The sequence below is a fragment of the Pseudomonas sp. MYb118 genome (assembly GCF_040947875.1).
GTDB lineage: Bacteria > Pseudomonadota > Gammaproteobacteria > Pseudomonadales > Pseudomonadaceae > Aquipseudomonas.
Genome location: NZ_JBFRXN010000003.1, coordinates 226707 through 341730 on the forward strand (window position 1 = coordinate 226707; position 115024 = coordinate 341730).

The 115024-nt window shown below is 62.5% G+C and carries 100 protein-coding genes and 2 pseudogenes (1 of these 102 running past the window's edge); 64 read left to right on the top strand and 38 right to left on the bottom strand.

From position 1 onward, the window contains the following. A protein-coding gene (locus ABVN20_RS22435; RefSeq protein WP_368557935.1) for an AraC family transcriptional regulator crosses the window boundary here: on the top strand, positions 1-42 show its 3' portion. The gene continues 879 nt to the left of window position 1, outside the view; 42 of the gene's 921 nt are visible here — the last part of the coding sequence; its start codon lies beyond the left edge, outside the window; the stop codon is at positions 40-42. A gap of 580 nt (positions 43-622) precedes the next feature. Here ABVN20_RS22435 and ABVN20_RS22440 read toward each other — a convergent pair. The 7 genes from ABVN20_RS22440 to ABVN20_RS22470 all read right to left on the bottom strand — a co-directional run bounded on the left by ABVN20_RS22440 (position 623) and on the right by ABVN20_RS22470 (position 6527). Further along, the gene (locus ABVN20_RS22440) at positions 623-697 is read right to left on the bottom strand and encodes a hypothetical protein (protein WP_368558698.1); all 75 of its coding nucleotides are present in this window, start codon (positions 695-697) and stop codon (positions 623-625) included. A gap of 90 nt (positions 698-787) precedes the next feature. Beyond that, the gene (locus ABVN20_RS22445; protein WP_368557936.1) at positions 788-1504 is read right to left on the bottom strand and encodes a glutathione S-transferase family protein; all 717 of its coding nucleotides are present in this window, start codon (positions 1502-1504) and stop codon (positions 788-790) included. Between the two features lie 3 nt (positions 1505-1507). Beyond that, a complete protein-coding gene (locus ABVN20_RS22450; protein ID WP_368557937.1) occupies positions 1508-2008 on the bottom strand; it encodes a cupin domain-containing protein in 501 nt (166 codons plus the stop codon). A 13-nt stretch (positions 2009-2021) separates the two neighbouring features. Then, positions 2022-4112 carry a TonB-dependent receptor family protein gene (locus ABVN20_RS22455; protein ID WP_368557938.1) on the bottom strand — a complete coding sequence of 697 codons (2091 nt, stop codon included), beginning with the start codon at positions 4110-4112 and terminating at the stop codon, positions 2022-2024. Between the two features lie 51 nt (positions 4113-4163). Then, the gene (locus ABVN20_RS22460) at positions 4164-4811 is read right to left on the bottom strand and encodes an ABC transporter ATP-binding protein (RefSeq protein ID WP_368557939.1); all 648 of its coding nucleotides are present in this window, start codon (positions 4809-4811) and stop codon (positions 4164-4166) included. Further along, entirely contained in the window at positions 4804-5562 is a 759-nt protein-coding gene (locus ABVN20_RS22465; protein ID WP_368557940.1) for an ABC transporter permease, read from the bottom strand. Before ABVN20_RS22465 ends, ABVN20_RS22460 begins: the two co-directional genes overlap by 8 nt. Then, positions 5559-6527 (bottom strand): ABC transporter substrate-binding protein, encoded by a 969-nt coding sequence (locus tag ABVN20_RS22470; RefSeq protein WP_368557941.1) that lies wholly within the window; start codon positions 6525-6527, stop codon positions 5559-5561. Before ABVN20_RS22470 ends, ABVN20_RS22465 begins: the two co-directional genes overlap by 4 nt. 69 nt (positions 6528-6596) lie before the next feature. On the opposite strand from ABVN20_RS22470, the gene ABVN20_RS22475 reads away from it, so the two are divergent. Together ABVN20_RS22475 and ABVN20_RS22480 are read left to right on the top strand one after the other, a co-directional pair. Further along, positions 6597-7301, top strand: coding sequence for a Crp/Fnr family transcriptional regulator (locus ABVN20_RS22475; RefSeq protein ID WP_368557942.1), 705 nt, complete (start codon positions 6597-6599; stop codon positions 7299-7301). 138 nt (positions 7302-7439) lie between these two features. Then, positions 7440-10346 carry a winged helix-turn-helix domain-containing protein gene (locus ABVN20_RS22480; RefSeq protein ID WP_368557943.1) on the top strand — a complete coding sequence of 969 codons (2907 nt, stop codon included), beginning with the start codon at positions 7440-7442 and terminating at the stop codon, positions 10344-10346. An 18-nt stretch (positions 10347-10364) separates the two neighbouring features. Here the strand turns inward: ABVN20_RS22480 and ABVN20_RS22485 are convergent, their stop codons facing one another. The 4 genes from ABVN20_RS22485 to ABVN20_RS22500 all read right to left on the bottom strand — a co-directional run bounded on the left by ABVN20_RS22485 (position 10365) and on the right by ABVN20_RS22500 (position 13690). After that, positions 10365-11018 (bottom strand): cysteine hydrolase, encoded by a 654-nt coding sequence (locus ABVN20_RS22485; RefSeq protein ID WP_368558699.1) that lies wholly within the window; start codon positions 11016-11018, stop codon positions 10365-10367. A gap of 260 nt (positions 11019-11278) precedes the next feature. Continuing rightward, the gene (locus ABVN20_RS22490; protein WP_368557944.1) at positions 11279-11500 is read right to left on the bottom strand and encodes a cbb3-type cytochrome c oxidase subunit 3; all 222 of its coding nucleotides are present in this window, start codon (positions 11498-11500) and stop codon (positions 11279-11281) included. A gap of 213 nt (positions 11501-11713) precedes the next feature. Then, complete coding sequence (locus ABVN20_RS22495) at positions 11714-12538, bottom strand: SDR family oxidoreductase (protein WP_368557945.1); 825 nt, start codon at positions 12536-12538, stop codon at positions 11714-11716. Positions 12539-12631: 93 nt separating this feature from the next. Then, the gene (locus tag ABVN20_RS22500) at positions 12632-13690 is read right to left on the bottom strand and encodes an alkene reductase (protein WP_368557946.1); all 1059 of its coding nucleotides are present in this window, start codon (positions 13688-13690) and stop codon (positions 12632-12634) included. Positions 13691-13833: 143 nt separating this feature from the next. Between ABVN20_RS22500 and ABVN20_RS22505 the strand changes: the two genes are divergently transcribed. Then, a complete protein-coding gene (locus ABVN20_RS22505; protein WP_368557947.1) occupies positions 13834-14319 on the top strand; it encodes a MarR family winged helix-turn-helix transcriptional regulator in 486 nt (161 codons plus the stop codon). Between the two features lie 183 nt (positions 14320-14502). On the opposite strand, the gene ABVN20_RS22510 is transcribed toward ABVN20_RS22505, so the two are convergent. After that, positions 14503-15708 (bottom strand): NAD(P)/FAD-dependent oxidoreductase, encoded by a 1206-nt coding sequence (locus tag ABVN20_RS22510; RefSeq protein ID WP_368557948.1) that lies wholly within the window; start codon positions 15706-15708, stop codon positions 14503-14505. 238 nt (positions 15709-15946) lie between these two features. Next, a complete protein-coding gene (gene ccoN, locus ABVN20_RS22515) occupies positions 15947-17374 on the bottom strand; it encodes a cytochrome-c oxidase, cbb3-type subunit I (protein WP_368557949.1) in 1428 nt (475 codons plus the stop codon). A 312-nt stretch (positions 17375-17686) separates the two neighbouring features. Between ccoN and ABVN20_RS22520 the strand changes: the two genes are divergently transcribed. The 3 genes from ABVN20_RS22520 to ABVN20_RS22530 all read left to right on the top strand — a co-directional run bounded on the left by ABVN20_RS22520 (position 17687) and on the right by ABVN20_RS22530 (position 23206). Then, positions 17687-19216, top strand: coding sequence for a winged helix-turn-helix domain-containing protein (locus ABVN20_RS22520; protein ID WP_368557950.1), 1530 nt, complete (start codon positions 17687-17689; stop codon positions 19214-19216). Between the two features lie 652 nt (positions 19217-19868). Then, a complete protein-coding gene (locus ABVN20_RS22525) occupies positions 19869-22142 on the top strand; it encodes a nitric-oxide reductase large subunit (RefSeq protein ID WP_368557951.1) in 2274 nt (757 codons plus the stop codon). 140 nt (positions 22143-22282) lie between these two features. Next, a complete protein-coding gene (locus ABVN20_RS22530) occupies positions 22283-23206 on the top strand; it encodes a helix-turn-helix domain-containing protein (RefSeq protein WP_368557952.1) in 924 nt (307 codons plus the stop codon). Here the strand turns inward: ABVN20_RS22530 and ABVN20_RS22535 are convergent. Next, entirely contained in the window at positions 23177-23878 is a 702-nt protein-coding gene (locus ABVN20_RS22535; protein ID WP_368557953.1) for a GntR family transcriptional regulator, read from the bottom strand. The genes ABVN20_RS22530 and ABVN20_RS22535 overlap by 30 nt on opposite strands. 69 nt (positions 23879-23947) lie before the next feature. Continuing rightward, positions 23948-24682 (bottom strand): SDR family NAD(P)-dependent oxidoreductase, encoded by a 735-nt coding sequence (locus tag ABVN20_RS22540; RefSeq protein ID WP_368557954.1) that lies wholly within the window; start codon positions 24680-24682, stop codon positions 23948-23950. A gap of 229 nt (positions 24683-24911) precedes the next feature. On the opposite strand from ABVN20_RS22540, the gene ABVN20_RS22545 reads away from it, so the two are divergent. From ABVN20_RS22545 to ABVN20_RS22595, 11 genes are all read left to right on the top strand, one after another. Continuing rightward, complete coding sequence (locus tag ABVN20_RS22545; protein ID WP_368557955.1) at positions 24912-25943, top strand: ABC transporter substrate-binding protein; 1032 nt, start codon at positions 24912-24914, stop codon at positions 25941-25943. 53 nt (positions 25944-25996) lie between these two features. Then, positions 25997-27064: a phosphotransferase gene (locus ABVN20_RS22550; RefSeq protein ID WP_368557956.1), complete on the top strand. Its 1068-nt coding sequence runs from the start codon at positions 25997-25999 to the stop codon at positions 27062-27064. Continuing rightward, positions 27061-28383: an aspartate aminotransferase family protein gene (locus ABVN20_RS22555; RefSeq protein WP_368557957.1), complete on the top strand. Its 1323-nt coding sequence runs from the start codon at positions 27061-27063 to the stop codon at positions 28381-28383. Before ABVN20_RS22550 ends, ABVN20_RS22555 begins: the two co-directional genes overlap by 4 nt. Positions 28384-28630: 247 nt before the next feature. Further along, positions 28631-29524, top strand: coding sequence for an amidohydrolase (locus ABVN20_RS22560; protein ID WP_368557958.1), 894 nt, complete (start codon positions 28631-28633; stop codon positions 29522-29524). Positions 29525-29559: 35 nt separating this feature from the next. Then, a complete protein-coding gene (locus ABVN20_RS22565; RefSeq protein ID WP_368557959.1) occupies positions 29560-30525 on the top strand; it encodes an alpha/beta hydrolase in 966 nt (321 codons plus the stop codon). 210 nt (positions 30526-30735) lie between these two features. Further along, positions 30736-31725, top strand: a complete 990-nt coding sequence (locus tag ABVN20_RS22570; protein ID WP_368557960.1) for a GlxA family transcriptional regulator — start codon at positions 30736-30738, stop codon at positions 31723-31725. 336 nt (positions 31726-32061) lie between these two features. After that, on the top strand, positions 32062-32751 hold the full coding sequence (locus tag ABVN20_RS22575; RefSeq protein ID WP_368557961.1) for an ABC transporter permease: 690 nt from the start codon (positions 32062-32064) through the stop codon (positions 32749-32751). Continuing rightward, positions 32748-33746, top strand: a complete 999-nt coding sequence (locus tag ABVN20_RS22580) for an ABC transporter ATP-binding protein (RefSeq protein ID WP_368557962.1) — start codon at positions 32748-32750, stop codon at positions 33744-33746. Before ABVN20_RS22575 ends, ABVN20_RS22580 begins: the two co-directional genes overlap by 4 nt. 2 nt (positions 33747-33748) lie before the next feature. Next, positions 33749-34417: an ABC transporter permease gene (locus ABVN20_RS22585; RefSeq protein ID WP_368557963.1), complete on the top strand. Its 669-nt coding sequence runs from the start codon at positions 33749-33751 to the stop codon at positions 34415-34417. Between the two features lie 37 nt (positions 34418-34454). Then, a complete protein-coding gene (locus ABVN20_RS22590) occupies positions 34455-35348 on the top strand; it encodes a glycine betaine ABC transporter substrate-binding protein (protein WP_368557964.1) in 894 nt (297 codons plus the stop codon). Between the two features lie 144 nt (positions 35349-35492). After that, positions 35493-37037 carry an amidase family protein gene (locus tag ABVN20_RS22595; protein ID WP_368557965.1) on the top strand — a complete coding sequence of 515 codons (1545 nt, stop codon included), beginning with the start codon at positions 35493-35495 and terminating at the stop codon, positions 37035-37037. Positions 37038-37042: 5 nt separating this feature from the next. Here the strand turns inward: ABVN20_RS22595 and ABVN20_RS22600 are convergent, their stop codons facing one another. Further along, positions 37043-37927: a LysR substrate-binding domain-containing protein gene (locus tag ABVN20_RS22600; RefSeq protein WP_368557966.1), complete on the bottom strand. Its 885-nt coding sequence runs from the start codon at positions 37925-37927 to the stop codon at positions 37043-37045. 145 nt (positions 37928-38072) lie between these two features. Between ABVN20_RS22600 and ABVN20_RS22605 the strand changes: the two genes are divergently transcribed. From ABVN20_RS22605 to nirD, 5 genes are all read left to right on the top strand, one after another. After that, positions 38073-41096 carry an FAD-binding and (Fe-S)-binding domain-containing protein gene (locus tag ABVN20_RS22605; protein WP_368557967.1) on the top strand — a complete coding sequence of 1008 codons (3024 nt, stop codon included), beginning with the start codon at positions 38073-38075 and terminating at the stop codon, positions 41094-41096. A 213-nt stretch (positions 41097-41309) separates the two neighbouring features. Next, positions 41310-42221: a hypothetical protein gene (locus ABVN20_RS22610; protein ID WP_368557968.1), complete on the top strand. Its 912-nt coding sequence runs from the start codon at positions 41310-41312 to the stop codon at positions 42219-42221. 351 nt (positions 42222-42572) lie between these two features. Further along, the gene (locus ABVN20_RS22615) at positions 42573-43733 is read left to right on the top strand and encodes a DUF1624 domain-containing protein (RefSeq protein ID WP_368557969.1); all 1161 of its coding nucleotides are present in this window, start codon (positions 42573-42575) and stop codon (positions 43731-43733) included. Positions 43734-44079: 346 nt separating this feature from the next. Then, positions 44080-46641 (top strand): nitrite reductase large subunit NirB, encoded by a 2562-nt coding sequence (nirB, locus tag ABVN20_RS22620; RefSeq protein ID WP_368557970.1) that lies wholly within the window; start codon positions 44080-44082, stop codon positions 46639-46641. After that, a complete protein-coding gene (gene nirD / locus ABVN20_RS22625; RefSeq protein WP_368557971.1) occupies positions 46641-47009 on the top strand; it encodes a nitrite reductase small subunit NirD in 369 nt (122 codons plus the stop codon). Before nirB ends, nirD begins: the two co-directional genes overlap by 1 nt. Before the next feature lie 21 nt (positions 47010-47030). Here the strand turns inward: nirD and ABVN20_RS22630 are convergent, their stop codons facing one another. Then, entirely contained in the window at positions 47031-47663 is a 633-nt protein-coding gene (locus tag ABVN20_RS22630) for a response regulator (RefSeq protein WP_368557972.1), read from the bottom strand. A gap of 27 nt (positions 47664-47690) precedes the next feature. Then, positions 47691-49052, bottom strand: coding sequence for a cache domain-containing protein (locus ABVN20_RS22635; protein WP_368557973.1), 1362 nt, complete (start codon positions 49050-49052; stop codon positions 47691-47693). Positions 49053-49534: 482 nt separating this feature from the next. On the opposite strand from ABVN20_RS22635, the gene ABVN20_RS22640 reads away from it, so the two are divergent. Beyond that, on the top strand, positions 49535-51592 hold the full coding sequence (locus tag ABVN20_RS22640) for a carbon starvation CstA family protein (RefSeq protein WP_368557974.1): 2058 nt from the start codon (positions 49535-49537) through the stop codon (positions 51590-51592). A gap of 14 nt (positions 51593-51606) precedes the next feature. Further along, positions 51607-51804 carry a YbdD/YjiX family protein gene (locus tag ABVN20_RS22645; protein ID WP_368557975.1) on the top strand — a complete coding sequence of 66 codons (198 nt, stop codon included), beginning with the start codon at positions 51607-51609 and terminating at the stop codon, positions 51802-51804. Between the two features lie 84 nt (positions 51805-51888). Here the strand turns inward: ABVN20_RS22645 and ABVN20_RS22650 are convergent, their stop codons facing one another. After that, positions 51889-52101, bottom strand: coding sequence for a DUF6555 family protein (locus tag ABVN20_RS22650; RefSeq protein ID WP_368557976.1), 213 nt, complete (start codon positions 52099-52101; stop codon positions 51889-51891). Between the two features lie 160 nt (positions 52102-52261). Between ABVN20_RS22650 and ABVN20_RS22655 the strand changes: the two genes are divergently transcribed. The 11 genes and pseudogenes from ABVN20_RS22655 to ABVN20_RS22705 all read left to right on the top strand — a co-directional run. After that, a complete protein-coding gene (locus ABVN20_RS22655) occupies positions 52262-52705 on the top strand; it encodes a CopD family copper resistance protein (RefSeq protein ID WP_368557977.1) in 444 nt (147 codons plus the stop codon). A gap of 109 nt (positions 52706-52814) precedes the next feature. After that, complete coding sequence (locus tag ABVN20_RS22660; protein WP_368557978.1) at positions 52815-54158, top strand: coproporphyrinogen III oxidase; 1344 nt, start codon at positions 52815-52817, stop codon at positions 54156-54158. Positions 54159-54178: 20 nt separating this feature from the next. After that, on the top strand, positions 54179-55561 hold the full coding sequence (gene hemN, locus ABVN20_RS22665) for an oxygen-independent coproporphyrinogen III oxidase (protein WP_368557979.1): 1383 nt from the start codon (positions 54179-54181) through the stop codon (positions 55559-55561). A 110-nt stretch (positions 55562-55671) separates the two neighbouring features. Then, positions 55672-57852 carry a transcriptional regulator NosR gene (nosR, locus tag ABVN20_RS22670; protein ID WP_368557980.1) on the top strand — a complete coding sequence of 727 codons (2181 nt, stop codon included), beginning with the start codon at positions 55672-55674 and terminating at the stop codon, positions 57850-57852. A 54-nt stretch (positions 57853-57906) separates the two neighbouring features. Continuing rightward, positions 57907-59826, top strand: coding sequence for a TAT-dependent nitrous-oxide reductase (nosZ, locus tag ABVN20_RS22675; protein ID WP_368557981.1), 1920 nt, complete (start codon positions 57907-57909; stop codon positions 59824-59826). A 25-nt stretch (positions 59827-59851) separates the two neighbouring features. Then, on the top strand, positions 59852-61141 hold the full coding sequence (locus tag ABVN20_RS22680) for a nitrous oxide reductase family maturation protein NosD (protein ID WP_368557982.1): 1290 nt from the start codon (positions 59852-59854) through the stop codon (positions 61139-61141). Then, complete coding sequence (locus ABVN20_RS22685) at positions 61138-62061, top strand: ABC transporter ATP-binding protein (protein WP_368557983.1); 924 nt, start codon at positions 61138-61140, stop codon at positions 62059-62061. Before ABVN20_RS22680 ends, ABVN20_RS22685 begins: the two co-directional genes overlap by 4 nt. Continuing rightward, positions 62058-62888 carry an ABC transporter permease gene (locus tag ABVN20_RS22690; RefSeq protein WP_368557984.1) on the top strand — a complete coding sequence of 277 codons (831 nt, stop codon included), beginning with the start codon at positions 62058-62060 and terminating at the stop codon, positions 62886-62888. The genes ABVN20_RS22685 and ABVN20_RS22690 overlap by 4 nt, the downstream gene beginning before the upstream one ends. A gap of 29 nt (positions 62889-62917) precedes the next feature. After that, on the top strand, positions 62918-63445 hold the full coding sequence (locus tag ABVN20_RS22695; RefSeq protein WP_368557985.1) for a nitrous oxide reductase accessory protein NosL: 528 nt from the start codon (positions 62918-62920) through the stop codon (positions 63443-63445). A 567-nt stretch (positions 63446-64012) separates the two neighbouring features. After that, entirely contained in the window at positions 64013-64756 is a 744-nt protein-coding gene (locus ABVN20_RS22700; RefSeq protein WP_368557986.1) for an SDR family oxidoreductase, read from the top strand. Positions 64757-64799: 43 nt separating this feature from the next. Continuing rightward, positions 64800-64895, top strand: a pseudogene (locus ABVN20_RS22705) (outer membrane lipoprotein carrier protein LolA); the annotation flags it as partial. A 51-nt stretch (positions 64896-64946) separates the two neighbouring features. Here the strand turns inward: ABVN20_RS22705 and ABVN20_RS22710 are convergent. The 11 genes from ABVN20_RS22710 to nirS all read right to left on the bottom strand — a co-directional run bounded on the left by ABVN20_RS22710 (position 64947) and on the right by nirS (position 73871). Next, the gene (locus tag ABVN20_RS22710; protein ID WP_368557987.1) at positions 64947-66446 is read right to left on the bottom strand and encodes a cytochrome D1 domain-containing protein; all 1500 of its coding nucleotides are present in this window, start codon (positions 66444-66446) and stop codon (positions 64947-64949) included. After that, positions 66443-67279, bottom strand: coding sequence for a uroporphyrinogen-III C-methyltransferase (cobA, locus tag ABVN20_RS22715; RefSeq protein WP_368557988.1), 837 nt, complete (start codon positions 67277-67279; stop codon positions 66443-66445). Before cobA ends, ABVN20_RS22710 begins: the two co-directional genes overlap by 4 nt. A gap of 68 nt (positions 67280-67347) precedes the next feature. Further along, positions 67348-68526: a heme d1 biosynthesis radical SAM protein NirJ gene (nirJ, locus tag ABVN20_RS22720; protein WP_368557989.1), complete on the bottom strand. Its 1179-nt coding sequence runs from the start codon at positions 68524-68526 to the stop codon at positions 67348-67350. Between the two features lie 26 nt (positions 68527-68552). Further along, positions 68553-69062, bottom strand: coding sequence for a nitrite reductase (locus ABVN20_RS22725; RefSeq protein WP_368557990.1), 510 nt, complete (start codon positions 69060-69062; stop codon positions 68553-68555). Then, positions 69037-69480, bottom strand: coding sequence for an Lrp/AsnC family transcriptional regulator (locus tag ABVN20_RS22730; RefSeq protein WP_368557991.1), 444 nt, complete (start codon positions 69478-69480; stop codon positions 69037-69039). The genes ABVN20_RS22725 and ABVN20_RS22730 overlap by 26 nt, the downstream gene beginning before the upstream one ends. After that, a complete protein-coding gene (locus ABVN20_RS22735; RefSeq protein ID WP_368557992.1) occupies positions 69473-69988 on the bottom strand; it encodes an AsnC family protein in 516 nt (171 codons plus the stop codon). Before ABVN20_RS22735 ends, ABVN20_RS22730 begins: the two co-directional genes overlap by 8 nt. Further along, positions 69973-70443: an Lrp/AsnC family transcriptional regulator gene (locus ABVN20_RS22740; RefSeq protein ID WP_368557993.1), complete on the bottom strand. Its 471-nt coding sequence runs from the start codon at positions 70441-70443 to the stop codon at positions 69973-69975. Before ABVN20_RS22740 ends, ABVN20_RS22735 begins: the two co-directional genes overlap by 16 nt. 1 nt (position 70444) lies before the next feature. Beyond that, entirely contained in the window at positions 70445-71623 is a 1179-nt protein-coding gene (locus ABVN20_RS22745; protein ID WP_368557994.1) for a cytochrome D1 domain-containing protein, read from the bottom strand. Next, positions 71620-71946, bottom strand: coding sequence for a cytochrome c (locus ABVN20_RS22750; RefSeq protein ID WP_368557995.1), 327 nt, complete (start codon positions 71944-71946; stop codon positions 71620-71622). The genes ABVN20_RS22745 and ABVN20_RS22750 overlap by 4 nt, the downstream gene beginning before the upstream one ends. A gap of 17 nt (positions 71947-71963) precedes the next feature. Next, the gene (locus ABVN20_RS22755; protein ID WP_368557996.1) at positions 71964-72278 is read right to left on the bottom strand and encodes a c-type cytochrome; all 315 of its coding nucleotides are present in this window, start codon (positions 72276-72278) and stop codon (positions 71964-71966) included. A gap of 24 nt (positions 72279-72302) precedes the next feature. Further along, a complete protein-coding gene (gene nirS / locus ABVN20_RS22760) occupies positions 72303-73871 on the bottom strand; it encodes a nitrite reductase (protein ID WP_368558700.1) in 1569 nt (522 codons plus the stop codon). Positions 73872-74187: 316 nt separating this feature from the next. On the opposite strand from nirS, the gene ABVN20_RS22765 reads away from it, so the two are divergent. The 6 genes from ABVN20_RS22765 to ABVN20_RS22790 all read left to right on the top strand — a co-directional run bounded on the left by ABVN20_RS22765 (position 74188) and on the right by ABVN20_RS22790 (position 79735). Next, positions 74188-74991 (top strand): CbbQ/NirQ/NorQ/GpvN family protein, encoded by an 804-nt coding sequence (locus tag ABVN20_RS22765; protein WP_368557997.1) that lies wholly within the window; start codon positions 74188-74190, stop codon positions 74989-74991. Further along, entirely contained in the window at positions 74975-75562 is a 588-nt protein-coding gene (locus tag ABVN20_RS22770) for a cytochrome c oxidase subunit 3 (protein WP_368557998.1), read from the top strand. Before ABVN20_RS22765 ends, ABVN20_RS22770 begins: the two co-directional genes overlap by 17 nt. Positions 75563-75573: 11 nt before the next feature. Then, entirely contained in the window at positions 75574-75825 is a 252-nt protein-coding gene (locus tag ABVN20_RS22775; protein WP_368557999.1) for a cytochrome C oxidase subunit IV family protein, read from the top strand. A gap of 120 nt (positions 75826-75945) precedes the next feature. Then, entirely contained in the window at positions 75946-76386 is a 441-nt protein-coding gene (locus ABVN20_RS22780; RefSeq protein ID WP_368558701.1) for a cytochrome c, read from the top strand. Positions 76387-76389: 3 nt separating this feature from the next. Next, positions 76390-77817, top strand: coding sequence for a cbb3-type cytochrome c oxidase subunit I (locus ABVN20_RS22785; protein ID WP_368558000.1), 1428 nt, complete (start codon positions 76390-76392; stop codon positions 77815-77817). Between the two features lie 76 nt (positions 77818-77893). Further along, the gene (locus tag ABVN20_RS22790; protein WP_368558001.1) at positions 77894-79735 is read left to right on the top strand and encodes a nitric oxide reductase activation protein NorD; all 1842 of its coding nucleotides are present in this window, start codon (positions 77894-77896) and stop codon (positions 79733-79735) included. An 801-nt stretch (positions 79736-80536) separates the two neighbouring features. On the opposite strand, the gene ABVN20_RS22795 is transcribed toward ABVN20_RS22790, so the two are convergent. Then, positions 80537-81598: a hypothetical protein gene (locus ABVN20_RS22795; RefSeq protein WP_368558002.1), complete on the bottom strand. Its 1062-nt coding sequence runs from the start codon at positions 81596-81598 to the stop codon at positions 80537-80539. A gap of 314 nt (positions 81599-81912) precedes the next feature. On the opposite strand from ABVN20_RS22795, the gene ABVN20_RS22800 reads away from it, so the two are divergent. Next, positions 81913-83346, top strand: a complete 1434-nt coding sequence (locus ABVN20_RS22800) for a PLP-dependent aminotransferase family protein (protein ID WP_368558003.1) — start codon at positions 81913-81915, stop codon at positions 83344-83346. A gap of 30 nt (positions 83347-83376) precedes the next feature. Here ABVN20_RS22800 and ABVN20_RS22805 read toward each other — a convergent pair whose 3' ends face one another. Next, complete coding sequence (locus ABVN20_RS22805) at positions 83377-83577, bottom strand: protein DnrP (RefSeq protein ID WP_368558004.1); 201 nt, start codon at positions 83575-83577, stop codon at positions 83377-83379. Then, a complete protein-coding gene (locus ABVN20_RS22810) occupies positions 83574-84257 on the bottom strand; it encodes a Crp/Fnr family transcriptional regulator (protein ID WP_368558005.1) in 684 nt (227 codons plus the stop codon). Before ABVN20_RS22810 ends, ABVN20_RS22805 begins: the two co-directional genes overlap by 4 nt. Before the next feature lie 463 nt (positions 84258-84720). Here ABVN20_RS22810 and ABVN20_RS22815 point away from each other — a divergent pair, with 463 nt between their 5' ends. Both ABVN20_RS22815 and ABVN20_RS22820 read left to right on the top strand, forming a co-directional pair. Beyond that, positions 84721-85911: an NnrS family protein gene (locus tag ABVN20_RS22815; RefSeq protein WP_368558006.1), complete on the top strand. Its 1191-nt coding sequence runs from the start codon at positions 84721-84723 to the stop codon at positions 85909-85911. A 21-nt stretch (positions 85912-85932) separates the two neighbouring features. Continuing rightward, complete coding sequence (locus ABVN20_RS22820; RefSeq protein WP_368558007.1) at positions 85933-86364, top strand: hypothetical protein; 432 nt, start codon at positions 85933-85935, stop codon at positions 86362-86364. 65 nt (positions 86365-86429) lie between these two features. Here ABVN20_RS22820 and ytfE read toward each other — a convergent pair whose 3' ends face one another. Further along, the gene (gene ytfE / locus ABVN20_RS22825; RefSeq protein WP_368558008.1) at positions 86430-87101 is read right to left on the bottom strand and encodes an iron-sulfur cluster repair protein YtfE; all 672 of its coding nucleotides are present in this window, start codon (positions 87099-87101) and stop codon (positions 86430-86432) included. A gap of 155 nt (positions 87102-87256) precedes the next feature. Here ytfE and norR point away from each other — a divergent pair, with 155 nt between their 5' ends. The 8 genes from norR (at position 87257) to ABVN20_RS22865 (ending at position 95686) form a co-directional block, all read left to right on the top strand. Continuing rightward, positions 87257-88786, top strand: coding sequence for a nitric oxide reductase transcriptional regulator NorR (gene norR, locus ABVN20_RS22830; RefSeq protein WP_368558009.1), 1530 nt, complete (start codon positions 87257-87259; stop codon positions 88784-88786). Between the two features lie 94 nt (positions 88787-88880). Next, positions 88881-89528, top strand: coding sequence for a pyridoxamine 5'-phosphate oxidase (gene pdxH / locus ABVN20_RS22835; protein WP_368558010.1), 648 nt, complete (start codon positions 88881-88883; stop codon positions 89526-89528). Between the two features lie 98 nt (positions 89529-89626). Beyond that, entirely contained in the window at positions 89627-90181 is a 555-nt protein-coding gene (moaB, locus tag ABVN20_RS22840) for a molybdenum cofactor biosynthesis protein B (protein ID WP_368558011.1), read from the top strand. Then, a complete protein-coding gene (gene glp / locus ABVN20_RS22845) occupies positions 90178-91413 on the top strand; it encodes a gephyrin-like molybdotransferase Glp (RefSeq protein ID WP_368558012.1) in 1236 nt (411 codons plus the stop codon). Before moaB ends, glp begins: the two co-directional genes overlap by 4 nt. A gap of 133 nt (positions 91414-91546) precedes the next feature. Further along, positions 91547-92542, top strand: coding sequence for a peptidase U32 family protein (locus tag ABVN20_RS22850; protein ID WP_368558013.1), 996 nt, complete (start codon positions 91547-91549; stop codon positions 92540-92542). A 10-nt stretch (positions 92543-92552) separates the two neighbouring features. Further along, entirely contained in the window at positions 92553-93443 is an 891-nt protein-coding gene (locus tag ABVN20_RS22855; RefSeq protein WP_368558014.1) for a U32 family peptidase, read from the top strand. Continuing rightward, entirely contained in the window at positions 93437-93907 is a 471-nt protein-coding gene (locus ABVN20_RS22860) for an SCP2 domain-containing protein (RefSeq protein ID WP_368558015.1), read from the top strand. Before ABVN20_RS22855 ends, ABVN20_RS22860 begins: the two co-directional genes overlap by 7 nt. 222 nt (positions 93908-94129) lie before the next feature. After that, positions 94130-95686: a methyl-accepting chemotaxis protein gene (locus tag ABVN20_RS22865; RefSeq protein WP_368558016.1), complete on the top strand. Its 1557-nt coding sequence runs from the start codon at positions 94130-94132 to the stop codon at positions 95684-95686. Between the two features lie 122 nt (positions 95687-95808). On the opposite strand, the gene ABVN20_RS22870 is transcribed toward ABVN20_RS22865, so the two are convergent. From ABVN20_RS22870 to ABVN20_RS22885, 4 genes are all read right to left on the bottom strand, one after another. Next, positions 95809-96204 (bottom strand): putative zinc-binding protein, encoded by a 396-nt coding sequence (locus ABVN20_RS22870; RefSeq protein WP_368558017.1) that lies wholly within the window; start codon positions 96202-96204, stop codon positions 95809-95811. A 75-nt stretch (positions 96205-96279) separates the two neighbouring features. Then, complete coding sequence (locus ABVN20_RS22875; protein WP_368558018.1) at positions 96280-96957, bottom strand: Crp/Fnr family transcriptional regulator; 678 nt, start codon at positions 96955-96957, stop codon at positions 96280-96282. Between the two features lie 86 nt (positions 96958-97043). Then, positions 97044-97685: a two-component system response regulator NarL gene (gene narL / locus ABVN20_RS22880; RefSeq protein ID WP_368558019.1), complete on the bottom strand. Its 642-nt coding sequence runs from the start codon at positions 97683-97685 to the stop codon at positions 97044-97046. Then, complete coding sequence (locus ABVN20_RS22885) at positions 97682-99484, bottom strand: HAMP domain-containing protein (RefSeq protein WP_368558020.1); 1803 nt, start codon at positions 99482-99484, stop codon at positions 97682-97684. Before ABVN20_RS22885 ends, narL begins: the two co-directional genes overlap by 4 nt. Positions 99485-99787: 303 nt before the next feature. Here ABVN20_RS22885 and ABVN20_RS22890 point away from each other — a divergent pair, with 303 nt between their 5' ends. The 11 genes and pseudogenes from ABVN20_RS22890 (at position 99788) to ABVN20_RS22940 (ending at position 114469) form a co-directional block, all read left to right on the top strand. Further along, the gene (locus tag ABVN20_RS22890) at positions 99788-101041 is read left to right on the top strand and encodes a nitrate/nitrite transporter (protein WP_368558021.1); all 1254 of its coding nucleotides are present in this window, start codon (positions 99788-99790) and stop codon (positions 101039-101041) included. Between the two features lie 25 nt (positions 101042-101066). Then, on the top strand, positions 101067-102479 hold the full coding sequence (locus tag ABVN20_RS22895; protein WP_368558022.1) for a NarK family nitrate/nitrite MFS transporter: 1413 nt from the start codon (positions 101067-101069) through the stop codon (positions 102477-102479). A gap of 67 nt (positions 102480-102546) precedes the next feature. After that, positions 102547-106321 (top strand): annotated as a pseudogene (locus ABVN20_RS22900) (nitrate reductase subunit alpha). 1 nt (position 106322) lies between these two features. Next, positions 106323-107861: a nitrate reductase subunit beta gene (gene narH / locus ABVN20_RS22905; protein ID WP_368558023.1), complete on the top strand. Its 1539-nt coding sequence runs from the start codon at positions 106323-106325 to the stop codon at positions 107859-107861. 2 nt (positions 107862-107863) lie between these two features. Further along, the gene (gene narJ / locus ABVN20_RS22910) at positions 107864-108619 is read left to right on the top strand and encodes a nitrate reductase molybdenum cofactor assembly chaperone (protein WP_368558024.1); all 756 of its coding nucleotides are present in this window, start codon (positions 107864-107866) and stop codon (positions 108617-108619) included. Further along, positions 108612-109292 carry a respiratory nitrate reductase subunit gamma gene (narI, locus tag ABVN20_RS22915; protein WP_368558025.1) on the top strand — a complete coding sequence of 227 codons (681 nt, stop codon included), beginning with the start codon at positions 108612-108614 and terminating at the stop codon, positions 109290-109292. Before narJ ends, narI begins: the two co-directional genes overlap by 8 nt. Positions 109293-109299: 7 nt before the next feature. Beyond that, complete coding sequence (locus ABVN20_RS22920; protein WP_368558702.1) at positions 109300-110253, top strand: peptidylprolyl isomerase; 954 nt, start codon at positions 109300-109302, stop codon at positions 110251-110253. 17 nt (positions 110254-110270) lie between these two features. Further along, positions 110271-111263: a GTP 3',8-cyclase MoaA gene (moaA, locus tag ABVN20_RS22925; RefSeq protein ID WP_368558026.1), complete on the top strand. Its 993-nt coding sequence runs from the start codon at positions 110271-110273 to the stop codon at positions 111261-111263. Positions 111264-111562: 299 nt separating this feature from the next. Next, positions 111563-113578, top strand: coding sequence for a ribonucleoside triphosphate reductase (locus tag ABVN20_RS22930; protein WP_368558027.1), 2016 nt, complete (start codon positions 111563-111565; stop codon positions 113576-113578). 31 nt (positions 113579-113609) lie between these two features. Then, a complete protein-coding gene (nrdD, locus tag ABVN20_RS22935; RefSeq protein ID WP_368558028.1) occupies positions 113610-113777 on the top strand; it encodes an anaerobic ribonucleoside-triphosphate reductase in 168 nt (55 codons plus the stop codon). Further along, positions 113774-114469, top strand: coding sequence for an anaerobic ribonucleoside-triphosphate reductase activating protein (locus tag ABVN20_RS22940; RefSeq protein ID WP_368558029.1), 696 nt, complete (start codon positions 113774-113776; stop codon positions 114467-114469). Before nrdD ends, ABVN20_RS22940 begins: the two co-directional genes overlap by 4 nt. Positions 114470-115024 lie beyond the last annotated feature (555 nt).

The following is a 115024-nucleotide window of genomic DNA, read 5'->3' on the forward strand; positions in this document are numbered from 1 at the left end:
GGCACATCCCCCGGCCGATATCGCCGCACGGGCTCCCTGTAGGAGCGAGCTCGCTCGCGATTGCAGTGTGTCAGTCGATGAAGTTGTGGCAGATAAACCGCCATCGCGAGCAGGCTCGCTCCCACAGTATTTAGCGTTGACCACAAACTCTGCGACCGGCCAATGTCCCCTGTAGGAGCGAGCTTGCTCGCGATGGCAGTGTGTCAGTCGATAAAGTGGTGGCAGATAAACCGCCATCGCGAGCAAGCCCGCTCCCACAGTGTTTAGCGTTGACCACAAATTCCGCGACCACCCGATGCCCCCTGTAGGAGCGAGCTTGCTCGCGATGGCAGTGTGTCAGTCGATGAAGTTGTGGCAGATACACCGCCATCGCGAGCAAGCCCGCTCCCACAGTGTTTAGCGTTGACCACAAATTCTGCGACCGGCCAATGTCCCCTGTAGGAGCGAGCTTGCTCGCGATGGCAGAGTGTCAGTCGATGAAGTTGTGGCAGATACACCGCCATCGCGAGCAGGCTCGCTCCCACAGTGTTTAGCGTTGGCCACAAATCCCGCGACCGGCCAATGACCCCTGTAGGAGCGAGCTCGCAATGGCGATGTATCTGGTCAATCACCCGCAAGTCATTCACCCCACCGTCATCCGCCGCACCACGCGTCGAATCACCGGTGCGGCCAGCACAACCACCGGCAACAGCAACACCCAGGACAGCGCCCAGGCATTGAGCCAACCCCCGGCAAAAGCGGGCCTCAACCGATCGCTGCAAAAAATCCGCAGCGACCGGTCGAGCCTTCAGCGACTGCGCAGGTACTGCCCGCGCCCAAACAAGTGATCCAGGTCATCGGCGCTCGCCTGGCTGCGGTGCTGCGCGGCTTCCTCGCGAACGTTGCGCGCCAGTTGCTCCATACGCCTCGCTGCCGGGCGCGCGGCAATGGCGGCGCACCAGCGGGCGAGATTGGGTCGGCCGGCGCTGGGCAGCTGCAGGCCATCCAGGCGTACCAGCCAGGCAAAGGCGGCCATGTCGGCAATGCTGTATTGATCGGCACACAGGTATTCGCGTTGCTGCAAGCGTTGCTCAAAGACATCCATCAGGCGGATCGCCTGGCTGGTGTAGCGTTCGCGGGCGTAATCACTGGCCTGTGGTTCGAAACGCGTGAAGTGCAGATGCTGGCCGAAGGTCGGGCTCAGGCCGCTGACTTCCAGCATCAGCCATTGCAGCACCTCGTAACGCGCATCACCGCTCGGTGGCAGAAAGCGACCCGATTGCTCGGCCAGGTAGATCAGGATCGCCCCGGACTCGAACAGCGTCCTGCCATGGCGATGGTCGATCAGCACCGGCACCCGTCCGTTGGGGTTGAGTGCAAGGAAAGTGGGGCTGAACTGTTCTCCACGAAAAATACGTACGTGCTCGAAGCGGTAATCGAAGTCGAGCTCTTCGAGCATCAACGCCACTTTCATGACCGTGGAACTGCCGGCGCCGTATAACGTGAAATCGGTGTGTTGCGACATGAATTACGCCTCGCTGGATTGCATGACAGGGGGAAGGGGCTGATGGGTGCCGAGCACGACGCACATCACCGCGTCATCGGCGCCGACATTGATTTCCTGGCGGTAGAGACCGGGCGGCACGGAGAACAGGTCCCAGGGCCCGAGCTCCTGTTCAAACGTTTCCTCGCCACTGCGCACGACGATCCTGACCCGCCCCTGGAGGATGAAAAACACCTCTTCGGCATCTTCGTGGCGATGTGAGGGGCTGCTGTGGCCCGGCGGCAGGACCACGTTGAGGAAGACGAAATTGCCCGGCGTGACCGAGCCCGGCTGGTTGCCCGCAGCGATATAGCGGATCTGCGCACGGGCGTGTTCCGGCTGCTTGCGGGCCTGGTGGGCGAAGGTCTGCCAGTCGGCATGACGCTCGTCACGCAGGGCCACGCGGCTGTTCATCCACTCGGCCAGGGACATCCCGGCCGGGCGTTGCCAGCTCGCCGAAGCATCGTGAAGTATTGATTGAGGCATGGGGCACTCCAGGTCAGAAGCGATACGACACGCCAGCGGAAACGCTGCGTCCGTTACCGGCGGTGAACGTTGGTTGCGCGGCGGTGGCCTGCAAACGGGTGACATAGGAGCTGGCGTAGCGGCGGTCGCCGAGGTTGTCGCCCTGCAGGTTGAAGGTCCAGTGGTCGTCCATTTCATAAATCGCCTTGAGGCCGAACAGGGCGTAGCTGTTTTGCTCCAGGCCCGGCGTATTGACGTGGTCCACCGGCGAGCCATCGGGCAACCAGTAGACGTTGCCACCCACCTGCCAGCGGCCGAATTTGCGCATCAATTCGGCGTTGACCATGTGACGCGGCACACCGGCGATGCGATTGCCGTCCAGTTCGCCGTCGACGAAGCGGAAATCGCTGTAAGTCCAGGCCAGCCGGTAGCTGTAATGGTCGTCGTTGCCATGCAGGCCCAGCTCCACGCCCTGATGACGCGTGCGATCGGCGTAGTTGTAAGTGCCGGTACGCACCCCCGAGGCATCGGTGGTGGCGATCAGTTCGTCTTCGATTTCCGAGCGGTAGACCGTGATGTCCCAGTTCAGCAGCGGATGCACGTTGCCTTGCACACCGACCTCGAAGGTGCGGGCTTTTTGCGCGCGCAACTTGAGCAGGTCGGTGCTGGTGATGTTCGCGTTGGCGGCATTGACCTCGCTGGTGACGATCTCCCAGAACGTCGGCACTTCCCGTTGGGTGCTGAGGGTGGCGTACCAGCGGATTTGCTCGTTGGGCCGCCAGTTGACACCAATCTTGGGCGCCAGCCAGTCCCAATCCTGGTCTAGCCGATTGCCCGTGTTTTTTTCCTTGGCGTCACGCTGGCTGTCGGTGTAGCGCAAGCCGGCCAGCAGCGACCACTCGGCGTCGATGTTCCAGGTCAGCTCGAGGTTGGAAAACAGGTTGCGGGCTTCCAGTTCATAGTCGCCAAAGTGGCTCAGGCGTGAGCCATTGACCGGCGAAACAGCGTAGAACGAACGGTCGATATCGCTGTGGTCCACGCCGGTGGCGAAGCGGTAGTCGAGGTCGCCGACGCTGCCATCCAGTGCCCATTGCGCACCGACGGTATCGGTTTTACTCGGGGTATCGACCAACAGGTTTTTGAACCCGTCGTTGGTGGTCTGGTAGTAGACGCCGAGTGTGTGGTTCAGCTCTCCCTGGGTCCAACTGCTGCGGTTGACCAGGCGCGTGCGTTCGATATGGCGACTGGGGTCGCGGGCATACACGTTCAACTGGCGGTCCTGCGGCGTGTTGCCATCGCCCATGACGCCGTCCGGATCGCTGTCGATGCGGCTGCCGGGCACCACGAATGGAATATCGAAATCCAGATCGGCCCAGGACAGGTAGGTGCGGTTCTCGAAACCGCTGTCGGTGCGCAGGCCGACGTTGCTGCTGAACGTGCGGCGTTGCGACTGCGAGTGATGGCGGAAGCCGTCGTAGTCGTCACCGGTGACGCTGATGCGGCCGTCCAGTTGATCCTGGGCGCCACCCAGCGCGGCTTGCCAGCCAAGACGACCGAAGCTGCCACCTTCCAGACGCAGCGCACCGTTTTCATCGCGGCCGGTGAGGGTGCGGAAATTGACCTCGCCCCCCAGTGCCGAAGCGGCCGGATTCTGAGCATTGCCACCGCGCAGGGCGCTGACCCAGGCGCTGTTGCGCGGCTCCAGCAAGCCGATGATGAATGAACCGTCGGCGTCGTTGACCGGCAGGCCGTCCTCCAGCAACAGCACGCCACGGCTGATCGGGTTGCTCTGGATGCCCGAGCCGCGAATGTTGAATCGTGGCTGGTCGATGCCGCCGGAGAAATCCTGGATGACGATCCCCGGCTGGTAGCCGAGGGCGTCACGCAGGCTGCCGAGACGGGTTTCGCGGGTCGGCTGGGCGAAATTGGTGCCGCCGGGCACAGTGGCCAGGCGGGCCGTTTCCTGTTCGGCGCTCGGGGCCAGCACGTCACGGGGTTGTGCGCGGCCTGTGATGTCGATGACGGGCAGGTTGACCACGCTGTCGTCGGCCTGGGTGTATCCGACGGGCAAAGCGAAGCCTAGCGCGGCGACCATGGCCGTCGCGCGGGAGAAGTAATCGGTCATGCTGTTCTCTCGATAGCGAGCAGATTGGGGGTGTCTGGATGGCGTTGCCGGTCAGGGTGGCAGCGCCTCCAGCGGCTGGCCGTGGGCGTCCTGCCAATGTCCCTGGCCGTCGATCAATACCAGGCGTCGCTGCACCAGCGGCGCCAGTTCCTGGGGGTGGTGGCTGACGCATATCAACGCCGCGCCGCGGGCGGCCAGCCATTGCTGGCAGAGCTCGGCCAGGGTCTGGCGCAGCGTCGGATCAAGGGCGCTGAAGGGCTCATCGAGCAGCAACAGATCAGGCTCGACCGATAACGCACGCGCCAGGCCCAGACGTTGCGCCATGCCACCGGATAACTGCGCCGGCCAGCGCGTGGCGCTGTCGCTCAAGCCGACACGGGCCAGCCACTGCCGTGCTTGCTGCTGCGCCTGCGCCGGTTCCAGGCCACGTGCGAGCAGCGGGATCACCAGGTTATCCAGGGCGTTGCGCCACGGCAGCAAGGTCGGTTGCTGGAAGGCAATCGCGATGTGCTCGAAGCTGTTGTGCCACGTGCCCTGATCGACCGTTTGCAGGCCGCAGGCCAGGCGCAGCAAGGTGCTTTTACCGCTGCCACTGGCGCCGACCAGACCAATGCGTTCGCCCGGCTTGAGGCACAGCGACAGGTTGTGCAGCACGGTCGTCTGCCCATACCGGACGGCGATTTCGCGGGCTTCAATCATGGGGCACCCGATTCCATGCGCTCAGGCGCCGTTGCAGGGGTTGCAGCAGCGCGAATTCGAGCAGCGCCACCAGCAGCAGGACCAGTAGAACCCAGGCGTACAAGGTGCCGCTGTCGAACGCGCTCTGGGCATTGGCCAGGGCAAAGCCGATGCCTTCCTGGGCACCGAGCACTTCGGCCATCACCACGATGCGAATGCCCGAGGCACCGGCGATCAGCAGGGCCGCGCACAACGGTCCGGCCAACGCCGGGATGTACAGATGACGCAAGCGCAGGACGAAACCGAAGCGGTACACCCGCGCCATCGCCAGCAATTGCGGGTCGAGCAGCGCCATGCCGCGTACGGTGTTGACGTATACACCCGGCGCCAGGACCACGGTGGTCATGAAAATCACCATGGCGCTGCCCATGCCGAACCACATCATTGCCAGCACCACGACCACCACGGGTGGCGTAGCCATCAGCACCCAGCGCAGCGGCTCGAGCAAACCGCGAACCCGCCCATCGAGGCCGGCCAGCAGACCCAGGCCGAAGCCGAGGAGGGTGGCGCCGCCGATACCGATCAGAATGCGCAGCAGGCTGATGCCTAACTGGGCCCGCCACTGGCTGTCCTGCATGAGCTGCCACAGGCGTTCGACCGCCACCATCGGCGTCGCAGCCAGCAATGAGCCGAAGCGCCATGCCAGCAACCACCAGCCAGCCAACAGCAGCACCGTACCGAGCAGCGCCCAGCGTTTGGATGTGTGGCTCATGGCGCGTACAACCCCGCGTCGGGCAACCGTCCACCGATCAGTTCGGGGGCCTGGCTGAACAGTAATTGATAGAACGCCTGCAACTGCGCGTGCACCTGGTTGGCTGGCCGCGGGTCGAGCGGGCTATGGGCAATCGACTGTTCCAGGGCCTCGATGGACAGGTGGGGCAGGTAACGGTGCGCCAGTTCGGCGCAGGCGCGTTGTTGCTGTTGGCACCACTGGCTCGCATCCTGATACGCCTGGGCAACACTGGCCAGCAGCGCCTTGTCGCTGACCACGGCGCCGGACGCCATCAGCCCGGCCTGGGGCAGTTGCGCCTGCTCGGGGAAGCTGTCCGCCCACAGCGCTTGCAGGCTCTTGACCCGGTACAAGGGGGCCGCGCCGGGTTGGCGCGCATTGCGTTCCAGCAGCACGGACACCGACGGTTCCACCAGCAGGGCATGATCGGCCTGGCCGGACAGCAGCTGGTTGACCGCTGACGGGAAGTCTCGCGCGGAGCGGATGCTCACTTCGCGCCCGGCCTTCCAGCCCTGGGCCGCGAGCAGGCGATCGACGACGATGCCGGGCATGTCATGACGCAGCGGCACCACCAGTTCCTTGCCGCGCAGGTCGCTGAAGTCGCGCACGTTCGGATCACGGCTGACCAGCCAATGCACGCCCCACGCCGATACCGTCAGCAGGCGCACAGCTTGCCCTCGGTTGTACAGATTGGCCGGCACGGTGCTCGGCGCGGCGCTGAAATCGACCTGGCCCGCCACCAGCAATGCCCGCAGTTGCTCGCCGTTCTGCCAGAGCTGAAAACGCACCTCGCGTGCCTGGGCAGCCAGGGCGTTCTGCTCGATCAGACGGAACAGCGGAAAGCTGACCACCGAGGGCGGGCCGGCCAGATTGAGTACGGCACGCTCCGGCTCCGCCACCGCCGTGAGGCTGGCAAACAGTAAGAGGCTGAGAAAAAACTGCCGCATGGTGACGTACTCGCAATTAACGATATGTATTATCGTTTGCATTATTTGCCTGCTTGCCACTGGATGAAAATGACAAAAGTCAGAAACGGTCATCAGCCACTGCCGGATTTACTGCAAGCCCATCCGTTGTTGGGGCTGGCCAACGAAACATCGCGACAACTGCTGGCCGACCACGCCATGCCGTGCAGCGCCGAGCGCGGCAATCGGCTGTACGACCAGGGGGATTCGGCGACCCGTTGTCTGTTCATCGAGAGCGGTGAAGTCTGTCTGGTGTGTTACACCGAACAGGGCGAGGAATATGTACGCAATCATTTCAGCGCCGGTAGCCTGGTCGCACTGCCGGTGATGTTCATGGAGCACGGCTGCTACCCGGCCAGCGCCATGGCTACCGGCCCGCTGAAAGGTTATTGGTTGTCGCGCAAGTCGTTGCTCGAAGCCTGCCATCAGGACGGACCGCTGTCCCTGGCCTGCCTGCGCTATACCAGCGAGATGCTGCGCCAGAGCCTGATCAAGAGTTATTCGCTGGCCACCACCGATTGCCCGCGCCGGGTTGCCGAATACCTGTTGGGCCTGCATGCGACCCAGAACGAAACGGCCCTGGAACTGCCACTGAAAATCGGGCAGTTGGCGGCCAACCTCGGCATGCGTGGCGAGACCCTGAGCCGCGTATTGGCGAACTGGCGGCGACAGGAGCTGGTGAGTGGCCGTGGCAACAAAATCACCCTGCTGGATCTGGACCGCCTGCGCCTGATCGGGCAACTGCCGAGCCGCTGAACAGGTCGATCCCAGGCGTCACTCAAGGAATATTTGCCAGGTCGAGGTGCCTGTTCGGGCACATTTGCTAGAGTCTTTACTCGGTCAACTTGCTGTCAACGTTCAGCCGCCCAACGACTCCGTGCAGGAATCTGAATCATGCCCAGTCAATTTCCGGTTTCTGAGGACGTCTCTTCAAGCGAAATTGTTTTTGGATGTTTCAAGCTGTTCCCGGCCCAACGGCTCTTGCTGAAAGACGGCGTACCCGTCGAGATCGGCAGCCGTGCCCTGGATATTCTCATGGTGCTGGCCGCCAACGCCGGCAAGGTGGTCAGTAATGCCGAGCTGATCAAGTGCGTCTGGCAGGATGTCATCGTTGAAGAGAGCAGTCTGCGGGTGCATATTTCGGCATTGCGCAGAAAGCTGTCTTCCGATGGCACCGAATCACGTTACGTGGTCAACGTTCCTGGGCGTGGTTACAGTTTTGTCGCCACGGTCGGCGTGCCCGATTCTGTCACCGCCCATGAGACCGAGCGTGCGTTCCTCTGGCCGACCGAGCACCTGCCGCCGCAGCTGATGCGCATGGTGGGGCGTGACGACACGGTGGCCGCCCTGAGCGAGCACCTGAAAAAGCAGCGTCTGGTAACCCTTATCGGGCCGGGCGGCATGGGCAAGACCACCGTCGCGGTGGCGGTGGCGCATTCGCTGTCGGATCACTTCGAAGGACAACTGCATTTCTTCGATCTGGGGTCGGTGACCGACCCTTCGCTGCTGGAAGGGACGCTGGCTTCGGCCTTCGGCGTGCTGGGCAATGTCAACGATGTCGGGCGTGAGCTGGTGATGCTGTTGCAGAGCAGGCGCTTGCTACTGGTCCTCGACAATTGCGAGCACCTGATCGACGCGACGGCCGCCCTGGCAGAAAAACTGTTTCTCGGCACCTCCCGGGTGCACATCCTGGCCACCAGCCGAGAACCGTTGCTCGCCGAAGGCGAGTATGCCTATCGCCTGGGGCCGCTGGGTTGCCCGCCGGAGCAGGGCAACCTGTCGGCGCAGAGTGCGCTGGCGTACCCGGCCGTGCAATTGTTCGTCGAGCGTGCGTCCAGCAGTGGCAACCAGTTCATTCTCGATGACAGCGATGCGCCGATCGTCGCGCACATCTGCCGCAAGCTCGACGGCGTGGCACTGGCCATCGAACTGGGTGCCGGGCGGGTCGATGCCTATGGCATTCGGGGGACCGCCGAATTGTTGAACAACCGTTTCCGCCTGTACTGGCGGGGTCGGCGCACGGCGCTGCCGAGGCACCAGACGCTGTATGCCTTGCTCGACTGGAGTTACAACCTGCTGTCGGAAACCGAGGCGCTGGTGATGCGCCGGTTGTCGGTGTTGCATGGCAGCTTCACCCTCGACACCGCCTTGCAGGTGGCGCTGGACACCGATGAGGATGAAGTCGACGTGATCAACGCGATCGGACGGTTGGTGGCCAAATCCCTGGTCTCGGCCGAATGCATCTCGCGTTCGATGGGGTACCGCCTGCTGGACAGCACGCGGGTCTACGCCCTGGAAAAGCTGCGCCTGAGCGGCGAAGCCGATGCGACGTTGAAGCGTCATGCGTTGTTTCAGGTGTTCCTGCTGGAGCGACCGGGTGACAAACCGGTGTCTTTCCTGGACTACGAGCACACTCACCGTTATCTCGAACACCTGGGCAATTTGCGAGCGGCGCTGGAGTGGTCGTTTTCCGAGGAGGGTGACCAGAAGATCGGTGTCCGGCTGGCGGTGGCCAGCGTGCCGCTGTTCCTGGGGTTGTCCATGCTGGACGAGTGCCAGCGCTGGAGCGAACAGGCCCTGGCCGCGCAACACAGCTTTTGCAGCCACGCTCAGGAGTTGGTCTTGCAGGAAGCGCTGGCCATTTCCCTGATGTTCAGCCGGGGCAATACGCCGGTGGTACACCGGGCCCTGATCCGGGGAACGGAACTGGCCGAAATGCTCGGCGATGCGCCTGGGCAATTGCGGTTGCTGGCGGGATTGAACATTTTCCTGACCCGTGCCGGGGACTTCGACAGCGCGTTGAAGGTCGCCCGCCGCAACCGCGAGGTCAGCGCTCGAATCAACGACGCCGCGGGCATTGCCATGACGCAATGGATGCTCGGGGTGTCCTGTCATCTGGTCGGCCAGCAGGCCAGGGCTCAGCGGTTGTGCATGGCGGGTTTGAGCATGGTGGCGGCGCAGCCGGAGAGCGATGCCATTTACTTCGGCTACGACCATCGGGTTCGGGCATTGGTGTCCCTGGCCCGAACCCTGTGGTTGCGCGGCGATCCGGACCGCGCCGTGCTGATCGCCCACCAGGCGCTCGAGGTGGCGCAGAACCTCAAGCATCCGGTGACGCTATGCATTTCGCTGATCTACGTGTCAACGGTGTTTCTATGGGTGGGAGACTGGACGATGGCCGAGCGAACCATCGACAACCTGACGTTCAATGCCAGGAAAAATGCGCTCAAACCCGATCAGGCCGTGGCGATGGGGCTGCGGGGCATCCTGCTGATGCGTCAAGGCAACGTGGATGCCGGGGTGACGTTGCTCAAGGAGTGCCTGGATGTGCTGGCCGAGGAAAACCATCAGATCCTCAGCACCATGTTCATGAAAAGCCTGGCCGAGGGGCTGGCGTTGAAAGGAGAGTTCGACAAGGCCCAGGACATGATCGGTCAGGCACAACGGGTGGTCGAAAGCGCCGGGGAAACCTTCGATACCCCGGAAGTCTTGCGCGTGGCAGCGCAAATCCAGGCGACGCGGGCGGAACCGGATCTGCAACGTGCCGAGTCGATTCTTCATCGCTCACTTGACTGCGCCCGGCGTCAGTCGGCCCTCGGTTGGGAACTGCGTTCGGCCATCACGCTGGCGCGGGTGTACGCAGCGCAAGGTCGCCACGAAGAGGCGGGCAGCATGCTCGGTGCCGTTTATAAACGATTCAGCGGTGGTTTCGATTCGGTCGATTTGCGCACCGCCTGGCAGCTATTGCTTCAACTGCCAGGCGCGAAGTCCGAGTCATCCAACCTGCGTTGCACGCATTGAGTCATCAGGCCGGTTCGCTCAGGCTTTTCCCCCCAGCATGGCGACGGTCTCTTCGGTCGTCCACAAGGCATTGGCCATGAAACGGTAGTTGACCAGCGCCGATGCATAACCATCGCCTTCCGGGAGTTTCGGCCCGGCCACGGCATCTCTGACCACGGCGACTTCGAAGCCTTGTTCGAGCAAGTCGCGCAGGTGTGATTCGACGCAAAGATTGGCCAGCATGCCGACCAGGATGACCTGGGAAACCAGCTGTTTACGAAGCTGCAGGGTCAGGTCGTTGACCTGCGGTCCGTACAGCTTGTGGGGCGAGCAGACAATGGTCTTGTTGTCTTCGATGTAAGGTTTGAATTCGGGCATGAAATCACTGCCCGATCCCACGAAACCTTCCAGGCTCAAGGCGCTGGGGCGGTCGAAGATCTTGATGTCGTGCTGGAACTGCTCGGCCGGGCCCTGAACCTTCCACTTGTGATCATGGGGGTAGTAATAGTGCGGCGAGATGGCCACGGTGATGTCTGCCGACTTCGCCGCCTTGAACAGGCGCAGCAGGTTCGGCACCAGGTTTTGCTCGGTCACGCTTTCACCGACGACGGCCCAGGCCTTGCCCTTGTCGCTCATGAAGTCGATTTGCGGGTCGATGACCACCAGCGCCGCGCGGGTGATGTCGAGCTTCATCGACGACTTGGGCAGTGCCGGGTCTTTGGGGTCTGCGTACTTTTCCCGGTTCGAGGCCGTCGGCTTGTCGGCTGCGAAAACGGGGAGTGCGGTGGCCGCGGTTGCGGCCATGGCGCCGGCCACGAAGGCGCGTCGACTGACGGGACGGAGCTTGTCGGACATGGTGTTCTCCAGTTTCAGCTGCTGTGAATTCGAAAAACTACCTGGCTTGGGCGATCCCTGATGCCTGGATCTCAAACATTTCCGTGCCCTGTGTGAGATCAGAACTCGAGGTTGACCCAGCCTGGTTTCGCCTCCTCGGGCGCCACCGCATTCACGACCTTGCCGGTGGCCAGCTCCACTCGCCGCGCCACTTCCGGGTCATCGGCGAAGGGGATCAGGCTGGCCTCTTCCAGGCTCTGGTTCGTCTCCCGTGTCAGGCAGCACTCGATGGTCAGCCACAAGCTCGCGACGAACAGAAGTCCCAACAAAACCTCGGACATCTCAAGATCCTCATGTCAGGCAATCTGGCCTCAGGTTGCAGGCCGGGTTACTGATCACGGTGCTCATCGTGAACACCCATCAACTGATTGGATGGTCACGGCATTGGTCATTGCGTGCTCGTTAAGAGTTGTAAATCGTTGTTGTTGGCATCGGTGCAGAACGGTTGGGCGGCCAGTGGTGGGGCAGTTGTGGGATAGTGGCGGGAGAGAACATCATTGAATCTGTTTGTTGATTTGCGCCGTGGCATGCGCGTGTCGGTCGTCGCTCAAAGCCATGCGTGCGGACGGCGACGTCACCCAATGTTCCAGGCACATGGCGCCGATGTAGTCTGGAGCGGCGGGAACAATTGAACATGGCTGCAGTCGAGCACCGAAGTAGGTGGCTGCCGGGTCCGTTTCTGCCTGGCGCGGGTCCTGCACCAGATCGAAAAAGCGCTTGAACCAACGCTCAAAGGAAGCCGCTTCCAGGCCCGCAATGGAAACCGCGGCGTTCACGGGAGGGGCCAATGCGATGGCGGCCAGTGCGGTCGCCACGTCGTCAGCAGCGATGGGGCGAAACAGTGCGTCGGGTAATCCGGTCGTGGCGCCTTTGGTGAAGCCGGCGGCTATGGTCGGCAGGAACTCGAAAAATTGCGTCGCCCTGGCGAGTGTGAAAGGAACCCCTGAGGCCCTGGCCATTTCTTCCTGCCCCAGTTTGGCATCGAAATACGGGTTACCCCTGACACTGTCCACACCGACGATAGAAAGGGTGACGTGATGCTTGACGCCTGCGGCCAGCTCGGCCGCATAAATATGCTCACCGGCGGCGCGGAAGAAAGTCTTCAATGTCTCTGGATCAAAGCTGGGCACGTCGGACGCATCCACCACGACATCCGCCCCCTGAAGTATCTCCACCAGGCCTCGACCTGTCGTGATGTCCACGTGGGTCCGTCGTGAAGCTGCGATAACCTCCAGGCCAGCCTCCTTCAGCCGGGTGACCACCTTGGCGCCAATCATGCCGTTACCACCGAAGACAACGGCCTTTTTATATCCAGACATATGAATCTTCCCCTGAGTCAGCGTAGTGGTGGGCGTAACCACGGCATCAGATCACCGTGGCTCTCGTAATGGGTCCGAGTGTGGCATCGTCGGTCAAGCCAGCGTTGGGTAGTCGGTGTAGCCTTGCGAGCCGCCGCCAAAGAATGTGGCGCTGTCAGCGGCATTCATCGCTGCCCCGATTTTCAGGCGATTGACGAAGTCCGGATTGGCCAGCACTTGACCGCCATAGGCTTCCATATCAGCCAGGCCCGCAGCGACATCGGCACCCACCTGTTCACGCAGGCGGCCAGGACGATTGAGGATCAGAATCTGATGCCAAAGCGTGCGCAGATCGGCCAAGAGTGCGGAGTCGCCCCAGTGCATGACATCCAGGTACGCCAGCCCGAGTTTGTTCAGTTCTACCGTCAGATAACGGTACAGCGCCGGGCCATCCGGGCCTTCGTTCAAGCCACCCAGCGTGGCGCCAGGCGATATGCGGATACCGATGCGGTCAGCACCGATTTCATCGACCACGGCCTTCGCCACTTCGATGGCAAAGCGGGCACGGTTCTCAATGCAGCCGCCATAGACGTCAGTGCGGGTATTGGCGTTTGGGGCAAAGAACTGTTGAAGCAGATAGCCGTTTGCAGCGTGAATTTCCACGCCATCCGCCCCCGCTTCAATGGCACAACGGGCAGCGTAACGAAAGTCGGCAATAGTCTGCTGCACGTCTTCCAGCGTCATGGCACGCGGCACGGGCATGTCCTTCAAACCGTCTGCTGTGTGAATCTGCTGCTGGGTCGCGATCGCGGATGGCGCCAATGCTTGCAGATGGCCCGGTACATTGTCGGGATGGGACATGCGACCCGAGTGCATGATCTGGATAAAGAGATGACCACCTTTTTCATGGACGGCGGAAGTGACCCGGCGCCAGCCTTGAATGTGTGCATCGGTGTAGATACCGGGAGTGGCGACAGTGCCTTGTCCTATGTCGGATGGCTGCGTGGCTTCAGTCACGATCAACCCCATGGTGGCGCGCTGGGCATAATACTCAGCCATCAAGTCGGTTGGCACACCCTCGGGAGTGGCGCGACTGCGGGTCATGGGGGCCATCACCAAACGGTTTGGCAGTGCGTAGGCGCCCAGGCGAACGCGGGAAAAAATATCATTCATCTTTAATAACCTCTGGTTTGTAGCAAAGGTGGATTGAATGCCCGGCTGCCTCAGAAGATCGCGCAAGCATTATCTTGACGTCGAGATAAAATGTAAAAGCGATATATCTTGATGTCAAGATAAATGCGCAGTAGGATCGACCAATGGACCAAGTAGATAAAGTAATTGAGCAATGGCGCGTGGCTCGTCCTGATCTGGACGTGACCACCATGGGAACGATTGGTCGTCTGTCGCGGGCGACCAAACGCGTTCACATCGTCGTGGAGGAGACATTTGCATCACTGGGCTTGAACATGGCCGGGTTCGATGTGTTGTCTGCGCTGCGTCGATCAGGCCCACCTTATGCATTGTCTCCGGGCGATTTGCTTGCCTCGATGATGATCACCTCCGGCACGATGACCAACAGGATCGACCAGTTGGAAAAAGCCGGCCTGGTCAGTCGAACCCCGGACTCCAGCGATGCTCGCAAATCCATCGTGGGTTTGACCCCGGAAGGCTTGAAGCGAATCGACGAAGCCATCGTGGAACATGTCGCCACGCAGCGTCGGCTGTTGGCTGGGTTGACCGAGGAAGAAATCGCGCAACTTGATGACCTCCTGCGCAAGCTCACGCAATCACTCGACGTCTAGTCAGTCACGTAATCGGGCGAGACGGTTGTCACCGTTGCAAACGCATAGACCAGGTTGTTCGCGTATCCGCCGAGCAGCGCTCCCCCTGTCCAGGGTCGAAACGGGATTGACGCATCAACGCCAGTCCCGTCCTGTTCAGTCGCGCGACTTAATCCATCTGGCTTACGTATTGCGACCGAGGTTTCAGGCCACGACGGGAATCAACGGATCGGCCGCCTGAAGAGCGATTTCCCGATCCGCCGCCGGAGGGTAGATCCACTGGGTGTTGATTTGAACTTTCAACGCCTTGCCTTCCTGGCCGGTCAATACCACTTTACGTTCCCAGCCCTCGGTGAAAACCGCACCCCAGCCGCCCAGATCCAGGCATGTGACGTACTTGGGCTGGCTATAGGCAATCGGCTCGACGCCAAGCAGATCCGCTGCTGCGTTGTTGCCAGCGGAGCGGCCCAGGGCGATAGCGTGCTGGCAGGTCATCAGGGCGTGGTTGCCCTGGTCGTCCACGGCCGCGTAGGCGGTGTCGCCCGTGGCGTAGATGGCATCCTGGCCGATCACCTTGAGGTTACGGTCAACGTGCAGGCGTCCATGTGCGTCGCGTTCGCCAGCGATTTGCTGGGTCAGCGGTGACGCTTTTACCCCCACGGCAAAGATCACCGTATGGGCAGCGATTCGTTCGCCATCGGCGAGAAACACACCGTTTTCGTCTACTTTGGCAACCGGACTGCCAAGGCGCCAGGTAACCCCTAGACGGGTACTTGCGTCAGCAACGACGCTGGCAATTGCTTCGCCCATTGCTCCGCCAATCTGCTTGGCCATATCCACCACGACCACACTGACCTCGGCCTGCTCGCCAAGGATGGCTCGCAAGCGTGCCGGCATCTCGGTGGCGGTTTCAATACCGGTAAAGCCACCCCCGACTACGACCACCGTGTTGCGGGCAGCGCTTGGCGGTTGCAGAGCCAGTTGCTGCAGATGCGCTTCCAATCGCTGCGCCGACTCCAGGCTATCGACATCAAAGGTGAAGCGCTCGATACCCTCCAGAGGCGGGCGGGCTACCTGGCTGCCCGAGGCCAGGATCAGACGATCAAAGTACAGCTCGCCGTCTCCACCTGTGGCGTCGCGATAGCTGACGCGTTGGCCGTCGGCATCAATCTGCGTGGCGTGACCCTGCACAAAGTGCACGCCTGTGGCATCGAACAATGGGCTGAGCGGAGCGACGGTGCTGGCCAGGTCGGTTTCATAAAACCGCGGGCGCACACGCAGTTCTGGCTGGGGTGCAAGCAAGGTGACGCTGATGTCCAGGCGCTTCTGTTGATCGAGCAGGCGCATTGCGCTGAGGGCGCTCCACATCCCGCCGAAGCCGGCCCCGATGATTACGATTTTTTGTTTCATATTTGAGTTTCCGTAGTGTGTTGGGCGCTGATTGGAAAGCTTGACTAGGGCAAACTGCTGATCTTGCCGACGATGGTCTGGATCGGATGATTTCATCTTTCAGGTTATGTGAGTTCTCGAAAACCACCGGGTTACGGCTCTTTGCCATTGTTTCTTATTTGCCATTGTTTCTTATTGTTTCTTTAATCGCCGGTGCTTCACCTCTCCAAATCCACCTGTACTTCTCCAGCCCCTGGTATCAGGCAATCCGCGCTTCACGCTCGGCCATGCGCACATCCGCGACCCGCACGGTGCGCCAGACGTTGTAGGCCATCAGCAGCATGCCGCTGAGGAAGAACACGCCGCCGGTAAAGCGCACCACGAAGCCCGGATGGCTGGCCTGCAGCGACTCGACGAACGAGTAGGTCAGCGTGCCGTCGTCGTTGATCGCACGCCACATCAGGCCCTGGGTGATGCCGTTGACCCACATCGAGGCGATGTACAACACCGTGCCGATGGTGGCCAGCCAGAAGTGCGCGTTGATCATGCCGATGCTGTGCATCTGCTCGCGACCGAAGATTTTCGGCACCATGTGGTAGGTGGCGCCGAAGGTGATCATCGCCACCCAGCCCAGGGCCCCGGCGTGGACGTGGCCGATGGTCCAGTCGGTGTAGTGGGAGAGGGCGTTGACGGTCTTGATCGCCATCATCGGACCTTCGAAGGTCGACATGCCGTAGAACGCCAGCGACAGCACCAGGAAGCGCAGGATCGGGTCGGTGCGCAACTTATGCCAGGCGCCCGACAGGGTCATCATGCCGTTGATCATGCCGCCCCAGCTCGGTGCCAGCAGGATCAGCGACATGGCCATGCCCAGCGACTGCGCCCAGTCGGGCAGGGCGGTGTAGTGCAGGTGGTGGGGACCGGCCCAGATGTACAGGGTGATCAGCGCCCAGAAGTGCACGATGGACAGGCGATAGGAATACACCGGCCGGCCGACCTGCTTGGGCACGAAGTAATACATCATCCCCAGGAAGCCGGTGGTGAGGAAAAAGCCCACGGCGTTATGCCCGTACCACCACTGCACCATGGCGTCGGTAGCCCCGGAATACACCGGGTAGGACTTGAACCAGTCCACCGGGATCGACAGGTGATTGACCACGTGCAGCATGGCGATCACCAGGATGAACGCGCCGAAGAACCAGTTGCCGACGTAGATGTGCTTGGTCTTGCGTTGTACCACGGTGGTGAAGAACACAATGGCGTAGGCGACCCAGACCACCGCCATCCACACCGCGCCGGTGAATTCGATCTCGGCGTATTCCTTGGTGGTGGTGTAGCCCAGCGGCAGGGTGACCAGCAGGATGATGATCACTGATTGCCAGCCCCAGAAGGTGAAGGCCGCGAGGGTGTCGGAATACAGCCGCACCTGACAGGTACGCTGCACGGCGTAGTAACTGGCGGCAAATTGTGCACTGCCGGCAAAGCCGAAGATCACCAGGCTGGTGTGCAACGGTCGCAGGCGCCCGAAGGTGGTCCATGGCAGGTCGAGGTTCATCTCGGGCCATACCAGTTGCGAGGCGACCCACACCCCCATCGCCATCCCCACGACGCCCCAGACCACGGTGGCCACGACGAATTGGCGGACCACCTTGTAGTTGTAGGCCGAGTTGTTCATCACAGTGCTCATTGTCAATGCTCATCCATTCGTTCACTGGATGGTCACGGGATTGTTCGACGGGCGCTCGTTAATACTTGTGAATCGTTGTTGTTTACGGCTCGGGTGTGTGGACCCTGCGCCCTCGCGGCGTAGCAATATTTGCAAAAAAGTCAGCAATAAGTGCAAAGCCTGAGTCGTCGAATTTGGTGATAGTGAAACGCAATATGCGATTAACTTATTGATTGAGCGCGTATTTATGCTGATGTTCGGGTGATTGTCTGATGGGGCTGTCGCCAATAATAAAAGTTGTCATGGGCATAAGAGTCGTGAAGAACTCGTGTCATGACTACGGAGGTATACGCCTTGGGTGGAGCAGCAGAAGACGGATTTGATGTGGTGCTGAGTTTCGGACCCTTCCGTTTATATCCCGTAGAGAGACGCCTGGAGCGAGGCGGTGAGTCCATAGCGATCGGCAGTCGTGCGCTGGATATTCTGGTTGTCCTGGTCGGCGAGGCGGGAAGTGTCATCAACAAGCGAACATTGATGACCAAGGCCTGGAAGAACATCGTCGTCGATGAAAGCAACTTGCGCGTCAACATCGGACTGCTGCGCAAAGTACTGGGTGAAGGTGAGAACGGCGCCCGGTATGTCGCCAATGTGCCGGGGCGCGGTTACAGCTTTGTCGCGAAAGTCACCCGTCTGAATGTGATGGCCCGCCTCGAACTGAAAACCGACCAGCGTCGCCCCAGTGAGGCGATAGTGCCTCGTCGTGCGGGGCGGATGGTGGGGCGAAACAGCGATCTTGCATTACTGGCAAGTGCCATCGCATTCCATCGTTGCGTGTCGATCATCGGTGCCGGCGGTCTGGGCAAGTCGATGCTGGCCATGGCGTGTGCCGATCGGCTGAAAGCCGATGCCTGCGTAGCTGTGCATTGCCTCAACCTGGATTCGCTCGACGAGACGCAACGCTTGATTTCGGCGCTGTCAGCGCTGTTTTTACTCGAGCACGACCCGCTTGATCCGCTCGCTGCCATCGCACACGCGTTCGCCACGCGCCATGCTGTGCTCTTTCTGGACAATTGCGATCGTTTTCTCGATGAGGTCGCGACGCTGGTCGAGGCGCTGTACGAAAGTGGCGCGCAGTTACATGTCGTGGTGACCCTGCGTGAGGCATTGCGGGTCGATGGCGAATTCACCTATCGCCTGGGGCCGCTGGATGTCCCGCCCAGGGAATTGAAGTTGCCTGCCGCGGATGCGAAGGCCTACTCGGCGGTGGAACTGTTTATCGACAAATGCCTGGCGAGCGGGCATCTGTGCGAGTTACCCGATGAGGAAGTGGCGCAGATGATCGAGATCTGCACGCGGCTGGATGCCAATCCACTGGCGATCACCTTGGCGGCCTCGCGCGTGGCAACGTTCGGGCTGACCGGCACCCTGGCGCTGCTGGACAGCAGTTGTCGGCTGCACTGGACCGGACGGCGCAATGCCGTGTCCCGGCACCGGACGCTGGAGGCGCTGCTTGATTACAGTTTTCATGCGCTCAATGCCCAGGAGAAAGCTCTATTTCTGCGCTTGTCGGACTTTGCCGGGGTGTTCAGCCTCAGCGATGTGCAGGCGATTGACGATCAGCACTTGCCGGATTTCGCCACCCTGGTGGGCGTTCTCGATGCGCTGGTCGGCAAGTCACTGCTGGTGCCCCAGTCCACGGCCAGCGGCACCATGGACTTCCGCTTGCTGGAAACCGTGCGGATCTATGCACTGGAGAAAATCATCAAGCGCGATGGCGGTCGGCGCGACACCACCGTGGTGTTCAACAGTCATGGCAAGACGCCGTGGTTGCAGCCGGGGGACGGCATCATCGGGCACGGCTGAACTCACGCCACAACCCCGTAGGAGCGAGCTTGCTCGCGATAAACGTACACACGCAACCCCAGACCGCGGGTTAAAAAAAGCTACGGTTGACGACAAGAGCGCCCCAATTCGATGTGATCACCATCAAACATCGTGACCTCTCGTTTCCATCCGGCACTCGCGGGATGGAACTGGCGTGCCGTAGCTCAACAGGGGAAGTGAACAGGAGAGCGATCAGCCATATTGATCGGCGTACTCCGGCAGCAACTTTCTGCCATCAGCAAGTACCACTGAGCAAACCCATCAATGCCTGATTACTATGATTCAGTTTGGTGTAATGGGGTGTTAAAGGGTGCAAATAGTTGTGATGGCTTGTTGGGTTTTCGGCGGTCTGGTTATTTCAGTGATAGGTTATTTATTGTTGTAGAAGTCTTTGCGGCAGTCGTGTTCGTCAACGGCTGTCGACCGGTTGGCAGGCTTCGGGCGCAGCCTGTATCGCGGGTTTAACACAGTGACATAACGCACCACTCGGGTTTTCCCGAGTGCAGGTTTGCGCGCGCTCGAAGTGGCTGTCATTCACGAAAAAATAATCAGAGAAACATTCATTGCATGCCCGTGTGCGTAATCAATACATACCCCGGCATTCGACCGTATGTGAGCATTGAGGTGAGATATGGGTGAGTACCGAAAGTTATGGTGGTACCTGATTGGAATATTAGGTGTCACGTTCTGCCTGCTCGGCTGGTTCGGGCGTGAAATCTACCGCCAGGCGCCGCCGATTCCGGACCGAGTGCAGAGTGCCAGCGGCCAGTTGCTGTTCCAGTCCGAGGATATTCTGGATGGCCAGACCGCCTGGCAAAGTGTCGGTGGCATGCAACTGGGTTCGATTTGGGGACACGGCGCGTATCAGGCGCCGGACTGGACCGCCGACTGGCTGCACCGTGAACTGCTCGCCTGGCTGGAGCTGGGCGCGCAACAGGCTTACGGCAAGGCTTATGCCCAGATTGATACCGACCAGCAAGCCGTGCTGCGTCACCAGCTCAAGCGCGAATATCGCAATAACCGGCTGGTCGACGGCACGTTGGTGCTCAGCGAGCGGCGCATCCAGGCGATTCGCCAGACGGCCGCCTACTACGATGCGCTGTTCGGCGGTGATCCGTCGCTGAGCGGCAGCCGCCAAAGCTTCGCCATGAAGGAAGTGACCATGCCTGACGCGGCCCGGCGCCAGCAATTGACTCACTTTTTCTTCTGGACCGCCTGGGCGGCCGCCACCGAACGCGAGGGGGTGAATGCCACTTACACCAATAACTGGCCGCATGAACCGCTGATCGACAACAACGCCACCGCCGAAAACATGGTCTGGTCGGTCATCAGCATTGTCGTGCTGCTGGCCGGCATCGGCTTCCTGGTGTGGGGCTGGGCGTTCCTGCGCAACCACGAGGAGGGCGCGCCTACGGTGCCGGCCCAGGATCCCCTGAGCCTGATCACCCTGACGCCTTCGCAGAAGGCCCTGGGCAAATACCTGCTGCTGGTCGGCGCCTTGTTCGGCTTCCAGGTCATGATGGGCGGCGTGACCGCGCACTACACCGTGGAAGGCCAGGACTTCTACGGCATACCCCTGTCGAAGTGGTTCCCTTATTCGCTGACCCGCACCTGGCACTTGCAGAGCGCGATGTTCTGGATCGCCACCGGCTTCCTCGCGGCCGGGCTGTTTCTGGCACCGTTCATCAACGGTGGCAAAGACCCCAAGTACCAGAAGCTGGGGGTGGATCTGCTGTTCTGGGCGCTGGTCGTGGTGGTCGTCGGTTCCTACGCCGGTAACTACCTGGCGATTGCCCAGGTGATGCCCATCGAGTGGAGTTTCTGGCTCGGCCACCAGGGTTACGAGTACGTCGACCTCGGCCGCCTGTGGCAGATCGCCAAGTTCGCCGGCATCGTGTTCTGGCTGGTGCTGATGCTGCGCGCGATGGTGCCTGCGCTGCGCCAGCCCGGTGACAAGAACCTGCTGGCGCTGCTGGCGTGCTCGGTGATTGCCATCGGCCTGTTCTACGGCGCGGGCCTGTTCTATGGCGAGCGCACCAACCTGTCGGTCATGGAGTACTGGCGCTGGTGGGTGGTGCACCTGTGGGTCGAAGGCTTCTTCGAAGTGTTCGCCACCACGGCGCTGGCCTTCATCTTTACCAGCATGGGCCTGGTGTCCAAGCGCCTGGCGACCACCGCGACCCTGGGCTCGGCTTCGCTGTTCATGCTCGGCGGCGTTCCCGGCACCTTCCACCACATCTACTTTTCCGGCACCACCACACCGGTGATGGCGGTGGGTGCGACTTTCAGCGCCCTGGAAGTGGTGCCGCTGATTCTGCTGGGCTATGAAGCCTGGGAAAACTGGCACCTGAAGGAACGCGCACCGTGGATGACGAAAATCCGCTGGCCGCTGCAATTCTTCATCGCCACGGCGTTCTGGAACATGTTGGGTGCCGGCGTCTTCGGCTTCCTGATCAACCCACCGATCTCGCTTTACTTCATTCAGGGCCTCAACACTACGCCACTGCACGCACACGCGGCGTTGTTCGGCGTGTACGGCTCGCTGGCACTGGGCTTCAGCCTGTTGATCCTGCGCTACCTGCGGCCCAACCTCGAGTTCAGCGATCGCCTGATGAAAACCGGTTTCTGGTGGCTTAATGGCGGCCTGATGCTGATGATCGTTACCAGCCTGCTGCCGATCGGCATCCTGCAGTTCTATGCCAGTGCCAGCCAGGGTTTGTGGTACGCCCGCAGCGAAGAGTTCATGCAGCAGGATCTGCTGCAGACGTTGCGTTGGGTGCGCACCTTCGGCGACGTCGTGTTCCTGGTCGGTGCGTTTGCCGTCATCTGGCAGATCACTAAAGGGCTGCTCGGCTCGTCGGCGCGGACGGGGGTGTCGACCGTCGGCATCATCAGTCGGCCATAACGACCGCCTGAACACCAAGGCCGGGTGGATCAAACCGCCTGGCCTTGATGTTCGAGTCGTCCGCCTTGTGGTTGCCAGCCGCGCACCTTGGTGTGAGACTTCACCGGACACGTCGAACCGCCTGGCCAAGAGAAGTCTCGATGCCGCTCTTTCGCTATAAACTCGAAAAATACAGTGCTTCGGGGCTGCTGCTCTCGTCCGTCGACCGCCACTGGAATGGCCTGGTTGCCGAAGTGCGCAGCCACAGTGAAGGCGTCATCGCGAAGAACAACCGGCAACCCACCACCGAACTGGTCCTCGATACCCGTGGAGACAGCGGGGCGGTCGTGACCCGCAAGGCCTACGATGTCATCGAGCAGACACCGACCAAGCGCGGCATGGCGTGGATCTGCCCGAAAGGTATCCAGGAAGACCTGGTTTTGCTGTCTGCCGGCATGCCCGGTCTGTTACACGTGCACCTGGAGCCAGGGCATTTTTCGCCTGAAGCGCTGGGTGATGGTTTCGATGGCAGCGAATATTCGACGATGCGGTTCGAGCGCGGGTTCGAGGACGATTTGATCGCCAGCATCGGCCACGCCATTCTCCTGGAGCTGCAGAATTCGACCCCGTCGGGCAAACTGCTGGTCGAGTCGCTGGCGTGCAGCGTGGCCGCGCGGTTGATCCAGCGCTTCACCAGTGCGGCGCCTGCCCGCCTGTTATCGCTCGAGCAAGTCCCCAACCCTGGAATCAAGCGTCTTCGTCAGGTCATGGACTACATCGAAGACAACATCGAGTCGACCATCAGCCTCAACGACCTGGCGGCCGTGGCCTGTCTGAGCCGCTTCCATTTCGCCCGTTCCTTCAAGTCCGCGACGGGGAAAACCCCGCAGCGCTACGTCAATGAGCGGCGCATGGAGCGGGCCAGGTATCTGTTGCGGCACAGCACTTACTCGGTTGCCGAGGTGGCGATGATCCTGAGTTTTTCTTCCCAGGCGACCTTCAGTCGGGCGTTCCGGCAACACACCGAGCAAACGCCGAATGAGTTCGCCCGGCAGTCACGTTCTCGGCGCCACAACATCCCCTGACTCAGCACTCTGCTCGAGATACTCGAGCATCTTCTGATTGCCATCGAGAATGTCGCAGCAGATCGCCGCACGCGCCGCCGCGCCATCGCGGCGCTTGAGTGCGTCGAGTACTTCCCAGTGATGGTCGATGGCCATGCGTTCGTTGAAGCTGCCGTAAGCCCGGGCGATCAGCGGGCCGGTGCGCATCCACAGGCTATCGAGCAAGCCGGCCAGTACCGGCATGCGGGCGATGGTGGTCAACGCGTAGTGAAATTGCTGGTTGCACTTGAGCGCCGCCTGCAAGTCCTGGGCGTTGATCGCGGCGATGTTCTGCTCGATGCAGGCTTGCAGGTCCGCCAGTTCCGCGTCGGTAACCAGGGCGGCGGCGGTTTCGGCTGCCAGGCCCTCCAGCGCCAGGCGGATGCTGCGGATCTCGGCGTACTGCGCGGCGGTGAGGATCGGCACGCGGATGTCACGCGGCGTCTTGAGGATCAGCGCCTGCTCCTTGGCCAGTTGCAGGATCGCATCGCGCACCGGCGTCACGCTGGTGCCCAGTTGCTCGGCCAGGTCGCGGATGCGCAGGCGGTCGTCCGGCTGGAAACGCCCGGTGATCAGCGCCTCGCGCAGCAGCTCGTAGATGCCGCTGCCCAGGTACGAATGATTGAGGGTCTGAATCGGGTAGGGGGTGCTCATTGATCGCTCATCTGCGGCGGATGCCCGGCCCGAATGATGGAAGTTTCCGGCCGGGATTTCCAGATTATTTCAGACGTGCTGGCCACCATTGACGTGAATCTCCGAACCGTTGATGTACGAGGCCCCGCGGGTGCAGAGGAAATGCACCAGGGAGGCGACTTCTTCCGGTTTGCCCAGGCGGTGCATGGGGATCTGCTGGTCGACGATCAACTCGGTGCCAGCGGACAGGATCGAGGTCTCGATTTCACCGGGGGCAATCGCGTTGACGCGCACGCCGTGGGGGCCGAAATCATGGGCCATCTCCCGAGTCAGCGCAGCCAGCGCGGCTTTCGAGCAGGCGTAGGCGACCCCGGCAAACGGGTGCACCCTGGAACCTGCAATCGAGGTGACGTTGATCACCGAGCCTTGCGCCGCTTTCAGTTCATCGAACAAACCCTGGGCCAGCAGCGCCGTGGAAAACAGGTTGACGTTGAACACGCTCAGCCAGGTGGCGTAGTCCGACTCCAGCACGCCCAGGCGTGCACCGCCTTCACCCTTGGGCGAGATGCCGGCGTTGTTGACCAGCGCATCCAGCCGTCCGCCGAGTTTTTCCCGAATCGAGGGCAGGCTGCGGCGCACTTCGTCGATGTCTTCCAGGTCCAGGTGAATGTGGTTGAGCTGGCCCTCGGCCCACGGACAGCCCTCGGTCCAGTCCTGTCTCGACGCGGTGAACACGCGCCAGCCGGCGGCGTTGAAGTGCTTCACCGTCGCATGGCCGATGCCACGGCTCGCACCGGTGAGGAGGAGGGTACGTTGCTCGGTCATACAGGCGCTCCTGGGGATGGGGTGGGAGTGAAGAGACTATACCAGTAAAAATTATGATGCATCATATTCTAAATATGTTACTAATGAGCGGCGCCTCGGGGTCGACCCGCGCGCCAGCCACCGGGTGCACGACACCCGGCGCTGACAGAAAGATTGCTGCCAAAAACAAAAAACCATCTGCCATCCCTTAAAGCTGCCGCTCACGCACGTAGCCCATTCGGAGAGACGCATGAACAGCAAAATCGCAACTGTACTGATGCTTGGAATGCTTGCCGGCCCCTTGAGCGCCGCGGAAAAACTGACCGTGGTGTCCTTTGGCGGCAACAACCGCCAGGCCCAGGAAAAGGCCTTCTACCAGCCGTTCACCGCTGAAAAGAAAGTGGCAATCACCGCCGACGACTACAACGGCGAAATGGCCAAGATCCGCGTCATGGCCGACACCGGCAAGACCAGCTGGGACGTGGTCGAAGTCGAATCCCCCGAGTTGCTGCGCGGCTGCAGCGAGGGCCTGTTCGAGCCATTGGACTGGTCGCGCATCGGCAAGAAAGAGGATTTCATCCCGGCCGCCGTCAGCGATTGCGGGGTCGGTATCTTCATCTGGTCTACCGTTCTGACATACGACCCGAAAAAACTCGCCAGCGCGCCACAGGGCTGGGCGGATTTCTGGGACGTGAAAAAATACCCGGGCAAGCGCGGCCTGCGCCGTGGCGCCAAGTTCACCCTGGAGTTCGCCCTGCTGGCCGATGGCGTGGCCAAGGAAGACGTCTATAAATTGCTCGGCACCGAGGAGGGCGTGCAGCGCGCGTTCCGCAAGCTGGATCAGATCAAGCCCGATATCCAGTGGTGGGAATCCGGTGCGCAACCGTTGCAGTGGCTGGCGGCGGGCGACGTGGTGATGACGTCGGCCTACAACGGCCGTGTCACCTCGGCCCAGGCCGAGGGGCAGTCGTTCGAGATGCAGTGGAACGGCAGCCTGTACGACCTCGACCACTGGGCGATCGTCAAAGGCTCGCCGAAGAAGGCCCTGGCGGAAAACTTCATCGCCTTCGCCAGTGCCCCGGTCCAGCAGAAGAATTTCGTCGAGGCCATCCCCTATGGGCCGAGCAACAGCAAAACCGTGCCGCTGGTGGATGCCAAGGTCGGCAGCAAACTGCCAACCGCGCCGGATAACCTGAAGAACGCGCGGGCGACGGACGCCGAGTTCTGGATCGATCACGGTGAAGATCTGGAAGAACGCTTCATTGCCTGGGCCAACAAGTAATGCAAGGGGCCTGTGCGAGCAGGCCCCGTGACTGACGCGAGGAGTCATGAAAGATGCCGCTTGAGAATGAATCGGCGCAGCCCTGTCTGCTGGAGGCGGCGCCTGCCCGGGTCACTGAGGCGCAGGTCCTGGAAGTTCTGGCGCAACACTACGCAATCAACGGCAAGCTCGAGAGGCTGGGCGGCGAGCGTGACCTGAATTTCCGGGTGATACTCGACGACGGTTCTTCGCGTTTGCTCAAGCTGTCCCATCCATTGGAAAACCCCCAGGTGGTGGATTTCCATAACCAGGCCATGCGTCAGATCGAGCGTAACGATCCGACGTTGCCGGTGCAGCGCGTCTATTCATCGCAGGCGGGTAATTTCGTCGAGAAGGTCGAGATCGCGGGCCAGCACATGCTGGTGCGGCTGCTGTCGTTCGTCGATGGCTTGCCGCTGCATCGGGTGGCCCACACTTCAACGGTTTTCCGGCAGAACCTGGGGCAGGCGCTGGCGCGTTTTGACCTGGCCCTGGCGGGGTTCAGCCACCCGGCCGCAGGACACGTGCTGCTGTGGGACATGCAGCACGCCCAGCAACTGCGTCCGCGGCTCAAACACATCGAGCCGGGTGCCCGTCGCGACCGCATCGAACAGAGCCTGGACCGCTTCGAATCCCAGGTGCTGGGCCAATGCGCCGCGCTGCGTCACCAGGTGATCCACAACGACATGAACCCGCACAACATCGTCGTCGACCCCGACGAGCCCGATGTGCTGCGCAACATCCTCGATTTCGGCGACATGGTGCACGCGCCGCTGATCAACGACGTGGCAGTCGCGGCGTCTTATCAATTGGGCGTGTCGGGGGATGTCCTGGCCCCGGCGCTGGACATGATCCGCGCCTATCACCAGGTCAATCCACTGACGGCTGAGGAACTGCAACTGCTGCCGGTGCTGATCCAGACACGCCTGGCGTTGTCATTGTGCATCAACTACTGGCGGGCCGATCTGCACCCGGACAACCGCGAGTACATCCTGCGCAACTCCTACCGCGCCCAGGATGCCCTGGCGGGCTTGTCCGCGATGGCACCCGCCGAAATCCACGACAGAATCCTTGCCGCTTGCACCCAGGAGGTTGGCGCATGAGCATGATCAACGGTTTCACCCAGGACGATGCCGAGCGTCTTTCGGACAACGAAAAACGCCTGATCGAGCGCCGCACGCGCTTGCTCGGCCCGGCTTATCGACTGTTCTACGAGCACCCGTTGCACACGGTGCGCGGTGAAGGCGTGTGGCTGTACGACGAGCAGGGCCGGCGCTACCTGGATGCCTACAACAACGTGGCGTCGGTGGGACATTGCCATCCACGGGTGGTCGAGGCGATCACTCGACAGGCCGGGCAACTGAACACCCACACCCGTTATTTGCAGGAAGGTGTGCTGGATTACGCCGAGCAACTGCTGGGCACGTTTCCCGATCACCTCGAACGCGTGATGTTCACCTGCACCGGCAGCGAGGCCAACGACCTGGCGTTGCGCATTTCCAAGCAGTTCACTGGCGGGAGCGGGGTGATCATTACCCGGTTCGCCTATCACGGGGTCACGGGCGACATCGCCGAGCTGTCGCCGTCGCTGGGCCCGAGCATGATCCTGCCGCCCCATGTGCGCACCGTGCGTGCGCCGGATGCCTACCGGCTGGGTGAGGAGCAGGTGGCCTCGACCTTTGCCGCCGATGTGCGGGCGGCCATCGCTGACCTGCGCGCGCACGGCATTCGTCCGGCAGCGATCCTGCTCGACGGCATCTTCGCCAGCGATGGCGTGCTCGCCGATCCCGCCGGTTGCATCGCCGAAGGCATCGCGCTGGCCCAGGCAGAGGGTCTGTTGTACATCGCCGATGAAGTGCAGTCGGGCTTTGCCCGTACCGGTTTGAACCTGTGGGGTTTCCAGCGGCACAACGTGCGCCCGGACATCGTCACTCTGGGCAAGCCGATGGGCAATGGCCACCCCATCGCCGGTCTTGTCGGGCGCGCCGAAGTGGTCGATCACTTCGGCCGCAACATGCGTTACTTCAACACCTTCGGCGGCAACCCGGTGTCCTGCGCGGCGGGGCAGGCGGTGCTGGACGTGATCCGCGACGAACAGTTGCAACAGCGTTCGCACAGCCTGGGCGAATACCTGGTGGCGGGCTTCAAGACATTGGCCGAGCGCTACCCGATCATCGGTGATGTGCGCGGTGCGGGGATGTTCCTCGGCGTCGAACTGGTCACCGACCGCAACAGCAAAACACCCGCCGCTGCCCAGACCCGCCAGGTGGTCAACGCCATGCGCGAGCAAGGCGTACTGATCAGCGCAGCCGGGCCGCTGGAAAACGTGCTGAAGATACGCCCGCTGCTGGCGTTCGAGCGTGAGCATGCGGATTTGTTGTTGGCGGTGGCGGGGGAGGCGCTGGCCAAAATCGAACGGTAACCCACCCCAGCATCATCGTTCACGACCATCGCGAGCAGGCTCGCTCCCACAGAAAATCAAAAGCAAGCTCGCTCCCCTGTAGGAGCGAGCTTGCTCGCGATGGTGGCCCAGGCACCGCGGGCCATCAGGCACCCCATCACCCAACCGACGCACATGGCGGAATTTTGATACTAGACGTCGGGTCGGCGGGAGCGGCGGGGGTTCGCTGACGATTATTGTTTTCCCACAAAAGCGGGAAACAAAAATCATGCTGCCTTCGACCGAAAGAATTGATAGCCACGTCCACTTCTACACTCGCGATGATCTTCATCGAGTGGCGGGTTCGTTACCTTATTCATTACCTGAACCGCATCCGCTGACTACTTATCTGGATCAACTTATCGACGCCGGTATTACGCCAACGGTCATCAATAATGTTCATCTAAGCATCCTGCCGGATTCGGAAAACGTATTTGCCTCGTTTACCGAACTCGACCAACTTCAGGCGGCCAATCCCCAGCGTTACGGCAGCGTGAAACTGGTCGGGACAATCAAGGCCGATCCTGCCTACGCCACCCGCGAACGGCTGGCACATCCGCAGGTGATCGGTGCCCGCATCGTGCTGCACGATGCCAGGCCTGAAACGGTTTCCCCCGAGGATTTCAGCAGCGAGCAGTGGTCGGCGTTTTACGCCCGTCTGCAACCGCACCAGCACCTGCACATCTACGCCAAGGAAGCCGAGACCAACCTGCGTGTATTGCGCCAGGTTCCGGAAGACGTGCGGGTGATCATTGATCACCTGGGCAGTTGCCACGCCGAGCGCGGCCCCGATGAACCTGCCTACGTCGCACTGCTGGCCGAGGCGAAAAGGCGCGGCAATGTGTGGTTCAAGGGGCCGGGTTATCGCACCTCGAGCGATCCTGCACAAACCGCCCGGTTCGTGACGCAGATCGTGCGCTGCGTAGGCGTTGAAAAGATTGTTCTGGAAGCCACCGACGCCCCCCATGTGGGCACTGACAATACTGGCGTGGCCTATTCCAAATTGTTCGATTTAAACAAGACGTTCAGTTTTGTCGATGCTGTTGCACACCATGTTTCTAAAGAAACCCGAATTCCTGCTGGCCAACTTCTGCGCAATGCCATTGGCCAACTGGTTAGTTGATTAACGCCCACGCTTTAACTTCGAGATATCAAGCGATGACAAACATTACTACAAAAGAAATCGACTTCGCCGTTAAGTACGCGGACCAGACCCTGAAACTCAAAGGGACTGTTTTCACTCCGGAAAACGCCGACGCGTCCCTGCCGCCAGTGGTGTTCAACTCCGGCTTCACCGGTGGCGTGTCGATGTACGGTCAGCTGTTCGGTCGTGCCCTGGCGGCGCGCGGTTATCGCGTCATGACCTACGACGTGGCGGGTTTCTTCACCAACAAGCTGATCCGCAACACGATCAAGGCCGGTGACCAGTTGATCACCAATGTCAGCCTGGAAGACCAGAAGGACGAAGTGCTCGGTGCTGTGCAATGGGCCCGGGAAAACTTTGGCCAGATGCCAGTGGTGGCTTCCTGGGCGATGGGCTCGGTGGCGAGCCTGGGTGCCGTGGCCGAACTGGCAGCGGCCGGCGGCGAGCAGATCCGTTTCTGGGTGCCGATGAGCTACACCAACATTCGCCATTTGCAAGGCCTGCGTGCCGACCAGGCGGCAGCGGATGCGGCGATCCTGCAACTGGCCGACGATGCGGCGATCCCGCCGTTCGACACCGGCACCGAGGCGACCCGTGTGGGTTACTACCCGCTGGACCCGGACACCCAGGCCTATGTCGACCAGCAACTGGGTGGCTACACCGAAGCCGGTGGCGCCGACCGCTGGCCGGGCTGCACCCACGTCACGGCCAAGTCGTACAAGTCCTACGTGGCCTACAACCCGGAGCAAGCCATCGAAGGGGCCAACGGTTTCCCGCCGGCGCTGATCATCCATGGTGCCGACAACACCCTGCACATGCCGGCCGAGTCCGAGCGCCTGCACCGTCAGTACCCGGGTGACGCAGGCCCGGCCGCGCTGATCATCAAGGGCATGCAACACGGCCAGCAGAACCAGGTCGACAGCCCGGTGTTCGCGACGATCATCCGAAGCATCGACCAGGCGATTCGCGCTCGCGCCTAATCCCGTTCGCAACACCCACGCAAAATCCCCTGTGGGAGCGAGCCTGCTCGCGATGGTCTTGAACACACCGAGGTGTGTCAGGGTACCAGCGTCATCGTTGACGACCATCGCGAGCAGGCTCGCTCCCACAGGTTTGTCTCACAGGTGTTGCATCTGGCCCAACACCGCCCCAGGCCCTAACATGGCGTGATCCATGACAAGGAACTGGCGATGACCGGCGACTCCGCACCCTCCGTGACCAACCCCGCCACCAAGCGCATTGGCCTGCTGATTCTTCCCCAGTTTTCGATGATGGCCCTGGCCGGTGCCAGCGAACCGCTGCGTGCGGCCAATCGGTTGTCCGGCAAGACGCTCTACGAATGGACCGTGCTCAGCGAGTCGGGCGGCCCGGTCAGTTCCAGCAGCGGTTTCGAGATCCAGGCCCAGCCCATCGACCAGGCGCCGGATTTCGACCGGGTGTTCGTGCTGGCGAGCCTGGACATCGAACACCAGAAACCGCCGAAGATGCTGCGCTACCTGCAGCGCGCCGTGGCCCGTGGCAAAACCGTCGGCGCCTTGAGCACCGGCACGTTCATCCTCGCCCGTGCCGGCCTGCTCGAAGGCAAGCGCTGCACGTTGCACTGGGAATCCATCGGCCAGTTTTCCGAGGAATTTCCCACCATCGAAGTGACCCGCGAGCTGTACGTCAACCATGAAAACCGCTGGACCTGCGCCGGCGGCACGGCGGCCATCGACCTGATGCTGGCGCAAATCGCCCTGGATTTCGGCAACCCGCTGGCGGCGAGCATTGCCGAGCAGTTTCTCCATGCGCGTATTCGCGCCCCGGAAGAGCACCAGCGCATGTCGATCCAGTGGCGCTTCGGTATTCACGACAAGCGCCTCACCGCGGCAATCGCGTTCATGGAGAACAACCTGGAGAACATCGTCGGCATCGAGGAAATCGCCGACCGCTGCAACCTGTCCCACCGCCAGCTGGAACGGCTGTGGCACCAGCATTTCGGCATGACCCCCAAGCGTTTCTACCTGGAGCTGCGGCTCAACGAAGCGCGCCGCTTGCTGCGCGAAAGCACCCAGCCGATTGCGTCGATTGCCTACAGTTGCGGGTTCGTCTCGGCGTCGCACCTGGGCGCGGCGTATCGCCGGGTCTTTGCCTGCACGCCAGGGGAGGAGCGGCGGAAATTTGATGATGCCCACTCCTGAATCCTGCCATCGTTCGCCGCGCTCCCAGCACGGCGAGGGGGCAAAATCCCGCCGGTTGCATGCGCCTCGATAAAACCACATAGCTTGCTAATGACTTGCTTCCGCAGCAGCTGGGCGCCGGCTGCACAGGGTCGCTTGGTCATTTGGCAACTATCCTTCGAGTAAAACCTCGCACGCCGTTGCCAAGCCTAGTGACGGCGATTTTTTGATATAAATCGTCGCACTCGAAGCGCAGGCTGCGCCCGTGAGCGCGGTAATGTTTCTTACACAAACGGCGTCCACTTCCAGATGCACAGCCGACAAAAACAACAATGACGTACAGAAGGCCTTACAACCATGGAAACCTTGAGTTTCATTCTGGAAAACGGCGGGCTGATCAGTCTGCTCCTCGGCCAGCACCTGCTCCTCGTCGCAGTGGCGGTGGGGCTGGCGATCCTCACCGGCGTGCCGGTCGGCATCGCGATCTCCCAGCATCCCAGGGCGCGTCGCTGGGTATTGGCCTTCGCCGCCGTGCTGATGACCATTCCTTCGGCGGCGCTGTTCGGCCTGATGATCCCGGCCCTGTCGCTGATCGGCTACGGCATTGGCGTGGTGCCGGCGGTCATTGCCCTGTTTCTCTATTCGCAGTTGCCGATCATCCGCAACACCACCACCGCGATCTCCAACATTGACCCGGCGCTGCGCGAAGCGGCCATCGGCATGGGCATGTCGACCTGGCAGCGGTTGTGGAAGGTCGAGCTGCCGATTGCCGTGCCGCTGATCATGGCCGGCGTACGCATGGCCACGGTGATCAACATCGGCATCGCCGCCATTGCCGCCTACATCGGTGCCGGTGGCCTGGGCAGCCTGATCATTCGCGGTATCGCCCAGTCCGACACCCGCCAGTTGCTGGCCGGCGCCATCATCATCAGTGTCATTGCCATCGCGGCCGACTATGCGCTGTATGCCCTGCAACGCATCCTCACGCCTACCGGCCTGAACAAGAACAAAGTGGCCAGCGGCCCAATGAAGGAAGCGACGACGTGATCCAGATCGAAAACCTCAATAAACAATTTGGCTCAATCACCGCCGTGGAAGATGTCTCCTTCAACGTTGAAGAGGGACAGATCTGCGTACTGCTGGGGCCCTCGGGCTGCGGCAAGACCACCACGCTGAAGATGATCAACCGCTTGATCACGCCGACGTCGGGCACCATCCGCATCGGCGGTCGTGACACCAGCGAGCTGGACAGCGTGACCCTCAAGCGCTCCATCGGCTACGTGATCCAGCAGGTTGGTCTGTTCCCCAACATGACCGTGGAAGAAAACATCTGCGTGGTGCCCAACCTGCTCGGTTGGGACAAGACCAAGAGCCGCAAGCGCGCCGCCGAGTTGCTGGAGGTGGTGGCGCTGGACCCGGCGCGCTTCCTCAAGCGCTACCCGTGCGAGCTGTCCGGTGGCCAGCAGCAGCGCGTCGGCGTGGCCCGCGCCCTGGCCGCCGACCCGCCGGTGATGCTGATGGACGAGCCGTTCGGGGCGATCGACCCGATCAACCGCGACGTGATCCAGGACGAGTTCATGCGCATCCAGCGCCAGGTCGGCAAGACCGTGCTGTTCGTCAGCCACGACATCGACGAAGCGGTGAAGATGGCCGACTGCGTGGCCCTGTTCCACAACGGCAAGATCGAACAGTTCGGCACCCCCGACGACCTGCTGGCACGGCCCAACAGCGAGTTCGTGGCCAACTTCATGGGCAGCGACCGCATCATGAAACGCCTGTTCCTGCTGCGCGCCGGTGACATCGCCAGCAAGATCGCACCCCGCGAGCAGATGCAGATCGTCGGGGGCAACAGCAGCCTCGCCACGCAATCGCCGCTGATCGTCAAACCTGCTGATGACCTGCGCCAGGTGCTCTCGCAACTGCTCGGTCGCGGCCAGGATTGGGCGCTGTGCAACGACAGCGACGGACGCTTTATCGGCTACATCCATCAGGCCGACATCCTCGCGCGGCTGGTCGACAACATCAATCCAGTGGGGCACTGACCATGTCTGAAGTGATCAGCCGATTCTGGGAAGGGCTGCAATATTACTGGGGCGACATCAGCTACCTGACGGTCCAGCACCTGGAAATCGTCGCCATCAGCGGGGTGCTCGCGCTGATCGTGGCGCTGCCGTTGGGCGTGTGGATGAGCCGCCCGGCGAACCAGCGTTACGCCATGGCCAGCATGCAGTTCCTCAATGTCGGCCAGGCGATTCCCAAGCTGGCGTTGCTGGCCCTGGCCATGAGCCTGATCGGTGTGGGCAGCGGCGCGGCCATCATCGGTTTGTTCGTCGCCACGCTGTTGCCGGTGGCGGTCAACACCTACGAAGGCCTGCGGGCGGTGCCGGCGCATTTGATCGAAGCGGCGGAAGCGATGGGCATGACACCGTCCGAGACGCTGTGGAAAGTCGAAATCCCCAATGCCTTGAACGTGATTTTCGCCGGTATCCGCACGGCGCTGGCGATCAACGTCGGCACCGCGCCGCTGGCCTTCCTGGTCGGCGGCGGAGGCCTGGGCGAGCTGATCTTCACCGGTATCGACCTGAACGACTTCGGCATGATGCTGGCCGGTGCAGCGTCCACTGCGATCCTCGCGATTGCCGTGGACATGGGCTGCGGGGTGATCCAGACCCTGGCCGTGTCCCGGGGCCTGCGGCTCGCCGGGCGAACCTGAACGCAATGACCCTAAACCAATAATTATGAGGTGCATGATGACTTATCGGATCCTGGCCAGGCTGTTGTTGACGCTGAGTTTTGTTGTGGGTTTTCTCGGCAGCGCTTCTGCCAATAGCACCATCGTGGTGGGCGGCAAGAAATTCACCGAGCAGCAACTGGTCGCCGAAATGACCTCGCAACTGCTGCGCGCCAATGGCTACACGGTCGACAAACGCGCCGACCTTGGCTCTTCGGTGCTGCGTGCGGCGCAGGAAAATGGCCAGGTCGATGTGTACTGGGAATACACCGGCACTTCGCTGGTGATCTACAACAAGGTCACCGACAAACTCGATGCCGACGAAACCTACAAGCGCATCAGCGCTCTGGACGCGCAGAAGGGCATCACCTGGCTGAACCCGTCCAAGGCCAACAACACCTACGCCTTTGCCATGCGCAAGGATGAGGCGGAAAAAGAGGGCATCGCCTCGATCAGCGACCTGGCGAAAAACATCGGTGCGGGCAAGAGCTACAAGTTCGCTTCCAACGCCGAGTTCTTCTCGCGCACCGACGGCCTGCGCCCGCTCCAGGACATGTACCAGTTCGAGTTCGAGCGCAAGAACGTGGTGCGCATGGACGGCGGCCTGACCTACCAGGCGTTGCGCGACGGCCAGGTCAACGTGGCCCTGGTGCTGTCCACCGATGGACGCATTCCGGCCTTCGGTTTCGTGGTGCTCAAGGACGACAAGGGCTTCTTCCCCAGCTATGCGCTGACGCCGGTGATCCGTACCGAAGTGGCCCAGGCCAACCCGAAGGTCACCGAGCTGCTCAATGCGCTGTCGTCCAAGCTGGATGACGACACCATTGCCGGCCTCAACTCCCGCGTCGACGTGGGCCGCGAGTCCATCGAGGCGGTGTCCAAGGAATTCCTGCAACAGAACAAGCTGCTCTAGCTGTTTTTCGGTGGCGTTATTGCCACCGGCTCGGGCCAGCGCATCGCTGGCCTGTTTTTTATCCCTCCTGCCCATCGTACGCGCGCCAACCTTCATACGGCGCGGGCGCTTTTCGTTCGCCTGTCTTTCTTCGGAGCATTACCCATGCAGATGAGTAAACAGTTGGTGGCTTGTTCGATGTTGGCGTTGTCGGCCAGCGCCTTTGCCGATGACGCTATCGAGCGTATGAGCCTGGCCGACATGCGCCAGGCCCTGGACCGGGGCACGCTCAGTTCCGAGCAACTGGTCCGGCACTACCTGGACAACATTCAGGCCAACAATCGTCAGGGCCAACGGATCAACGCGCTGGTGACGGTCAATGACCAGGCGCTTGAGCAGGCGCGCCAGTGGGACGTCGAGCGGGCGAAGAATCCAGGCGCCAAGCATGCGCCGCTGGCCGGTATTCCATTCGTGGCGAAGGACAATTTCGACACCGCCGGCATGGTCACGTCCGGCGGTTCCTACGTGCTGCGTGAATCGGTGCCGAGCCAGGACGCCTTTACCGTGAAGAAACTCATCGACGGCCAGGCGATCCTGCTGGGCAAGGCCAACCTGTCGGAACTCGCGGCATCCTTCGGCTGGTTCGGCTACAGCTCGTTCGGCGGCCAGACCCTCAACCCGAAGAACACCAAGCGTGACGCGTCCGGCTCCAGCAGTGGCTCGGCCGCCTCGGTGGCCGCGCAGTTCGCGCCGTTCGCCCTGGGCTCGGACACCAGCGGCTCGATCCGCGCCCCAGCCAGCGTCACCGGCACCGTCGGTTTTCGCCCGTCCCTGGGACTGATCAGTCGCAGCGGCATTATCCCGTTGTCGCTGGCCTTCGACACCGGCGGCGTGATCACCAACAGCGTGCTCGACCAGGCCATCGTGCTGGACGCGATCAAGGGGCCAGACAGCAACGATCCGGCGACCCAGGACCTGGCCAGCGACGGCATCCGTTTCGAACAGGCGCTGGGCGCTGCTTCGCTCAAGGGCAAGACCATCGGCGTGATCAGCAACTTCAAGGGCGCCAACCCCGAGGTCGACCAGGTGTTCCTCAAGGCCCAGCAAACCCTTGGCGAGCGCGGCGCTCACGTGGTCGCCATCGAGTTGCCCAAGGCCTTCGAAACCCTGTGGAGCGATGTGCTCGGGCCGGTGGGTGAGGGCGAATTCAAGCCGCAGTTCGAGCGCTACCTGGCCACGCTCGGGGCGAACCAGCCGCGCACCCTGGCGCAATTTCTCGAGTTGGCGCAGAAGAACCAGGCCGAGAACGCCGCGCATGGGATGAACCCGGCACGTCTGGAAGGGCTGGCAGCGCTGGCGAAGAGCGACAGCACCGATTCGCCGCAGTACATTTCGATCCTGTCGCGCAAGATCCCGCAACTGCGCGCGCAATTGATGGACATCATGCGCCAGAACAAGGTCGACAGCCTGTTCTTCGCCACCATCAACTGCCCGGCGTCGGTGGTGCATGGCGTGACCGATGACAGCTACGTGTGCAAGGCCGGCGACACCTACGCTTCGTCGTACATCGCCTCGGCCACGGGTTTCCCGGAAATCACCGTGCCGGCCGGCACCATCAAGGGCAACCTGCCGGTGGGGGTGTCATTCCTTGCAGGCTACGGCGAAGACGCCAAGGTCGTCGGCCTGGGCTACGCCTTCCTCGGTCGCTGAACCGGTCAGATCTGCGCCAGCAGCCAGGCGCGGAACGCCACCAGCGAGGGCAGCATTTCGTTGCGTGGCGGGTAGGCCAGGTAGTAGGTGCGCTGGCTGGCGAAGGGCAGGTCGAGGCTGATCAGCTCGCCGTTGGCCAGTTCGTCGCTCACCAGGATGCGCGGTACCAGACCGATGCCGATGCCGGCCCGCACCGCCTGAATCAAGTGCGAGGTGAGTTCGAAGCTCGGCCCCAGGCGCATCAGGCGGTGGGGCAGACGGTGGTGGCTGAACCACTCGCCCCAGACGTTGGCGTTGGTGGCGACATTGAGCAGGGTCTGCTCGCCGATGCGTTCTGCGCTCCAGTTGTCCTGGGCGGCTGCGGCCTGCGGGGAGATCACCACCAGCAGTTCTTCGGTGTGCAGCCGGTGGCTGATCAACCCCGGCAGGTCGCTGGAGCCGACGACGATGGCGGCGTCGATGCCGCTGGATTCGAAGTCGATGGTGTCGATCCGCGAATGGATGTGCACCAGCATGCCGGGGTGGTTTTTGTAGAAATCATGCAGGCGCGGCAGCAGCCATTTCGAGCCGAAGGTCGGCAGGGTGGCCAGGCGCAGGGTGCCACTGCCGGACTGATAGGCCATGGCCTGCAAGGTCGCGCTGCGGATACGCCCCAGGGCCTCGCTCATTTCCCGCTGGTACAGGCGGCCGACGTCGGTCAACTGCACCTGGCGGCCTTCGCGGCGGAACAGGGTCAGGCCCAATTGCTGCTCCAGCGCCTGCACCTGGCGGCTCACCGCGCTCTGGGTCAGCGACAATTCCAGCGCCGCGCGGGTGTAGCTTTCATGGCGGGCGGCGGCTTCAAATGCCAGCAGCAGCGACATCGACGGCGTGAGATGACGGTAATTCATTCATAAAACTCATCGTTAGCGGCAGAAATATCCGTTTGTTGGGTGACCGAACCTGCGGGATCATTGGCACCTATAACGACCTGAGGCTCATCCATTAATGCTCAGGCGACAAGTATCATGAAATTTCCGTGAAGAGACCACCGCCATGATCGCCCAGCTGACGACCGCGACCCCCACGCAGGATTACCCGCAATTTCTCAAGGCCCTGCAAGCCAGTGGCTTTCGCGGACAGCTCAGCGCCGACTACGCCACCCGCACCGTGCTGGCGACGGACAACTCGATCTACCAGCGCCTGCCGCAGGCGGCGGTGTTCCCGCTGGATGCCGACGACATCGTGCGCATCGCCACGCTGATGGCCGAGCCGCGCTTCAAGCACATCAAGCTGACACCACGGGGCGGCGGCACCGGCACCAATGGCCAGTCGCTGACCGACGGCATCGTCGTCGACCTGTCGCGGCACATGAACACCGTACTGGAAATCAACGTCGAAGAGCGCTGGGTGCGGGTCCAGGCCGGGGTGGTCAAGGACCAGCTCAACGCCGCGCTCAAGCCCCACGGGCTGTTTTTCGCCCCGGAGCTGTCGACTTCCAACCGCGCCACCGTGGGCGGCATGATCAACACCGACGCCAGCGGGCAGGGCAGTTGCACCTACGGCAAGACCCGCGATCACGTGCTGGAACTCGACAGCGTGCTGCTCGGTGGTGAGCGCCTGCACAGCCAGCCGCTGAGCGAGGCAGAGTTGGAGGCGGCGTGCGCGCAGCCAGGGCGCATCGGCGAGGTGTACCGCACCGCACGGCAGATCCAGGAAACCCAGGCCGACCTGATCGAGAAGGTCTTTCCCAAGCTCAACCGCTGCCTGACCGGTTACGACCTGGCGCACCTGCGCGACGAGCAGGGCCGGTTCAACCTCAACAGCGTGCTGTGCGGCGCCGAAGGCTCGCTGGGCTACATCGTCGAAGCCAAGCTCAACGTGCTGCCGATTCCCAAGTATTCGGTGCTGGTCAACGTGCGCTACAGTAGCTTCATGGACGCGCTGCGCGACGCCAACGCTTTGCTGGCGCACAAGCCGCTGTCCATTGAGACCGTGGACTCCAAGGTGTTGCTGCTGGCGATGAAAGACATCGTCTGGCACAGCGTCGCCGAGTATTTCCCCAGCGACCCCGAGCGCGCGACCCTGGGCATCAACCTGGTGGAGTTCAGCGGCGAAGACGTGGCGCAGGTCAACGCCGACGTCGCGGCATTCGTCGAACACCTGCAAGCCGACCAGACCATCGAGCGCCTGGGCCACACCCTGGCCGAGGGCGCCGAAGCGGTGACCCGCGTCTACACCATGCGCAAGCGTTCGGTGGGGCTGCTGGGTAACGTCGAGGGCGAGGTGCGTCCGCAGCCGTTCGTGGAAGACACCGCGGTGCCGCCGGAGAAACTCGCCGACTACATCGCCGAGTTCCGCGCCTTGCTCGACAGCCATGGCCTGGCCTATGGCATGTTCGGCCACGTCGACGCCGGGGTGCTGCACGTACGTCCGGCGCTGGACATGAAGGACCCGGCCCAGGCGGCGCTGGTCAAGCCGATCTCCGATGCCGTCGCCGAGCTGACTCAGCGTTACGGCGGCCTGCTGTGGGGCGAGCACGGCAAGGGCCTGCGTTCGGAATACGTTCCGGCGTTTTTCGGCGAGCTGTACCCGGCGCTGCAATCGCTCAAGGGCGCGTTCGATCCGCACAACCAGCTCAACCCCGGCAAGATCTGCACGCCGCCGGACGCCGAACAGGGCCTGCTCAAGGTCAACGAGGTGACCCTGCGTGGCGACCTCGACCGGCAAATCGACGAGCGCGTCTGGCAGAGCTTCGGCAGCGCCGTGCACTGCAACGGCAATGGCGCCTGCTACAACTACGACCCCAACGACGCCATGTGCCCGTCGTGGAAGGCCACCCGCGAACGCCAGCATTCACCCAAGGGCAGGGCGTCGCTGATCCGCGAGTGGTTGCGCTTGCAGGGCGCGGCCAACATCGACGTACTGGCCGCCGCACGCAGCAAGGTGTCGTGGTTGAGCGGTTTGCCGACCCGTTTGCGCAATAACCTGGCGCGCTCCCGTGGCGAGGCGGACTTCTCCCATGAAGTCTACGACGCGATGGCAGGCTGCCTGGCCTGTAAATCCTGCGCCGGGCAGTGCCCGATCAAGGTCAACGTGCCGGAATTCCGCTCGCGTTTCCTCGAGCTGTACCACGGTCGTTATCAGCGCCCGCTGCGCGATTACCTGATCGGCTCGCTGGAATTCACCATTCCCTACATGGCCTATGCGCCGGGGTTGTACAACGCGGTGATGGGCTCGAAGTGGATCAGCCGCCTGCTCGAGCGCCACGTCGGCATGCTCGACAGCCCGCTGCTGCATCGCTTCGACCTTCAGAACACGTTGACCCGTTGCAAGGTGGCGGTGGCCAGCGTGCCGGCCCTGCGTGAACTGACACCTGCGCAACGCGAGCGCAGCGTGGTGCTGGTGCAGGATGCCTTCACCCGCTACTTCGAAACACCGTTGCTGGCCAACTTCATCCAGTTGGCCCATCAGCTGGGCTACCGAGTGTTCCTGGCGCCGTACAGCGCCAACGGCAAACCGCTGCATGTGCAGGGCTTCCTCGGGGCGTTCGCCAAGGCGGCGATCCGCAACGCCAATCAACTCAAGGCGCTGGCCGATTGCGGCGTGCCGCTGGTGGGCCTGGACCCGGCGATGACCCTGGTCTATCGCCAGGAATACCAGAAAGTGCCGGGGCTCGAAGGCTGCCCGAAAGTGCTGCTGCCCCAGGAATGGCTGCTGGATGCGCTGCCGGACAACCCGCGTCCTGATGGCCAGACGTTCCGCCTGCTGGCCCACTGCACCGAGAAAACCAACGCCCCGGCCAGCACCGGCCAATGGCAGGCGGTGTTCGCCAAGCTCGGCCTGAAACTGGTCAGCGAAGCGACGGGCTGCTGCGGCATGTCCGGCACCTACGGCCACGAAGCGCGCAATCAGGAAACCTCGCGGACCATCTTCGAGCAGTCCTGGGCCGGCAAGCTGGACAAGCCCGGCGAGGCCCTGGCCACCGGCTACTCCTGCCGCAGCCAGGTCAAGCGCCAGGCAGACAAGCAATTGCGCCATCCGCTGGAGGCGTTGCTGGAGCATTGCGGACGCGGCTAACCGAACCACCTTCTCTGTAGGAGCGAGCTTTCTCGCGATAGCGGTGTGACATTCAACATGGATGTCGGCTGATCCACCGCAATCGCGAGCAAGCTCGCTCCTACAGGTACGCGGCAGATTTACTGATCCGCACTTTTTTCTCCGGCCTGCCACTGTCGCCAGGCCCGGCGCGCTTCTAAAGTCGAGGGGTATCTCTCCAGGGAAACCTCGCGCATGTACAGCCCGTTCGCTGTCCCAGGCTCCGCTCGACCCTTCCATGACCGTCTCTACGCCGGTGAAATCCTGCGCATCAACGAGGCGCCGGCCATGGTCGCCCTGGTCGAGCACACCCGGGCCATGCTCGAAGACGCGCTGCACCCCTGGTTGCCCACCCACATCCATCGCCATTTGAACCACGAACAACAGACCGTGCAGTTCGCCAAATGCCAGGGCGCCTTTGCCGGTTCCCGCGAGGTGCAGGAGCTGTGGCGCGCGGTCATCGAAAGCCTGGGGTTCGACGCGCAGGCCTTGGCCTGCGACCGCCTGCACCTGCGCTTCCAGCCACACCGCGAAGCCGATGCGCTGGCTCCACGGGCGCGCACCACGGCAACCATCGCGTTTCACCGTGACACCTGGGGCTCGAACCTGTACGCGCAGGTCAACTGGTGGGCGCCGATCTATCCGATCACGGCAGGGCGTACGTTCGCGATTTACCCCGACCTCTGGCAGCGTGCGCTGCGCAATTCCAGCGCCGATTTCGACATGCGCGCCATTCTTCAGCGCTCCCACCAGGCTGGGCGCAACACGGTGGACGCCGACGAGGCTATCCCGCATTTGCTGGAAGCGATTGATGCGCAACAGGGGATCGCGGTGCAAATCGAGCCGGGCAGCCTGATCGCCTTCTCCGGCGCGCACGCCCATGCCGGCGTCGGCAACAGCACCGGGCTGACGCGCATCTCGTTCGAAACCCGCTCGGTGTTGATCGCCGACGTCCTCGCCGGGCTCGGCGCGCCAAACATCGACGGTGATGCGCCCTGGCAAACCCCCGGTCTGTTCCGCCGCATGAGCGACGGCCAGCGCCTGAACGATGTCCTGGGCTGCCACTTCATCGAACCCTATCACCGAACTCACAGGGATTTGGGCTAAACACACATTCTGTGAACGGCCCGGTCCCCTGTAGGAGCGAGCATGCCCGCGATGGAGGCAGCACCACCGCGGGGTATCAGACAGCCAGCGTTATCGTTGACGTCCATCGCGAGCGTGCTCGCTCCTACAGAAATTCGCGCCGCCCTCTGTGGGAGCGAGCCTGCTCGCGATGGTCGCGAGGGCGCCACGGGGTGTCAGGCATCGCGCGTTATCGTTGGCGAATATCGCGAGCAGGCTCGCTCCCACAGGTACAGGTTCAGGGGTGAGAAGGGCATGGGGAAAAAGGGCTTGAGATGTTATAGGGTAACAATATAAGGTGCTCGCCCCCCGTACCTGTAATGCGAATACCCCATGACCCTCGCCCCCCCACGTTCCACCGTCACCCGGCTTCTGAGCATTGATGCCCTCAGAGGCCTGGTGATCCTGTTCATGCTGCTCGACCACGTGCGTGAAACCTTCTTCCTGCACCATCAGGTCGGCGATCCCATGAACGTTGCCACCACCGAGCCCGCGCTGTTCTTCAGCCGCACCCTGGCCCATCTGTGCGCTCCGGTGTTCGTGCTGCTCACCGGCCTGTCAGCCTGGCTGTACGGCGAGAAATACGCGGGCAAGGGCGACGTCAGCCGTTTCCTGTTCAAGCGCGGGCTGTTTCTGGTGGTGCTCGAGTTCACCCTGGTCAACTTCGCCTGGACCTTCCAGTTGCCGCCGACCGTCATCTACCTGCAAGTGATCTGGGCCATCGGCCTGAGCATGATCGCGCTGTCGGCGCTGGTCTGGTTGCCGCGCCGGGTCCTGCTGTTGTTGAGCGTGGCAATCATCGCCGGGCACAACCTGCTGGACACTCTGCATTTCCCTGTTGAGTCGGCCATGCACATACCTTGGGCGATTTTGCATGATCGCGGCTGGATTGAGCTCACCGAAAGCCTGCGCCTGCGCACTTCCTACCCACTGCTGCCGTGGATCGGCGTGATTGGCCTGGGTTACGCCATGGGCCCGTGGTTCGGCAAACTCGCCGACGCCAGTGTGCGCCAACGCGCCTTGCTGATCGGTGGCCTCGGCGGACTTGCCGGTTTCTTCGCCTTGCGCCTGCTCAACGGTTACGGCGAAAAGCCCTGGAGCGTCGGCGAGTCGTCGGTGCAAACCCTGATGAGCTTTTTCAACATCACCAAATACCCGCCATCGCTGCTGTTCCTGGCGTTGACCCTGAGCCTTGGCTGCCTGCTGCTCCTGTGGTTCGAGCGAGCGCAACAGCGCCCATGGCTGCGACCGCTGGCCGTGCTGGGTTCGGCGCCGATGTTCTTCTACCTGCTGCACCTGTACGCGTTGAAGGTGTTGTACCTGATCGCGGTGGCGCTGTTCGGCCTCAACCAGGGCAACTGGTTCGGTTTCAGCTCGATCGGCGCGGTGTGGCTGGCGTCGTTGGTGTTGGCCGTCGCCCTGTATCGGCCGGTCAAGGCGTTCGCTGCGCTGAAGGCACGCCGCCGGGACATCGCCTGGCTGAAATACCTCTGAGCGTGCACTTTTATAAAGCCGTGTCACCCTCTGGTGCACTAAGCCAAGGCAATCGCCAGCAGGGCACCCAGCGCTGGCGAGATGCGCAAAGCCCCGTAAAACCGGGCGTCAGCGCAAGCCCGGCGCATTCTGGCACAAACACTGCAACACACCTGTCAGGCCCACCACAAACGCAATCGAGTGGGCAGCCCGCCCGGTCAACGACGATCGAAACGTGGGCAACATCGGTGGATCAGGCATAGCTGTCTGGGCTCAACACCGCAAAAGAACAGGCAAAGACGCCTGGAACCGCAAGGTTTCAGGCGTTTTTTTTTGCTTTTTGAACCGTATTAGCCAGGTGCACCTTATGAACTCCAATGTTGCCGCGTTGAACAAATTGCAAACGCTGATCGTGATCGGCAATGGCATGGTGGGCCATCATTGCGTCGAGCAGTTGATCGAGAAGGGCGCGCTTGCGCAGTACCGCATCCACGTCTTCAGCGAAGAGCCGATGCGCGCCTACGACCGCGTGCACCTGTCGGAGTACTTCACCGGCCGCGACGCCGAATCCCTGGCCCTGGGCGATGCAGCGTTGTACCAGACGCCCGGCGTCACCCTGCACCTGGGCGTGCCGGTGGTGGAAATCGACCGCGCCGCACGCCGGGTCATCACCGCCCAGGGCAGCACCGCCTACGACAAACTGATCCTGGCCACCGGCTCCTATCCGTTCGTGCCGCCGGTGGAGGGCGCCGAGGGCGATTCGCGCCTGGTGTATCGCACCCTGGAAGACCTCGATGCCATCCGCGCGGCGGCGGCCAATGCCCGTCGCGGTGTGGTGGTCGGCGGTGGCCTGCTGGGCCTGGAGGCAGCCAACGCCCTGAAGAGCCTGGGCCTGGAAGCTCACGTGGTGGAATTCGCCCCGCGCCTGATGCCGGTGCAACTGGACGACATGGGCGGCCTGGCGCTCAAGGCGCAGATCGAGCGGCTGGGCGTCGGCGTGCACCTGTCCCGCGCCACGCAGTCGATCAGCGCTGGCGAGGACTACCGCTACCGGATGAATTTCGCCAACGACGAATTCCTCGAAACCGACCTGATCGTGTTCTCCGCGGGCATTCGCGCCCAGGATGCGCTGGCCCGCCAATGCGCGCTGGAGATCGGCCCCCGCGGCGGCGCGGTGATCGACAACCATTGCCTGAGCAGCGACCCGCACATCTACGCCATCGGCGAGTGCGCTTCGTGGAATGGCAGCCTGTTCGGCCTGGTCGCGCCGGGTTACCAGATGGCGCGCAATGTTGCCGCGCAACTGTGCAACGAGGTGGCAGAACCCTTCATGGGCGCCGACATGTCCACCAAGCTCAAGTTGCTGGGTGTGGACGTGGGTTCCATCGGCGACGCCCAGGGCAACACACCGGGTTCGCGCAGCTTCCAGTTCATCGACGAAACCAGCGCCAGCTATCGCCGGCTAGTGGTGGACGCTTCGGGCAAATACGTGATCGGCGCGGTGCTGGTCGGTGACAACAGCTATTACGACACCTTGCTGCAATACGCCCAGAACGCGATTGCCTTGCCAGCGGAGCCGGCCGGTCTGATCCTGCCCACCTCCGAAGGCGCTCCGACCCTGGGCCCCGGTGCACTGCCGGAATCGGCGACCATCTGCTCGTGCCACAACGTCACCAAGGGCTCGATCTGCTCGGCCATCGACGGTGGTTGCACCGATCTGGGCCTGCTCAAGGCGCAGACCAAGGCCTGCACCGGCTGCGGCGGTTGCGCCGGCCTGCTCAAGCAGGTCTTCGAACATGAGCTGACCGCGCGCGGCGTCAGTGTCGACAAGAGCCTGTGCGAACACTTCGCCTACACCCGTCAGGAGTTGTACGCGCTGGTGCGGGTCGAAGGTGTGATCAGCTTCGAAGAGCTGCTGGCCAAACATGGCCGTGGCCACGTCGGCTGCGACATCTGCAAACCGGCCGTGGGTTCGATCCTCGCGTCCTGCTGGAACCAGCCGATCATGGACGCGTCCCTGGTGCCGTTGCAGGACACCAACGACACCTTCATGGCCAACATGCAGAAAAACGGTACCTATTCGGTGGTGCCGCGCATTCCCGGTGGCGAAATCACCGCCGACAAGTTGATCGCCATCGGCGTGGTGGCGAAAAAATACGACCTCTACACCAAGATCACCGGCGGGCAGCGCATCGACCTGTTCGGCGCGCAACTGCACGAGTTGCCGGACATCTGGGCCGAGCTGATCGACGCCGGTTTCGAAACCGGGCACGCCTATGGCAAGTCGACCCGCACGGTCAAATCCTGCGTCGGCAGTACCTGGTGCCGTTACGGCGTGCAGGACAGCGTGCAAATGGCCCTGACCCTCGAGGACCGCTACAAGGGCCTGCGCTCGCCGCACAAGCTCAAGTTCGCGGTGTCCGGCTGCACCCGCGAATGCGCCGAGGCGCAGAGCAAGGACGTCGGCGTGATCGCCACCGAGAAGGGCTGGAACCTGTACATCGCTGGCAACGGCGGCATGCGCCCCCGTCACGCGGAGCTGTTTGCCACCGACCTGGACGACGCCACCCTGATCCGCTACATCGACCGCTTCCTGATGTTCTACATCCGCACCGCCGACAAGCTGCAACGCACCTCGGTGTGGCGCGAAAGCCTGGAGGGCGGCCTGGATTACCTCAAGGACGTGATCATCGACGACAGCCTGGGGCTGGGCGCCGAACTCGAAGCGCAGATGCAACTGGTGGTGGACCGCTACGAGTGCGAGTGGGCCAACGCCCTGCAAGACCCGGAAAAACTCAAGCGCTTCCGTACCTTCGTCAACGACAAACGCGCGGACCCGGACATCCATTTCGTCCAGGAACGCGGTCAGCGGCGCCCGATTATGGCCGCCGAACTCAACCTTATCCCGGTCACCGAGGAGACAGCCTGATGAGCCACTTCAATACCCAACGCGTGCAAGCGCTCGACACTTGGAAAACCGTGTGCGGGCAACAGGACCTGGTCAGCAACTCCGGTGTGGTGGTGTGGCTGGACGGCGCTCAGGTGGCGCTGTTCTACCTGCCGGGCGCCGAGGGCAAGACCCTCTACGCCATCGACAACCACGACCCGCAATCCGGGGCCAACGTGATCGGCCGTGGCCTGGTCGGCAGCATCAAGGGCGACCTGGTGGTGGCGTCGCCGATCTACAAGCAGCATTTCCGCCTGGAAGATGGCAGTTGCCTGGAGTACCCGCAACAGCGCCTGCGGGTTTGGCCTGTGCGCTTGAACGGCGATGCGGTCGAGGTCGGCGTTTACTGACGCTGAAAGCCAGGGCAGGGCTCAGCGGGAAATGATCCCGTGATCAATGGCGTACTTGACCAGCGCCGCCGGCTTGTCGATGTTGAGCTTGCGGCGGATGCTCAGGCGGTGGGTTTCCACGGTGCGCACGCTGATGTCGAGGTCGCGGGCCATTTCCTTGTTGTTCATGCCCTGGGCCATCTTGTACAGCACCTGGCTTTCCCGTGGGGTCAGCTCGTTGTCGCTGCTCTTGTCGGCGATCAGGCGCTGGGCGATCTCGGCGCTGTAGAAGGTGCCGCCGCTGGCAATCGCTTCGATGGCGGCGATGATTTCCCGTGACGGGGCGTTTTTCAGTACGTAGCCGCTGGCTCCCGAGCGCACCGATTCGCTGACGTACTCGTAATTGTCGTACATGCTCAGCACCAGCACTTTCAGCGCCGGGTACTGGCTGCGCAGCAGGCGGGTCAGTTCCAGGCCGTTGATGTCCTTGAGGCTGATGTCCACCAGCAGCAGGTCCGGCTGGCAGCGCCCGACCATCTCAATGGCCTCGGCGCCGTTCTCGGCTTCACCGACCACCTCCAGCTGGGCCATGACGGACAGCAGCGCCTTGATGCCGTCGCGCACCAGCGAGTGATCGTCGACCAGGGCGACGCGGATCGGGGAGGGCAGGTTCATCACGGGCTTCTCTCTCTTGGGGTCAGGTCAGCGTTTGGCGCCGGGCATTTTCATCGGCAGCACCACGTCCAGCTCGCTTCTTCCCGGCATCGAAGTCAGGTCGAGGCGCCCGCCGAAATGCTCGACGCGTTCACGGATGTTGCGCAGGCCGATCCCGGCATGCAAGCGCTCGACCTGGGCGACGTTGAAACCGACACCGTCATCGACCACCGTCAGGCGGATCGACTGCGCCGTGCCATGCAGGTTGATGGAGACATTTTTCGCCTGGGCATGGCGTTCGATGTTGGTCAGGCCTTCCTGGACGATGCGAAACAGCGCCACGGCCGCGCCATCCACCAGGTGGCAGTCGAATTCGTTGTCGTCGTAGGTCACGGTCAGGCCGCTGCGCTGGCCGAATTCCTCGGCCAGTTGGCCGATGGCGGCGGACAGGCCGAGGGTGTCGAGCAGGGAAGAGCGCAAATCGTGGGACAGGCTGCGCACCTCGCCAATCGCTTCGCCGAGGCGCTCGGTGGCCTCCTTGAGAATGCCCAGGCCACGGTCCTGGCCTTTTTCCAGCACCAGCCCGGCCAGCTCGAACTGGAACTTGATCGACACCAGCACCTGGCTGATGCCGTCATGCAGCTCCCGGGACACCCGCGAGCGTTCTTCTTCCTGGAGGCTGACGATGCGCTGGGTCAGGCGTTGCAGCTTCTTGTCCGCCAGCCGGTGTTCGCTGACGTTGAGGGTCATGCCGCTGGCAAACACGAACAGCACCGCCACCAGCGCGACGGCGGCAATCGCCAGCATGGTCTTGCGAATGCCCTGGGCGACCTCGTCACGGGCCTGCTGGGTGGCGCGCTCGACGTCTTCCAGGTAGATGCCGGTGCCGAGCATCCAGCCCCAGCGGTCGAGCATCACCACGTAGGCCAGCTTGTCGGTGACCTGGCCGGAGGAGGGCTTGTTCCAGGCATACCGCTGGAAGCCTTCGCCCGATTGCGCGCTCTGCAACAGGGCCTGGATCACGGGCAGGCCGTGGGGGTCCTTCATGTCCCACAGGTACTGGCCGACCAGCTCCGATTGCCGCGCATGCATCAGGCTGCGGCCCTCGTGGTCGTAGACGAAGAAATAGCCGTTGATGCCGAAACTGAGCTTGCGCAGCTCTTCCAGCACCTGTTGTTGGGCCTGCGCATCGCCGCGGCCTTCGTCGTAGAGCGGGGCGATCAGGCTCTGGGCCATTTCCACGTAGTTTTTCAGCTCCGCGCGCTTGCTGGCCAGGATGCTGTCTTCGATCAACTGCGCCTGCTGGTCGCCCAACTGGCGATTGAGCGAAATCACCAACGCGCAGATGACCGCAATCGCCAACACCAGCGGCAGAATCCCGAGCGCGACGATTTTGTGTTTGAGCTGCATGGAGACTCCTGCGCGATTGTGCTCCCCCTGTAGGAGCGAGCTTGCTCCGGGCGGCGTTCCGACGATAGCGGCGTGTCAGCCGCCGCGATGTTGACTGACACGGCCTCATCGCGAGCAAGCTCGCTCCTACAGGAATCGGGCGGCATCATAGGCCAAAGATACGCCCGTGGAGTAGCGCTACCGGGCGGAATGACGGGTGGTGGTCTGTGCCTGCCATACCCAAAAACCTGTGGGAGCGAGCCTGCTCGCGATGAGGCCGTGTCAGTCACCATCAATGTCGGATGGGATACCGCAATCGCGAGCAGGCTCGCTCCCACAGATAAGGAGGATGCCGTGTCTACGTAGAACTACGTAGACGCCACGTACGTAGTTACGCGGATTTATTTGTAGACGCCATGCGCAGATATTGGGCCAGCTCCGCACCGCGGACACAATTATAAAAATTACCGCCGCAGTCACAAGCTGTCGGCAGGAGACACGCTATGCCCCGTCTGGCTAAACACCTCGCCTGGTTTGCCGTGGCTGTTCTGGGAGCGTTCGCGCTGAGTGTCGTGGCCCTGCGCCGCGGCGAAGCGATCAACGCCCTCTGGATCGTAGTCGCGGCCGTCGCCATCTATCTCGTTGCCTACCGCTACTACAGCCTGTTCATCGCCAACAAAGTGATGCAACTGGACCCCAATCGAGCCACGCCCGCCGTGCTCAACAATGATGGCCTGGACTTCGTTCCGACCAACAAACACGTACTCTTCGGTCACCACTTCGCCGCCATCGCAGGCGCCGGCCCTCTGGTCGGTCCAGTCCTGGCCGCGCAGATGGGCTACCTGCCCGGCACCCTGTGGCTGATCGCCGGCGTGGTACTGGCCGGTGCGGTACAGGATTTCATGGTCCTGTTCCTCTCCACCCGTCGCAACGGGCGTTCGCTGGGCGACATGGTCCGTGAGGAAATGGGCCGCATCCCTGGCACCATCGCGCTGTTCGGCTGCTTCCTGATCATGATCATCATCCTCGCGGTGCTGGCGCTGATCGTGGTCAAGGCCCTGGCCGAGAGCCCGTGGGGCATCTTCACCGTGATGGCGACCATCCCGATCGCGATGTTCATGGGCATTTACATGCGCTACATCCGCCCGGGTCGCATCGGCGAAATCTCGGTGATCGGCGTGCTGTTGCTGCTCGGTTCCATCTGGCTGGGCGGGCAGATCGCCGCCGACCCGGTCTGGGCCAAGGCCTTCACCTTCACCGGTATCCAGATCACCTGGATGCTGATCGGCTACGGTTTCGTTGCCGCGGTGCTGCCGGTATGGCTGATCCTGGCACCACGTGACTACCTCTCCACCTTCCTCAAGATCGGTACCATCGTCGCCCTGGCGATCGGCATCCTGATCACCATGCCCGAGCTGAAAATGCCGGCACTGACCCAGTTCGTCGACGGCACTGGCCCGGTGTGGAAGGGCGGTCTGTTCCCGTTCCTGTTCATCACCATCGCCTGCGGTGCAGTGTCCGGTTTCCACGCGCTGATCTCTTCGGGCACCACGCCCAAGCTGCTGGCCAATGAAAGCCATGCCCGCTACATCGGTTACGGCGGCATGCTGATGGAATCCTTCGTTGCCATCATGGCCATGGTCGCCGCTTCGGTGATCGAGCCTGGTGTGTACTTCGCCATGAACAGCCCGGCTGCCGTGGTCGGTGCCGACGCCGTTTCCGTGGCGCAAACCGTCAGCAGCTGGGGCTTCACCATCACCCCGGAAGCGCTGCAAGCGGTGGCCAAGGACATCGGTGAAACCACCATCCTGGCCCGTGCCGGCGGTGCGCCGACCCTGGCGGTCGGTATCGCACAGATCCTGCACCACGTCCTGCCGGGTGAAAACACCATGGCGTTCTGGTACCACTTTGCGATCCTGTTCGAAGCACTGTTCATCCTGACCGCGGTCGACGCCGGTACCCGTGCCGGGCGTTTCATGCTGCAGGACCTGCTAGGTTCCTTCGTGCCGGCGATGAAACGCACCGAATCCTGGACCGCCAACCTGATCGCCACCGCCGGCTGCGTGGCGATGTGGGGCTACCTGCTGTACCAGGGCGTGATCGACCCGCTGGGTGGCATCAACACCCTGTGGCCGCTGTTCGGCATCTCCAACCAGATGCTGGCCGGTATCGCCCTGATGCTCGGTACCGTGGTGCTGATCAAGATGAAGCGCCAGCGTTATGTGTGGGTGACTCTGCTGCCAGCGATCTGGCTGCTGATCTGCACCACCACCGCCGGCTTCATCAAACTGTTCGACGCCAACCCGGCGATCGGCTTCCTGTCGCTGGCGAAGAAATACAGCGACGCGCTGGCCAACGGTCAGGTGCTGGCTCCGGCCAAGAGCATCGAACAGATGCAGCACGTGATCTACAACGCCTACACCAACGCGACGCTGACTGTGCTGTTCCTGTTCGTGGTGTTCAGCATCCTGTTCTTCGCCCTCAAGGTCGGTGTCGCCGCCTGGGGCAGCAAGGAACGTACGGATAAAGAAGCACCGTTCCAGGCCATACCGGACGCGTAATCGAGGAGTGCAGCATGTTCAATGACCTGAGTCGCCTGGGCAAATACCTGGGGCAGGCCGCCCGCCTGATGGTCGGCATGCCCGACTACGACACCTACGTCGAGCACATGCAGAACAAACACCCGGACCTGCCGGTGATGAGCTACGAAGTGTTCTTCCGCGAACGCCAGGAAGCCCGTTACGGTGGCAAGGCGGGGCCGAAGTGTTGTTGAGCCGCTGAGCGGGTCATGTTGTAAAGAAAAAACTGTGGGAGCGAGCCTGCTCGCTCCCACAGCTGCAACACAGATCGGCAGCATTTACGGCAACTCCTCCCATCTGACCTTGGTCACCCCGGCCCTGCACGCCTGCTCGCGCAGCAGCGCGCCGTCTACCCCATGCCACACCCCCACATCCGCATGCAGGCACGCGTAGTACCACGCGTCGTCATCGGTCATGTGCGAATCCGGCTGGACGAACAGTCGCCGTGAATCGTTCAGGCAGTAGCTGATTTCAAAGTGCCGTGCACGCATAGGCCCATTCTCCGGTGGGGTGCGATTCCGACCGAGGTGGCGTGGTGCCAGTTCAGTTTATTTGCAGGCCCGGCCATGGCGCTTTCTTGATTGGCATCAACCCGCGCCGTCGCGAGGCTAGTTATGCTGGACCCAGGCCCGACCCGAGTGCCAGAACACCATGCTCTATCCGCTGTTGCTCACCTTGCATCTGTTCGCCGCGCTGATTTTCATCGGCACTGTGTTTTTCGAAGTGCTGTTCCTGGAAAGCATCCGTAAGAAGCTGCCGGCCAAGGTCATGCTGCTGGTCGAGGAGGGCGTGGCTCGCCGGGCCCGGCAGTTGATGCCGTGGGTGCTCCTGGTGCTGTTCGGCGCAGGTATCGGCATGGTCTGGTTGCGTTACCTGCCGGTACTGGCCTCGCCGCTGGCGTCGTCGTTCGGCACCTTGCTGATGCTGAAAATCCTCGCCGCCGTCAGTGTGCTCGGGCACTTCCTGATGGCCATGCTGCTGTTCAAGACCGGGCGCATGAACGCTCGCTACGTGCATTTCATCCACACCAGCGTGTTTTGCCACATGGTGGCCATCGTGATACTGGCCAAGGCCATGTTCTACCTGACCTGGTGACCGGCCGTCCGCTCCTTGAAATACGTGGCTTGCAGCTTGATACAAGTCAAGGAGCGTTGTTCGACAATCCCGGAAACTGCAGGCCTGTGACCCGTCTCGGAGGCCTGTCATGCTCGATTTCTTTCCGCAACCCGGCGAGCCGGTCGCTCGCTGCGATCAGGGCGTACTCGACCCCAACTGTCATGCCGACACCCAGAAGTTTCACCCAGGCATCGGCTCGCTCGACCTGCTGCGCGCCGTGCGCATCAGCCGCCAGAAGCGCAGGCCACTGTCGTTGAACGTGCAACTGCCGGCCAACCTCAAGTCCTACTGCACCACGCCCGATGCGCAGAGCGAACAGGCCGCCCTCGAGCAGTACCTCGAACACCTCAAGCGCGAAATCGACTTGGTCGGTTGCCACCTCAGCCCCGAGCAACGGGTCGAGCAGTTTCACCTGGCCGGCGGTACGCCGAGCATCGCCCACCTCAAACAGTTGATGAACCACCTGCGGCGCCGCTTTCATTTCCTCGAACACGAGTGCGGCGACTACAGCGCCGAGGTCGACCTGCGCCACACTGACTGGGCGATCATGGGCGCGCTGCGCGAACAGGGCTTCAATCACGTCAGCATCGGCGTGCCGGACATCGACGCCGAATGCGAGATGTCGGTGGCCTGCTACCAGAACCCGGCGCCGATCAATTCGCTGATCGACGCCGCACGCACCTTCGGCTTTCGCTCGGTCAATGTCGACCTGGGCTTCGGCCATGCCTGGCAAACGCCGGACAGCTTTGCCGCAAAACTCAAGACCATCATCGAGCTGGAACCGGACCGCCTGATGGTATTCGACTACGCCCGGCCACCACGCCGCTACCGGCCGATGATCGGTGACAAGGTGCGGGCGCTGTGCAGCCAGGAAGACAAGGGCGCCATGCGCCAAGTGTGCTTCGAGCAATTGATTGCCGCCGGTTATCACTACATCGGCATGGGTCAGTTCGTGCGTCCCGATGACGACCTGGCTATCGCCCAGGAGCGCGGGCGTCTGCGCCGCACCTGCGACGGTTTCACCCGCCATGGCTTTTGCGATCACATCGGCTTCGGCCTGGGCGCGATCAGCCAGATCGACGACCTGTACACGCAAAACACCGACGAGATCGAGCGTTATCAACGTCAGTTGGGCAACGACCAATTGCCCACCAGTCGAGGGTGGCGCTTCGAATCGGGGGAGCAGATACGGCACACGGTCACGGAACGGCTGGCGTGTGACCTGGAGCTGGACATCCGTTCCATCGAGCGCCGCTACGGGCTGGTGTTCCCACGTTATTTCGCCTCGGTCTGGCCACGGCTGGAGCAGCTGAGCCGTGATGGCCTGATCGAGTTGTCGGACCGTTTCATCAGTATTCTTCCCGCCGGTCGGCCGGAAGTGGATGTCATCTGCCATCTGTTCGAAAAAGAACGGGGCAGTGCAAGGCATTAACCTTTTTGTGAGTGGATTTCATGAAGTCTGTGTTCAATCGCGCCCTGGTGGAAAAATACGATCGTCCGGGGCCGCGCTACACCTCTTACCCGACGGCGCCGCAGTTTCACCAGGCGTTCGCCGTCGATGACTACCAGCAGGCGGCCCGGGCCAGCAACCTGGTGGCCAGCCCGAAACCGCTGTCGGTGTACATCCACATCCCGTTTTGCAAAAGCCTTTGCTACTACTGCGCCTGCAACAAGATCATCACCCAGAAAACCCACCGCGCCGTCGAATACCTGACCTACCTCAAGCGTGAAATCGCCATGCAGGCAGCCTTGTTCGACAGCACCCGCAAACTCACGCAATTGCACCTGGGCGGCGGCACCCCGACCTATCTGACCAGCGAGCAACTGGCCGACCTGATGGCGTGCCTGCACCAGTCGTTCGACATGGACCACAGCGACAACCACGAATTTTCCATCGAGGTCGATCCGCGCACTATCAGCACCGAACGGATCCAGACCCTGCGCCAACTGGGCTTCAATCGCCTGAGCTTCGGCGTGCAGGACTTCGACCCGGACGTGCAGGCGGCGGTCAATCGCCAGCAAAGCGAAGAACAGATCTACGCCCTGGTCGCCGCCGCCCGCGAGGCGCATTTCAAGTCGATCAGCGTCGACCTGATCTACGGCCTGCCGCTGCAAACGGTGCAGAGTTTCGACGTCACCCTGGGCAAGATCATCGCCTTGCGCCCGGATCGGATTGCCGCCTACAGCTACGCGCACCTGCCGGAGATGGTTCGGGCGCAAAGGCTGATCCGTCCCGAGGACATGCCGCCACCGGAGCGCAAGCTCGAGCTGCTGGAACTGACCATCCGCCGCCTGACCGAAGCCGGCTACGTCTACATCGGCATGGATCACTTCGCCTTGCCCGACGATGAGCTGACCCTGGCGCGCAGTCGCGGCACCCTGCAACGCAACTTCCAGGGTTACTCGACCCACGCCGACTGCGACCTGATCGGCCTCGGCGTGTCGTCGATCGGCAAGGTCGGCGACAGTTACAGCCAGAGCGTCAAGGAGCTTTCGCAATACTACGCGCGCATCGACCAGGGCCTGCTGCCGGTGCACCGTGGTTATCGGCTGACGGACGATGACCAGTTGCGCCGTGAAGTGATCAGCGACCTGATGTGCCACGGGCGCATCGACTTCGCCAAGTTCGAGGCCAGTCATGGCATCTGCTTCACCGGGTATTTCGCCGATGCCCTGGCGCAACTCGATGAGCATGTGAAGGACGGGCTGTTGCAGATTCACGCCGATGAACTGGTGCTGTTGCCCCAGGGGCATTTGATGATGCGCAGCGCAGCCATGGCTTTTGATGCGTACCTGGGCGGAGAACAGAAGGGCCGCTTTTCCCGTACCGTTTGAGCCTCGGAACGTTCTGATACGGGGTTTTTGGTTGAGTTGATTTCAGTCAAGGGCAGGTGGCCCATCGCTACCTAAGATGGCCGCCAAGCCCATTCGAAATCAGCGAACCCATGACAGCCCAACCGCTCGCGAAACAGGTCTTCCCACGCCACTGGAGCGTCGGGCTGGTGGTGCTGGTGGTGTTGCTGATCGCGGTGTTCGCCACGGTGCAGGCCAAGTCCTATGGCGACATCGAACGCCAGCGCATCGACAAGGTTTTCCCGCAGACCGACAAGGTCTCCGAGCCCGAAGGCCAGTTCAAAGTGCGCAGCATCTCGGCGGCGGGGAAGGTGGTCGGCTACGTCTTCCAGAGCCTCGACGTGGTGGACATTCCGGCCTACTCGGGCAAGCCGATCAATACCCAGGTGATCCTCGACACCGCCGGTGTGATCCAGGACGCCTATGTGCTGGAGCACCACGAACCGATCCTGCTGATCGGCATTCCCGAAGAAAAACTCCACGGTTTCAGTGCCCGCTACAAGGGCATCAAGGTCACCCAGCGGGTAGTGGTCGGCCGTTCCAGCGACCAGAGCGCCGTCACCGTCGACGCCATCGCCGGCGCCACCGTGACCGCCATGGTGGTCAACGAAGTGATCATGCGCGCAGCCCATGACGTGGCTGTTTCGCTCAAGCTGATCGCCGACACGGGCGGGGTGAAGAACAAACCGGCCATCGTGCGCCAGGATGTGTACCAGCCGGCCACCTGGGAGCAATTGACCGGTGACGGCTCCATTCGCCGGCTCCACCTGACCCGTGGCCAGGTCGATGCCGCGTTCAAGGGCACCGAAGCGGAGGGCGTCGACAACGCCAGCCCTGAGCAAGTCAACGACACCTTCATCGACCTGTACACCGCCGACCTCAACCCGCCGACCATCGGCCGGGCGCTGCTGGGAGACAACCAGTACCGTTTCCTCATGCAGGACCTCAAGCCCGGCGAGCAGGCCATCGCGGTGCTCGGGCGTGGGCAGTATTCCTTCAAGGGCTCGGGTTATGTGCGCGGCGGCATTTTCGACCGGGTGCAGTTGCGCCAGTTCGGCAACGTCATCAGCTTCCGCGACATGGACCATCAACGGCTCTCCGATGTGTTCGCCCAGGGCATGCCGCAGTTCGACGAGCTGTCGGTGTTCATCGTGCGCAAGGCCGCGGCTTTCGATCCGGGCTCGCCGTGGTCGCTGGAGTTGCTGGTGCGCCGGCAGACCGGCCCGGTCAACGGCATCTTCAGCAGTTTCGAAGTGGCCTACCAGCTGCCCGAGCAATACCTCGAACGCCCGGCGCCAACGCCTGAAGAACTGGCGGCCATCGAGGAAGCCAAGCGGCCGATGTGGTTGAACATCTGGTATCAGAAGCAGTTCCAGATCGCCGTGCTCGCCAGCGCCCTGGTGTTGCTGACCGCCATCCTCTTTCTGCAGGACAAGTTCACCCGCCAGCCGCGCTTCCTGCACTGGCTGCGCCGCGGCTACCTGATCTTCACCGTGGTGTTCATGGGCTGGTATGCCCTGGGGCAACTGTCGGTGGTCAACGTGCTGACGTTCGTGCATGCCTTGTTCCAGAACTTCCGTTGGGAGCTGTTCCTCACCGACCCGTTGATCTTCATGCTCTGGGTGTTCACCGCCGCCAGCATCCTGCTGTGGGGTCGTGGCGTGTTCTGCGGCTGGTTGTGCCCGTTTGGCGCCTTGCAGGAGCTGATCAACGAAGCCGCACGCAAATTGAAGATCCCGCAATACGAATTGCCCTTCGCCGTGCATGAGCGGCTGTGGGCGATCAAGTACATCATCCTGCTGCTGTTGTTCGGCATCTCCCTGGAGTCGATGGCCACCGCCGAACAGTTCGCCGAAGTGGAACCGTTCAAGACCGCCATCACCCTGCATTTCGACCGCCAATGGTGGTTCGTGCTCTACGCCGTGGCGCTGCTGGTCATCAACATCTTCACGCGCAAGGTCTACTGCCGCTACATCTGCCCGCTGGGCGCGGCGCTGGCGATCCCCACCAAGCTGCGCCTGTTCGACTGGCTCAAGCGCCGCAAGGAATGCGGCAGCCCCTGCCAGTTGTGCGCCAAGGAATGCGAGATCCAGGCGATTCACCCGGACGGGCGGATCAACGCCAACGAGTGCCACTACTGCCTCGACTGCCAGATGACTTACCACAACGACAACAAATGCCCGCCGCTGATCCTCAAGCGCAAGAAGCGCAACAAGGCCGCGCCCGTGGGGACGCAACTGATCCCTGTCGTGGAAGTGGCCGCCGGCGAATGAGTTCCACCCGCGCACCTGCGCAGTGTCCGTTTTCCCTTCAAGGAGTAACGCAAGATGAGCGATAAACAATCCACGACAACCGGACAGGAAGAAGAGCACGCGGGCCTGAGCCGCCGCGGCTTCCTGGGTGGCAGTGCCATGACCGGTGCAGTGCTGGCGGGGGCCACGGCCCTGGGAGGAACGGTATTCACCCGCGAAACCTGGGCAGCGGCGGTCAAGGACGCGCAGGCCAAGATCCATGTCGGCCCCGGTGAACTGGACGAGTACTACGGCTTCTGGAGCGGTGGTCACCAGGGCGAAGTGCGGGTGCTGGGCGTGCCGTCGATGCGTGAGTTGATGCGTATTCCGGTGTTCAACGTCGACTCCGCCACCGGCTGGGGCCTGACCAACGAAAGCAAGGCGATCCTGGGTGACAGCGCCAAGTACCAGAACGGCGACTGCCACCACCCGCACATCTCCATGACCGACGGCAAGTACGACGGCAAATACCTGTTCATCAACGACAAGGCCAACTCCCGCGTCGCCCGTATCCGTCTGGATATCATGAAGTGCGACAAGATCCTCACCGTGCCCAACGTCCAGGCGATCCACGGCCTGCGCCTGCAAAAGGTGCCGCACACCAAATACGTGTTCGCCAATGCCGAGTTCGTCATCCCGCACCCTAACGATGGCCACACGTTCGACCTGCAAGATAAAAACAGCTTCACCATGTACAACGTCATCGACGCCGAGAAAATGGAGATGGCGTTCCAGGTGATCGTTGACGGTAACCTCGACAACTCCGACGCCGACTACACCGGCAAGTATGCGGCGGCCACCTGCTACAACTCGGAGAAGGCCTACGACCTGGGCGGCATGATGCGCAACGAGCGCGACTGGGTGGTGGTGTTCAACATCCCGCGCATCGAGGCGGCGGTCAAGGCCGGCAAGTTCATCACCTTGGGCGACTCGAAGACGCCAGTGGTCGATGGTCGCAAGGTCGATGGCAAGGATTCCGAGTTCACCCGTTACATCCCGGTGCCGAAGAACCCGCACGGCCTCAACACGTCCTCGGACGGCAAGTACTTCATCGCCAACGGCAAGCTGTCGCCCACCGTGTCGATGATCGAAATCGCGCGTCTGGATGACCTGTTCAACGACAAGTACAAGGACCCGCGCGACGTCATCGTCGCCGAGCCGGAACTGGGCCTGGGCCCGCTGCACACCACCTTCGACGGTCGCGGCAATGCCTACACCACGCTGTTCATCGACAGCCAGGTGGTGAAGTGGAACATGGCCGATGCCATCCGCGCGTACAAGGGCGAGAAGGTCAACTACATCAAGCAGAAGCTCGACGTGCACTACCAGCCGGGCCACAACCATGCCTCCCTGACCGAAACCAGTGAAGCCGACGGCAAGTGGCTGGTGGTGTTGTGCAAATTCTCCAAGGACCGCTTCCTGCCGACCGGCCCGCTGCATCCGGAGAACGACCAGTTGATTGACATTTCCGGTGAGGAAATGAAACTGGTGCACGACGGCCCGGCGTTCGCCGAACCCCACGACTGCATCCTCGCCCGTCGCGACCAGATCAAGACCAAGAAGATCTGGGACCGCAACGACCCGTTCTTCGCCCCGACCGTGGCCCGGGCCAAGAAAGACGGAATCAACCTGGAGACCGACAACAAGGTCATCCGCGACGGCAAGAAAGTGCGGGTCTACATGACCTCCATGGCGCCGGCGTACGGCCTGACCGAGTTCACCGTCAAGCAGGGTGACGAAGTCACCGTGACCATCACCAACATCGACCAGATCGAGGACGTGTCCCACGGCTTCATCATGACCAACCACGGCGCGAGCATGGAGATCAGCCCGCAGCAGACCTCGTCCATCACCTTCACCGCCGACAAGCCCGGCCTGCACTGGTACTACTGCAGCTGGTTCTGCCATGCGCTGCACATGGAAATGGTCGGCCGCATGCTGGTCGAACCGGCCTGACGGTGGTGAAGACAGGAGCGCAGCGATGACCGAAATCCTGGGCAAGCCGATCAAGGTGATCGCGTTCGCGCTGCTGTCGATGTCCGGCAGCGCGCTGGCTGTACAACCCATTACCGAACTGCCGTTGCAGCAGGATGCCGAGCAGCGCTGGCACCTGCCGGCAGGCGAGTACCGCGGCTCGTTCAGCGTGGACGCGCCGATGCACATCGTCTGTGAACCCGGTGCGGTGTTCCAGGCGCAGGGGCAGGGTAATGGGCTGACGGTCAGCGCGCCTGACGTGACGATCGAAGGCTGCACCTTTCTCGACTGGGGGCATGACCTGACCGCCATGAACTCGGCGGTGTTCCTGCAACCCAAGGCCCGTGGTGCGCTGATCAAGGGCAATCGCATGCAGGGGCAGGGCTTTGGCATCTGGGTGGACAGCACCCACGATGCCAGCCTGATCGACAACGACATCCAGGGTGACCCGCAAATGCGCTCGCAGGACCGCGGCAACGGCATTCACCTGTACGCCGTGCGCGGCGCCAAGGTCATTGGCAACCACGTGCGCGAAGCGCGCGATGGCATCTACATCGACACCTCCAACGGCAACCTGCTGCAAGGCAATACCCTGGAAGATTTGCGTTACGGCGTGCACTACATGTTCGCCAACGATAACCAGGTGCTCGACAACATCACCCGCCGCACCCGCACCGGCTACGCGCTGATGCAAAGCCGCAAGCTGATCGTGACCGGCAACCGCTCCGAACAGGATCAGAACTACGGGATCCTGATGAACTACATCACCTATTCGACCCTGCGCGACAACTTCGTCACCGACGTGCGCGACGGCTCCACCGGCGACACCATGATCACCGGCGCCGAGGGCAAGGCGCTGTTCATCTACAACTCGCTGTTCAACAGCATCGAACACAACCACTTCGAGCGCAGCGCCGTGGGTATTCACCTGACGGCGGGTTCGGAGGACAACCGCATCGCCGACAACGCCTTTGTCGGCAACCAGCGCCAGGTCAAGTACGTGGCGACCCGCTTGCAGGAATGGTCCATCGACGGTCGCGGCAACTACTGGAGCGACTACCTGGGCTGGGACCGCAACGACGATGGCCTGGGCGATATCGCCTACGAACCCAACGACAACGTCGATCGCCTGCTGTGGATGTACCCGCAGGTGCGCCTGCTGATGAACAGCCCCGGCATCGAGCTGCTGCGCTGGGTGCAACGGGCGTTCCCGGTGATGAAGTCGCCGGGCGTCATGGACAGCCACCCACTGATGAAACCCACCACTGAAGACCTGGCCAAGGAGCCCATCGGATGAATGTCATCGACATCGAAGGCGTCAGCCAGCGCTATGGGCAGGCCACCGTCCTGCATGACTTGAACCTGAGCCTGGGCGAGGGGGAAGTGCTGGGCCTGTTCGGTCACAACGGCGCGGGCAAGACCACCAGCATGAAGCTGGTGCTCGGTTTGCTTGAAGCCAGCGAGGGCCAGGTGCGGGTGTTCGGCCGTCCGCCCAGCGATCCGCAGGTGCGGCAAATGCTCGGCTACTTGCCGGAGAACGTGACGTTTTACCCGCAGATGAGCGGCCTGGAGACCTTGCGCCATTTCGCCCGGCTCAAGGGCGCTTCGAAGGCCCAGGTGGACCGTTTGCTGGAGGAGGTGGGGCTGGCGGCTGCGGCGCGGCGGCGGGTCAAGACTTACTCCAAGGGCATGCGCCAGCGTCTGGGGCTGGCCCAGGCACTGCTCGGCGAGCCACGCCTGTTGCTGCTCGACGAGCCCACCGTGGGTCTCGACCCGATGGCCACCCAGGACCTGTACCGCCTGCTCGACCGCCTGCGCGGCCAGGGCGCCAGCATCATCATCTGTTCCCACGTGCTGCCCGGGGTCGAGGCGCACATCAACCGTGCGGCGATCCTCACCCAGGGCCGCCTGCTGGCGCTGGGCAGCCTGCGCAAGTTGCGCGAGGACGCCGGGCTGCCGACCTTCATTCGCGCCAACGGCCTCAAGCACGCCGGGCCCTTGCAGATCTCCTGGAACATCGCCGGCCACCCCACCCAGCGCTGGGGCGTGGAAGGGCTCGAAGTGGCGGCGCTCAATGGCAGCAAACTCGGCCTGTTGCGCCAGTTGCTCAATGAAGACGACCCCAGCGATGTGGAAATTGCGCCGCCGTCGCTGGAAGACCTTTACCGCCATTACATGAGCCGGGCCGCGGCACACGCCAAGGGAGAGACCGCATGAACCCGATCTGGAACATGGCCCGCAAGGAGTTCAGCGACGGCCTGCGCAACCGCTGGTTGCTGGCCATCAGCATCCTGTTCGCGGTGCTGGCCACCGGCATCGCCTGGCTGGGCGCGGCGGCGTCCGGGCAACTGGGCTTCACTTCGGTGCCGGCGACCATTGCCAGCCTGGCCAGCCTCGCGACTTTCCTGATGCCGCTGATCGCCTTGCTGCTGGCCTATGACGCCATCGTCGGCGAGGACGAAAGCGGCACCTTGTTGCTGTTGCTCACCTATCCGCTGGGGCGCGGGTACATCCTGCTGGGCAAGTTCATCGGCCACGGCGGCATTCTTGCGCTGGCGACGCTGCTGGGGTTCGGCTGCGCGATGCTGGCGATCGCCGTGCTGGTGGACGACGTCGAGCTGAGCCTGCTGGTGTGGGCCTTTGGCCGTTTCATGCTGTCGTCGACCTTGCTCGGTTGGGGCTTCCTCGGGCTGGCCTATGTGTTGAGCAGCATCTCCGCGGAAAAATCCACGGCCGCCGGGCTGGCGCTGGGGGTGTGGTTCTTCTTTGTGCTGGTGTTCGACCTGGCGCTGCTGGCCCTGCTGGTGCTCAGCGAAGGGCAGTTCAACCCCAAGGTGTTGCCGTGGCTGCTGTTGCTCAACCCGGCGGACATCTATCGCCTGATCAACCTGTCCGGTTTCGATGGTGGCGCCACCACCTCCGGCGTGCTGACCCTGGGCACCGACCTGCCACTGCCGGGCGCGATGCTCTGGCTGTGCCTGGCCCTGTGGGTCGCGGCGCCGCTGAGCTCGGCCTGGCTGCTGTTCCGCCGGCGGGCGAGCTGAATTCTGTCTTGAAATGTGTGGAGTTGACGATGAGTACGCTTTATCTGAAAACGCTTGGGGCGGTCGCGGGCCTGATGGCTTGCCTGTGGCTGACGGGGTGTGACAAACCGGTGGAAGCCAGCAACAGCCTGGCGCCGGTCGCCTTTCACTCAAGCGATGAATGCCATGTCTGCGGCATGATCATCGGCGAGTTCCCCGGCCCCAAGGGTGAAGTGGTGGAGCACAGCGGCGTGAAGAAATTCTGTTCCACGGCGGAGATGATTGGTTGGTGGTTGCAGCCGGAAAATCAGCACAGCGGTGCGAAGTTGTATGTGCACGACATGGGCCGCGTGGCGTGGGACAAGCCTGATGATGCGCAACTGATTGATGCCAGGGATGCGTTCTACGTGGTGGGCACCAAACTCAAGGGGGCGATGGGGGTGGTATTGGCGTCGTTCTCCAGCAAGCACATGGCTGACAAGCTGGCTGAGGAGCAGGGGGGGCGGGTGTTGAGGTTCAGCGAGATTGATCAGTCGGTGTTGCAGCAGCCGGGGATGGGGGGGCATTCGATGCATTGATATTTGAGCCCACCACCCACCCACAGTGTTTTCTGGTGCTCACATATATTGGGTTCACTGGAGATCCCTGTGGGAGCGGGCTTGCTCGCGATGGCGGCCTATGCGGGTACATATCCATTACTGCGATACGGCTTCTTAAGGTTCCGCCCTTACGGCGGGTCACTTTTGGAAGAGCGCCAAAAGTAACCAAAAACGCTCTCGCCCCACCACTCGGCACCTCGCTAACGCTCGGTGTGCCCGAACACAGGCATTGCTCCGTGGGTCGCCGCGACGGGCCATCCATGGCCCGGCGCGGCTAAACCGGCGTCCTGCCGGTTTCCCCACTGCGCAATGCCTGTGTTCGGCCATCGTGGTTTAACGGGGCTTTCAGATCAAAATCAAAAGCACAGCAAAAGCAAAGCAAAGCAAAGCAAAAGCACAGCAAATGCAAAGCTTGTCCGGTGTTGTTCTGGTTTTTCCCCATTTTCAAAATCTGATCGCCGTCAAGTCGATATTCCCCCGCATGTTCAAAGATAACCTCCCGAAAGGTCGCGAGTGCCCGGCATTGTCGATGCCCAGGAGAACATGATGAAAACCGAGTTTCAGGATCGTTTGGCGGTGATCACCGGTGCCAGTTCCGGGATTGGCCTGGCTTTGTGTGCGGCGTTGTTGCCCCGGGGGGTGAAGGTGTTGGCGATGTCGCGCACGGTGGGGGAGTTGCCGGCCTTGCAGCAGATTTATGGCGAGCGCTTGCAGTGGTTGGCCGGCGATGTGACGCGTGAGCAGGATTTGCAGGCGCTGGCGCGGCGTGCGGCGCTGTTGGGGCCGGTGGATTATCTGGTGCCCAATGCGGGCATTGCCGAGATGGCCGATAGCCTGGATGTGTCGGCTTTTGCCCGGCAGTGGGCGGTTAACGGGGCAGGGGCGTTGAACACCCTGGCGGCGTTGCGCGGTGAGCTGGCGAACCCGGCGTCGGTGGTGTTCGTCGGCAGCTTCCTCACCGGTTCGAGCTTTCCCGGCCTGGCGGCATGCATCGCCAGCAAGGCCGCATTGGCGGCGCAGGCGCGCACTTTGGCGGTGGAGTTCGCCGGTTGCGATGTGCGCATCAACCTGGTTTCCCCAGGCCCGACCGCCACGTCAATGTGGGACAACCTGGGCCTGAGCGACGGCGAGCTCGACAACGTCGCCGACCACCTCGGCAAACGCCTGCTGCCCGGGCATTTCCTCGACGCAGCGGCGGTGGCCAATGTGATCATCTTCCAGCTATCCCAGGGCGCACGCGGTGTGTACGGCCAGGATTGGCGGGTGGATCACGGCTATTCCCTGGCCTGACAAATCCTTCACAAACACCACCCCCCCCCCTGTAGGAGCGAGCATGCTCGCGATGGTCGTCAACGATGACGCGGGGCATCTGGCACACCGCGGTGTTCTTGCGTTCATCGCGAGCAGGCTCGCTCCCACAGTTGTTTGCGAGTGATCGTTCCCACGCGGAGCGTGGGAACGATCGACAGGGAACTACTGATTAATGCGAAGTCCCTTCGGCAAACTCGATCTTGTTACCCACGTTGTACTTGCCCGACGGTTTGTTCATCGGGATGCGTTTGATTTCCTTGAGGGTGTTGCTGTCGTAGACGATCAGCGCGCCGTCGGTGGCCCAGATGCTCAGTAGCAGGTGGCGACCGTCGCGGGTGAATTCGACGTGGGCGGCGGTTTTGCCGGGCATCGGGCGCAGGGTGTGGGCGATTTCCAGGGTCTGTTTGTCGATCAGGTGGATGGCGTCGTTGTCCGGGCCGAAGAACACGTCGGTCCAGGCATAGCGCGAGTTGACGTGGCTGCGCATGAAGAACCCCGGCCCCAGGGTGGGGATTTCCTTGATCAGTTTCCAGGTCTTGAAGTCGATCACCGAGATCAGCCCCTTGCTGATGTTCGGCGTGGCGAACACCCACTCGCCGTTGCGCTTCCAGTACGTCCCGGACCCCAGGTGCGGCATGCCCGGCAGCGGGATGTCGGTGACCACCTTGCCGCTGTCCAGGTCGATCACCTGGCCACCCTTGGCCTTGCGTGAGGTGGCCAGCAATTGTTTGTAGTCGGGTGAGAAGGAGAAATCGTCGAGCATGTCTTCGGCGGGAATGCGCCGTGGCTCGAAGGTCGGTGTGCCGGCGGTGGAGATTTCCCAGGCTTCCTTCACGTCCTTGAGTGCGACGATGAAGCTGTCCCGTGGCGGCGCCGTATACACCGCGCTGACCCGCGAGGCGCTGCCGTCTTGGCCAACTGCCGGGATGGTCTTGACGGGTGACAGGTCACGGGCATCGAGCACCACCAGGCTGCCCGGCAGGTAGTTGCCCACCAGCACCCAGCGCCCGTCCTTGCTCACCGCGAGGTTGCGGGTGTTGAGGCCGGCGCGGACCTCGGCGATCAGCTTCAGGTTGTTCAGGTCGTACAGGCTCACCCAACCATCGCGCGACGCCACGTAGACAAACCGCCCGTCCGGGGAGAACTTCGGCCCGCCGTGCACGGCAAAGTGCGAGGTGAAGCGCGCCAGCACGTTGAAGCGATCACCGTCGAGGATGTTGATGTGGTGATCGCCGGCCTCGACCACCACGAACAGGTTCAGTGGGTCGGCGCCATGCTGCGGTGTGGCGGGCAGCTTGTTGATATCGGTGACGATGATGTGGCTGTTGCGAATATCGGCATCGGTCCACACCGGCGGGGTGGCCGGCGGTTGTTGCAGGTAATCCGCCAGCGCCTCGATCTGCGCCGGGTTGAACACCGTGTTGAAGCTCGCCATCTGGCTGGCCGGGCGACCTTCGCTGATCACCTTGCGGATCTCGTCCGGCTTGATCCGGCTCAGGCTCTCCGGCAGCAAGGCCGGCCCTGTGCCGCCGAAGCGGTTGGCGCCATGGCAGCTCTGGCAATGTTGCTGGTAGTTGTTCGCCGCCTCCTGCAGCGCGGCGGCATCACTCGCCGCCAGTGCATGAGCCGCCCCGAACCACAACAGCGGAACCAGCAGGGCGTGCTTCATAGCGCCACCTTGCGGCGCTGCACGGCCTGCACCGGGTAGAAACGGGCCGGATGCTCCATGGGCTGGGCGGCGAACAGGTCGACCACCTTGCCGATCACCGTCAGCGTCGGGATCCCCGGCGGGCATTCCAGCGCCAGGTTGGGCAACTCGCGCAATGGGCCACGCACGACGTGCTGGTCAGGCCGCGAGCCGTTGCTGATCAACGCCGCCGGGGTCTCGGCCGCCAGTCCCGCTTCGATCAGCTTGTGCGCGATGATCTTCAGGTTCGACAAACCCATATAGAACACCAGGGTCTGGCTGTCGTCGGCCAGGTCCTGCCAGGGCAGCTTCAGCTCGCCATCGTTCTGCAGGTGGCCGGTGATGAAACGGCAGGAGTTGACCAGGTCACGATGGGTCAGCGGGATGCCGGCGTAGGCGCTGCAACCGGAGGCGGCGGTGATGCCCGGCACCACCTGGCAGTCGACGTTGCGCTCCAGCAGGTATTCCAGCTCTTCGGCGCCACGGCCGAAAATGAACGGATCACCGCCCTTGAGGCGCACCACCCGCTGGCCCTGGTCGGCCAGGTCCACCAGCAACTGGTTGATCTGCTCCTGGGGCAGGCTGTGGCAACCGCTGGCTTTGCCGACGTAATGACGGGCGCAGGTGAGGGGGATCAGCGTCAGCAGTTCCGGGCTGATCAGGCGGTCGTAGACCACCGCGTCGGCCTGCATCAACAGGCTCCAGGCGCGCAGGGTCAACAGGCGCGGATCGCCGGGGCCGGCGCCGACCAGGGCGACTTCGCCCGGTCTGAACAGGGACTCGAGTGTTGCCGGTAGAGCGATCGATAAAGGCATGGGACGTCCTTGGTGCTTCATCAGGTTGATCGGCCCCAGCCTTTTTAGGTGGTTGGCCGAACGGGCAATCAATGGGTGATGCAGGCAATCGTGTGGATCGGCGGCAGGCCGATTTCTTCATCGCTCAGGTGGCAACCGGGGTCCTGGCCCCACAGGTCGCCCTCGGCCCAGGCGCGGGTGCGGGTGTTGCCGTTACAGATGGCCAGCCAGCGACACTGCGCGCAGCGGCCACCAACCACCCGTGGGTGTACGCGCAACTGCTGCAACAGGGCATCGGGCTGCTCCAGCCACAGGGTGCGGAACGGCGTGCGCCGCACGTTGCCCACCGAGTGCTGCCACCAGTAAGTGTCAGGGTGCACTTCGCCGGTGTTGTCGATGTTGGCGATGCCGCTGCCCGAGGCATTGCCGCCCCAGTCGCGCAGCATGCGTTCCAGGCGTACGGCGTGCTGCGGCAGGTGCTGCTCGACCCATTGCAGCATCAGCACGGCGTCGGCGTCGTTGTTGCCACTGACGAAGTCGCTGTCCAGGCCCTGCTGGATGTCGGCCCAGGCGCGCTGGAAAATCAGCGTCATGGCCTCGCGGCTCATCTGCTGGCGGGCGTCGAGCTTGCGGCTGCGCTTGCCGCGACCGCTGTAGTTGAGGTGCGACAGGTAAAACTTCTGCACGTCGTACTCGCGCATCAGCTCCAGCAATTGCGGCAGTTGCGCATGGTTTTCCTGGGTGAGGGTGGTGCGCAGGCCGACGCGGATGCCCTGTTCGCGACACAACTGGATGCCGTGCATGGAACTGGCAAAGCTGCCCTTGAGCTGGCGGAAGGCGTCGTGGGTGGCCTCCAGGCCGTCGATGCTGATGCCCACATAATCGAATTGCGCCGCGCGGATGTGCGCGATGTTGTCTTCGTTGATCAACGTGCCATTGGTGGACAGGGCGACGAAGAATCCCTTGGAACGGGCATAGGCGCTGAGCACGAACAGGTCGTGGCGCAGCAGCGGTTCGCCCCCGGACAGGATCAGCACCTTGACCCCGGCGTCGTGCAGGTCGTCGATCACGGTCATGGCCGTGGTGGTGTCCAGTTCGTCGCGAAACACGCTGTCGGCCGAGGTGGCGTAACAGTGTTTGCAGGTCAGGTTGCAGCGCCTGAGCAGATTCCAGATCACCACCGGCGCGCGGTGGCTGCCCGGTGGGCTGGTCCTGGGGGCGGGCGCGCCAGTGGCCAGCGCTCGCAGGTATTGGCTGATCCTCAACATGCGGCTCTCCTTGAGTCGGCGTGTGTTCAGTTCGAAGGCAGGCGCAAACCGGTTTTCTTCAGGATGCGGCTACTGACCAGCATCTCGTCGGCGGTGCAGGCGTCGCCCAGCAGGTAACGCAGGTGGTCGCGGTAGCTGTCGATTTCCTCGCGGCTGCGCCCGTGCACCATGGCGAACAGGTTGTAGCGCCAGGCGGTGCGTCGCGGGCGGCGGTAGCAATGGCTGACGAAGGGCTGCGCACCGATCAGCGCGCCGAGGCGCGGCATGTCGGCGTCGCGCACGTCCCACACGGTCATGCCGTTGAAGCGATAACCCAGGCGATAGTGGTTGGGCACCGCGGCGATGCGGCGGATCGCGCCTTCGGCCTGCAAGCGCTTGAGCAGGTCCAGGGTCGATTCGACACTCAGGCCCAGTTGCTCGCCCAGCCACGTCCAGGGGTCTTCGATCAGGGGCAGGCCAGCCTGGGTCAGTTCTATCAGGCGCTGGGCATGCTCTTGAGGAGCGGTGTCTTCAGACCGGGAAATACAAACCGACATGGTAAGTCTCCTCCTTGGGCAGATTGAGCAATGGCAGGCCGGTCAGGTCCTGGATGTGCTGCAAGGTGTCGTTCAGGCGCTGCTCGGTGGCGCAGCCGAGGACGAACCACATGTTCCACTCGTGTTCGCGGCGGTAGTTGTGCGCCACTTCCGGCAGGGCATGCAGTTGCGCGGCCACGGTGTCGAAACGCTCTTCCGGCACCGCCAGCGCCGCCAGGGTGAAGGCGCCGCCCAGTCGCTCGATGTCGAACATCGGGCCGAAGCGGGTGAGCACGCCGTCCTCGAGCAACAGGTGCAGGCGATCGAGCAATTCGGTGTCGCTGCTGCCCAGCTCGGCGGCCAGTACTTTCCACGGGTGGCGTACCAGGGGCAGGCCCAGTTGCAGGCGATTGATCAACCGACGGTCGAGGTCATCCATGGGCGTGGGCTCCGGTGGCAGAAGGTGCAAAGCGCCCGCCGCATTGTTTGTAGGCACGGGTGCTGAACAGCAGTTGGTGGGGCAGGTCGCTGAGCAGGTGCTCGGCCAGCAGCGCCTCGATGTGCGCCTCGACCCGGTCGCGCTGGCGCCCGTGGACCATGCAGAACAGGTTGTAGCGCCACTGCGGCAAGCGCCGCGGGCGTTGGTAGCAGAGGCTGACATCGGGGGCCTGGCCCAAGCGTTTGCCGACTTCGTCGACCAAGGCGTCGGGCACATCGAGCACCAGCATGGCGTTGGCGGTGAAGCCCAGGGCGCGATGGTTGAGCACCAGGCCGATCCGGCGGAATAACCCCTGTGCCTGCCATTCCTGCATTTGCCCGAGCACCTGCTGTTCGTCGGCGTCGATGCGTTCGGCCAGTGCTTGATAGGGCCGCGCAACCTGCGGCAAACCGCCTTCCAGGTGACGGCGCAGGGCCGTGGCCTGGCGCGGGTTCAGACCCTTTTGCATGGGCTGTCTCCCAGGGCGAAACCCAAGTCGATGCGGTAAGCGGTGAGCATCGGCAGGTCCAACGGGGTGAGGCCGGTGTCGTGCTCGAGCTCTTCGAGTACCCGCTCGATGTGCTGGCGGTTCGGACCGGTCAGCACGAACCACAGGTTGTAGTGATGTTCGCGGGCATAGTTGTGATTGACCTCGGGGTACTGGCTGACGCGTTCGGCGACCTGGTGCAGGCGTTCGGCCGGAACGGCGAGGGCGGCCAGGGTGCTGGCGCCGGCGCGGCTATGCTCGAACACCGGGCCGATGCGCGACAGGGCGCCGGCCAGTTCCAGGCGTTGCAGGCACTGCATCACCTGCGCTTCGGTGCAGCCCAGCACCTGGGCCATTTCCCGGTAGGGTTCGGCGCACAGCGGCATGCCGTGCTGGTAGCGGTCGATCAATTGGCGGCTGAGCAGGTCGAGGTCCATTTCAATAACCCATTTTTTGTGCGCGGCTGCTGAAGAAAATCCCGCTCGGCGCGGCGGCGGGCAGCTCGCTGACTGGCTTGAGGGTGTAGGGGTCCCAGACCTGCACCTGGTCTCCATCGCGCAGCGACAGCCATAGCTGGTCGCCGCGGGAGGTGAATTCCATGTGCAGCACCGCCGGTCCCGGTTGCAGGTCGGCGACCACGGCGTGGGTTTCGGTGTCGATGACCTGGACCTTGTCGTTGTCCGGGTAGGCGAAGTTGACCCACAGCTGGCGACCGTCCGGGCGCGAGGTGACGAACACCGGTTGCCCGGCCACGGGGATGGCGGCGGTCTGTTGCCAGGTGCGCGCATCCATCACCAGCACCTGGTGGCGACCCACTGCCGGCACGAACGCCTGGTTGTCGGCCACGGCCCAGCCTTCCAGGTGGGGCATCTTGTACACCGGGAGTTTTTCCTGGCCGCGCCCGTAGTCGCCGAGCACGCGTTTGACCCCGCGCTCGGGGTGCCAGAGGTCAAGCTGGGCCATGCCGTCCTCACCGAACAGGCCGGCCATGTAATAGCGCCCGTCAGGAGTGATCAGTGCGTCGTAGGGTTGCTGGCCGATGCCGGTGTAGCGGCTGATCTTCGGCGTGGTGCCCTGGCTGAAATCGGCGATCCAGATCTCGCCGGTGTCGAACAGGCTGTAGACGAACCGCTGGCCGGGGGCATCCACCAGGCCGACGGTGCGCGAGCGCTTGCTGCCGTCGGCCAGTGGCGTGGCGGGGATGTCGGCGACCTGTTCGAGGGTTCGCGCATCGAACACCTTGACCCCGCCCGGCACGTAGTTGGACACGGCGATGAGCTTGCCGTCCTGGCTGATGGCGCCGCCGATGGCGTTGCCGCCCTGGATCACCCGCCGCTCGATGCGTTGGGTCAACAGGTCGATCTTGCTCAGGCCGCCATCGCGGCCGAACACGTAGGCGTAGCGCTGGTCGCGCGAGTACACCACCGAGGCATGGGACAGGTCGCCCAGGCCTTCGATGCGGGCCAGGGCGCTGTGGGTGTCGCTTTCGATGATCTGCACGCTGCCGGTGGCGCGTTCGACCACGACCCCCAGGTCACCGGTGCCACGCAGCGGTGGTTGGGCACAACCGGACAGCAGCAGGCTGGCAGCCGCCGTCAGCAGGAAGGTACGGATCATGGTGCGGGGTATCCCTTGAGTAGAAAATCGACCAGCCAACTGATGTCATCAGGGCCGAGCAGCGGGGCCCAGCCGGGCATGGCGGTGCCCGGCCGGCCGTGGGTGACGGTGGCAATCAGGCTGTCCCTGGATTTGCCGGCCAGGGCTGCGCGTGTCAGCTCCGGGCCCAGCCCGCCGGTCATGTGCAGGCCATGGCAGGCGCCGCAATCCTGGACCAGCAGGTGTTCGAGTTTGGCCTGGCGCGGGGCGTCAGGCGTGGCAACCGCGGTTGCGCAAAAGAGGAGGAGGGCCGCCAGGACGACGGTGTGTCGGTAGATACTCATGACGCCCTCCTTGTGGGTTATTTGAGGCTCAGTACCCAATTCGCCAGGGTCTTGGCTTCTTCATCGGTGACCGGGTTCGGCGGCATTGGCATAGCGCCCCAGTTACCCTGCGTACCATTCTTGATGTGCTTGGCCAGGGTGTCTGCGGCGCCGGCGACACCGGCGTTTTTCGCGGCGACTTCCTTGAGCGCAGGTCCCACCAGCTTGGCGTCGATCGAGTGACAGGCTGCGCAAGGTTTGGCCTTGAACAGGGTCGGTCCGTCATCGGCCATGACCGGTTGCACGCTCAACGCGGCGGTCAGGGCGAACAGTGAAAGCAATGTATTTTTCATGGTGTTTCCTTGTATTGATGAAGCTCAATAGATGTCGTGTTGGGTGTTGTAAACGTTGAATTTGCCGGTCGGTGTGATCAGGCGCTTGTCCTTGATCACTGACTTGAGCTTCAGCGTTTTGTCGTCGATCACGACCAGTGCGGACTCGTCCGACTGACCACTCCACACGGAGAACCAGACCTCGTCGCCCGCCTTGTTGTATTCCGGTTGCACGACGCGCATGGCGCCTTCCTTGATGCCTGCGTATTCGGCGATAGGCAGCACGGTGTAGCCGGCGTCGAGCTTGTCGATGTTGAACACGGCCACGGACTGGCTGATCTTGGCGTCCGGGTTGAGGGTGGTGTCGACATACAGGTGACGGGAGTTGGGGTGGGTCTTGATGAACAGCGAACCACCGCCCTGGCCCTTGATCGAGGCCACTTGTTTCCAGGCGTATTGCGGGTGTTTGACAGGGTCGGTACCGATCAGCGAAATGCCTTCGTCACCCAGGTGGCTGGTGGCCCAGACCGGTCCGTAAGTCGGATGAGTGAAGTTGGCGCCACGGCCCGGGTGCGGAATCTTGCCCACGTCCACCAGGGAGGTCAGCTTGCGATCCTTGGAGTCGATCACCGCGACCTTGTTGGAGTTGTTCGCCGCCGTCATGAAGTAGCGGTGCGAGCTGTCCCAGCCGCCGTCATGCAGGAACGGGGCGGCGTCGATGTAGGTGATGCTGAGGTTCTTGATGTCTTCGTAGTTGACCAGCATGACCTTGCCGGTTTCCTTGACGTTGACGATGAACTCGGGCCATTCGTGGGAAGCGATGATCGCCGCGACACGCGGTTCCGGGTGGTATTCCTGCTTGTCGACGGTCATGCCGCGGGTGGAGACGATCTGTTTCGGCTCCAGGGTTTCACCGTCCATGATGGTGAACTGTGGCGGCCAGTAGGAACCGGCGATGGTGTACTTGTCCTCGTAGCCCTTGAACTTGGAGGTCTCCACCGAGCGCGCTTCGATACCGACTTTCACTTCGGCAACCTTGGTCGGCTCTTCCGGCCACAGGTCGATCATGTCGATCCGCGCGTCACGGCCGATCACCAGCAGGTAGCGACCGGAAGCGGAGATCCGCGAGATGTGCACCGCGTAGCCGGTCTCGATCAGCTTGACGATTTTCTTGCTGTCGCCGTCGATCAGGGCGATCTTGCCGTCGTCGCGCAGGGTCACCGAGAACAGGTTCGGCAGGTTGAGTTTGGACAGTTGTTTCTTCGGCCGATCCTCGGGTTTGACCAGCACCTTCCAGGTCTTCAGCGTCTCGGCCATGCCCCATTCCGGCGGGGTAGGCGGGGTGTGCTGGACGAACTTGGCCATGGCGGTGATCTGCTCTTTGGTCAGTGCGTTGGAGGTGCCCCAGTTCGGCATGCCCGCGGGCGAGCCGTAGGTGATCAGGGCTTCCAGGTAGGCCTGGCCACGGGACTGGGTGATGTCCGGTGTCAACGGCTTGCCGGTGGCCCCCTTGCGCAGTACACCGTGGCAGCCGGCGCAGCGCTGGAAGTAGATTTCCTTGGACGAGTCGAACTCGGCCTGGCTCATGTCCGGCGCCCCGGCGTCGGTCACCATGGCGGTTTTTACCGCAGCGGGTGCGGCTTCGCCGGCCCCGACGGCGTGCCCCATGGCGAGTGTCGAAAACAGTGTGGCGGCAGTCAGAGCTAACGTTTTTCTATTACTGATCAGCATTCCATTTCTCCTCAGGCTGGACCTCTTCAATGTGCCCGGACCGCAGCACAGGACGCAGGTTCTTAGTGCGCTGCAAGGCTATGCCGGAGCACGGCAAAGACTGCTTGACGGTGATCAAGTTTGCCCGCCGTGGTGCTTGCCAAGTTGTCGCAGGGGCCCGTAGCGTGTGGCTCAAATCCGCTGTTAATTCAGGTGCTTCATGGACCTCGGCCACCCCCGCGCAATCGACCTCGAACCCTTCTACCAACCCCTCAATAACGAGCAGGCGCTGTTCGAACAGGCCTGGCATCACGGCATGCCGGTGCTGATCAAAGGCCCCACCGGCTGCGGCAAGACCCGCTTCGTCCAGCACATGGCGCATCGCTTGAACCTGCCGCTGTACACCGTGGCCTGTCATGACGACTTGAGCGCCGCCGACCTGATCGGTCGCCACTTGATCGGCGCCCAGGGCACCTGGTGGCAGGACGGCCCGCTGACCCGCGCGGTGCGCGAAGGTGGTATCTGCTACCTCGACGAAGTGGTCGAGGCACGGCAGGACACGGCGGTGGTGTTGCACCCGCTGGCCGATGACCGTCGCGAGCTGTTTCTGGAACGCACCGGCGAGGTGCTGAAGGCGCCGCCGTCGTTCATGCTGGTGGTGTCGTACAACCCCGGTTACCAGAACCTGATGAAGGGCATGAAGCCCAGTACGCGCCAGCGCTTTGTGGCGATGCGCTTCGACTATCCGCCGGTGGCCGAGGAAGAGCGCATCGTCGCCCGCGAGGCCCAGGTGGACAGCGCGCTGGCGGCACAGGTGGTGAAGCTCGGGCAGGCGCTGCGCCGGCTCGATCAGCATGACCTGGAAGAAGTGGCCTCCACGCGCCTGCTGATTTTCACCGCACGCATGATCCGCTCCGGCATGAGCCCGCGTGAGGCGTGCATGGCCTGTCTGGCCGAACCCTTGAGCGATGACCCGCTGACTGTCGCGGCGCTGATGGGTGTGGTCGATGTCCACTTCGGCTGACTCTGCCCGGATATCGCCCGGTCATTTGCCGGGCGATCTGGCGATGTGGTTTTTCATCCTCGCCGAGTTGTCGGTGTTCGCCTTGCTGATCCTGGCGTTCGCCGTGACCCAGGCCATCAAGCCGCAGCTGTTCGCCGACAGTCGTGCGTTGCTCGATGCATCGACCGGCCTGGCGATGACCCTCAGCCTGCTCACCGCCGGCTTGTTCGCCGCGCTGGCCCAGGAGCAGGTGCGGCACTCCCGGCCGCGTCGCGGCGCGATCTTGCTGCTGGCGGCGCTGCTGGCTGCCAGTGTCTACGTGGTGTTGAAACTCACCGAATACCGCCACTTGCTGGGCGCCGGGCTGGGCATGGAGCACAACACCTTTTTCACCCTCTACTGGATCCTCACCGGGTTTCATTTCGTCCATGTGCTGCTGGGCATGTTCATCCTCGGCTGGCTGGCCTTACGCTGTCGCCGTGGCCTGTACAGCGCAGACAATCGCAGCGGCTTCGAGTCCGGCGTGCTGTATTGGCATATGGTCGACTTGATCTGGGTGGTGTTGTTTCCGCTGGTCTATGTACTGAACTGAGGCGAGGGATTATGTCGGCTTCAAGGTTGCTGTGGATCTGCTGGGCTGCGCTGGCGACGTTGAGCGTATGCACGGTGCTGCTCGCCCATTCCGGTGCAACCGTGTGGCTGTCGATCGCCATCCTGCTGGTCGCGGTGGCCAAGGCCTGGCTGATCACCGAGGGCTTCATGGAATTGCGCCGCGCGCCACGCCTGTGGCGCCGTCTGATGCTCGCCTGGGCTCTGCTCCTGGCCGCACTCATCTTCGTTACGCTTGCGGCTTGAAGCTTCCAGCTTGTCGCTGCCTTTGTCCTACTAAAACCATCTGCTTTTCTTGATTGCCATCAAGCGGTTTTCACCCCCCGGGTTTCTATCATGGACACGCCAAGCAATGAGGAAGCGACCATGTCAGAGACCTTCACCAAGGGCATGGCCAGGAATATCTACTTCGGGGGAAGCGTGTTCTTCTTCCTGATATTCCTGGCCTTGACCTATCACACAGAACAGACCTTTCCGGAACGCAGCAACGTCGAGCAGTTAACCGAGTCGGTGATACGCGGCAAGACAATCTGGGAGCAAAACAACTGCATCGGCTGCCACACGCTGCTGGGCGAGGGCGCTTACTTCGCGCCTGAGCTGGGTAACGTGTTCCAGCGTCGCGGCGGCGAGGAGGGCTTCAAGCCGTTCCTGCAGGCGTGGATGAAAATGCAGCCGTTGGGTGTACCAGGGCGCCGGGCGATGCCGCAGTTCCACCTCAAGGAACAGGAGGTCAACGACCTCTCCGAATTCCTCAAGTGGAGCTCGAAGATCAACACCAACAACTGGCCGCCAAACAAGGAGGGTTGAGAGATGAGTATTTCTAATCCGCACCTGAAATTCGCCTCGCAAGCCGTGGCCAAACCGTACTTCGTGTTCGCCCTGATGCTGTTCCTCGGCCAGGTGCTGTTCGGGTTGATCATGGGCCTGCAATACGTGATCGGCGACTTCCTGTTCCCGGCCATTCCGTTCAACGTGGCGCGCATGGTGCACACCAACCTTTTGATCGTGTGGCTGCTGTTCGGCTTCATGGGCGCGGCCTACTACCTGATTCCGGAAGAGGCCGACCGTGAACTGCACAGCCCGAAACTGGCGATCCTGCTGTTCTGGGTGTTCGCCGCGGCCGGTGTGCTGACCATTCTCGGCTACCTGCTGGTGCCGTACGCCGGCCTGGCCAAGCTGACCCACAACGAGCTGCTGCCGACCATGGGGCGCGAGTTCCTCGAGCAGCCGACCATCACCAAGATGGGCATTGTGGTGGTGTGCCTGGGCTTCCTCTACAACATCGGCATGACCCTGCTCAAGGGGCGCAAGACCACGGTCAGCATGGTGATGATGACCGGCTTGATCGGCCTTGCGGTGTTCTTCCTGTTCTCCTTCTACAACCCCGATAACCTGGCCCGTGACAAGTTCTACTGGTGGTGGGTGGTGCATCTGTGGGTGGAAGGCGTCTGGGAACTGATCATGGGTTCGATGCTGGCCTTCGTCCTGATCAAGATCACCGGTGTCGACCGCGAAGTGGTGGAGAAATGGCTGTACGTGATCATCGCCATGGCGCTGATTACCGGGATCATCGGTACCGGTCACCACTTCTTCTGGATCGGTGCGCCAGAGGTCTGGCTGTGGGTCGGTTCGATCTTCTCCGCCATGGAACCGCTGCCGTTCCTGGCCATGGTGATGTTCGCCTTCAGCATGGTGAAAAAACGTCGTCGTCAACACCCTAATCGTGCCGCCACCCTGTGGGCCAAGGGCACCACCGTCACCGCGTTCTTCGGCGCAGGTGTCTGGGGTTTCCTGCACACCCTGGCACCGGTCAACTACTACACCCACGGCACTCAACTGACGGCGGCCCACGGTCACCTGGCGTTCTACGGCGCCTACGCGATGATCGTCATGACCCTGATCAGCTACGCCATGCCACGCTTGCGCGGCCTGGGTGAAGCCGGTGACGAGCGTTCGCAGGCCCTCGAAGTCTGGGGCTTCTGGCTGATGACCCTGTCGATGGTGGCGATCACATTGTTCCTCACCGCTGCCGGTGCCGTGCAGGTCTACCTGCAACGCTGGCAGGCCGATGGTCTGGCACTGCCGTTCATGGCCACGGTCGATCATCTGCAAGTGCTGTTCTGGGCACGTCTGGCCTCCGGTGTGGCGTTCCTCGCCGGGCTGGTCTGCTACTTGTTCAGCTTCCGCCAGCGTGGCCGCGCCGCATTACGCGCACCGGCACCGGTAGTGCCTTCATGAGTCGATACAACGGCTAGAAAAGGTCGGCCCGGCTGGTACAGCGGGCCGTTTTTTGGTTTCAGAAAGGGCGAGTTCAATGGCCTTTACCGTCGAACTGGAAGAGTGGGTCGGCAGTGTCTGGCACCGTTTCATCACCCGGCGCGCCAGTGCCGATTTTCCCGAAGCGCGGGTTGAGCTGATCAGCCAGCAGCGTCCGCTGGCGCTGTTGTTCCGCGCCATGGGCGGTGCCAGTGGCATCGGTGTGGAAGCTGCCAGCGAACGTGACCTGTTGCTGCGGCGCAATGTGTTGCAGCAGATCGCCGGCACCTGCAAGCAAGTACCCTTGGCCTGGTGTGACGACACCACCTTGCGCCTGCCGCCGAGCCTGGCGGTGTTTCCCGAGGTGGCCCTAAACCAGGAGTTGTATCGCTGGCTGGCATTGCTGGCGGCGCAGGCCGGGCCGATGCGGCACTGGGGACGTGACAATCAACGCTGGACCCGGCAACTGTTGCAGCGATTTCCAGCCTTGCGTCCCCGCTACAAGCGTCTGGTAGAGGCGCATTTGCAATTGCGCCCTGACCCCGGCTCGCTGAACCGCAGCGAGGCGGCACTGGAGCGGGCGTTGTGTCAGGCGCTGCGTGAACCGGGCAGCGTCGAGCATTTCCCGCGCAGCGAACGGGCGGCGTGGCCGCTGCCGCTGTGGCTGTATCCGCCGCAGCATCTGTCGACGCCGCAGAAGGCCGACCTGGGCGAGGAATCCGAAGAGAAACTGACCACCGCACCCGGTGAACAGAAGAGCGGGTGCAAGCGTGCCAAACGCATCGACGACAGCACCCGCGATGGCGGGTTTCTGGTGGTGCGCCTGGAGAACCTGTTCAGTTGGAGCGAGCATGTTGACCTTGATCGCTGGGAGGATGACAGCGAAGACGAAGATGCGTCCAAGGTGGCCGACGACCTGGATGAGTTGACCCTGTCGCGCACCCGTCTGCGCAAGGGCGGTGGCCTCAAGCTGCACCTGGACTTGCCACCGGCGGATATCGACGACGTGCCGCTGGGGGAGGGCATCAAGCTGCCGGAGTGGGACTATCGCAAACAGCGCATGCAGGACAGCTTCGTCAACCTGCAAATGATGGTGCCCCGCGACAGTGAAGCGCAGCCGTTGCCGCAACGGCTCAAGGCGTCGGCGCACCGCCTGCGGCGTCAGTTCGAGCATCTGCGCAATGATCGGCAGTGGTTACGACAACAGGCCCAGGGCTCGGAACTGGACATGCAGGCGTGGCTGGACTTCCACGTCGAACGCGCCCACGGGCAGTGTGTCGAGCGGGGATTGTTCATGGAGCAGCGCCGGACGCGACGTGACCTGGCGTGCCTGCTGCTGGCGGATCTGTCGATGTCCACCGATGCGCACCTGAACGATGAGCATCGGGTGATTGATGTGGTGCGCGACAGCTTGCTGTTGTTCGGCGAGACTCTGTCGGGACTGGGCGATGATTTTGCCTTGTACGGGTTCTCTTCCTTGCGCCGCCAGCAGGTGCGCATGCAGGAATTGAAGTCGTTCGGCCAGCGTTATGACGACAACACCCGTGGACGTATACAGGGCCTGAAACCGGGTTATTACACGCGCATGGGCGCGGCGATCCGCCATGCCACGCACCTGTTGGCGCAGAGCAAACGGCGTAGCAAGTTGTTGTTGCTGGTCACCGACGGCAAGCCCAACGACCTGGACCTGTACGAAGGCCGCTACGGCGTGGAAGACACCCGCCAGGCAGTCATGGAAGCGCGGCGCCAGGGCCTGATCCCGTTCTGCATCACCATCGACCAGGAGGCCGAGGAATACCTGCCCTACATGTTCGGCGCCAACGGCTACACCCTGATTCGTCAGCCTGAGCAGTTGCCGCTGCGGTTGCCACAGTTGTATCGGCAACTGACACAACGGTGAACCATTGTGGGAGCGGGCTTGCTCGCGATGGCGGAGTGTCAGGCGCCATTGATGCTGGATGTACCGGCCCCATCGCGGGCAAGCCCGCTCCCACAGGTTTCGGGGTGATCCCGAATTGTGTGAGCTACCAAAAAATCCCAACTGTGGGAGCGAGCCTGCTCGCGATGCGGTGTGTCAGGCACCATTGATGTTGGATGTGCCGGCCTCATCGCGAGCAGGCTCGCTCCCACAAAGTGTCCCTGCTGATGCAAATTCCGCGAGCGGCCACAAATCCCCTGTGGGAGCGGGCTTGCTCGCGAATGCGGAGTGTCAGGCGCCATTGATGCTGGATGTACCGGCCTCATCGCGAGCAAGCCCGCTCCCACAGGTTTCAGGGTGATTCCGGATTGTGTGAACTACCACAAATCCTAACTGTGGGAGCGAGCCTGCTCGCGATGCGGTGTGTCAGGCACCATTGATTTTGGATGTGCCGGCCTCATCGCGAGCAAGCCCGCTCCCACAGGTTTCAGGGTGATTCCGGATTGTGTGAACTACCACAAATCCTAACTGTGGGAGCGAGCCTGCTCGCGATGCGGTGTATCAGGCGCCATTGATATTGGATGTGCCGGCCTCATCGCGAGCAGGCTCGCTCCCACACATTGCCCATGCTGATGCAAATTCCGCGAACGACCACAAATCCCCTGTGGGAGCGGGCTTGCTCGCGATGCGGTGTGTCAGGCGCAAATGATGCTGGATGTGCCGACCCCAGCGGCGGCACTCGGTTGCTTCTGGTTCACACCCTTTCAACAAATCCTAAAGCCATCAACTCAGTCTCAATCCGGTCATGCCACACATGATCGCTGCCGAGATTGCTGCGCTCAGCGAAACTCCGATCCACCAGACCCTGTTTGCTGAAGAAACCTTACTGTTGTGGGCAAGCATCACCACACGTAGTCCGCAAACCAGATGAGCAAGTACGAAGAACACCCCCAGCGCGTAATGAGGCAATAGCCGGATGTTCCAGGCGTCGTGAATCAGCCCGGTAGGCAGTCCCGTAGCGAACGCCCAGTCGGTGGGAATATCGAGCCAGGTCCTGGCGAAGATGAACACGGAGTTCATATGCCCAAGTATGAATACTGACATGAACACACCGGTCGCTATCTGGAACATCCGATAACGATCGGCCGATGTCTCGCTCCATGTCCATACCAGGCGCAGCCCGCTGAATATCTGGAACAGCATGACAGCGACAAGCAGGGGTTCGACGAGTTGCTCCCGGTAAACAATCCGTCCCAGGTCCATCACGGCCGCGTGTGCCTCGGGGCTGATCAGGCCGAACAGATGGTTGAAGATATGAAAAAGTACGTAAACCGCAGCGATAGATCCCGCGATTCCGTGGGCCACTCTCAGGCGTGACGATGTGCGTGGCAGGGGAGAAATCACGGCATTCGTGTTTCGCGATGCCAAATACCCAAATAACAACCATGCAGGTGTCCACAGCCAGGTGTCCGGGATTTTACTGCCGCCCATGTAGGTGAGTACGCCGAAGAAGACGTAGACCGTTGGCGCCGTTATCGCGAGTAGAGCAAATCGCCTTGCACGGACGTCTTGCGCATTTGGTGCCGGAGTCTGGGCGGGCGTGCCCGCGATGAACAAATTGATCAGTGGAACTGCGAACGCTGCGATAAGCAAAAGAGCCGCTAGCAAGGTCGCGCCAGTGGAGACTGATGTAGCGGTAACAGGAGGGGTGACGGCCCAATGGAACGCATCAAGAATCCAGGGATAAATGGCCGCGGTGGCGGCCGCTATCCACACTGTCGAAGTTGTATCAATAATTGGCTTGCTGAGTACGAATGTGCCGTCCGATTTTGAGTAGGTTTGCATTGCATTACTCCTGCCGACGCCGAACTGCTGTCAGCATATTTAATGGTTGTATTTATTTGATAAGGCTTACAGCTGCTGGCGGACGTGAAGTCCTTTCGCCAGTCACTTTTTTCGCGAAAAACAGCGCTGCGCCAAAATTTTTGCAAGCCTGTGTCGAGTGCACGGGTGAGCTGCTTTGTGAAAGAAGTCAAATCGTCCAGCGGGGTCTTGGTTGTCTCCATATGCGCAGCCTGATCGAAAGTAGTCGCTTCATCGTATTGATCGGATGCCTTATCCTAAAGAGTCAAAAATCGCAAAAACGACTAGGACATAGGATGGAAAAGCCGCTCCTTACCGGCGACGGTGCGCCCCCCCTCTATCGTCAGATTTACCTGCGCTTGCGTGCAGCGATTGCTGATGGTCGTTTGAAAGCTGGTGATCGCGTGCCCTCGATACGGGCCTTGGCCTCGGAGCTGAATCTGGCCCGAGGCACGATCGAGTTGGCGTACCAACTGCTGATCAACGAGGGCTATCTGATGGGGCGTGGAGCGGCGGGTACCGTTGTATCTCCTCTGATCAAGTCGATGCCGGTGCCCTCTGAATCTTCATCCGCGCCGGTGCCGGAGTATTCTCTCGTTCACTCCGGCGAGCCTGCGCAGCCATTCCAAATGGGGCTCCCCGCGTTGGATGCTTTCCCACGCAAACTATGGAATCGAATTGCCTCTAACGAATTGCGAAACTCGTTCTCGGACGGGGCGATTTACCCTGATGCAAGGGGACACTCCTCGTTACGAAGAGCAGTTGCTCGGTATTTGGGACTTTCCCGAGGCATCACCTGCGCTCCCGAGCAGATTTTTATCGTCGCAGGCTACCGCGCGGCTTTGGATCTGATAGGCCGTAGCCTGCTAAAACCGGGCGACAGTTGTTGGATGGAAGATCCAGGCTATTTTGCCGCTCGCGATTTTTTTCAGGAAGCTGGCGCCACGCTAGTCCCTGTCCCGGTTGACAGTGACGGCATGGTGGTCGAAGCCGCTGTTGAGAGCGCTCCCGATGCTCGCTTCGCGGTCGTAACGCCGACCCACCAGAGCCCGCTGTGTGTGGCGCTGTCGATGCCGCGCCGCCAGGCATTGCTGGAGTGGGCGAATGCGAAGCAAAGCTGGATTATCGAAGACGATTACGACAGTGAATACCGTTACCACGGCAGGCCCCTCCCTGCGCTCAAAAGCCTGGATGTACATGACCGCGTTTTGTATTGCGGCACATTCAGCAAAGTCCTCTTGCCTGGGCTGAGACTGGCCTACTTAGTGGTTCCAGAGAAGCTGGTGCCGCGTTTCGCTGAACTGGCTGACAAGATGCAAAGTCATTGCCCTCAGCTATGGCAGGTGACAACGGCCAGATTCATAGAGGAGGGGCATTTCGGGCGACACCTTAAAAAGATGCGCAATCTGTACGCACACCGCAGACAACTGCTGGCGCAAGCATTGATTACAAGGCTGGAGCATCGCCTCGTTGTAGATAATCAGGTGGGGGGGATGCATCTGCTCGCCCGCCTTGATCCGGATGAGGATGATCGCGAAATTTTCATACGTGCTAAAGGTGCTGGTCTGCGCGTCCAGGCGCTGTCCAGATGGTACGTCAAGACACCATCTGTGCATGGCCTGCTGCTGGGCTTCACCAATGTGGTGGACAAGGCGCAAGCTTCGGAGCTGGTGGAGCGATTGGCTCAAGTAATTGAGTGCGAGGCGCTACCTGGTAACTGCTCACCATAGACCAGGCAGCTCTCTCCCCTTGGAGCCGCCTCAGACAATGCTGCGCGGCAACCAGAAGAACATCACAAAACAAAACACCGTCAACCCCACACAAAACCACATGAACCGCCGCTGCCGGCGTTCCCCGGCTCCGGCGGCGTGGGCGGGCAGGGGCATGCCGCAGTGGCGGCATTCGGTTTCTTCGCAAGCGTTGGCCTGTTGGCAATACAGGCAGAGGGGCTGTTCGCTCATTCGAATTGTTCCAGGCGCAGGCGGTCGAGGATGGCGATCTGGCGGCCGTCCTGGGTGATGATCTGTTCATCGATCAGCCGACGGATGATCCTTGAGAAGGTTTCCGGCTGGATCGACAAGTGCCCGGCAATCAATTGCTTGGCCATCGGCAATTCAAAGCGGTCGTCCGCCGCAGGTTGGCGCACCAGTTGCGTCAGCAGGTAGCGCACCACGCGGTGGGTGGCGTTTTTCAGCGACAGGGTTTCGATCTCGTTGACCCGTTGGTGCAAGCGCACACAGAGTTTGCCCAGCAGGGCGAAGGTCAGGCGGCTGTTGCTTTGCAGCAGGCGCATGTAGGTGTTGTTGGACAACCGATAGAGCTGGGTCGGGCAGACCGCTTCGGCCGAGGCCACGTAGTTAGGTGTGTCCATCAGCATCATCGCTTCGGCGAAGGTCTGCCGGTCACCCAGCACCTCGAACACCTTCTCCTGCCCATCGGGCGTCAGGCGGTAGATCTTCACCGCGCCACTGATCACGAAATAGAACGCATCCGCCGGCTCACCCTGGCGGAACAGCGGTTCACCCTTGTCGATGCTCAGCAGTTGGCTGGTGCTCATCAATTCGTTCATCTGCTCGTCGTTCAACGGCTCGAACAAATGATGACTGCGCAGAATCTGGTGGTGGACGCGGTGGAGGACCATGGAAGTTCATCCTGAAAAGGGAAAAAAGGCAGGCGATCCGCTCAGACGAGGCCCAGGGACAGGCTGCTGGCCACGGCGAGGACCGAGCTCAGCACCACAAACCAACCCAATGGCTGAATGATCTTTTTCATGACGACTCCACAGGCAATCAAAGGTAAAGGATGACCGGTGCTGAGCAAGACCCGGGCCATGCGCAATGTCCCTGTTTTTGCTGGACTTATTATTGATCGAGGTCAAAAACACCTCGGTTGAGCCGGTTAAAATAACCACAACTGGTCATTTTAACCGTGTCGAAATGACTCTAAGGTGACGCGCAAGCCCGTGCTGGCTGGCGATGATAGTGGGCACAGCCCTTGCACTCTTGATTTGCGACAAAGGCGTTTGATTATTAATCCCTGATGATTGGACCCGGATTGACCCAGGCGCTGTGTGCGAGTGCCGGGTAGAGCAGAGGAGTGGCTTCATGCAAGTTCTTGAGCGCAGTAAGGCACTGGCGATTCCACCGCTGTTGCGGTTGGCGTTTCGGCCCTTTTTCCTCGCCGGCTGCCTGTTGGCGCTGTTGGCGATTCCGCTGTGGCTGGCCGCTTTCAGCGGTTCGATCGCCAACTGGCAACCGGCGGGTGGCTGGTTGGGTTGGCATCGACATGAATTGTTGTTCGGCTTCGGGCTGGCGATCATCGCCGGCTTCCTGCTGACCGCCGTGCAGACCTGGACCAGTCGCCCGGGCCTGAGCGGCCAGCCACTGGCAGTGCTCGCCGTGGTCTGGCTGTTGGCCCGGGTGGCCTGGCTGGTCAATGCGCCCTGGGCGGTGCTGGCGATCCTCGAGCTGGCGTTCCCGCTGGCGGTGGCCGCGGTGATGGGCGTCACCCTGTGGAAGGTGCGGCAGAAGCGCAACTATCCGATCGTGGTGGTCCTGCTGTTGCTCGCCGCCGCCGACGCCTTGTCCCTGTACGGCTTGCTGGCAGGCCATGAAGGCTTCCAGCGCCAGGGCGTACTGGCCGGTATCTGGCTGGTGGCGGCGATGATGGGCCTGATTGGCGGACGGGTGATTCCGTTCTTCACCCAGCGTGGCCTGGGCCGCAAGGACGCCGTGGTGCCCTGGGCCTGGCTGGACTGGCTGCTGCTGATCGGCTCGCCCCTGGTGGCGGTGTTGTACGCCGTCGGGCCGGCGCTGTACGCCAACGTCTGGGTCGGTCTGCTGTTCGCCGCATTGGGCATCGGCCACCTGATTCGCCTGGTGCGCTGGCATGACCGTGGCCTGTGGCAGGTGCCGCTGCTGTGGTCGCTGCACCTGGCCTATGCCTGGTTGGCCATCGCTTGCCTGGGCATGGCCGCGTGGCACTTCGGCGCGCCCATCAATCCGAGCCTGGCGGTGCATTGCCTGACCATCGGCGCCATGGGCGGCCTGGTGCTGGCGATGATCGCACGGGTCAGCCTCGGCCACACCGGCCGTCCATTGGAGCCGCCACGGGGCATGACCCTGGCGTTCATTGCGCTCAACCTCGGCTGCTTGAGCCGCGTTGGCCTGGTGCTGGTATTCCCCTTGCCCGCGCTGTGGATCGCAGGCGCGTGCTGGGCACTGGCCTTCGCGCTGTACACCTGGCGTTACGCGCCGATGCTGCTGCGTGCCCGGGTCGATGGCCATCCGGGATAGAACTCACGGAGGAAATCCTTGATGTACCCCTTTCTATTGGTGACACACCTGCTGGCCGCTATCGCCTTCATCGGCACGCTGTTTTTCGAAGTGCTGATCTGGCACCAGGCCCGTCAGCAGGTGGTGGGGGCGGCCAGCGCCGACCGGGCCATCGCCGTGCGCTCGCGCAAGGTGCTGCATGGTGTGGTGCTGCTGTTGTACGGCGCCGGCATCGGCATGGCCTGGCAATACCGCAGTGCCTTGAGCAACCCGCTGGCCAGCAGCTTTGGCACCTTGCTGAGCCTGAAGATCGTGCTGGCGCTGAGCATCATCGGCCACTACCTGCTGCTGGCTTTCCTGCTGACCAAGGGGCGCTTGAGCGACACCCGCGCCACCTGGATTCGCCGCAGCATCCTCGGGCACATGGTGCTGATCGTGATCCTCGCCAAGGCGATGTTCTATTGGCACGGTTGAGTCGTCGTTGAAAAAAACAAACCCGCAGCAACCGATGGTTGATGCGGGTTCGATAGGGGAAGGGATCAGCGTGGGTTGAGGGCGTTGATGAACAACACGTTGTTTTCCAGGTGGATGTGCTGCATCAGGTCATCGCGGAACTCCAGCAGCCCGCGATACAGCGCGCGCCAGGTGTTACAGGCATCGGCCGGCGGGGTGATGTTGTTGGTCAGGGCGGCCAGTTTTTCCAGCGACTCGCCATGGTGATCGTGCTCGAAACGCATCACCTGGATCGGCGGAGCTGCCTGCGGGCCGAAACCCTGTTGCAGCATCGGGAACAGCACTTGTTCTTCCTTGAGCATGTGGCTTTCCAGTTCCTGTTGCAGGTCGTTCAACAGGTCGGCCAGGCCGTTGGGGCAGGAGGGGCGCGCACCGTGGACATGTTCGACGCGGCGCGCCAGGCGGATCAGTTCCGGCAGTTGCTCGCGGTGACGGGCGTGGTAGCGAGTCAGCAGGTGGGCGATCAGATCTTCGGACGGTTCGTCGCGCCAGTCGTACTGGGTCTCGCCGGCGTCCTGGAGGATGTGCAGGGCTTCGGCGATCACCACCGGGTCGAGCTCTTTGCTCAGGGCGGCTTCGCGCAGGCTTTTGTGGCCGCCGCAGCAGAAGTCCAGTTTGAAGGTATGAAATATCCGGGTGGCGCCGGGAATGTCGCAGGCCAGTTGGCCAAGGCTTTGTTCCAGCAGGTTAAGGCTCATCAGGGGTTCCTTGTTTCGATTTCAACGGTTCCCCAGGGCCATTGCATTCGACGTGCCATAGTTAATTGGTTGAAAACTATGGGTTTATTTTTTGATGTGGTGATGCGCACCCTGAGAAAGCAGGGTCAATTCCACCGTAGAGGGTGATTACTACCATGCTGCGTGAAAGCCTGGCGGCCGACCTGATCGTCGAGTTGCCCAATGCCGTACGGTTGCAACGATTGGTCCAGACCCTGCGCGAATACTTCCACAGCGGCGCCGTCGGTTTGCTGCGCCTGGATGAAGACAGCCTGCGCCCGGTGGCCACGGTGGGGCTGGCCCACGAGGCCCTGGGCCGGCGTTTCGTCATCGCCCAGCACCCGCGCCTGGCGGCCATCATGGCTTCACGGGAGCCGACCTGGTTCGAGCCCGACAGCCGCCTGCCGGACCCGTACGACGGGCTGGTCGAACACCAGGCCGGCGACTCGCTGTCGGTGCATGACTGCATGGGCGTGAGCCTGTACGTGGACGGCAAGGTCTGGGGCGCGATCACCCTCGATGCCTTGCAGCCCGGCACCTTTGACAGCCGCGCCCGAGACGAACTCAAGCGCTGCACCCTGCAGATCGAAGCGGCGGTGCGGGTGACCCGGCTGGAGCAGGAAAACCGCAGCCTGCGCCTGTCGCGCAATGACCCCCAGGATTTGCACGCACCGGTCGAGGAGGGCGAGATCATCGGCCAGAGCGAAGTGGTGCACCACTTGCTCAATGAGCTGGACGTGCTGGCCGACTCCGACCTGCCGGTGTTGCTGCTGGGTGAGACAGGCGTCGGCAAGGAACTGTTCGCCCGCCGTTTGCACCGGATGTCGCGACGCAGTGACAAGCCATTGATCCAGGTGAACTGCGCGGCATTGCCGGAATCCCTGGCCGAGAGTGAATTGTTCGGCCACATCAAGGGCGCCTTTTCCGGCGCCACCAGCGATCGCGCCGGGCGCTTCGATGCGGCCAACGGCGGCACGCTGTTTCTCGATGAGGTCGGCGAGTTGCCGTTGAGTGTGCAGGCCAAATTGTTACGCACGTTGCAGAACGGCGAGATCCAGCGCCTGGGCGCGGACAAGCCCCTGCATGTCGATGTGCGCATTATCGCCGCGACCAACCGCCACCTGCCGGACAGCATCCGCGACGGCCTGTTTCGCGCCGACCTGTACCACCGCCTCTCGGTGTACCCGGTGCCGATCCCGGCCCTGCGTGAGCGTGGCAACGATGTGCTGATGCTCGCCGGGCATTTTCTCGAACTCAACCGCGCGCGCCTCGGCCTGCGCGGCCTGCGCCTGTCGCCCTCGGCCGAGCGGGCGTTGTTGGCGTACGGCTGGCCGGGCAACGTGCGCGAGCTGGAACACGTCATCAGTCGCGCGGCGTTGAAGGAACTCAGTCGCGGTACCAGTCGCTCGCTGATCATCACCCTGGAGCCGCACGTGCTCGATCTCGACAGTGCGATGAATGCGCAAGGTGCGATAGCCGAACCCGCCCAGGAAGAAGCCCAGGGCGTGCCATTCCAGGCCTTGAGCGATGCGGTGGACGATTGCCAGCGGCAGAAAATCCTCCATTCCCTGCGCCTGGCCGATGACAACTGGGCCCGCGCCGCGCGCATGCTGGAAGTCGATGCCAGCAACCTGCACAAGCTGGCCAAGCGTCTTGGCTTGAAGTAAGCGGCTGAAGTAAGCGCTGCGGTGTTGATGGCGATCAAGGCGGTTTCCCCCGGTGGGTTGCACACTGGGGTGAAAACCACCGGAGAACATCGCCATGTCGCTTTCCCTGGCGCAAATGCGCCGCAACTACACGCTGTTTGGCCTGCAGGACGAGCAGGCGCTGGACGACCCGCTCGAGATGTTCGAGCTGTGGCTGCAGCAGGCCCGCGCCACCGAACAGGCACCGGTCGAGGCCAACAGCATGACGCTGTCCACCGTCGACAGCGAAGGGCGGCCGCACGCCCGTATGTTGTTGCTCAAGGGTGTGAGCGACGAAGGCTTCACCTTTTTCGGTAATTACCAGAGCGACAAGGGCCAGCAACTGGCGGCCAATCCCCACGCCGCGATGACCTTTTTCTGGCCGGGGCTGGAGCGCCAGGTGCGCGTCGAGGGCCAGGTGTCGAAGCTCGATCCGGCATTGTCGGACGCCTATTTCAACAGCCGCTCGGTCTCCAGCCGTCTGGGTGCCTGGGCCTCACCGCAAAGCCGTCCGCTGGCCAGCCGTGCCACCTTGGATTCGCTGCTGGCGGACATCACCAAGCGTTTCGTCGACGAACCCGTGGTGCGCCCCGAGCACTGGGGCGGCTATTGCCTGCATCCCGAGCGCGTGGAGTTCTGGCAGGGCCGCGCCGATCGCCTGCATGACCGCATCGACTACCGCCTGCACGACGGCCACTGGCGCCGCAATCGTCTGGCGCCTTGATCCGGTGTTTCCCGGTCGAGGTATCTCTTTGGAGGAATAGGCCGGACCGCCGTTGCGGTTCAGTCTTGGCACTATCATTTTCCATGGGAGGCTTGAACATGGCCCATCTGGCGCAACGCACCTTCGCACCTTTGAACATCGCGGTGCTGACCATCAGCGACACGCGTACCTTCGACACCGATACCTCGGGACAGACCCTGGCCGATCTGCTGCAAGGCGCCGGGCACCAGTTGATCGACCGCGATCTGGTCAAGGACGACATTTATCAGATCCGCGCCATCGTTTCGCGCTGGATCGCCGACCCCAAGGTGCAGGTCATCCTGATGACCGGCGGTACCGGTTTCACCGCGCGGGACAACACCCCGCAAGCGGTCATGCCGTTGCTGGACAAACACGTGGAAGGCTTCGGTGAAGTGTTCCGTCAGGTGTCGCTGCAAGAGATCGGCATGTCCACCCTGCAATCGCGCGCGCTGGCCGGCATGAGCAACGGCGTGCTGGTGTGCTGCGTGCCGGGTTCGCCCGGTGCCTGCCGCACCGCCTGGAACAAGATCCTCGTCGAGCAACTGGACAGCCGCACCGGCCCGTGTAATTTCGCCCCGCACCTGAAAGCGCAGTCGCAGCAGGTCATCGACGCCTGTGAGTCGCGGCCGTGAGCGGCGGCGTGTGTGACCGCGGCCAGTTGATGCCGGTCGACGAGGCCATTGGTCGATTGCTGGAGCAGGTACCGCCGCCACCCCTGGCGCAGATTATTCCGTTGGAACAGGCGATGGGCCGGGTGCTGGCGGCGGACATTGTATCGCCGGTCAACCTGCCGGCCTGGGACAACAGCGCCATGGACGGTTACGCCCTGCGGGCTGCCGACCTGCCTGCTGAGGGCGGTTATCTGCTGCTGGGTGGACGCATTGCCGCGGGTGACCCAGCGGGCCCGGCGTTGCGTGCGCAGCATGCGGTGCAGATTTTCACCGGTGCGCCATTGCCAGAAGGCGCCGACACGGTGGTACCCCAGGAGATTTGCAGGGTAGAGGGCGACGGTGTGTGGTTCCCGCCCGTGCGCCTGGGGGATCACGTGCGCAAGGAGGGTGAAGAGGTGCGCCGCGGCGCCCTGTTGCTCGAAGCCGGCAAGCGCCTGCGCGCCCAGGAGCTGGGCTTGCTCGCCGGTGCCGGCGTGGCCCGGGTCCAGGTCTATCGGCCGTTGCAGGTGGGGTTGCTCAGCAGCGGCAACGAATTGCGCGAGCCGGGCGAGTCGCTGGCGCCGGGGCAGATCTACAACAGCAATCGCTTCCTGCTCGCCGCACTGCTGCGCGGTTGGGGCGTGGAGGTGCACGACTACGGGGTCATGGCCGATGACCTGGCGACCAGTCGCCAAACCCTGGGCATGGTCGCCTCGCGTTGCGATGTGTTGCTCAGCTCCGGTGGCGTGTCGGTGGGCGAAGAAGACCACCTGAAAAAAGCGATCCAGGAACTGGGCAAGGTCAATTTCTGGCGCCTGGCCATTCAGCCGGGCAAGCCGCTGGCCTTTGGTGAAGTGCTGGGCAAACCGTGGATCGGCATGCCGGGCAATCCATCGGCGGCGCTGATCACCGCGATGGTGGTGGTGCGGCCGTTCCTGCTCAAGGCGCAGGGAGCCCGCGATGTCTTGCCGGTGCCTTTGGCCGTGCCGGCCGGCTTCGACTGGCTGCAATGCAACAAGCGTCGCCAGTACCTGCGCGCGCGCCTGGTGCCCGATGCCGAAGGCCGCCTGAGCGTGGAACTGCACCCGCAACAAAGCTCGGCGATGTTGACCGCCGCCTGTTGGGCCGAAGGGCTGGCGGTGATCGAGTGCGAGGCGCAGGTGCACAAGCACGACAACGTGATGTTCCTGCCTTTCGCCAGCCTCACGCAATGAAGGCAATTGATTGCCGTCAAGGTCGTTCCTGCCGGTCTGGCTAGACTGGCAGCGGCTTTTTTACGCAGGTGCGGACCCTCGCGCCAGACACACCCGACGACGGTCCGCAGGCGTTTCTTCACGAGGATTACCCATGCAACTGGTCTGCCCGGCAGGGAACCTGCCTGCGCTGAAAGCGGCGGTGCGCCAAGGCGCCGATGCCGTGTATGTCGGCTTTCGCGATGACACCAACGCCCGGCATTTTGCGGGGCTGAACATGGACGACAAACAGTTCGACGCCGCCGTCGCCCACATCCACCAGCACCAGCGCAAAATCTACGTGGCGGTCAACACTTACCCGCAGCCCAAGGGCTGGGAGCGTTGGCAACGGGCGGTCGATCGTGCCGCCGATTTCGGCGTGGATGCGCTGATCGCCGCCGACCCCGGCGTGCTCAATTACGCCAGCAAGCGTCACCCCAATCTCAACCTGCACCTGTCGGTGCAGGGCTCGGCCACCAATGCCACGGCGCTGGCGTTCTACGCCCAGCGCTACGACATCCGCCGCGCCGTGCTGCCACGGGTGTTGTCGTTGGCCCAGGTGCGCCAGGTCGCCGCCAGCAGTACCGTGCCGATCGAAGTCTTCGGCTTCGGCAGCCTGTGCATCATGGCCGAAGGGCGTTGCCACCTGTCGTCCTACATCACTGGCGAATCGCCGAACCTGTGCGGCGTGTGCTCGCCGGCCAAGGCGGTGCGCTGGAGCGAAGACAGCGATGGCCTGAGTGCCCGCCTGAGCGAAGTGCTGATCGACCGCTACACCCCGGACGAACCCGCCGGCTATCCGACCTTGTGCAAGGGCCGTTTCCTGGTCGAGGGCAAGCGCTTCCATGCCCTGGAAGAGCCCACCAGCCTCGACACCCTGGACCTGCTGCCGGAGCTCAACGCCATTGGCGTGGAGGCGGTGAAGATCGAGGGCCGGCAACGCAGCCCGGCCTACGTCGAGCAGGTCACGCGGGTGTGGCGCGCCGCCCTGGACGCCCATCGGGGCTCGCCGGGCAGCTTCCGGGTCAAGGAAGAATGGCGCAAGGTGCTGGCCGGCCTGTCCGAAGGCAGCCAGACCACCCTGGGCGCCTACCATCAATCATGGCAATGAGGGAGAGAACATGAAACTCAGCCTTGGACCGGTCCTGTATTACTGGGACAAAGCGCAGCTCGGCAACTTCTACGCCGAGATGTCGAGCCAACCGTTGGACGTGATTTACCTGGGAGAAACCGTCTGCTCGAAACGCCGGGCCTTTTCCCTCGACCAGTGGCTGGGGCTTGGCCGCGAATTGCAGGAGTGCAGCCAGGCGCAACTGGTGATGTCCAGCCTGACGTTGATCGAGGCGGCCTCGGAGCTGTCCAGCGTGCGCCGCCTGTGCGACAACGGCCAGTTGCTGGTGGAAGCCAACGACATGAGCGCGGTGCAGTTCCTCGCCGAACGCAAGTTCCCCTTCGTCGGCGGCCCGGCGCTCAACCTGTACAACGGCCATTCGCTGGGGCAGATGATTGAGAGCGGCATGACCCGCTGGGTGCCGCCGGTGGAATGCTCGGCGGTGCTGATCCGCGATGTGATCGAGCAGGTGCAGGCACTGGGGCATGCGGTGCCGGAGGTGGAAATTTTCGCTTATGGGCATCTGCCGCTGGCTTATTCGGCGCGTTGCTTCACCGCTCGCGCAGAGAACCGGCCGAAGGACGACTGCCAGTTCTGCTGCCTCAACTACCCCGATGGCATGACCCTGACCAGCCAGGAGGGCCAGCCGCTGTTCACCCTCAACGGCATCCAGACCATGTCGGCGGAGGTCACCAACCTGCTTGCCGATTACTCCGGGCTGGTCGCCTGTGGCGCTGACCTGTTGCGCCTGAGCCCGCGTGCCCAGGGCATGAGCGAAGTCATCGCCGCCTATCACAAGGTACTCACCGGTGAAACGCCGCCGTTGTTCGTCGACGGCTGCAACGGTTACTGGCACGGCCAGGCCGGCATGTTGCGTGTCGAGGAGGTGGGCCTGTGCTGAATCGCAAGAAGTGGCTGTTGAAGGGCGCCGATCGCCTGCTGCCGCTGGTGCGCCGCGTGCCGTTCGTGGTGCAGCGCCTGGCCCTGCAACAAGCGCTGAATCGCTGCCTGGCCGAGCCGTTGCGCGACGGCCAGTTCGAAATGCTGCGCGGGCGCTGGCTGTGCCTGCGCATTCCGGACCTGGGCCTGTCCTGGTTCATGACCCTCAACCGCGAAGGCCTGCGCATCGCTGAACAGGCCGAAGCCCACGTGACCATCAGCGGCAACTGGCGCGAGTTCCTGCTCCTGGCCAGCCGCCAGGAAGACCCTGACACGCTGTTCTTCCGTCGCCGCCTGGTGATCGAGGGCGATACCGAGCTGGGTCTGGCGCTGAAGAACCTGATCGACAGCCTCGACCCGGATGTGTTGCCGGTGTGGCTATGGCGCAACCTTGAGCGGGCGGGGAAGGGCCTGGCCACCCAATAAGTCGCCGCCAGCATGACCGGCTCATCGCGGGCAAGCCCGCTCCTACAGGAGAATGCGATCAATTGTAGGAGCGGGCTTGCCCGCGATGAGGCCACCAGTTTCACCAGCCAGCCCATTCGATACCCCGGCTCTTCAAACCGGCGACTAAAGTCTCCTCAAGAGAACACCCTTCATAACCGATATAAACACCAGTTAGTACAACAATGGCTATCTGGAGTTGTTATGTTTACAGGGATCAGGAATATCCGCGTCGGTGCCAAGTTGGCACTGGGTTTTGGCCTCGTATTGGCTTTGACATTGCTGTTGGTCATCGCTGGCTGGCATGCATTGAGCACACTGACCGAGCGAGGGGTGAAGATCGAGAACATCGTAAAGGTCGGTGAATACACAAGAGAGTTGCGCATCGAGCGTCTGCGGGCGGGCAACAATACTCAGGCGGACGCCTTGCGGCCCATTCACCAGGTTCTTGAGCGGCTGGCGGCTCATCTGGACGGTATCAAGGGGCATTACACCACGCCCACCGACAAGGCATTACTGGCGCAGCAGATTGAGGTGGTCAAAGAATACGCGCAGGTCTTGCCTCAATTGAGCCAGCCCGCGAGCGACGCCAAAGCCTTATACGGTCGCCTGGCACAATTGGGCGATCATCTGCTGACCACTTCCCAGCAACTGATCGAGGCGCAGAACAGCAAGCGCGATGCTGACTCGACGACTGCCAAGTCATTACTGGCAGGGATCGGCGCGCTGGCGTTGGTGATCGGCGCCCTGACGGCCTGGATCATCACCCGGCAGATCGTCGACCCGCTGGGCCACACCCTTCAAGCCATGTCGCGCGTGGCCCAGGGCGATCTGAGCCACGACGTGAAGGTTGACCGGCGCGACGAGCTCGGCCAACTGCAGTCGAGCCTGCAACAGATGACCCTGGCCTTGCGCCAGTTGATCGGCGGCATTCGCCACAGCGTGGTCCAGGTGGCCAGCGCCGCCGAGCAGTTGTCGGCGGTCACCGAGCAGACCAGCGCCGGGGTCAACAGCCAGAAAATGGAAACCGACCATGTCGCCTCGGCCATGAACCAGATGACCGCGACGGTGCAGGACGTGGCTCGCAACGCCGAAGAGGCTTACCGCGCCGCTACAACGGCCGATCAGCAGGCCTCAGAAGGTGAGCGCGTGGTGGGCGACGCCATCGAGCGCATCGAGCGCCTGGCGGAGGAAGTCGGCGGTTCGGCGAAGGCCGTGGCGCACCTGAAAGGGCAGAGCGACAAGATCGGCGGCGTACTGGACGTGATCAAGGCCGTGGCGCAGCAGACCAACCTGCTGGCCCTGAACGCAGCGATTGAAGCGGCCCGCGCCGGCGAAGCGGGGCGCGGCTTTGCCGTGGTGGCCGATGAAGTGCGCAACCTGGCCCGCCGCACCCAGCAGTCCACCGAGGAAATCGAAGGCCTGATCGGCGGGATCCAGAGCAGCACCCTGGCCGTTTCCACGAGCATGGACACCAGCCTGGACATGAGCCAGAGCAGCGTCGAATTCACCCGGCGGGCGGTGGATTCGCTGGAAGGCATCACCCGCACGGTGTCGACCATCCAGGCGATGAACCAACAGATCGCCACGGCTGCGGAGCAACAGAGTGCGGTGGCCGAAGAGATCAACCGCAGTGTGATCAATGTGCGCGATATTTCCGATCAGACCGCCAACGCCAGCGAAGAAACCGCCGCTTCGAGCGTCGAACTGGCGCGGTTGGGGCATGAGCTGGAAGAGTTGGTTGGGAAATTCACGGTCTGACCTTGGTTGGCAGGCCTGGCCTCATCGCGGGCAAGCCCGCTCCCACAGGTTTTGAGAACACCGAGAACCTTGTGGGAGCGGGCTTGCCCGCGATGAGGCCGGTACATCCAGTGAAGATGTAATTACCGAGCCTGCGCCCGAGTCTCATGCTGCATCCCATCACTGACAATCAACTGCCGGATCCCCTCGAACAACTGGTCACTCTGCTCCTGGGTGCAATCCTCGCCATAGCGCTTGCGCAAGCCGTAATGGCTGAGAATCAGGTGCACATCGGCGTGCAACCCATGCTGCTTCAGGCAATTCTCCACGCACTGCAACGGGCAGCCATCGAGGGCGTAGATCCGCCGTCCCGAACGCGCCTTGTTTACCAGCGACCCGACATGCCCGCCGAGGCCGGCGATGCAGGACATTTCCGCGACCCCGCTGCGGTCCAGGCGCACGGCCAGGTTGTTGGCCAGTTGCGCGACGTTGGAACAGCCCGAGCAGGAGTAAACCAGCGGCAGCGTTGAAGGGGGCATGGGGACTCTCCTGTGGTGAATTGTCCCAGTGTGCAAGCTGCGCGGCGTTACACAATTGATTGCAATCAATTTCGCCTACTGGAACGCCGCCAGCGCCTCTTCATCGGCCAGCAGGCGGATGTTGCGCCGCTCCATCGCAATCAGCTCGCACTCGACCAGCCGATGCAGGATGCGCGAGAACGTCTCCGGCTGGATCCCCAGCTTGGACGCCACCAGGCGCTTGGACACCTGCAAAGTGATCTGGCCGGTGGTGGGGTGGCGTTCCTGCAACAGGAAGTTGATCACCCGCCGGCTGGCGCTGGCCATGGTCAGGGTGTCGATGTCGCGCAGGCGCAGGTGCAAGTGAATGCTCATGCTCGCCAGGATCGCCAGGCAGACCTTCGGCGCATCTTCCAGGGCATTGCGATAGTGCTGGCCGTCGATGCTCACCAGCACGCTGTCTTTCAGCGCCGTGGCGCTGACCGGGTACTGGCGGGCCTGGCTGAATAGCAGGGCTTCGGCGAATGTCTGGCCGGCCTGGATGATTTCCACCAGGTTTTCCTGGCCTTCGCCGGTCAGCCGGTACAGCTTGATCTGGCCGCTGATCAGCAGGAAGAAGCGCTTGGCCGGGTCGCCCTGGTGCATCAGTGTGCTGTGGCAGCTCAGGCGCTTGAGCATGGCCAGGGAGCAGACTTCTTCGAAGACCTTCTCCGGCAACTGGCTGAACAGGTGATGACGGCGCAACGTTAAAACGATGGATGGGTGGGTCAGCATGGCGTACCTCCGCTGTCGCTCATAGTAGAGAGCGCAGGCCGCTTGACCTATGCCTCTGCCGGCCTACCTCCAAGGAGGCATGCGTTTCAACCCGCACTGTGCAGGTGCTCCATGGCCCAGACGGCCGCTTCGACCCGCGAGCGCAAGCCGAGCTTGTGCAGCAGGTTCTTCACATGCACCTTGACCGTGCCTTCGGTGATCCCCAGGCGGTGCCCGATCACCTTGTTGCTCAGGCCCGCGGCGATGGTCTTGAGTACCTGGCGCTCGCGCTCGGTCAGCTCCACCACCACCTGGCGTGGCGGTGAGCGCAGGGCCTGGGCCATGACCCGGGTCAGTCCGGGGCTGACCACCAGCGTGCCGTTCATGGCATCGCGGATGTACTGGATCAGCAGCTCAGGCTCCATGTCCTTGAGCAAATAGCCGTCGGCATCCAGGCGCAGGGCGTCGCGAATGTCGTCCTCGGCATCGGACACGGTGAACATCAGCACCTTGCCGGTGTAGTTCATCGCCCGCAGGTGGCGCAGGGTCTCGATGCCGTTCATTTGCGGCATGTTGTTGTCGAGCAGCACCAGGTCCGGTTGCAGCGGCTCGATCAGGGTCAGGGCTTCTTCGCCGTGGTTGGCTTCGCCGACGATCATAAAGTCATCTTCGAGTTCGAGCATCTGGCGGATGCCGCGACGCATCATCGGATGATCGTCGACCAGCAGGATTCGGTGTTGGGTGTTCATGCGACGCTACCTTCTGTGTGCCGTCCGAGAAACTCCGGGAGGAACTCCATCTGGACGAGGGTGCCCTGGGGTTCCCTGGAAAAAATGTGTAAATGCCCGCGCAGGCTGCGCGCCCGTTCATCCATGATGTTCAGGCCGTGGTGTTCGCGCTGGTCGACGTTGCCGCTGAAACCACGGCCGTCGTCCTCGATCGACAGGCGCACGGTTTCGCCGTCCTGGCGCAGCTCCAGCCAGGCGTTCTGCGCATGGGCATGGCGCAGGCAGTTGGAGAGGGCTTCGCGGGTGATTTGCAGGATGTGGATCTGCTCGGTGGCCGACAGCTCGAAGGCCAGGGTGTCGACGTGCAGGTGCACCTTGAACTCGCCACGGCGGGTGAACTCCGCAGCGGCGTCCTTGAGTTCCTGGACCAGCCCGGCATCGTGAATCTGCAAGCGGAAGGTGGTCAGCAGCTCGCGCAACTGGCGATAGGCATTATTCAGGCCTTCGCGCAATTCTGCGGTGACGTTCTCCAGAGTCTGCACCGGCTCGCCGCGACGCATCAGGGTCTGCATGCGGCTGACTTGCAGCTTCATGTACGACAGCGCCTGGGCCAGCGAGTCGTGCAGCTCGCGGGCGATGATCGTGCGCTCTTCGAGCAGTAGCAGGCGATGGTCCTGCTCGCGCTGGCGCTTGAGCGACAGCGAGGTGCCGATCAGGTTGGCCAAGGCCTGGATCAATTGCGTTTCCCAGGCCTGGGTCGGATGGCCGTCGATGAAGTGCGCCTTGAGTTCGCCCAGTTGGCTGCCCTGGTTGCTGATGCTGAAAGTCTGCTGGCTGGTGTTGTGGTGGCGCTCGCAGGTGGCGCAATCGCTGCTGGCGCAGACTTCACGGCTGTTGGCGCCGTGCAGGGCGATCAACTGCTGCGCGGGGGCTTGCTCCTGGCCTTGCAGGCACAGCGACAGGCGCAGGCCGGGCAGGCGTTGCTGGAAGCGGCGGATCAGGTCGTCCAGCCCTTCGGCATTGGCCAGGCGCGTGGCCAGGTTGCGGCTGCTTTGATACAGCAGCTCCAGCGCGGCGTTGGCCTGTTGCAGGTTGAGGGTTTTCTGCTGCACCTGGCTTTCCAGGGTGCGGTGGGATTGCTCGATGGTCTCGGCCATGGCATTGAAACTGGTGGCCAACTGGCCCAGCTCGTCATCGGACTGATGGTTGACCCGCACCTGGAAATCGCCGCGACGAAAACGCCCGGTGGCGTCCACCAGTTCCTTGAGCGGCGAGACCACGCCGTACTGCAATTCATACAGGCCGATCAGCAGGATGAACATGGTGGAGAACAGCGCCATGCCCTGGATCAGTTGTTGCCAGCCCTGCTTTTGTTCGCTGCGCCGTTGCAGCAGGCTGACGAACTCGTTGAGTCGTTCGACGAAGGGCTGCGCCTGGGCCTCGAACGCCGCCGCGTCGCCACGCTCCAGCGCCGGGTGCAGCACTTCGCGCCACTGTTGCTGGAGCTGCCCGTAACTGACTTGCAGCGCGGTGGTCGGGCCATCTTCCAGCACCGCCTTGAGCGACTGGCTGTTGAGGCGCCCTTGCAGGCTGGCGCTGATCTCGGCGATTTCGGCGGCGGGGGCGCTGGCGGCGAGTTTCCAGCTCAGGTGGTAGGTCTCCATGCGCACCGAGCCTGCGGTGTTGATGGCGGCGGCATCGCCCTGGCTGAACCAGGCGATCAGGCCGGCGCTCAAGGAGCTGGCCAGCGCGAGCACGGCGATCAGGATCACCGCCAGGCCGGCGCGGGCGGGCAGGGAACTGCGTAACCAGCGGATCATGACCGCTGACCTTGGCAGAACACGAAAAAACAAGGCATGGGGCGTTCCAGGGTAAGTGGGCGCCCGATCCCGGGCACGCTACCTCTAAAGAGTTGTCGACGAATCCCTGTCGACAGAACACTGGGTGGAAAATGCCAAAACACTGATAAACCAAGGGTTTCAGGCTTTTCCTAGCCTACCTCCAAAGAGGTAGATGGCCCCAGCATAGGCCTGGAGCCACAGGGTCGACTTTGATGCAGATCAAGTTTTTGCGGGGTAGGGCTCTTTAGTCTGCGGCCATGGCTAACTGACTGGGAGAACATCGTGAGCCAACCCCGTGTACAACAAGGCTTGGTGTTGGGTATGAGTACCCTGGCCTTCACTGTCTGTTTCATGGTCTGGATGATGTTCGCCGTGCTCGGCGTTCCTATCAAGGAACTGCTGCAGCTCAACGAAACCCAGTTCGGCCTGCTGGCCGCCACGCCGGTGCTGACCGGTTCCCTGGTGCGCCTGCCGCTGGGCCTGCTGACCGACCGCTTCGGCGGGCGCATCGTGTTCTTCCTGCTGATGCTGTGCTGCGTCGGCCCGCTCTACCTGATCAGCCACGCCACCGCCTACTGGCAATTTCTGCTGTTGGGCCTGTTCGTCGGCCTGGCCGGTGGTTCGTTCTCGGTGGGCATCGCCTACGTCGCCAAGTGGTTCGACAAGGACAGCCAGGGTTTTGCCATGGGCGTGTTCGGGGCCGGCAACGCCGGTTCCGCGGTGACCAAGTTCCTCGCCCCGGCGTTGATTGCGGCCGGTAGCTGGCAGCTGGTGCCAAAGGTCTTCAGCGCCATCCTGTTCATTACCGCGCTGCTGTTCTGGTTCCTGAGTGCTGACAACAAGGCGCACCGCAGCGCTTCCGGCGCGACCCTGCGCGAGCAACTGGCGTCGCTGAAAGACCCGGCCGTGTGGCGCTACTGCCAGTACTACTCGATCGTCTTCGGTGGCTACGTCGCCCTGGCGTTGTGGATGACCAAGTACTACGTGCAGGAATACGGTTTCAGCCTGCAAAGCGCGGCGCTGCTGGCCGCCTGTTTCTCCCTGCCCGGCGGCGTGCTGCGTGCCGTCGGCGGCTGGATGTCCGATCGCTGGGGCGCGCAGAGCGTGACCTGGTGGGTGCTGTGGGTGAGCTGGATCTGCCTGTTTCTGTTGTCGTACCCGCAAACCCAGCTGCAAGTGCAAACCATCAATGGTCCGGTGGATTTCCACATCGGCCTCAACCCGGCGCTGTTCACCGTGCTGCTGTTCGTCATGGGCATCGCCTTCGCGTTCGGCAAGGCCTCGGTCTTCAAGTACATCGCCAACGACTATCCGAAAAACATGGGCGCGGTGTCCGGCATCGTCGGCCTGGCCGGCGGCCTGGGCGGCTTCGTCCTGCCGATCATGTTCGGCGCCCTGGTGGACCTCACCGGCGTGCGCTCCTCCTGCTTCATGTTGCTGTACGGGGTGGTCTGGGTGTCCCTGATCTGGATGTACCTCAGCGAAGTACGCAAGAGCCCGGTGCTCGGTAAAGAGCCACCGCTGCCTCGTTCCTGAATTCGAGTATTAGAAGGAGAACACCATGTCCGTTCTGCAAAAGCCTGACAAAGGCCCGGTCATCCACGACTGGCGCCCCGAGGACCCGACGTTCTGGGGCAGCAGCGGTAAGAAGACCGCCACGCGCAACCTGTGGATCTCCATTCCTGCGCTGTTGCTGGCCTTCGCCGTATGGATGGTGTGGAGCACGGTGATCGTGCGCCTGAATGCCATCGGCTTCAATTTCAGCACCGACCAGCTGTTCTGGCTGGCGGCGCTGCCGGGCTTGTCCGGCGCCACCTTCCGCGTGTTCTATTCGTTCATGGTGCCGATCTTCGGTGGCCGGCGCTGGACCGCCCTGAGCACCGCATCCTTGCTGATCCCTTCGCTGTGGATGGGCTTTGCCGTGCAAGACCCGAGCACCCCGTACAGCGTGTTCGTGTGGATCGCCTTGCTCTGCGGTTTTGGTGGCGGCAACTTCGCCTCGAGCATGTCCAACATCAGCTTCTTCTATCCCAAGTCGCAGCAGGGCACCGCACTGGGCCTGAACGCCGGCCTGGGTAACCTGGGCGTGTCGGTGATGCAGTTCTGCGTACCGCTGGTGATCACCTTCGGTTTGTTCGGTTTCCTCGGCGGCAAGCCGCAGACCCTGGCCGACGGTGGCGAGCTGTGGCTGCAGAACGCCGGCTTCATCTGGGTGCCGTTCATTGTCCTGGTGACCGTGTTCGCCTGGTTCGGCATGAACGACCTGTCCAGCGCCCGTGCTTCGTTCAGCGAGCAGGCGGTGATCTTCAAGCGCAAGCACAACTGGCTGATGTGCTGGTTGTACCTGGCGACCTTCGGCTCGTTCATCGGCTTCTCGGCGGCGTTCCCGCTGCTGATCAAGACCTCGTTCCCGGACGTTATCGCCCTGAAATTCGCCTTCCTCGGCCCGCTGGTCGGTGCCCTGGTGCGCCCATTGGGTGGCTGGCTGGCGGACAAGCTCGGTGGTGCGCGGGTGACCCTGTGGAACTTCGTGCTGATGATCGTGATGGTCTTTGGTGTGCTGCATTTCCTGCCGACCAGCCACGCCGGCGAAGCCGCGCAAGGCGGCAGCTTCTACGGCTTCCTCGGCATGTTCATGCTGCTGTTCATCACCACCGGCATCGGCAACGGCTCCACCTTCCGCATGATCCCGGTGATCTTCCGCACCCAGCACGAAAAAGCTTCGGCCGGCAAATCCCAGGCCGTGCGTGACCAGGCGCTGAAAGATGCCGGTAAAGAGTCTGCCGCCGTACTCGGTTTCAGCTCGGCCATGGGCGCCTTCGGTGCGTTCTTCATTCCCAAATCCTTCGGCACGTCGATGGCCCAGACCGGTGGCCCGGAGATGGCTTTCTACATGTTCGTCGGTTTCTACCTGAGCTGCATCGTCGTGACCTGGTGGTGCTACGCGCGCAAAGGCGCCGCGAACCCCTGCTGATACGACCCGAATAACCATTGCGTGGGCGGGGCGCAGAACCCCGCAGCAAGCCTGAGAGGACTTAACTGTGAGTCATTTACTGGATCAACTGCGGTTTTTCAATCGCAAGCAAAACGAGTTTTCCGAGGGGCATGGCGAGACCCGCAAGGAGTCCCGCGACTGGGAGAACGTCTACCGTTCCCGCTGGCAGTACGACAAGATCGTGCGCTCCACCCACGGGGTGAACTGCACCGGCTCGTGCTCGTGGAAAATCTACGTCAAGAACGGCCTGATCACCTGGGAAACCCAGCAGACCGACTACCCGCGTACCCGCAACGACCTGCCCAACCATGAACCCCGTGGTTGCCCGCGCGGTGCGAGCTACAGCTGGTACATCTACAGCGCCAACCGCTTGAAGTACCCGAAAATCCGCAAGCCGCTGCTCAAGCTGTGGCGCGAGGCGCGCCTGACCATGGCGCCGGTGGAAGCCTGGGCGAGCATCGTCGAGAACAAGGCCAAGGCCGACTCGTACAAGAGCAAGCGCGGCATGGGTGGTTTCATCCGTTCGAGCTGGGATGAAGTCAACGAGATCATCGCCGCTTCCAACGTCTACACCATCAAGACCTACGGTCCCGACCGCGTGGTCGGCTTCTCGCCGATCCCGGCGATGTCGATGGTCAGCTACGCCGCCGGTGCCCGTTACCTGTCGATGATCGGTGGCGTGTGCCTGAGCTTCTACGACTGGTACTGCGACCTGCCGCCAGCCTCGCCGATGGTCTGGGGCGAGCAGACCGACGTGCCGGAATCGGCCGACTGGTACAACTCCAACTACATCATCGCCTGGGGCTCCAACGTTCCGCAGACCCGCACCCCGGATGCGCACTTCTTCACCGAGGTGCGCTACAAGGGCACCAAGACCGTGGCGATCACCCCGGACTACTCGGAAGTCGCCAAGCTCACCGACCTGTGGCTCAACCCGAAACAGGGCACCGACGCGGCGCTGGCGCAGGCGTTCAACCATGTGATCTTCAAAGAATTCCACCTGGACAAGCCGAGCGCCTACTTCACCGAGTACGCCAAGCGCTACACCGACTTGCCGGTGCTGGTGTTGCTCAAACCGACCGCCGATGCCAACCAGGCCGGTGGCTATCGAACCGGACCGTTTCCTGCGCGCCAGCGACCTGACCGACAACCTGGGCCAGGACAACAACCCGGAATGGAAGACCATCGCCCTGGATGCCAATGGCGAACTGGTCTCGCCACAAGGCTCCATCGGCTATCGCTGGGGCGAGAAGGGCAAGTGGAACATCCTGCCCCGTGAAGGCGGCGAAGGCCGCGAGATCGACCTCAAGCTCAGCCTGATCGGCGAAGACGTCGCCGAAGTGGCGTTCCCGTACTTTGCCGGTGAGTCCCAGGAGCACTTTCAGCACGTGGCCGGTGACGCCGTGCAATACCGCCGCGTACCGGTGCACAGTGTGACCCTGGCCGACGGCAGCGTGGCCAAGGTCGCCACCGTGTTCGACCTCTCGGCCGCCAACCTGGCGATCGACCGTGGCCTGGGTGGCGCCAACGTCGCCAAGGACTACAACGACGCCTCGGTGCCCGGCACCCCGGCCTGGCAGGAGCAGATCACCGGCGTGAGCCGTGAGAAAGCCATCCAGATCGCCCGTGAGTTCGCTGACAACGCCGACAAGACCCGTGGCCGTTCCATGATCATCGTCGGTGCGGCGATGAACCACTGGTACCACATGGACATGAACTACCGCGGGCTGATCAACATGCTCATGCTCTGCGGTTGCGTCGGCCAGACCGGTGGCGGCTGGGCGCACTACGTCGGCCAGGAAAAACTGCGTCCGCAGTGCGGCTGGCTGCCGCTGGCCTTCGGCCTGGACTGGAACCGTCCGCCACGGCAGATGAACGGCACCAGCTTCTTCTACGGGCACAGCTCGCAATGGCGCCACGAGAAGATGAACATGCACGACATCCTCTCGCCACTGGCCGACAAGTCGCAGTTCCCCGAGCACGCGCTGGACTACAACATCCGCGCCGAGCGCGCCGGCTGGTTGCCGAGCGCACCGCAACTGAATACCAACCCGCTGCACATCTGCCGCGACGCTGCGGCCGCCGGCATGGATCCCAAAGACTACGTGGTCAAGTCGTGGCAGGACGGTTCGCTGCGTTTCGCCTGCGAACAGCCGGACAGCCCGGTCAACTTCCCGCGCAACATGTTCATCTGGCGTTCCAACCTGCTGGGCTCCTCGGGCAAGGGCCACGAGTACATGCTCAAGTACCTGCTGGGCACCAAGAACGGGGTGATGAACGAAGACATCGGCCAGGTTGGCGACTGCAAGCCTGAAGAAGCCGAATGGGTCGATCAGGGCGCCATCGGCAAGCTCGACCTGGTGACCACCCTGGACTTCCGCATGTCCTCGACCTGCGTCTATTCCGACATCGTGTTGCCGACGGCAACCTGGTACGAAAAAGACGACATGAACACCTCGGACATGCACCCGTTCATTCACCCGCTGTCGGCGGCCATTGACCCGGCGTGGGAATCGCGTTCCGACTGGGAAATCTACAAAGGCATCGCCAAGGCGTTCTCGGCTATGGCCGAAGGGCACCTGGGCGTCGAGAAAGACCTGGTGACCGTGCCGTTGATGCACGACAGCGTGGGCGAGTTGGCCCAGCCATTCGGCGGCACCGACTGGAAAACCGCCGGCGTGGCCCCACAGCCCGGCAAGAACGCACCGAACCTGCAAGTGGTGGAGCGTGACTACACCAACATCTACAAGCAGTTCACCTCGCTCGGTCCGCTGCTGGAGAAACACGGCAACGGCGGCAAGGGCATCAACTGGAACACCGAAGAGGAAGTGGAATTCCTCGGCGAGCTGAACCACCACGAAACCGCCGCCGGTGTCAGCCAGGGCCGGCCAAAAATCGACAGCGCCATCGACGCCGCCGAAGTGATCCTGTCGCTGGCCCCGGAAACCAACGGCCATGTCGCGGTCAAGGCCTGGGCGGCGCTGTCGGAATTCACCGGCATCGACCACAGCCACCTGGCGGTGTCCAAGGCCCACGAGGCGATCCGTTTCCGCGACATCCAGGCGCAGCCGCGCAAGATCATCTCCAGCCCGACCTGGTCGGGGCTCGAGGATGAACACGTCAGCTACAACGCCGGCTACACCAACGTCCACGAAGACATCCCGTGGCGCACCATCACCGGTCGCCAGCAGTTCTACCAGGATCACCCGTGGATGCAGGCGTTCGGCGAGCAGTTCATGAACTACCGCCCACCGGTCAACACCCGCACCATCGCCGGTGTGAAGGGCAAACGTGGCAACGGTGAAGTCGAGATCGTCCTGAACTGGATCACCCCGCACCAGAAATGGGGCATCCACAGCACTTACACCGACAACCTGCTGATGCTCACCCTGAGCCGTGGCGGTCCGATCGTCTGGCTGTCGGAGAACGACGCCAAGCGCGCCAACATCGAGGACAACGACTGGGTCGAGTGCTTCAACGCCAACGGTGCGCTGACCGCCCGTGCGGTGGTCAGCCAGCGGGTGAAGGACGGCATGGTGATCATGTACCACGCCCAGGAACGCATCGTGAACGTGCCCGGCGCGCAGACCACCAAGACCCGTGGCGGCCACCACAACTCGGTCACCCGGGTGGTGCTCAAGCCGACTCACATGATCGGCGGCTACGCCCAGCAGGCCTACGGCTTCAACTACTACGGCACCGTTGGCTGCAACCGTGACGAGTTCGTGGTGGTGCGCAAAATGTCCAAAATCGACTGGCTCGATGGCACCGACGGCGATGCCTTGCCGCGTCCACTGCCGACTGACATCGAGGAGAACTGAGATGAAAATTCGCTCACAAATCGGCATGGTCCTCAACCTGGACAAGTGCATCGGCTGCCACACCTGCTCGATCACCTGCAAGAACGTCTGGACCAGCCGTGAAGGCATGGAATACGCCTGGTTCAACAACGTGGAAACCAAGCCCGGCATCGGCTACCCGAAAGAATGGGAAAACCAGGACAAGTGGAAGGGCGGCTGGATCCGCAATGCCAACGGCTCGATCAACCCGCGCATCGGCGGCAAGTTCCGCGTGCTGGCGAACATCTTCGCCAACCCGGACCTGCCGAGCCTGGACGATTACTACGAACCGTTCGACTTCGACTATCAGCACCTGCACACCGCGCCCTTGGGCGAGCACCAGCCGGTGGCGCGTCCGCGCTCGCTGGTTTCGGGCAAGCGCATGGAGAAAATCGAGTGGGGCCCCAACTGGGAGGAAATCCTCGGCACCGAATTCGCCAAGCGTCGCAAGGACAAGAACTTCGACAAGATCCAGGCGGACATCTACGGCGAGTACGAAAACACTTTCATGATGTACCTGCCGCGCCTGTGCGAGCACTGCCTCAACCCGGCGTGCGCGGCGTCGTGCCCGAGCGGCGCGATCTACAAGCGTGAAGAAGACGGCATCGTCCTGATCGACCAGGAAAAATGCCGTGGCTGGCGGATGTGCATCAGCGGCTGCCCGTACAAGAAGATCTACTTCAACTGGAAAAGCGGTAAATCCGAGAAGTGCATCTTCTGCTACCCACGGATCGAAGCCGGCATGCCGACCGTCTGCGCCGAAACCTGCGTCGGCCGCATCCGCTACCTCGGCGTGCTGCTGTATGACGCCGACCGCATCAGCGAAGTGGCGAGCACCGCCAACGAGCAGGACCTGTACGAGAAGCAACTGGAGATCTTCCTCGACCCGAATGACCCGGCGGTGATTCGCCAGGCCCTGGCCGACGGTGTGCCGCAGTCGGTGATCGACTCCGCCCAGCGCTCGCCGGTCTACAAAATGGCCGTGGACTGGAAACTCGCACTGCCGCTGCACCCGGAATACCGCACCTTGCCGATGGTCTGGTACGTGCCGCCACTGTCGCCGATCCAGAACGCTGCCGAGGCCGGCACGGTCGGCATGAACGGGGTGATCCCGGACGTCGACAGCCTGCGTATTCCGCTGCGCTACCTGGCCAACCTGTTGACCGCCGGCGATGAAAAACCGGTCAAGCGTGCGCTCAAGCGCCTGCTGGCGATGCGCGCCTACAAACGCAGCGAGCAGGTCGAGGGTGTCAAGGATCTGCAAGTGCTGGCCGATGTCGGCCTGGACGTGAACCAGGTCGAGGAGATGTACCGCTACCTGGCCATCGCCAACTACGAAGACCGTTTCGTGGTGCCAAGCGCGCACCGCGAAGACGCCATGAGCGACGCGTTCGCCGAGCGTTCCGGTTGCGGCTTCAGCTTCGGCAGCGGTTGCAGCGGCAGTTCCGACACCAACATGTTCGGGGCGAAGAAGGCCAACCGTCGCGACATCCTCAAAACCGTGCAGTTGTGGGAGGACTGAGCATGCAAATCCTCAAAGTGATTTCGTTGTTGCTCGATTACCCGACCGAAACCCTGGTCAATGGCCGCGATGAGCTGGAACAGGCCATTCATGAGTCCCGGGAAATCAGCCCGAAACAGCGCGGTGCGCTGTTCGAGCTGCTCGAAGTGATCTGCGGCAATGACCTGATGGACGGGCAGGAGCACTACGGTGCGCTGTTCGGTCGGGGCCGCTCGCTGTCGCTGTTGCTGTTCGAACACGTGCATGGCGAGTCCCGCGACCGTGGCCAGGCCATGGTCGACATGATGGCGCAGTACGAAGAGGCCGGGTTCGCCATCGGCGTCAAGGAGCTGCCGGACTACATCCCGCTGTACCTGGAGTTTCTCTCCACCCGCGAAGACGGCGAGGTCCGCGAGGGCCTGGCTGACGTCGCGCACTTGCTGGCCTTGCTCGCGGCGCGCCTGGAGGAGCGTGAAAGCGCCTACGCCAGTTGCTTCCGCGCGCTGTTGCAGATCTCCGGCACCGAGCCGCATCAGGCCGTGGCCGATCTGCGCGAGCAGGTCGCTGCGGAGAAACGCGACGACTCCCTCGAAGCCCTCGACAAGGTCTGGGAAGAGGAGGCCGTGGACTTCCTCAAGGCCGAGCAGCAGGAGCGTTGCGGCTCGCTGCCAGGCGCACCGGGCAAGGCCCGCGAGGAAAGCGCAGTGCCGTTGCACTGGGTGGATTTTCAGCATGAAGGGCAGGCCGCGGTGGCTGCCAAGGAGACACGCAATGTCTAAGTGGAATCTGTTGGTGTTCGGGATCTATCCCTACGTCGCGTTGGCGATCTGCCTGATCGGCAGTTGGGCGCGCTTCGACTTGTCGCAGTACACCTGGAAGGCCGGCTCCAGCCAGATGCTCAACGGGCGCGGCATGCGCGTGGCGAGCAACTTCTTCCACGTCGGCGTGCTGTTCGTGCTGGCCGGTCACTTCGTCGGCCTGCTGACCCCGGCCTCGGTCTATCACCACGTGATCAGCACCGAGCACAAGCAAATGCTGGCGATGGTCTCCGGCGGCTTCTTCGGCGTGCTGTGCCTGATCGGCCTGCTGATGCTGATCAAGCGTCGCCTGACCGACCCACGGGTACGGGCCACGTCCAGTACCTCGGACATCCTGATCCTGTTCGTGCTGCTGGCGCAGTTGCTGCTGGGCCTTCTGACCATCGTCGCGTCCACCGCGCACATGGACGGCTCGGTGATGGTGATGCTCGCCGACTGGGCGCAGAACACCGTGATGCTGCGGCCGGTGGAAGCGGCGGCGTCCATCGCCCCGGTGGGCCTGACCTACAAGCTGCACGTGTTCCTGGGCCTGACCCTGTTCGTGCTGTTCCCGTTCACCCGTCTGGTGCACATCGTCAGCGCGCCAGTGTGGTACCTGGGACGTCGTTATCAAATCGTTCGGCAGAAATTCTGAGGAGGTCATCATGTCAGGTTGTGGATGTGGCGGCGGTGGTGCGGGTGGCGGTGGCTGCGGGTCTTCTCGGGTCGTCGAGGAAGTGACAGAGGTTGCACCTGCTGCGCAGTTCGAGGCGCTTGCGGTTGAGCCTGCGGTGGTTGAAGAAGCGGCGCCCCAATTGATCGCCAGCAGTGAACAGGAATGGCCGATCGTCAGTGTCAACGGCGTGGCGATCACCCCGGAAGCACTGGCCCAGGAACTGCAATATCACCCGGCCGAGAGCCGCGAGGAGGCGGTATACCTGGCCGCCAAGGCGCTGGTGATCCGCGAGTTGCTGCAGCAACGCATCGCCGAACTCGGGCTGGCGCTCGAGGTCGGTGCCGGCGAAAACGAAGAGGAGGCGGCCACGCGCTTGTTGCTCGAGCGTGAGGTCAAGGTGCCGGACCTGGATGAAGAAACCAGCCAGCGGTATTACGACAGCAACCGCGCACGCTTTCACAGCGCGCCGTTGCTGGCGGTGCGGCACATCCTGCTCGAATGCGCGCCGGACGATGCCGAGGCCCGCAGCATTGCCTTCGATCAGGCCGAAGTGCTGCTGCAACGGCTTAATGATTTCCCCGGCAGCTTCGCCGAACTGGCCCTGAAGTACTCGGCCTGTCCGTCGAAGGAGCAGGGCGGTTCGCTGGGACAGATCAGCAAGGGCCAGACCGTGCCGGAGCTGGAGCGTCAACTGTTCACGCTGCCAACCGGGCTGGCCGGCAAACCGCTGGAGAGCCGCTACGGCTGGCATGTGATCAGCGTCGATCAGCGCATCGAAGGCCAGCAGTTGCCTTATGAAGCGGTGGCGACGGCGATCCGCACGCAGTTGCAGCAAGGTGTCTGGCAAAAAGCCCTGGTGCAGTACCTGCAAACCCTGATCGGTGCAGCGGATGTGCGCGGCATTCATTTGCAGGGCGCTGATTCGCCATTGGTGCAGTAAGCGACGAGGCCAACGTGATGAACGCTGTGATGCAAGACGGTTTTGGACGCAAGATCGACTATCTGCGGATGTCGGTGACAGATCGCTGTGATTTTCGCTGCGTGTATTGCATGGCGAAAACCATGACCTTCCTGCCGCGCCAGCAGGTGCTCACCCTGGAGGAATTGCAGCGCCTGGCCACGGTGTTCGTCGGCATGGGCGTGCGCAAGATCCGCCTGACCGGGGGCGAGCCGCTGATCCGTCCGGGTATCGTCGAGCTGTGTCGCAACATCGCCGCGTTGCCCGGCCTGCGCGAACTGGTGATGACCAGCAACGGCTCGCAACTGGGCCGGCTGGCCCGGCCCCTGGTGGACGCCGGCGTCAAGCGCATGAACATCAGCCTCGACAGCCTGGACCCGCAGCGGTTTCGCGCGATCACCCGCATCGGCGATCTCGACCAGGTGCTCAACGGCATCGAAGCGGCGCGCGATGCCGGTTTCGAGCGGATCAAGCTCAATTGCGTGGTGATGAAGGGGCGCAACTTCGATGAAGTGCCGGCGTTGGTGCAGTACGCCATCGACCAGCGCATCGACATCAGTTTCATCGAGGAAATGCCCCTGGGCGATGTCGGCCGTTCACGTGGTGAGTCGTTCTGTTCCAGCGACGAGGTGCGGGCAGAAATTGCCCGTCACCACGGCCTGCTCGACAGCACGGAAAACAGCGGCGGCCCGGCGCGCTATGTGCGCCTGGAACGCCATCCACACACCCGTATCGGTTTTATCTCACCCAACAGCCACAACTTCTGCGGCACCTGCAATCGGGTGCGCATGACTGTGGAGGGCAAACTGCTGCTGTGCCTCGGCCAGGACGACGCCCTCGACCTGCGTGGGTTGCTGCGTCGCTATCCGCTGGACGACCAGCCGGTGATCGCCGCGGTGCACAAGGCACTGCGCGGCAAACCGCTGCGCCATGACTTCAACCCGCAGGGGGAGGTGCAGATTGTGCGGTTCATGAATATGAGTGGGGGGTGACATAACCCATTGCACACCACCCCCCCTGTAGGAGCGAGCTTGCTCGCGATGGCGGAGCGTCAGGCGACATCACTTCAGGCTGATGCACCGCTATCGCGAGCAAGCTCGCTCCTACAGTGAGTGCGGTGGTCGGCGGTATCCCTTCTAAAGTTTCCCTTTCCTCGCCGCTTTCGGGCGGCTTTTTTTTCCCCGCCCAATCTTGATGTCGATCAATTGCATCGCCCGGTTTTGTCCGTACCCTTCACAGCATCTTGTGTTTTTGAATTACTAAAAATCAATATGTAGTGTTTGGAGGCCGAATGCACAGCACGCTGATCTCAGTGGGATGTAACCGCTTGCACAAGCGCAATGGCGATCTGGTTGCCTTTGATGCCAACAAGATCCGCCAGGCGTTGATCGCGGCGGGCAAGGCGACCGGCGAGTACACGGACGTCGAAGTGGAGGGCTTGCTCGAGGCGGTATTGGCCCGCTTGGAAGACATGCCCAGGTTGCATGTCGAGCAGGTCCAGGACCGAGTCGAGCGGGTGTTGATGGACGCCGGTTACTTCTTCGCCATGCGTGCCTACATCGTCTACCGCGAACAGCACGGCCGCCTGCGCCGCGACCGCCGGACCATGGTCGAAGTGGCGACCTCGATGAACGAATACCTCGACCGTGAAGACTGGCGGGTGCAGGCCAACGCCAACCAGGGTTACTCGCTGGGCGGCCTGGTGCTGAACGTGTCGGGCAAGGTCACCGCCAACTACTGGCTGGACGAGGTCTACAGCGAAGCCATCGGCCAGGCGCACCGCGAGGCGGACCTGCACATCCATGACCTGGACATGCTCGCCGGCTACTGCGCCGGCTGGTCGCTGCGCACCCTGCTGCACGAAGGCCTCAACGGCGTGCCGGGGCGGGTCGAAGCCGGGCCGCCGCAACACCTGAGCAGCGCCCTGGGGCAGATGGTCAACTTCCTCGGCACCCTGCAGAACGAATGGGCCGGGGCCCAGGCGTTCAGTTCGTTCGACACCTATCTCGCGCCCTACGTGCGCAAGGATCAACTGAGCTTCGATGAGGTGCGCCAGGCGATCCAGGAGTTCATCTACAACCTCAACGTGCCGTCGCGCTGGGGCACGCAGACACCGTTCACCAACCTGACCTTCGACTGGGTCTGCCCGCAGGACCTCAAGGAGCAGATCCCGGTGATCGGTGGCCAGGAAATGCCGTTCGCCTACGGCGACCTGCAAGTGGAAATGGACCTGCTCAACCGCGCCTACATCGAAGTGATGCAGGCCGGCGACTCGAAAGGCCGGGTGTTCACCTTCCCGATTCCGACCTACAACATCACCCACGATTTCCCTTGGGACAGCGAAAACGCCGATCGCCTGTTCGAAATGACCGCGCGCTACGGCCTGCCGTACTTCCAGAACTTCCTCAACTCGGACATGCAGCCCAACCAGGTGCGCTCGATGTGCTGCCGCCTGCAACTGGACGTGCGCGAGCTGCTCAAGCGCGGTGGCGGCCTGTTCGGTTCGGCCGAGCAGACCGGCTCGCTGGGGGTGGTGACCATCAACTGTGCGCGCCTGGGCCATGTGTTCAAGGGCAACAGCAGCGGCCTGCTGCAGCGTCTGGACACGCTGATGGAGCTGGCGATGGAGAGCCTGGAGGTCAAGCGCAAGGTGATCCAGCGACACATGGATGCCGGCCTGTATCCGTACACCAAGCGTTACCTGGGCACTTTGCGTAATCACTTCTCGACCATCGGTGTGAACGGCCTGCATGAAATGCTGCGCAACTTCACTGGCGACGAGGAGGGCATGCACACCGAGAAGGGCCGCCAGTTCGCCCTCAACGTACTCGACCATGTGCGCGCCACGCTCCTGCGTTTCCAGGAAGAAACCGGCCACCTGTACAACCTTGAAGCGACCCCGGCGGAAGGCACCACCTACCGTTTCGCCAAGGAAGACCTCAAGCGCTACCCGGACATTCTCCAGGCCGGCAGCGTCCAGGCGCCGTATTACACCAACTCCTCGCAACTGCCGGTGGGCTACACCGAAGACCCGTTCGAAGCGCTGGAGCTGCAAGACGAACTGCAATGCAAATACACCGGCGGCACCGTCCTGCACCTGTACATGGCCGAGCGGATTTCCTCGACCCAAGCCTGCAAGCAACTGGTGCGCAAGGCCCTGGGCCGCTTCCGCCTGCCGTACCTGACCGTGACCCCGACCTTCTCGATCTGCCCGGTGCACGGCTACCTGGATGGCGAACACGAGTTCTGCCCGAAATGCGACGAGGCGCTGCTGCTCAAGGAGCAGAAAGCCGCCACCGCTCAATGATTTGATCCACTCAACCGCAAGGAGCTTCACCATGACTGCATCGCAAACCCTGCCACAGGCTCAACGTCAACGCTGCGAAGTCTGGACCCGCGTGATGGGCTACCACCGTCCGGTGTCGGCGTTCAACCCGGGCAAACAGTCCGAGCACCGCGAGCGCGTGCACTTCACCGAGTGCTCGGCATCGGCCGGGCGTCAATGAGTCGAGTGATCCGGGTCGGGGGCATGGTGCCCCTGACCACCATCGACTATCCGGGGCAACTCGCCTGTGTGTTGTTCTGCCAGGGGTGTGCCTGGCGTTGTCGGTACTGCCATAACCCGCAACTGATCCCGCCTCGGGGCACCGAGGAAGTGGATTGGCGGCGGGTTATCGCGTTTCTGCAACGCCGTCAGGATCTGCTCGATGCGGTGGTGTTCAGTGGTGGCGAGCCGACCTTGCAGGATTGCCTGCCCGCGGCCATGGATGAGGTGCGGGCGATGGGGTTTCGCATCGGTTTGCACAGTGCCGGGATCAAGCCGGCGGCCTTTGCCAAGGCGCTGGCCGGTGCCGATTGGGTGGGCTTCGACGTCAAGGCGTTGGCCGAGGATTGTGAGTCGGTCACTCAGGTTGCGGGCAGCGGCAGGGCTAATTGGCGCAGCCTGGAGCATCTGCTGGCCAGCGGTGTGGACTATGAATGTCGCACCACGGTGCATTGGCATCTTTTTCAGCCTGAGCGGCTGTTGATGCTGGCGCAGCGTTTGAGTGGGCTTGGGGTCAAGCGGTTTGCTGTGCAACTGGTGCGTACCGAACGGATGTTTGATCCGCTGTTGTCGAGTGTTTCGGCCCAGGAGTTGTTGCCTGAGTTGTGGGACGCGATGCGTGAGTTGTTTCCGGTGTTTGTCTTGCGCGGTTGAGCGTGGCGCTCCTAAAGGTTGGGCGGGGCCCTTGTGGGAGCGGGCTTGCCCGCGATGGTCGTGAACGATGACGCGGGCTGACTGAATGTCCGCGGTTCGACGTCTCGACGTGCTCGCTCCTTGGTTCGGCGGGGTCCTTGTGGGAGCGAGCCTGCTCGCGATGGCTGTCTTTCGGGTGTACATATCTGTTGCTCCCTTACGGCGGGTTACTTTGGCTCTGTAGGAGCGAGCTTGCTCGCGATGGCGGCCTTACGGGTGTACATATCCATTTCTGCGGTAACGGCCCGCTTAAGGTTCCGCCCTTACGGCGGGTGACTTTGGCTCTGTAGGAGCGGGCTTGCCCGCGATGGCGGCCTTACGGTGTACATATCCCTTTCTGCGGTAACGGCCCGCTTAAGGTTCCGCCCTTACGGCGGGTGACTTTGGCTCTGTAGGAGCGAGCTTGCTCGCGATGGCGGCCTTACAGGTGTACATATCCATTTCTGCGGTAACGGCTGCTCAAGGTTCCGCCCTTACGGCGGGTTACTTTGTCGCGCCAAAGTCACCAAAACGCCC

Excerpts from the sequence above, each read along its gene's own strand:
- ABVN20_RS22740 (WP_368557993.1), bottom strand. The coding sequence starts at position 70,443 with ATGGACCTCGACCTGCTCAGCCGCCAATTGATCGACCGCTACCAGCAC.
- ABVN20_RS22470 (WP_368557941.1), bottom strand. The coding sequence starts at position 6,527 with ATGCGGCAGTTTTTTCTCAGCCTCTTACTGTTTGCCAGCCTCACGGCG.
- ABVN20_RS22520 (WP_368557950.1), top strand. The coding sequence starts at position 17,687 with ATGACTACGGAGGTATACGCCTTGGGTGGAGCAGCAGAAGACGGATTT.
- ABVN20_RS22690 (WP_368557984.1), top strand. The coding sequence starts at position 62,058 with ATGAACCCGATCTGGAACATGGCCCGCAAGGAGTTCAGCGACGGCCTG.
- ABVN20_RS22755 (WP_368557996.1), bottom strand. The coding sequence starts at position 72,278 with ATGAAAAATACATTGCTTTCACTGTTCGCCCTGACCGCCGCGTTGAGC.
- ABVN20_RS22895 (WP_368558022.1), top strand. The coding sequence starts at position 101,067 with ATGTCCGTTCTGCAAAAGCCTGACAAAGGCCCGGTCATCCACGACTGG.
- ABVN20_RS22645 (WP_368557975.1), top strand. The coding sequence starts at position 51,607 with ATGTTCAATGACCTGAGTCGCCTGGGCAAATACCTGGGGCAGGCCGCC.
- nosZ (WP_368557981.1), top strand. The coding sequence starts at position 57,907 with ATGAGCGATAAACAATCCACGACAACCGGACAGGAAGAAGAGCACGCG.
- ABVN20_RS22615 (WP_368557969.1), top strand. The coding sequence starts at position 42,573 with ATGACCCTCGCCCCCCCACGTTCCACCGTCACCCGGCTTCTGAGCATT.
- ABVN20_RS22765 (WP_368557997.1), top strand. The coding sequence starts at position 74,188 with ATGGACCTCGGCCACCCCCGCGCAATCGACCTCGAACCCTTCTACCAA.
- ABVN20_RS22630 (WP_368557972.1), bottom strand. The coding sequence starts at position 47,663 with ATGAACCTGCCCTCCCCGATCCGCGTCGCCCTGGTCGACGATCACTCG.
- ABVN20_RS22585 (WP_368557963.1), top strand. The coding sequence starts at position 33,749 with ATGTCTGAAGTGATCAGCCGATTCTGGGAAGGGCTGCAATATTACTGG.
- ABVN20_RS22850 (WP_368558013.1), top strand. The coding sequence starts at position 91,547 with ATGCAACTGGTCTGCCCGGCAGGGAACCTGCCTGCGCTGAAAGCGGCG.
- ccoN (WP_368557949.1), bottom strand. The coding sequence starts at position 17,374 with ATGAGCACTGTGATGAACAACTCGGCCTACAACTACAAGGTGGTCCGC.
- ABVN20_RS22650 (WP_368557976.1), bottom strand. The coding sequence starts at position 52,101 with ATGCGTGCACGGCACTTTGAAATCAGCTACTGCCTGAACGATTCACGG.
- ABVN20_RS22595 (WP_368557965.1), top strand. The coding sequence starts at position 35,493 with ATGCAGATGAGTAAACAGTTGGTGGCTTGTTCGATGTTGGCGTTGTCG.
- ABVN20_RS22555 (WP_368557957.1), top strand. The coding sequence starts at position 27,061 with ATGAGCATGATCAACGGTTTCACCCAGGACGATGCCGAGCGTCTTTCG.
- ABVN20_RS22460 (WP_368557939.1), bottom strand. The coding sequence starts at position 4,811 with ATGATTGAAGCCCGCGAAATCGCCGTCCGGTATGGGCAGACGACCGTG.
- ABVN20_RS22770 (WP_368557998.1), top strand. The coding sequence starts at position 74,975 with ATGTCCACTTCGGCTGACTCTGCCCGGATATCGCCCGGTCATTTGCCG.
- ABVN20_RS22565 (WP_368557959.1), top strand. The coding sequence starts at position 29,560 with ATGACAAACATTACTACAAAAGAAATCGACTTCGCCGTTAAGTACGCG.
- moaB (WP_368558011.1), top strand. The coding sequence starts at position 89,627 with ATGGCCCATCTGGCGCAACGCACCTTCGCACCTTTGAACATCGCGGTG.
- nosR (WP_368557980.1), top strand. The coding sequence starts at position 55,672 with ATGACAGCCCAACCGCTCGCGAAACAGGTCTTCCCACGCCACTGGAGC.
- ABVN20_RS22700 (WP_368557986.1), top strand. The coding sequence starts at position 64,013 with ATGAAAACCGAGTTTCAGGATCGTTTGGCGGTGATCACCGGTGCCAGT.
- ABVN20_RS22465 (WP_368557940.1), bottom strand. The coding sequence starts at position 5,562 with ATGAGCCACACATCCAAACGCTGGGCGCTGCTCGGTACGGTGCTGCTG.
- ytfE (WP_368558008.1), bottom strand. The coding sequence starts at position 87,101 with ATGAGCCTTAACCTGCTGGAACAAAGCCTTGGCCAACTGGCCTGCGAC.
- nrdD (WP_368558028.1), top strand. The coding sequence starts at position 113,610 with ATGACTGCATCGCAAACCCTGCCACAGGCTCAACGTCAACGCTGCGAA.
- pdxH (WP_368558010.1), top strand. The coding sequence starts at position 88,881 with ATGTCGCTTTCCCTGGCGCAAATGCGCCGCAACTACACGCTGTTTGGC.
- ABVN20_RS22545 (WP_368557955.1), top strand. The coding sequence starts at position 24,912 with ATGAACAGCAAAATCGCAACTGTACTGATGCTTGGAATGCTTGCCGGC.
- ABVN20_RS22510 (WP_368557948.1), bottom strand. The coding sequence starts at position 15,708 with ATGAAACAAAAAATCGTAATCATCGGGGCCGGCTTCGGCGGGATGTGG.
- ABVN20_RS22500 (WP_368557946.1), bottom strand. The coding sequence starts at position 13,690 with ATGAATGATATTTTTTCCCGCGTTCGCCTGGGCGCCTACGCACTGCCA.
- ABVN20_RS22445 (WP_368557936.1), bottom strand. The coding sequence starts at position 1,504 with ATGTCGCAACACACCGATTTCACGTTATACGGCGCCGGCAGTTCCACG.
- ABVN20_RS22655 (WP_368557977.1), top strand. The coding sequence starts at position 52,262 with ATGCTCTATCCGCTGTTGCTCACCTTGCATCTGTTCGCCGCGCTGATT.
- ABVN20_RS22480 (WP_368557943.1), top strand. The coding sequence starts at position 7,440 with ATGCCCAGTCAATTTCCGGTTTCTGAGGACGTCTCTTCAAGCGAAATT.
- cobA (WP_368557988.1), bottom strand. The coding sequence starts at position 67,279 with ATGCCTTTATCGATCGCTCTACCGGCAACACTCGAGTCCCTGTTCAGA.
- narI (WP_368558025.1), top strand. The coding sequence starts at position 108,612 with ATGTCTAAGTGGAATCTGTTGGTGTTCGGGATCTATCCCTACGTCGCG.
- ABVN20_RS22660 (WP_368557978.1), top strand. The coding sequence starts at position 52,815 with ATGCTCGATTTCTTTCCGCAACCCGGCGAGCCGGTCGCTCGCTGCGAT.
- ABVN20_RS22530 (WP_368557952.1), top strand. The coding sequence starts at position 22,283 with ATGCCGCTCTTTCGCTATAAACTCGAAAAATACAGTGCTTCGGGGCTG.
- ABVN20_RS22875 (WP_368558018.1), bottom strand. The coding sequence starts at position 96,957 with ATGCTGACCCACCCATCCATCGTTTTAACGTTGCGCCGTCATCACCTG.
- ABVN20_RS22790 (WP_368558001.1), top strand. The coding sequence starts at position 77,894 with ATGGCCTTTACCGTCGAACTGGAAGAGTGGGTCGGCAGTGTCTGGCAC.
- ABVN20_RS22735 (WP_368557992.1), bottom strand. The coding sequence starts at position 69,988 with ATGCAAAAGGGTCTGAACCCGCGCCAGGCCACGGCCCTGCGCCGTCAC.
- ABVN20_RS22550 (WP_368557956.1), top strand. The coding sequence starts at position 25,997 with ATGCCGCTTGAGAATGAATCGGCGCAGCCCTGTCTGCTGGAGGCGGCG.
- nirJ (WP_368557989.1), bottom strand. The coding sequence starts at position 68,526 with ATGTTGAGGATCAGCCAATACCTGCGAGCGCTGGCCACTGGCGCGCCC.
- ABVN20_RS22865 (WP_368558016.1), top strand. The coding sequence starts at position 94,130 with ATGTTTACAGGGATCAGGAATATCCGCGTCGGTGCCAAGTTGGCACTG.
- ABVN20_RS22780 (WP_368558701.1), top strand. The coding sequence starts at position 75,946 with ATGTCAGAGACCTTCACCAAGGGCATGGCCAGGAATATCTACTTCGGG.
- ABVN20_RS22810 (WP_368558005.1), bottom strand. The coding sequence starts at position 84,257 with ATGGTCCTCCACCGCGTCCACCACCAGATTCTGCGCAGTCATCATTTG.
- ABVN20_RS22605 (WP_368557967.1), top strand. The coding sequence starts at position 38,073 with ATGATCGCCCAGCTGACGACCGCGACCCCCACGCAGGATTACCCGCAA.
- ABVN20_RS22455 (WP_368557938.1), bottom strand. The coding sequence starts at position 4,112 with ATGACCGATTACTTCTCCCGCGCGACGGCCATGGTCGCCGCGCTAGGC.
- ABVN20_RS22685 (WP_368557983.1), top strand. The coding sequence starts at position 61,138 with ATGAATGTCATCGACATCGAAGGCGTCAGCCAGCGCTATGGGCAGGCC.
- ABVN20_RS22730 (WP_368557991.1), bottom strand. The coding sequence starts at position 69,480 with ATGGATGACCTCGACCGTCGGTTGATCAATCGCCTGCAACTGGGCCTG.
- ABVN20_RS22540 (WP_368557954.1), bottom strand. The coding sequence starts at position 24,682 with ATGACCGAGCAACGTACCCTCCTCCTCACCGGTGCGAGCCGTGGCATC.
- ABVN20_RS22570 (WP_368557960.1), top strand. The coding sequence starts at position 30,736 with ATGACCGGCGACTCCGCACCCTCCGTGACCAACCCCGCCACCAAGCGC.
- moaA (WP_368558026.1), top strand. The coding sequence starts at position 110,271 with ATGAACGCTGTGATGCAAGACGGTTTTGGACGCAAGATCGACTATCTG.
- ABVN20_RS22885 (WP_368558020.1), bottom strand. The coding sequence starts at position 99,484 with ATGATCCGCTGGTTACGCAGTTCCCTGCCCGCCCGCGCCGGCCTGGCG.
- ABVN20_RS22575 (WP_368557961.1), top strand. The coding sequence starts at position 32,062 with ATGGAAACCTTGAGTTTCATTCTGGAAAACGGCGGGCTGATCAGTCTG.
- ABVN20_RS22855 (WP_368558014.1), top strand. The coding sequence starts at position 92,553 with ATGAAACTCAGCCTTGGACCGGTCCTGTATTACTGGGACAAAGCGCAG.
- norR (WP_368558009.1), top strand. The coding sequence starts at position 87,257 with ATGCTGCGTGAAAGCCTGGCGGCCGACCTGATCGTCGAGTTGCCCAAT.
- narH (WP_368558023.1), top strand. The coding sequence starts at position 106,323 with ATGAAAATTCGCTCACAAATCGGCATGGTCCTCAACCTGGACAAGTGC.
- ABVN20_RS22800 (WP_368558003.1), top strand. The coding sequence starts at position 81,913 with ATGGAAAAGCCGCTCCTTACCGGCGACGGTGCGCCCCCCCTCTATCGT.
- nirD (WP_368557971.1), top strand. The coding sequence starts at position 46,641 with ATGAGCCACTTCAATACCCAACGCGTGCAAGCGCTCGACACTTGGAAA.
- ABVN20_RS22870 (WP_368558017.1), bottom strand. The coding sequence starts at position 96,204 with ATGCCCCCTTCAACGCTGCCGCTGGTTTACTCCTGCTCGGGCTGTTCC.
- ABVN20_RS22505 (WP_368557947.1), top strand. The coding sequence starts at position 13,834 with ATGGACCAAGTAGATAAAGTAATTGAGCAATGGCGCGTGGCTCGTCCT.
- narJ (WP_368558024.1), top strand. The coding sequence starts at position 107,864 with ATGCAAATCCTCAAAGTGATTTCGTTGTTGCTCGATTACCCGACCGAA.
- ABVN20_RS22635 (WP_368557973.1), bottom strand. The coding sequence starts at position 49,052 with ATGCAGCTCAAACACAAAATCGTCGCGCTCGGGATTCTGCCGCTGGTG.
- ABVN20_RS22820 (WP_368558007.1), top strand. The coding sequence starts at position 85,933 with ATGTACCCCTTTCTATTGGTGACACACCTGCTGGCCGCTATCGCCTTC.
- ABVN20_RS22680 (WP_368557982.1), top strand. The coding sequence starts at position 59,852 with ATGACCGAAATCCTGGGCAAGCCGATCAAGGTGATCGCGTTCGCGCTG.
- ABVN20_RS22640 (WP_368557974.1), top strand. The coding sequence starts at position 49,535 with ATGCCCCGTCTGGCTAAACACCTCGCCTGGTTTGCCGTGGCTGTTCTG.
- nirB (WP_368557970.1), top strand. The coding sequence starts at position 44,080 with ATGAACTCCAATGTTGCCGCGTTGAACAAATTGCAAACGCTGATCGTG.
- ABVN20_RS22490 (WP_368557944.1), bottom strand. The coding sequence starts at position 11,500 with ATGTCCGAGGTTTTGTTGGGACTTCTGTTCGTCGCGAGCTTGTGGCTG.
- ABVN20_RS22535 (WP_368557953.1), bottom strand. The coding sequence starts at position 23,878 with ATGAGCACCCCCTACCCGATTCAGACCCTCAATCATTCGTACCTGGGC.
- ABVN20_RS22695 (WP_368557985.1), top strand. The coding sequence starts at position 62,918 with ATGAGTACGCTTTATCTGAAAACGCTTGGGGCGGTCGCGGGCCTGATG.
- ABVN20_RS22475 (WP_368557942.1), top strand. The coding sequence starts at position 6,597 with ATGACAAAAGTCAGAAACGGTCATCAGCCACTGCCGGATTTACTGCAA.
- ABVN20_RS22560 (WP_368557958.1), top strand. The coding sequence starts at position 28,631 with ATGCTGCCTTCGACCGAAAGAATTGATAGCCACGTCCACTTCTACACT.
- narL (WP_368558019.1), bottom strand. The coding sequence starts at position 97,685 with ATGAACACCCAACACCGAATCCTGCTGGTCGACGATCATCCGATGATG.
- ABVN20_RS22600 (WP_368557966.1), bottom strand. The coding sequence starts at position 37,927 with ATGAATTACCGTCATCTCACGCCGTCGATGTCGCTGCTGCTGGCATTT.
- ABVN20_RS22815 (WP_368558006.1), top strand. The coding sequence starts at position 84,721 with ATGCAAGTTCTTGAGCGCAGTAAGGCACTGGCGATTCCACCGCTGTTG.
- hemN (WP_368557979.1), top strand. The coding sequence starts at position 54,179 with ATGAAGTCTGTGTTCAATCGCGCCCTGGTGGAAAAATACGATCGTCCG.
- ABVN20_RS22795 (WP_368558002.1), bottom strand. The coding sequence starts at position 81,598 with ATGCAAACCTACTCAAAATCGGACGGCACATTCGTACTCAGCAAGCCA.
- ABVN20_RS22710 (WP_368557987.1), bottom strand. The coding sequence starts at position 66,446 with ATGAAGCACGCCCTGCTGGTTCCGCTGTTGTGGTTCGGGGCGGCTCAT.
- ABVN20_RS22745 (WP_368557994.1), bottom strand. The coding sequence starts at position 71,623 with ATGATCCGTACCTTCCTGCTGACGGCGGCTGCCAGCCTGCTGCTGTCC.
- ABVN20_RS22940 (WP_368558029.1), top strand. The coding sequence starts at position 113,774 with ATGAGTCGAGTGATCCGGGTCGGGGGCATGGTGCCCCTGACCACCATC.
- ABVN20_RS22495 (WP_368557945.1), bottom strand. The coding sequence starts at position 12,538 with ATGTCTGGATATAAAAAGGCCGTTGTCTTCGGTGGTAACGGCATGATT.
- ABVN20_RS22450 (WP_368557937.1), bottom strand. The coding sequence starts at position 2,008 with ATGCCTCAATCAATACTTCACGATGCTTCGGCGAGCTGGCAACGCCCG.
- ABVN20_RS22805 (WP_368558004.1), bottom strand. The coding sequence starts at position 83,577 with ATGAGCGAACAGCCCCTCTGCCTGTATTGCCAACAGGCCAACGCTTGC.
- ABVN20_RS22775 (WP_368557999.1), top strand. The coding sequence starts at position 75,574 with ATGTCGGCTTCAAGGTTGCTGTGGATCTGCTGGGCTGCGCTGGCGACG.
- ABVN20_RS22525 (WP_368557951.1), top strand. The coding sequence starts at position 19,869 with ATGGGTGAGTACCGAAAGTTATGGTGGTACCTGATTGGAATATTAGGT.
- ABVN20_RS22485 (WP_368558699.1), bottom strand. The coding sequence starts at position 11,018 with ATGAAGCTCGACATCACCCGCGCGGCGCTGGTGGTCATCGACCCGCAA.
- ABVN20_RS22750 (WP_368557995.1), bottom strand. The coding sequence starts at position 71,946 with ATGAGTATCTACCGACACACCGTCGTCCTGGCGGCCCTCCTCCTCTTT.
- ABVN20_RS22590 (WP_368557964.1), top strand. The coding sequence starts at position 34,455 with ATGACTTATCGGATCCTGGCCAGGCTGTTGTTGACGCTGAGTTTTGTT.
- ABVN20_RS22610 (WP_368557968.1), top strand. The coding sequence starts at position 41,310 with ATGTACAGCCCGTTCGCTGTCCCAGGCTCCGCTCGACCCTTCCATGAC.
- ABVN20_RS22930 (WP_368558027.1), top strand. The coding sequence starts at position 111,563 with ATGCACAGCACGCTGATCTCAGTGGGATGTAACCGCTTGCACAAGCGC.
- nirS (WP_368558700.1), bottom strand. The coding sequence starts at position 73,871 with ATGGTGACCGACGCCGGGGCGCCGGACATGAGCCAGGCCGAGTTCGAC.
- ABVN20_RS22785 (WP_368558000.1), top strand. The coding sequence starts at position 76,390 with ATGAGTATTTCTAATCCGCACCTGAAATTCGCCTCGCAAGCCGTGGCC.
- ABVN20_RS22725 (WP_368557990.1), bottom strand. The coding sequence starts at position 69,062 with ATGTCGGTTTGTATTTCCCGGTCTGAAGACACCGCTCCTCAAGAGCAT.